The following is a 110,748-nucleotide window of genomic DNA, read 5'->3' on the forward strand; positions in this document are numbered from 1 at the left end:
CAGGCGGGGAGCGCGGCGCGGGCGGCCCGTACCGCGGCGTCGACGTCCTCGGCGGTGCCGGCCGGGACGTGGGCGATGATCCGCTCGTCCGCCGGGTTCACGACCGGGATCGTGTCCGGGCCCGCGGCGGTGCGCCACTCGCCGTCGATGTACATACCGTCGTGGGCCTTCATCGCGTTCCTCCCGGGGCCGTGGTCACGGCGTAGTCGTCCGCGCCCCAAACTAGCGCTGTTAGTTTTTGGGCGCCAGGGGCCATTTCACCAGGGCCGCTCGCCATGGCTCCCGTCACGGTGCCACGCCGTGCGCCGGATGTCCGTCCGGCCGGGCCAGTGACCGGGCCGGTAATACGCCCGTCACGCCCTCCTCCTGGCGTCCGGGACCAGCCCGCCCCGCGCCGTGACTTCCCCCGCAGTTCCGGGACCGCCGGGACGGGATCCCCCGTACCCCTCCAGGAGGAGCATCCCCATGCACCTGCCCCGATCCCCACGGCGCAGATCCTTCCCCAAGTTCTCGACTTCGCTCGAACACTTGCCACTACGAACTCGACGCCACCGAGAGCGCGGCCTCGGACGCCGCGGCCGACGCCGATCCGGGTACCCCGGAATGGGGCGTCGAGGACATCGGGGCGGACCGGGTCCGGGACCCCCGTTCCCCCGCCCCCGTCCCCCGTCCCCCGCCGACCGCCGGCCGCCGACCGTCGGCTCCCGGGCGGCCGTCGTCAGCCGAGCTCCGCGGGCTCCGCGCCGGGGTTCTCGAACTGGGTGCGGTACAGCTCCTCGTACCGGCCGCCCGCCGCGAGGAGTGCGTCGTGCGTGCCCCGCTCCACGATCCGCCCGTTCTCCACGACCAGGATCAGGTCGGCCGCCCGTACGGTGGAGAGCCGGTGGGCGATCACGACCGCGGTGCGCCCGGCGAGCGCCTCGGTGAGTGCTTCCTGGACGGCCGCCTCGGAGGTGTTGTCGAGGTGGGCGGTGGCCTCGTCGAGGATGACGACGCGCTGGCGGGCCAGCAGCAGCCGGGCGATGGTGAGGCGCTGGCGCTCGCCGCCGGAGAGCCGGTAGCCGCGTTCGCCGACGACGGTGTCCAGCCCGTCGGGCAGTGAGGCGACGAGTCCGTCCAGGCGGGAGCGGCGCAGCGCGTCCCAGAGGTCCTCCTCGGTGGCTCCGGGGCGGGCCAGCAGCAGGTTGGCCCGGACCGACTCGTGGAAGAGATGGCCGTCCTGGGTGACCATGCCGAGGGTGTCGCGCAGGGTGTCGGAGGTCAGGTCGCGTACGTCGACGCCGCCGATGCGTACCGAACCCTCGTCGGTGTCGTACAGGCGGGGCAGCAGTTGGGCGATGGTCGACTTGCCCGCGCCGGAGGAGCCGACGAGTGCGACGGTCTGGCCGGGTTCGGCGCGGAAGGAGATGCCGCGCAGCACTTCGTCGCCGCCGCGGGTGTCGAGGCTCGCGACGTCCTCCAGCGAGGCGAGCGAGACCTTGTCGGCGGAGGGGTAGCCGAACCGCACCTGGTCGAACTCGACGGACACCGGGCCGTCCGGGACCGCGCGGGCGTCGGGCTTCTGGTCGATGAGCGGCTTGAGGTCCAGGACCTCGAAGACCCGCTCGAAGCTGACGAGCGCGCTCATCACCTCGACGCGTGCCCCGGCGAGCGCGGTGAGCGGTGCGTACAGCCGGGTCAGCAGGAGGGCCAGCGCCACGACCGCGCCCGCGTCCAGCTGCCCGCGCAGCGCGTAGAACCCGCCGAGCCCGTAGACCAGGGCGAGGGCGAGGGCGGACACCAGGGTGAGGGCGGTGATGAACGCGGACTGGGCCATGGCTGTGCGTACGCCGATGTCGCGCACCCGGCCCGCCCTGACGGCGAATTCGGCGGACTCGTCGGCGGGGCGGCCGAAGAGCTTGATCAGGGTGGCGCCGGGGGCGGAGAAACGCTCGGTCATCCGGGTGCCCATCGCGGCGTTGTGGGCCGCGGCCTCCCGCTGGAGTCTCGCCATCCGGGAGCCCATCCGGCGGGCCGGCAGGACGAACACCGGCAGCAGCACCAGTGCGAGCACGGTGATCTGCCAGGAGATGGAGAGCATCACGCCGAGCGTGAGCAGCAGCGTCACGACATTGCTGACGACGCCGGACAGGGTGTTGCTGAAGGCCCGCTGGGCGCCGATGACGTCGTTGTTGAGGCGGCTGACGAGCGCACCGGTGCGGGTCCGGGTGAAGAACGCGACCGGCATGCGCTGCACATGGTCGAAGACGGCGGTGCGCAGATCGAGGATCAGGCCCTCGCCGAGATTGGCCGAGAGCCAGCGGCTGACCAGGCCGAGCGCGGCCTCCGCGACGGCGATCACGGCGATGAGGAGGGACAGCCGGGTGACGGTGCCCGACTCCTTGCCGGTCACGATGGCGTTGACGACGCGGCCGGCGAGGACGGGGGTGGCGACCGCGAGCAGCGCCGTCGCCACGCTCAGGATCAGGAAGAGGGCGACCCGGCGCCGGTGCGGGCGGGCGAACGCGGCGATGCGCCGCAGGGTGTGCCGGTCGAAGGGGCGTCGGTCCGCTTGCGCGTTCATGACGTTGTGGAGCTGTGTCCACGCCGTGGTTTCCATGCTCATGGGAGGAACGTACGACCTCCAGTGGACTTGAGGTCAACGGAAGGGTTTTTGCGCAGCGGGACGTCCGGAGTGGCACCGGCCTTCCGGTCCGGCCGACCGCCCCGCAGACCCAGTCCCGCCGCCGCGACCAGGAGGGCGCCGAGCATGACGAACGGCGCCGCGGTGCCCGCCACCCCGGCGATCAGACCGGCGGACGCGGGGGCCGCGACCTGCCCCAGGCGGTTCCCGGTATCGCGGTCAGCGAGCCCGCCCGGCCGCTCAGGGCGCAGCCGCCCGCGATCAGTACGACGCCGAAGGGCAGCAGGGGCGCGCACCGGCCGTGGTCGGTGCGGCGCCCGAGCGGGACGGCGGCGAAGAGCGGGAGGAGCGCGTACACCCCGGTGATCACACCGATGGCGCGCTCTTCCCCAAGCTCTCAACTGCGTTCGAGCAGGGGAGACCCCATTCGCCGAGCGAAAGAGCCCGGTAGGAGACGGCGGGCCGCGCCATCGACACCGCCCCCTGCGCGAAGGCGAAGGCGATGACGAGGCGCAGCAGCCGGCTCCTGCCGGGTTCCTGGGTGGTGCGCACGGTCAGATGATGCCGAACAGGAGGCCGGCGCAGAGGATCACCAGCGAGGTGAGCGCCGCCCACTTGACGGTGAACCTGGTGTGGTCGCCGAACTCGACCTTCGCCATGCCGACGAGCACGTAGACGGCCGGGACGAGCGGGGACGACATGTGCAGGGGCTGACCGACCAGGGAGGCGCGGGCGATCTCCAGCGGGGAGACACCGTGGGCGGCCCCCGCCTCGGCGAGCACCGGGACGACACCGAAGTAGAAGCCGTCGTTGGACATGAAGTACGTCAGCGGGATGCTGAGGATGCCGGTGACTATCGCCATGTGCGGGCCCATGCCGGCGGGGATGGCGCCGACCAGCCAGTCGGCCATGTGCTCGACCATGCCCGTGCCGGAGAGGACGCCGGTGAAGACGGCGGCGGCGAAGACCATGCCGGAGACGTTGAGGACGTTGTCGGCGTGGGCGGCGATCCGGGCCCGCTGGTCGGGCATGTGGGGGAAGTTGACGGTGAGGGCGAGGGCCGCGCCGAGCAGGAAGAGCACCGGGATCGGCATCAGTTCCATGATCATCGCAGCGAGCAGGGCAATGGTGAGGCCCGCGTTGAACCAGTAGAGCTTCGGGCGCAGCGTGGCCCGGTTCGGGTCCAGCCCCTTGAAGCCCTCGTCCCCGTCAGCGTCCCCGTCGGCGTCGGCGACGATGTCCCCGTCCGCGTCCGGTCCCGCGTTCCGCGCCGCGTCGCCGCCCGTACCCGTGCCCGTGCCGGCTCCGCCGGAGTTCTTGCGGGTGCGGTCGCCGGCGCCGCCCGCCCCGACCAGCACGGTCTCCGGTTCCAGGGCCGTCCCGGTGGCCAGCGCCTCGTCCAGGGTGAGCATGCCGAGCCGCTTGCGCTCGCGCCGGCCGAGCACGACGGCGAGCAGCAGGACGGCGGCCAGGCCGACGCCGAGCGCCGGGATCATGGGGACGAAGATGTCCCCCGCGTCGAGCTTGAGCGCGGTGGCGGCACGGGCGGTGGGGCCGCCCCAGGGCAGGGTGTTCATGACGCCGTTCGCCGTGGCGGCGACACCGGTCATCACGACCAGGCTCATCTTGAGGCGCTTGTAGAGCGGATACATCGCCGAGACGGTGATCATGAAGGTGGTGGAGCCGTCGCCGTCGAGGGAGACGATGGCGGCGAGCACCGCCGTACCCACGACGATCCGCATCGGGTCGGCCTTGCAGAAGCGCAGGATGCCCCGCACGATCGGGTCGAAGAGGCCGACGTCGATCATCACGCCGAAGTAGACGATGGCGAACATCAGCATCGCGGCGGTCGGGGCCAGATTGCCGACGCCTTCGATGACGTAGTCACCGAGCTTCGCGCCCTGCCCGACCGCGACGCAGAACAGCGCGGGGATCAGGACCAGCGCCGCGATCGGCGACATCTTCTTCAGCATGATCAGGACCAGGAAGGTCGCAATCATGGCGAAGCCGAGGATTGTCAGCATGTGGATACCTATCGCTCACCCTTGAACTCCCGCCGGACTCGGCGGTGCGGATGACGTTAGGGCGCGACTCGAAGCGTTAACAAGACGTTGACATGCGAGCAATACGAGCAAAACCCCAGGTCAACGCGGGCGTCATGGTGTGGGCACAACCGGTGCCCCCCGCCGGCGCTCCGGTCGCGTCGTCACTCCAGTACGCGCGCCAGGTAGGCCCGCAGCATGGTGCGGGTCTCGGCGACGATGGCCGGGTCGCCCGCCGGGTCGGTGCGGAAGGCGAGCTGGAGGAGGGCGTCGGCGGCCTCGACGCAGACCAGGACGGTGCGCGACAGGTCCTTGTCGGAGGTGCCGACCAGGTACCCGGAGAGGAGCTCGCCGAGCCGGCTCGCGACCCGCTGGTTGGCGTCGCTGGCGGGGTCCTCCTCGGGGGCCGCCGCACCGAAGTCGACGAGGGCGAATCCGGCCACGGAGCGCTTCATCGCCAGATACTCGTCCAGCACGGCGTCGATGGCGCTGCGCCAGTCCGCGGCCGGGATGACGGACAGCCGGGCGGTGACGCGTTCGGCGTAGCTGTCCAGATTGCGCCGGGCCAGCGCATCGGTCAGTGCGCGCTTGTTGGAGAAGAACCGGTACACGGAGCCGATGGGAACCCCGGCACGGATGGCCACGGCCCTGGTGGACAACTGCTCGTAGCCGGTCTCGTCGAGGAGTTCGGCACAGGCGTCGAGTATCCGGGCGAGGCGCTCGGCGCTGCGCTGCTGCACGGGGGCGCGGCGGAGGTTCGTGTTCGTATCGGGCACGGGCTCCATGATGCCGTGGGTCTCCTCTGCGGTGGTGGCCGCCTGCTCGCGGCGTGGCTCTCACGCGATGAGCAGTGACAGCCCGCCGATGGTGTACGTGATCATCAGGACCAGCAGCGGGAGTTGTCCCGCGACGGCGCGGCCGGACGGGAAGAGGCGTACGGAGCGGTCGTGGGCGGCGATGACGCCGAGTACGTGGCCGAGGACGATCGCGGCGACCTGGAGCGTGGCGACACCACCGGGGCCCAGGGGCGACTCGGGCGGGGACGGGTTGTCGGTGCCGAATGCCACCATGACCGTACGTGGGCCTTCGGTGACGAAGAGTGTGAAGTAGTGGGCGATCAGATAGCCGAGGGCGATCGGGACGAGCGAGTGGGCGAAGGCCGTGAGGGGGTGGCGCAGTTGGCCGGAGATCAGCCGGACGGCACCGGCGCAGAGGGCATAGAGGGCGGCGACGAGGGCGACGGCGCCGAGGAGCCCCAGGGTGGCGACGGTGGTGCGGCCCAGGGGTGAGGTCTGGACGGTGGTGATCCAGGACGGGGCGTCGGAGAAGCCGTCGTAGGCGGTGGAGCCGAGCATGACGCAGACGGTGGCGACGAGCCCGGGGGTCTGCGGGGTGGCGTCGAGCCCGTTGAAAGGGGAGCGGAGCACGAGGCGGCGGTCGGCGGGGCGGCGGCCGAGCGGGGAGAGCCGGGCGAGCAGCCCCGAGTAGACCTCGAAGGCGTCCGCCCGGTCGAACCATCCGGCGCCGTGGCGGGCGGCGCCCGCGAGATGGACGGCCGTGCAGAGGGCGAGGAAGAGCAGGAGGGCGGTGGCCGACGCGGGATCGGGGGCGACGAGTTCGAGCCAGGTGAAGGCGAGGAGCCCGGCGGCCGCGGGCCACAGACCGAGCCGTACGGGAAGGGGGCGGCCCGCGGCGGGGTCGCGGCCCAGGGCACGGCAGACGAGGAGGTGGACGGTGCGCAGCGGGTTGAGCAGCCGCCAGACGGGACCGAGCAGGAGCGAGGCCGGGACCAGCCCGACCCAGAGGAGTACGTACACGGCGCCGGGCCCCGGGTTGCGGTCCGGGTCGTCCGGGCCGAGGAGGAGTTGGAGCGTGACGTACAGGGCGGCGGCGAGGCCGAGCGCCCGCAGGGCGATACGGGTGGGGCGGGCGTCGGCGAGGCGCTGGACGGCGGACGGGAGCGGCCGGCCCGCCCGGTCGCCCCGGAACCGGGAGGCGGACCAGAGCAGGCCGAGCGCGAGGAAGGAGACGAAGAGCGCGGCGAAGGCACCCGCGAACGCGTAGAAGGGGGACAGCGGAAGGTCGTGCTGGGCGCCGATGCCGTGGGCGAGGACGCTCACCGTACGACGAGTTGGGTCAGGAGCAGCTCGGACTCATGGGTCTCGACCTCGAAGAGCCCGCTGCGGTCGGCGGTGAAGGTCAGGGTGACGGTCCTGCCCGCGGGCAGGGCGGCCTCCTTGTCGTAGCCGTGGACGTGGAGGTGGTCGGCGCGGTCGCTGCGCACCCGGAGTTCGACGGTCCGGCCCTTCTTGATCTCGGTGCGGCCGGGGGCGGGGCTGACCTTTCCGTGGGAGACGGCGATCTCGACAAGTGTCGTGTCGGGCCGGGGTGTTGCGGAGCCGCTTGCTCCGGGGGCGGTGGCCGCTTTGGAGGGGGTGACCGGGGAGAGGGGGGTGTCGGCCTGGACGGGGGCGGAGTTCACGGCCCAGGCGGTGTGGTCGTCGGCGTAGAGCCGTGCGGTGAGTTCGGTGCCGCCCTTTCCTGCGCCGCGGACCAGGGAGGCGGGGAGGTGGAACCAGGGGCCGTACAGGCGGGCGAGGGGGTGGCCGTCGAGGAACAGCCGGGCGTGGCCGCGCCCGGGGAGCGCGGCGCCGCCCACGCTGTCCGGGGTGAACTTGAAGTTCCGTACGGAGAGGTGGACGTTCCACCCGTCCTCGGAGTCCGGCCGTACGGCGACCGCCACCGAGGGGGCGCCCTCGGCGTCGACCTGGCGCAGCCGGCTGCCGGAGCCGTCGTCGGCGGCGAGCAGCTTGCCGACGCTGCCGTCGGCCTGCTCATGGCTGGTGCCCGGTTTGTGGTGGGTGGTGGCCCGCCCGCCGCAGGCGCTCACCCCGAGGACGAGGGCGCCCGCGGTGAGCAGGGTGACGGCGGCCGCGACCGGCCGGGCGGCTCGGCGCGGCCGAGCGGTCGGGGTCGGGGTCGGGGTCGGCCGAGCGGCCGGGTTCGCCGGGGTGGCTCGCAGGGGCCTGGGGGAACGCTTCACGACGCGTCTCCTTCCGGGGCGGGCGCGGGAGCAGGGGCAGAGGCAGAAGCAGAGGCCTGCGCGGAACGGGGGGCCGCGCCTTCGCCCGACGCGTCGGGCGCGTCCGGGGAGCCCGGGGCGTCGATGGTGTCCGGTTCGCCGTGGCGGGCGGCGGCGACCACGGCCCACACCACCCAGACCACGCCGAGCAGTCCACGCACCCAGGCCGGACTGAGCGGAATCCACGGGATCATGAACACGGCCTTGTCCACGGCGTCCAGCAGCGTGAGCGCACCCAGCACCACCGTGGTCCAGCCCAGCCAGGGCCGCTCCCTGCGGAGCACGAGACCGGTCCCGGTCCACCACACCCCGGTCAGCAGCAGCGCCAGCGCGGGCACGTAGGAGGCCGACAGCCCCATCGTCGCCCCGGCCACATCGAGCCCGAGGCCGATCACACCGAGCCCCGTGACCACCGTGGCGAGCCGGCTGCCGCGCAGCCTGCGCCACCACAGCACCCCGCCGACCAGCGCGAGCACCACCGCGACCGTCAGCGCGATCTGCACCTCGATGCGCTCGATGCCCCGCGCCCCGTACCAGTCGCAGCCGGCCGGCAGCCGGCGCGCCTGCACGTTGTAGTCGGCGCAGACCAGCAGCTGGGCGAGCTTGACCGGTTCACCGAAGAGCCGGTCGGCGTGCCCTGACACATCGCCGCGTTCGGAGCCGCAGGCGGGCAGGGCGCGCGGCGATGACGGTCCGGCGTCCGACTGCCAGCAGTTGCCCTCGCCCTGGCCGTCCCACCACACATCGGTGCGGTTGGGCCGGGAGTTGCCCGCCTTGTCCACGCCGAGGTGGTTGCCGGCGTACCGGTTGTGGTGCGAGGTGTCGGCCTGCTTGGACATCGCCTCCTCGCCCCGGATGAAGGCGGGGACGGCGGTCAGGACGAAGGCGGCGCGGTTCTGCCCGTAGATCCAGTTGTTCTCGTACCGGTTCCAGTTGCCGCCCGCGGTGATGATGCCGGAGCCGGGCGGCATGGAGATCTGCGGGCAGACGACGCCCTCCTCGTACCCGCGGTCCACGGGTGCTTTGGCGCAGGTGCCGTCGGCGACGTAGCGGTAGTAGTCGGCGTTGTTGTCGTGGATCAGGTTGCGTTCGAAGCGGGCGTGGTTCTGCGGCAGTCCGGGGTGGCCGGGGAAGGCGCTGTCCATCGAGGCGCCGCCCATGTTGTGGTCGAACTCGTTGTCGTGGACGTAGACGGAGTCGCCCGCGGTGCCGGAGTAGCCGACCATGTTGTGGTGGCTGCGGCAGCCGGTGATCTCGATGGAGTAGCGCGGCACGTCGTAGCCGTAGCCGTCGTTGATGTTCGACGCGCTGCCCGGGTAGATGCCGGAGTCGCCGTTCCCGTACGACTCGCAGTTCTTGTACAGCCCGTGGTCGCTGGCGAAGGTCAGGAAGCCGTACTCGTCGTTCCAGCGGGTGAGGACGGAGTCGATGACGAAGCCGTCCTGGGCCAGCACGTACAGGGAGTTGAAGGTGGTGCGCTGGGCGGTGAAGTTGCGGAAGTAGACGCCGTCGGAGCCGTCCGCGCGGATCGCGTTGAGCTTCTGGTACTTGGCGTCGATGATCACGTCCGTGCGCTCGGCGCCGGTGCCCTCGATCTGGAGGTTCTTCTTGCCGAGGACGGCCACCAGGTTCTGGTTGTGCGGGCACCGCGCCTGCTGGGCGTACGACAGGATCTGGTAGCCGAGCTGGGACTTGCGCGCCTTCAGCCGGGCGCACTCCCCGGTCGGCCTGGGCAGCGAGGGCTCCTCCTCGTACAGGCCGGGCAGGACGGCGATGTTCATGCCGGACCGGTCCACCGCGTCGACGGCCTGCTGCAGATGGCGGTAGCCGGACTTCCGGCACCGTTCGAAGAGCTTCAGGTTCCGCTCCCGCAGCGCGTCCGGGAAGCCGGACACCCGGCGCTCGAAGTCCGCCCGGTCGGTCTTGCAGACCAGCAGGTCGGGCTCGCCGGTCCGGTACACGGGAACGCTGCCGGTGCCGTCGGGCAGGGTGACCGGACGTTCCTCGTGCGCCTGGGCGGCCGGGGCCGCGAGGAGGGCGGTGGCGAGTGCCGCCAGGATCACCAGAAGTCTTCGTGTCCACGACATGTGCGCGAGAGTAGAGCATTGTTCAACTTTTGGAACCCCCCTGCGCACCACGCATTTGAGCCCCCGGGCACCCGGGTGCCTCACGAATGCCGTTGACTCACCCCGGTTCGATTCCTACGGTTACCCATAGGATTCCTTCGGCACCGGGAGCGCACATGAGCGGCATCGAGCAGGCGAGGAAGACGGCGGAAGCGCTGGAGCATTCCGCCGGTTTCGGCAATGAGCACAGCTCGGAGGCGGTGGCGGGGGCGCTGCCGCACGGCCGCAACTCCCCCCAGCGGGCGCCCCTCGGGCTCTACGCGGAGCAGCTGAGCGGCTCGGCCTTCACCGAACCCCGAGCGCACAACCGCCGTTCCTGGCTCTACCGGATCCGCCCGTCGGCCGCGCATCCTCCGTTCGTCCGCGTCGGCAACGGGGCGATCCGGACCGCCCCGTTCACCGAATCCGTGCCCGACCCCAACCGGCTGCGCTGGGACCCGCTCCCCGAGCCCGCGGCCGGGACGGACTTCCTGGCGGGCCTGTGGACCCTCGGCGGCAACGGCGACGCGGCGCAGCGCACCGGCATGGCCGTGCACCTGTACCACGCCGATGTGTCCATGACGGACCGGGTGTTCAGCGACTCGGACGGCGAGCTGCTGATCGTCCCCGAGCGCGGTGGCCTGCTGCTCCGTACCGAACTGGGCCTGCTGCGCGCCGAACCGGGACACGTCGCGCTGATCCCGCGCGGCGTCCGGTTCCGCGTGGAGCTGCTCGACGCCACCGCCCGCGGCTATGTCTGCGAGAACTACGGCCAGCCGTTCACCCTCCCCGACCTCGGCCCGATCGGCGCCAACGGCCTGGCGAACGCCCGGGACTTCCTCGCCCCGGTCGCCGCGTACGAGGACGACGACCGCCCGGTGGAAGTGATCAACAAGTTCTGCGGGAACCTCTGGTCGGCGACCTACGACCACTCGCCCCTCGATGTGGTCGCCTGGCACGGCAACCACACCCCGTACGTCTACGACCTGCACCGGTTCAATGTGATCGGCTCGATCAGCTACGACCACCCCGACCCGTCGATCTTCACGGTGCTGACGTCGCCGTCCGACACCCCCGGCCTGGCCGGGGTCGACTTCGTCGTCTTCGCGCCGCGCTGGCTGGTCGGCGAGGACACCTTCCGGCCGCCGTACTTCCACCGCAATGTGATGAGCGAGTACATGGGCCTGATCGAGGGCGCGTACGACGCGAAGACGGCCGGCAAGGGCGGCTTCGTCCCGGGCGGCGGCTCGCTCCACAACATGATGTCGGCGCACGGCCCGGACCGGGAGACCTTCGACCGGGCCAGCGGGGCGGAGCTGAAGCCGCAGAAGATCGACGACGGCCTCGCCTTCATGTTCGAGACCCGCTGGCCGGTGACGGCGACGGAGCAGGCGGCGACCGCCGGACACCTTCAGCACGGCTACGACGACGTGTGGCAGGGTCTGAGCCGCAACTTCAGGCCGTAGGCGACACCACCCCCGCTCCCGGCCCGGTCCGAACGAAAGGCCCCAGGTGCCTCAGACGCCCAAGATCTCCCCGGGGCCGGCCTTCGCCCCCGACTCGCTGGTGCTCAACCGCAAGCTGCCGCTGTGGTACCAGGTCTCGCAATCCCTGCGCGCCTCGATACTGGGCCGCGCCAAGGACGCCTCGGCGCGGCTGCCGACCGAGGAGCAGCTCGCCGCGCACTACGGCGTCAGCGTCCTGACGATGCGCCAGGCGCTCAAGGAGCTGGAGACGGAAGGGCTGATCAGCAGGCACCGGCGGCGCGGCACCTTCATCGAGCCGCGCGCCCGCCGGGTGTCGCCGGTCCGGCTGCTGGGTTCGATCGACGCGATCGTGGCCCAGCAGTCGGGCGAGCGGACCTCGGTGCTCGGCCACGGTCCGGTCCCCGTGCCGGGGGAGCTCACCGAGTACTTCCCCGACTGCGCCGAGCTGGTCAGCTACCGCCGGCTGCGCCGCGACGGGGACAGCGACGAACCCACCAACTGGGCGGAGAACGTGGTGCGTCCGCAGGTGGCGGCCCGTCTGGACGTCGCCGATCTCGAACGCTGGCCGATGACCAAGGTGCTGCGCGACCGGGTGGGCGTCCGCATCGCGCGCATCACCGACACCGTCGAGGCACGCCTGGCCGACCCGGCCACCGCCGAACTCCTGCAGGTCCCGCTGCTGAGCCCGATCCTGTTCTACACGGGCGTGACGTACGACGAGAGCGGCCAGGTGGTCGACGTGGCGCAGATCCGCTACCGGGGCGACCGGTTCTCCTTCTCGGTCACCGTGGAGGCGCGCTGAAGCCCTGCCTCGCGCCGCGCGGGCGCGGCTACGATGCCCGGGAAGGCGGGCGGACGTGGCGACGGGGAGGACGACACGGTGGCGGCACGGGCGGCGGGCGGCTCCGGTGAGGCCCGGGACATGGACGCCCCGCTCCTCGACGACCTGATGCCCTGGTCCGTGCGGCCGCTGCGCACCGGCCGCCCCTGGGTGATCGCCCCCGACGCCGCCTCGCTCAGGGCTCGCTGGGAGCGCCTGGTGCGGGCCCCGGCCGGCGAACGCGAGCGGCTGTTCCGGGCGACCCCTACCCGCACCCCGCTAACCCCGGTGGCGGCGCTGCCCGGACAGGCCACCGCAACCGGCCGGTTCGCCCGCGAGGCGGGGCCGTGCCCGGAGCCGGTACGGATCGCGCACGGCCCGTTCGACGAGCAGTGGCTGCTCCCCGACCACCGGCTGATCGACGCCGCCCGCCCCGAGTTGTGGCGGGTCGCCGACGGGCACCAGCTCTTCGCCGTGGAGCACGGATACGTGCCCCAGGACACCGGCCCCGCCCTGTCGGTGACGGCGCTGCTGCCGGACGGCCACTCCCCCGCGGGCCGGCCCGGCCGGATCCGGCCTCTGTACCGGCGCCCCGAGGGCCACGAGCCCAATCTGGCCCCGGGGCTGCTGAACCTGCTGCGCGCCCGCCACGGCGACTCGGTGACCGCCCGTTCGGTGCTGGCCTGGGTGCTCGCGGCGGCCCGCCGCTCCCCCGCCGGGTGCGTGGTGCCGCTGCCCGCCGGCACCGCGCGCTGGTCCGCCGGGGTGGAGCTGGGCGAGGAGCTGCTGCGGCTGCATCTGCGCGGGGCCCGCGGCACGGAGCGGCCACGGCTGCCGGGCGGGCGGCGGCCCTATGTGCGGGCCGCGGTTCCGCCCGTACCGGACGGGCTGGCGTACGAGGCCGGCAGCGAGACGCTCACGGTGGGAACGGGCCGCATCTCGCCCGTGCCGCCCGGGGCCTGGGAGTTCCGGGTGGGCGGGGTCCGGATGCTGGAGCTCTGGTTCGAGCGGCGGTCGGTAGCCGGTGCGCGGGACATGGACGGTCTGGAGGCGATCCGGCCGCACGCCTGGCCCCAGGAGTGGACCTCCCAGCTGCTGGAGCTGATCACCCTGCTCGCCCTGCTCGACGGGCTCCGCCCCCGGCAGGAGGCCCTCGCAGACGGCCCGTCGATCACGGCCGCCGAGCTCCGGGCGGCGGGCGTCCTGCCCGTCGCGGCCACGGCCCGGCGGCCCGCCTCGGTGCTCGGCCATCAGGAGGAGGGCCCGGACGGGCAGTTCGCACTGCTCTGACGGGGCGCCCGGCCCGGCCGCTACCGGTCGAAGGAGTCCAGCACCCGGCCGAGCGCCCGGTCGAAGACCCCCTCCATGTCGATCGGCCCGGGGTCCTCGGCGAATCCGGCCGCCATCCGGGGATACTTCCCGGTCGCGATCTGGCTGATCAGATAGCCGGTGCGCACGGCGTTCTCCTGCTCCTCGGACCAGGGCAGCGACCGGCTGCGCTCCGCCATCGCGATCTCGCTGGACGCGTAGGTGGTGACCACGCCGTTGACCATCGCGATCAGTTCCATCTTCTCGCCGAACCTCGCGTCCACCCCGTCCAGGCAGCTGAGCGCGTACTCCATGTACCGCAGGGCGTTCGGGCTGAAGCCGTACACGGGTGACATCAGCCGGGGCAGCCAGGTGTGGCGGTGCATCATCGCGCGGGCCTGGCGGGCGAGCGCGACGAGGTCGGCGCGCCAGTCGCCGGACGGCTCGGGATATTCGTACCCGCCGCTGACCGCGTCGAGCATCAGCTCGTGCAGGTCCTCCTTGCGCGGCACGTAGTTGTAGAGCGACATCGTGCCGCAGCCGAGCTCCGCCGCGACCTTGCGCATCGACACCGCGTCCAAGCCCTCCGCATCGGCGATGCGGATGGCGGCCGCCGCGATGTCCGCACGGCTGAACGCGGGCTTGGGGCCCCGGCCCGCACGCTCGGGGCGCGCCCAGATCACTTCGGGTACAGCGGGTCGCCCCACCATCGATCATCACCTCGCCCACCATCGTAGTTACGTACACCGTACGTAGTGCGGTACGGTGGGCACATGATGACTACGTACGCTGTACTTAGTGAAGGTCTGGAGAAGCGATACGGCGATGTCCACGCGCTGCGCGGGCTCGATCTCGCGGTCACCGAGGGCACCGTCTGCGGAGTGCTGGGGCCGAACGGGGCGGGCAAGACCACCGCCGTCCGGGTGCTCACCACGTTGACGGCACCCGACGGCGGGAGCGCCCTGGTCGCGGGCCACGACGTGGTGCGCGAGGCGGGCGCGGTGCGCGCGGCCATCGGGGTCACCGGGCAGGACGCCTCGGTCGACGGCGAGCTGTCCGGCCGGCAGAACCTGCGGCTCTTCGCCAAGCTGCAACGGTTCCGCGGCGAGGCGGCACGCACCCGCGCCGACGAACTCCTGGAACGCTTCGAGCTGACCGAGGCGGCCGACCGCCCGGCCCGCACCTACTCGGGCGGCATGCGCCGCCGCCTCGACCTCGCCGCCAGCCTGCTGACCCGCCCGCGGGTGCTCTTCCTGGACGAGCCGACCACCGGCCTCGACCCGCACAGCCGCAACCAGATCTGGGCGGCGGTACGGGAGCTGGCCGACCGGGGCACCACCGTGCTGCTCACCACGCAGTACCTGGAGGAGGCCGACCAGCTGGCCGACGACATCGTGCTGATCGACCGGGGCCGGGCCGCCCACCGCGGCACCCCCGCCGAGCTGAAGTCCCGCATCGGCAGCTACGCCGAGGTGATCGTCGCCCATGAGTCGGCGCTGGTCCCGGCGGCCGGTGTGCTCGACCAGCTCACCGGAGCCGAACCGGTGCTCGACCACGAGCGCCGCACCGTGGGCGCCGTCGCGACCGACGCCACGCTCACCCTCCCCCGTATCGTCCGCGAACTCGACGCCGCGGGCGTGGCACTGGTGGACGCGAGCCTGCGCCCGCCCACGCTCGACGAGGTCTTCCTCCGCCTGACCGACCGCGGCGACGGCCGCACCTCCCCGCCCCTGAAGGAGACGGCAGCATGAGCAGCACGACACTGGTCCACGAGCGGCCCGCCGCGCCCGCCACGAGCAGCCCCGTCGCCGACGGCCTGGCCATGCTGGGCCGCCATCTGCAGCGGATCAAGGCCGCCCCGGGCGTGGTGATCCTGACCCAGACCATGCCGATCACCATGCTGCTGTTCTTCGGGTACGTCTTCGGCAGCGCGCTGGCCATGCCCGGCCAGGAGTACCGGGCGTTCCTGGTGCCGGGGCTGCTGGCCGCGACGGCGGCGGGCGGCATCATGACCGGGATGTTCCAGTCCGCGCAGGACTGCCATCGCGGGGTGATGGACCGCTTCCGCACGCTGCCGATGAGCCGGCCCGCCGTGCCGTTCGGCCAGACCGCCGCCGACCTGCTGACCACCGCCGTCGGCATCGTCCCGCTGATCCTGGTCGGGCTCGCGGTCGGCTGGCGGATCGAGGGCGGCCCGCTCGCCGCCCTGGGCGCCTTCGGGCTGCTGCTGCTGTTCCGCTTCGCCACGTCCTGGGTGGGCTGCTGGCTCGGCCTGCTGATCCGCAACGAGGAGGCGGCCGGGCAGCTGGGCAGTGCCACCTTCGTCCTGCCGCTGCTGTCGAGCGCGTACATCCCGACCGACAATCTGCCGCACTGGCTGCGGACGGTCGCGGAGTGGAACCCGATCAGCGCCGTGGCCTCGGCCGTCCGCGACCTGTTCGGCAACGCGTCCCCGGCCGCCGACGCCGCCTGGCCGGTCGCCCACCCGGTGGCCGGAACGCTCGTCTGGTCGGTGGTGCTCCTGGTGGTGTTCGTCCCGCTGTCCGTACGGCGTTACGCGCGCGGCGGCGAGTGACCCTGACGTTCACCGGGGCAGCGCGCAGGGCCGGTCCAGGGCGCCGAGCAGGCTGATGAAGCTCGACTCCAGGAAGGCCCCGAGCTCCGCCGGCGCGTCCGGCCCGCCCCGCGGCCAGCTGGTCACGGCCTCCTCCGCGAACGCCGTCCAGGCGCGGGCGGCGACGGCCAGTCTCGGCGAGTCCGGCATCCCGAGCCGCCGCTGCCCCTCCGCCACCCGCCGGGCGAGGGTGGCCCTGGTCGCGTCGACGATGTCCTCCACCGCGGGGTGACTGCCCGCGGCACCGCGGACCAGGGCGAGATAGACCCTGCGGTGCTCCAGCACGTACCGCACGAAACCGGCGATGAACGATCGCAGCCAGGGAACGGGCCCCAGCGAGGGGTCCGGTTCCGTGGCTGCGACGAAGTCGTCGCACTCCTGCTGCACCACGGCGCGGTAGAAGTCGCGCTTGGAGTCGAAATAGTGGAAGAGCAGCCCCCGCGAGATGCCCGCCCGCCGCGCCACGTCGTCCGTGGAGAGTTCGTCCAGTGACCGGTCGGTGAGCATGTCCAGGCCGATGGCGACCAGCTGGGCCCGTCGTTCGTCGGGGCTCAGGCGCGCGGCTCGCTTTCCGGACATACATACAGTCTAGAAGTGCTTCGACGTCGAAGTATTTTCGGAACTCCCGGCCGTCACCCTCCGATGCCCCGCGAACACACCGAAGCGCTGCTGTGGGCCCTGGGGATGACAGGAGGGCGGACAGCAGCGCAGCGCCGGGACGGTGTGGCCACCACGGCCCCGAGCGGGGGGCCGGGCGACGGACCCTGGCCGGGGAGCCCGGGCGGTGGACCGGTCGAGCGGTCGTGACGGGCCGTCGGGTCAGCGGCGGCTGCCGAAGAGCGAACGCCTCAGCCGTCGCAGCGGCGCGAAGAGCGAGACCCGCGCACTCTTGCTCCGACGGTGATGGGCGGCATCGCGCGAGGTCAGCTCGCGCATCAGCAAGGTCGCCTCCGCAGCCTCGCGCTGTGGCACGGCAGGGCCGCCGAGCACCGCGAGATGGCGGTCGAGGCGCGAACTCGTCGCACCGCTCCCGCATGTGATGGCAGGCACACGCGGCCTGCTCCGCATCGCTATCTGTTCCATGTCACTCCCCACCCGTACGAGGGCACCCGGCCCGGGCAGGTTAACCCTATCGCCCCGCGGCGACACCCGTGTATCCCGGTCACAGGATTGCGCACACATATACGGAGGTTGACACCCCGCTCATGAATCCGCCCGATTTCAGGGCGAGTTGGACAGAACGGAAACGGACGGAGATGCTCCGGCCGCGACCCCGCCAGGGACCGCGGACCGTCCCCGGGCCACGCCGGACGGAGACCCCCGCGAACAGGGGGCCTCCTGCCCGTCGGACGGCCGAACGGGCCCGGCACGCGCACGGGTGGTATCAGGCCGCCGAGTTGAAGGCGGGCAGGTAGCCGCCCGACTGTCCGGCCGCGGTCGGGTGGTAGGACTCACCGATGTTGAGCCAGTTGACACTGTGCAGCCAGGCGCTGCCGGAGCAGATCTCGTGGCCGGTGAACTTCCCCGCGACATCGGCGAAGGCGAATCCGTGGTCGGCCGCGCGCTTGGCGGTCGTCGAGTTGAGGAGGTCGGCCGCGCTGTTGATCGCGGTGCGCACCTTGTCGCTCAGGCCGACGGCGCAGCTGCCGCCGATCTTGTAGAAGCGCGGGTAGCCGAGAACGACGACACGGGCGGACGGCGCCTTGGCGTGGACCGCCGTGTACACCGAGTCGAGGTTGCCGGGCAGGGTGGACTCGACATAGCTGCGGGCCGTGGCGATCCGGTTGAGGCAGGTGGTCTCCGAATTGAGGACACAGGTCGTCATGACGTCGGCGAAGCCCGCGTCGTTGCCGCCTATGGAGATCGAGACCAGGTCGGTCGAGGAGTTCAGCGGGCCGAGCTGATTGGCCTTCACATCACCCGTACGAGCGCCCGAGCAGGCGGCGAAGGAGAACGAGGCGGGCGAGTTGGCGGCGGCCCAGAGCGCGGGGTACGCCTTGGTGCTGCGCTTGCAGTCGCCACTGGCGCTGTCGTAACTGCCGGATCCGACACCCGAGGAGTACGAGTCGCCGAGGGCGACGTAGTCGACGGCCGTGGCCGCGTTGGCGGTGGCCGCCCCGGTCAGGGCGAGTACGGCACCGAGCAGGAGCGAGGACGAGAGTGCCGCGAGTCTGGACAGTTTCATGGAACCTCCCTAGGACCGACCGGTGGGATCTCCGCGCGGTCTGCCGAGACCGTGGTAGCAGCACCGGCACCCCCACCGGAAGTGTGCATGCCAACTTTCCCCGCGGACCTTGAGCTTCTCTATGCGCCCCCTTGAGCCCCCGTCATGTCCGGTGCCACGGCCAGGAATCAGGAAGGGGGAGGAAGACGGTGAAACCCGGGTGCGCCGGGTACCCCCTTGCCGGATCATGGGCGCCATGTCCGCCAACCCTGAGTCCGCTCTGCCGATCCGGCTCACCGTCGACGACAGCGATTCCCCGTCCGACGTGGTCGACGCGTTGTTCCTCGGCCGTTTCGCGACGGGCGAGCAGCCGTACTCGCACAGCTCCTCACTGGAACGCGTCAAGACCGGGGCGACGTTGCTGCCCCCGGCCGCCAAGGTGCTGCGCGCCGCCCGCGACGACGACCGCAGCGCCACGCTCGCCGAGGGCGACGGCTGGACCCTGCTCGTCTCGCGGTGGAGCCGCGGCGCCGACGTCACGGTCACCGCGACCAGCCCGGAGCTGGCGCGGCAGATCCTCGAACGGGCGACGGAGGGCGCCCTGGACGAACCGGAACCCCAGCCGGAGAACGTGACGATGGGCTTCTGGTACGTCTCCCCGCGCCGCGGCCCGTACCGCACCACCCGGCAGATCGCGGCCGGCACCTGGGACGAGGTCCGCGGCAACTACACGGCACCGGTGGCCGATGCCATGGACCGGCTGATGAAGGTCACGCCCGACGACATCGCGGGCCGGCTGCTCCTGCTGCACGGCCCGCCCGGCACCGGCAAGACGTCCGCGCTGCGCACGCTCGCACGCTCGTGGCGGGACTGGTGCCAGGTCGACTGCGTGCTCGACCCGGAGCGGCTCTTCAACGACGTCGGCTATCTGATGGACATCGCGATCGGCGAGGACGAGGGCACGGCCAAGGGCCGGTGGCGGCTCCTGCTGCTGGAGGACTGCGACGAGCTGATCCGGGGCGAGGCCAAGCACACCGCGGGCCAGGCGCTGTCCCGGCTGCTGAACCTGACCGACGGGCTGCTCGGGCAGGGCCGCAACGTGCTGGTGGGCGTCACCACCAACGAGGACCTGGAGCGGCTCCATCCGGCCGTGGTCAGGCCCGGCCGGTGCCTCGCCAGGATCGAGGTGGGGTCACTGACCCGCAAGGAGGCGGTGTCCTGGCTGGGCACGGAGGAAGGGGTCGGCCGCGAGGGCGCAACCCTCGCCGAGCTGTACGCGCTGCGGCGCGGCAGCACTCCCGCGTCGGTGCCGAAGCAGGACTCCGGGGCGGACGCGGGCCTGTACCTCTGAGCCCGCCGGCTCACTGTGTCCCGTACGCCGCCCGTACCGCGTCCCGCGCCAGGGACAGCGCCTCCTCCCGGGACAGGCCGAGCCGCCGCGCCTGCTCCGCGTACTCCTGTGCCGCGGCGGCCGCATGACGGTCCGCCGCGTCACCGGCGGCGGCGATGAACGTGCCGTTGCGGCCACGGGTCTCGATCACCCCGTCCGCCTCCAGCGCCCGGTACGCCTTCGCGACGGTGTTGGCGGCGAGGCCGAGTTCCTCGGCGAAGCCGCGTACGGTCGGCAGTCTGAAACCGACGGGCAGCGCGCCGGAGCGGGCCAGTTCGGAGATCTGCGTGCGCAGTTGCTCGTACGGGGCGGTACCGGCGTCCGGATCAAGAGCGATCTTCAGGGTCACGCCCCGATTCTCCCCCACGTCCGCCGCGCCGCCGGAAATTCACGGGCGGCCGGTGACGGCCCACGCGTAACGTCCGGCCCATGACTGTCATCGTTCGCGACTTCCTCCCGGCCGACGCCGAAGGCTGGGTACGGGTCCGGCGCGCCGCTCTGCCCTACATGGTGACGACACCCGAGTCCGTCGTCTTCGAGCTGGCCAACGCCCACCCCGACAAGCGCTCCCGGCTGCTGGTCGCCGAGGCGGACGGGGAGCTCATCGGCACCGCGCAGGTCGGCATCGTCCACGACAGCCCCGAACCCGGCCAGGGGTTCTGCAACACGTACACGCGTCCGGACCGCACCGGGCGCGGGGCCGGTGCGCTGCTGGTGCGCACGGCCGAGGAGTACCTGGCCCGGGAGGGCGCGAAGGCCGTCTACACCTGGGTGCTCGACACCCCGTCGAACCGGGCCTTCGCCGAGAAGCGCGGCTACGCGCCGAGCCGTCCGGCGCACTTCCTCCATCTCGATCTGGCGGGCGGACCGCTGCCGCCCCGCCAGGAGCTCCCGCCGGGCGTCGAGCTGCGTACCGCCGCGGACTTCACGGACGACCCGCGCCCGCTCTTCGAGCTGGACGCCGAGACCACCGCCGACGAGCCGAGCGACACCCCCGCCCGGCTGTCCGACTACGAGGACTGGCTGAACAACACCTGGCGCGCCCCCGGGCTCGACCGCGAGCTCACCTCGGTCGCGGTGGTGGACGGGGAACCGGCGGCGTTCAGCGCCGCGCAGACCGACGGCCTGACCCGGTACATGTCCGGGATGACCGGCACCCGCCGGGCGTACCGCGGCCGGGGCCTGGCCAAGCTCGCCAAGAACGACTCGCTGCACCGGGCGCGCGCGGCCGGTTACACGGACGCGTACACCGGCAACGACGCGGACAACGGCCCGATGCTGGCGGTCAATCGATGGTTCGGCTACGAGATCTGCGCCACGGAGGTGCGCCATGTCCGCAGGCTCGGCTGAGTCCGCCCTGGTGGTCGTCCTGGTGAAGGCCGGGCGGACCAAGATCCGCTACCCGGCGGACGTGGTCCGCGACGACGGGGTACGGGTCACGGTGCGTGCGCCGTGGGCGGCGCCGGGGGTCCGCGACTTCGGCTTCGTACGGTTCGAGCCCGGCGACGTGTTCACCGAGCACTACTGGCGTGACCGCTGGTTCGCCGTGAAGGAGGTCCGCAGCGGCACGGGCGGGCTCAAGGGCTGGTACTGCGACATCACCCGCCCCGCGGTGCTGCGGGACGGGGAGTTGCTGGTCGAGGACCTGGACCTGGACCTGTGGGTGTCGGCGGACGGCTCGTCCGTACTGCGGCTGGACGAGGACGAGTTCGAGGAGAGCGGTCTCGCCGGACGCGATCCCGCGGCGGCCGACGCGGCGCTGCGGGCGCTGGACGAGCTGGAGCACCTGGCCCGCACGGAGGGTCTCGCGCCGTTGCTCCGCCATCGGACCCCGGCCCCGAACTGATGTCAATGGCGTTGGCATAAGAGCGGGGCGGAGCGGACTGCCCCGGTCCGCTCCGCCCCTGCCCGGTCCGGGCTCAGTCGCCCGCCGCCGCCCCGGGCAGCCTGGCCGCGGCGGCGTCGAGGAGCAGCTCCAGCGCGAACGGATAGCCGCTGAGCATCATGTCGTCGGCCAGCAGCCCCACGGTGGCGCCGATATGGGGGTGGGTGTCCGCGTCCAGGCGGCCGTAGCGGTGCTGCCACACCTGGAGATCGGCCGCCTGCGCGGAGGCCGGCAGGGCGAGCGCGGCCGCGTCCAGGGCCGCGAAGGCGAGCGCCTGGTCCACGAAGGCGTGGTAGATCCGTACCGCTTCCCGGTCGGGGAAGCCCGCCGACCGGAGTATGCCGAGGACCGCCTCCACGGCCCGCGTCTCGTTGTTCCGCCCCGTCGTCCGGTGCGCCGCCAGCAGGGCGGCCTGTGGGTGTGCCTGGTACGAGGCGTGGACGCGCAGGCCCAGTTCCCACAGGTCGCTGCGCCATTCGCCGGTGGGCCGCCACCCCTGCTGGGCACGGCCGATGAGCTCGTCGGCGACCGCCAGCAGCAGATCGTCGGTGCTGTGGAAGTACCGGTAGAGCGCGCTGGGGTCGGCGCCCAGCGCGGCGCCCAGCCGCCGGACCGTCAGAGCGTCCGCACCGTGCTGGCCCACCAGCCTCAGAGCCGTCTCCACGATGACCTGTTCGGACAGCACCGTGCCCTGCTTCGTCGGCCTTCTGCGCCGCCGCTGCGACTCCGGAACCACACGCTCATTCATGGCGCGGAGCTTACGACAACAGCATTGACGTGTGAAGAGGGCAACGGTTTCATGGCGTGCCATCCGGGTCATCCGGCCACCTCCCCTGAACAAGGCGACGACTGTTGGTGGTACCAGTGAAGAACGCAAGCACCACACCGGCCGGCGGCGACCAGGCCCCACAGGCCGCGATGCGCAAGTCCATAGGCATCGTCGACGGCATCGTCCTCGCCGCGTCGAGCACCGCGGCCACCAGCAGTATCGGTATCGGGCTCGGCCTGATGGCGACCATCGTCGGCCTGCACCTGCCGGCGATCATGCTGCTGGCCTTCCTGCCCGTGCTCGGCATCGCCGGCGGATACGGCCGGCTCAACCGCGTCGAACCGAACGCGGGCAGCAGCTACAAGTGGGTCGGCCGCATCTTCAGCCCCTGGCTGGGCTTCCTGACCGGCTGGGTCAACGTCGTCGGCACCATCGTGTTCATGGCCTACACCACCACGATCACCGGCTCGGCGATCATCCAGCTGCTGGGCCAGGCCACCGTCCACAGCATCGGGGGCCTGACCCTCGATCCGGACTCCACCTTCCAGTCCACCCTGCTCGGCATGGCCGTCCTGGTCGCCGCCGCGCTGGTCGCGGTGCGCGGACTCGACCTCGCGGCGCGTCTCCAGAAGTACCTGCTGATCTTCGAGTACGGCGTGCTGCTCGCGTTCTGCGGCTACGGCCTGTTCGCCGGCGACCAGCCCTTCTCGCTCCAGTGGTTCAACCCCTTCGACATCCCCTCGGCCGCCGCCCTCGCCCAGGGCATGGTGCTCGCGGTCTTCTGCTACTGGGGCTTCGAGTCGGTCTTCAGCGTCGGCGAGGAGGTCGGCGACCCGAAGGACGCCTCCCGCGGCGGGATCATCGCGCTGACCGTCATGCTGCTCCTCTTCCTGCTCGCCGGTACGGCCTTCCAGCGGGTCCTGCCGCTGGACGAACTGGCCGACAACGGCGCGCAGGGACTCGCCTACTTCGGCACCAAGCTCGCCGATCAGCCGCTGGCCGCCCTGCCGCTCATCGCCCTCATGTTCTCCGCGGTGGCGTCGCTCCAGGCCTCCGTCATCCCCACCGCCCGCGGGATGTACGCGATGGGCCGCGACGGCGTTCTCGGCCCCGTCTGGACGCGACTGCACCCCAAACACAAGACCCCCGCCGCCGGCACCCTGCTAATCACCGCGATCGCCCTGATCCTCGCCATGCTGGCGCTGGTCATCCCCACCGTCAACGATCTGATCTTCGCCTCCGTCAACGCGATCGGCATCGTCGTCGCCCTCTACTACGCCCTCACCGCGGCGGCCGCCGCGGTGAGCTTCCGCCACCTGCTGCGCACCTCACCCCTGGAGGCCCTGCGCGCCGTCGTCGCACCGGTGCTGGGCGCGCTCGCGCTGCTCGCCACCGGCGGCTACCTCGCCTGGACCTTCTACCGCTCCACCGACCACTTCGAGGTCTCCGCCGACAACGGATGGTTCGCGCTGCTCGTCCCGGTCCTGATGATCGGCTCCGGACTGCTGGCCGCCGCATGGGCCCGCTGGCACCGCCGGTCGCCCTACTTCGTCCCCGCCCGCGTCCCCTCGGTCCCCGACCACGTCCCCTCCGTCACCGACGAGGCCGGTGCCGCCGTGTGACGTCCGCACCGCTCCCCGCTGGGGGCCGGTGCCACGCTCGCGGCAGGCAGCGACCGGTCCGTGAGCAGCCCCCGACCCGCCCCGTGGGCGGCTCCCACACCTCTCCGCCTCATCGCAAAGGACCCTCGTATGACCGACCTCACCGACCTCGCCCATCTGTCCGCCACCGAGGCCCTGCGCCGCTTCCGCGACCGCTCTCTCTCACCGGTCGAGCTGATGTCCGCGGTCATCGCGCGCGCGGAAGCCGTCGAGCCGAAGATCAACGCCCTGGCCGAGCAGACCTTCGAGGAGGCGCTCGCCGCCGCCCGTGAGGCCGAGGCCCGCTACGGGGGCAAGGGCGAGGCACCCCGCGCGCTGGAGGGCCTGGCCGTCGCGACGAAGGAGGAGCAGCCGATCGCGGGACGCCGCAGCACGGACGGCTCGCTGGCGTTCCGGGACGAGATCGCCGAGCAGACGCACCCCGTGATCGAGCGGGTCCAGGCCGCCGGCGGCATCGTGCACGCCCGGACCACGACCCCGGAGTTCAGCTGCGCGGGTTACACCCAGTCACGGCTGTGGGGCGTCACCCGGAACCCGTGGAACACGGAGTTCACCCCGGGCGGCTCCTCGGGCGGTGCGGGCGCCGCACTCGCGGCGGGCGAGACGACGCTCGCGACCGGCTCCGACATCGGCGGCTCGATCCGCATCCCCGCTTCGAACACGGGCACGGTCGGCTTCAAGCCGCCGTACGGGCGCGTGCCGTCGATGCCGCCCTTCAACCTGGACACGTACTGCCACGACGGCCCGATGGCGCGTACCGTCGCCGACTGCGCCCTGCTGGAGAACGTCATCGCGGGACCCCATCCGCTGGACGCCGTCTCGCTGCGGCCGAAATTCGTCCTGCCCGAGCGGTTCGAGAGCGTCGAGGGCCTGCGCGTGGCGCTCTCGGTCACCCTCGGGGACTGGCCGGTCGATCCCGAGATCGAGGCCAACACCCGTGCGGTCGCCGAGGCGTTGCGCGCGGCCGGTGCCGTCGTCGAGGAGGTGGAGGTCCCCATCATGCGGGCGGACGTGATGCGGGCCGCGATGATCCACTTCGGCTCGATCTTCGGCCCGTACATCGCTTCGGTCGCCGCCGACCACTGTGACCTGCTCACCACGTACGCGCTCGACTTCGCCCGGCGGGCCAACGAGGCCGTCCGCGAGCCCGGCAGTTTCCTCCGGGGCCTTGAGCTCGAAGCCGGGGTGCAGACGACGCTCGGTGTGCTGCTGGACCGCTACGACGTCCTGTTGTGCCCGACGACCGCCGTCCCGGCGCTCGCGGCGGACGACGACCACCTCTCGACCAAGGTCGTGATCAACGGCGTCGAACTGGACTTCTATCTGGAATCCGCGATGACCACACCGTTCAACATAGCCAGCCGCTGCCCGGTGCTGAGCGTGCCGTCCGGCTTCGCCTCGACCGGCGTTCCGACGGGGGTGCAGGTCGTCGGGCGCACCTATGACGACAGCACGGTGTTCCGCGTCGCGCAGGCCATCGAGTCCGCCCGGCCCTGGAGCGGCATCCCGGTGCTCTGACGGGGCGTCGGCCGACCGGCATCCGAACGCGCCGCTCAGTCCCGGCGCCGTGCCCACACATCGGTGTACGGCGCCGGTTCCTCCGGTGCGGGGCGGGGCCGGTGGACTCCGGATACGAGTTCCACCTCGTATCCGGCGGCGTCCTCCAGGTAGGCGGCGGTGTGCTCCTCGCCGCCCGCGTGCGGGTAGCGGTCCGGGAAGAGCGGCCGCCAGCCGTGCTCCGGGGCCCTCTCCACCAGTGCGTCGAGGGTGGCCCGGTCGCGGACGTGGAACGCGAGGTGGTTGAGTCCGGGGCGGTGCCGGTCGTGCGGGCCCGGGGTCAGATCGGGTGACTGCTCGACCACGACATAGCTGTCGCCGCGCCGCCAGCTGCGGCCGTGTTCCCAGCGCTGGTACGGGACATGGCCCAGCTCGCCCAGGAGCCAGCCCCACCCCTGTTCGGCCACCGCCAGATCGGGCACCCACAGCTCGATGTGGTGCACCCCGCCGGTGCCGGACCGGGCGGCGGGCAGCGGAACGGCGCGGCGGACGCCGTCCGGCTCGTACGCCACGGTGTCGCCGTCCTCGTGCCAGTGGATCAGGAAGCGCTCCCCCGCCCGGTAGCCCTCGATCCCGGCCCGGCAGTAGGCGACGGTGTCGTCCGGGAGGGCGTCCAACGGGAACCAGGCCAGCTCGGAGCACTTGTCCGGTTCGCGGTTGTACGGCGGGCGGTCGGGGTCGTACTCCGCCTCGAAGAACCACCCCGTCCTGCAACCGCCGCCGGGATTCCGGTGCTGCATGACCAGGGCGACCCGCAGCTCGTCCGGGTCCAGTTCGACACCGATCTCCTCGGCCGCCTCGCGGATCATCGCCTCGCGGACGTCCTCGCCGTCCTCGACGTGTCCGGACGGGGCGTTGAACAGCCCGTCCGCGTATCCCGTGCCGGCCCGGCGGGCGAGCAGGATCTCGGGGCCGCGGCGGAGGATCAGGTGGACGCCGACGACCTCGGTGTGCCGGTGCGGCGGTTCGGCGCGGGCCACCAGGGCGTAGCGCTCGTCGTCGACCCGCCTGCCCCACAGATCGGGGTCGTCGGAGAGCGGCTCGTGGTGGACATGCTCGGTGAACTCCGAGAGCAGGCCCGTCAGTTGCCCGGCGGAGAGGCCGACACCACCCCAGACGCCCTCGACCAGGACCAGCCGGCCACCGGGCCGCAGCAGGGTGAACCAGTGGCGCAGGGCCGCCGCCGGGTCGGGCAGCAGCCACACCACGTGCCTGACCATGATCACGTCGAACCGCTGGTTGCCCACCGGGGGCCGTGCCGCGTCCCCGATCAGGACCTCGGTGCCCGTCCCGGCGAGCTTGGTCCGGGCCTGCTCCACCATGCGCGGGGAACGGTCGACGGCGGTGACCCGGTGGCCCTGCCCGGCGACGAGCAGGGCCAGGCTTCCGGTGCCGCACCCCAGGTCGAGCACCTCGGAGCGCCCGCCGGGCAGCCAGCTCTCCAGCCGCTGCGCCCAGGCGTGCCGGACCACCGGGTCGAGCAGCCCGTGGTCGGGTTCCTCGTCGAAGGAGTCGGCTGCGGAGTCCCAGTCGATCGTCGTCATGAGTAGATCGTGCCAGTCGCCGCCGACAGCGGTCATGAGGATGCGCCGACCGGGACCGCCCGGACTCCGCGGTCCGGGCGGTCCGGGGCCCTGCTACCCGACGGCCGAGGCGCAGGTGGTGCGGGTGGCGTGCGCCGGGTCCAGGGCGTTCGCCACCTCGTGGTAGGCGACCCGGTCGACGGTGCCGATCGCCACGTGCTCGGAGAGGTCGACCGGGCACAGGTCCTGGAGCAGGACGTTGCGCACGTTTGGCCCGTCCAGGAACTGCGTGCGGTACGGGGTCACGACCTCGTCGTACCTGGTCGCGATGACGGTGTAGTGCACTCCGGGCACGGTGTCGGGGAGCGAGTTGAGCTTGGTGACGAACGGGGAGCCCGCCACCTGGTCGGCGAGGCCGGGGGTGTTGGCGTTCAGCAGGTCCTCGGCTCCCGGGAAGTACGGCAGCAGCTTCGTCAGGCCGAGCAGGGTGGTGCCGTGGTTGTCGGGCGCGATCCCGATCAGGGCGTTCACCTTGGCGGCCCCGCCGAGGAACTTCAGGTAGTAGTTCGGCATCATGCCGCCCTGCGAGTGGCCCACCAGGTCGGCCTTGTCCGCGCCGGTGGCGGCGAGCACCTTGTCGACGAACGAGGAGAGCTGGCCGGCCGACTCGTCGACCGGGCCGAGTCCGTTGAAGAGCGGTACGCCGGGCAACTGCCCGTAGTCGAGCGAGTAGACGCAGTAGCCCCGGTTGACCAGGTAGGGGGCGAGGACCAGCCAGTTGTCGATCGAGTTCCCGAAGGTTCCGTGGACCAGGACGACGGGGCGGGGGTGGGCCGCGGACGGCTTGCAGGAATAGTCGTTCCAGCCGCGGGAGGTGGCCGCGGCGGCGGTGGGGGTGGCCGCGGCGGCAGCGGCGGTGGGGGTGGCGGCTGCGGCGACGGCGAGGAGCAGCGCGGCAAGAGCTCTTCGCGCGCGTGGGGTGCGCGACGCACGTGTCCAGGGCAGCATCGTGTGGTCTCCTTGCGGATCAAGGGAGTTGCGATGTCTGTACACCCTGCGGCCCGGACCACGGGTATGACTGCTGATTCATCCGTGTTCCCGGGTCAAATTACGCGTGAGTAGGGTGGCCTGGGAAGTTACGCGTCGGTAAAAAGTGATGATCCATCAGTCGGGCGGGCCCGAAGGAGTGATCAGGCCGCTACGGGACAGAGCTCAGCCTCCCCGGCAGCACGGCCCGTGGGCCGAACCTGGCCCGCAGCTTGTCCGCCACCGCCTCGATCCGGCGGGCCCGCTCGTCCGCCGGGTCGAACGACAGCTGGTGCGCGGCCCGCTCGCTCTCCATCAGCCCCTCCGCGCGCAGCGCGATCCCCCGCACCCGGGCCCGTTGCAGGGCGAACGAGTCATGGATCCGGTACGCGAGTGCGGTGAGCGCCGCGGAGTGGGCGGTGGGTTCCCGGAGCGTACGGCTGCGGGTCAGCGTCGAGTACCCGGTCCGGTCGGCGTAGCGCACGGAGACCGCGAGGCCGCGGCAGACCTGCCCGTCCCCGCGCATCCTGGCCCCCAGCTCCTCGGTCAGCGACATGAGCGCGCGGCGCTGCCGTTCCCGGTCCAGCTCGTCGCGCGGGAAGGACCGTTCGGCGGCGATCGACCGGGCCGCGGCGCCCGGCACGACCGCCGTGCGGTCGATGCCGCGTGCCCGCTCCCACAGTTCGCGTCCGGTCCGTACGCCGGTGATCCGCTGGAGGGTGCCGAGCGGGGCCGCCGCGATCCGTCCGACGGAGTCGAGCCCGTACGCGCACAGGGTGCGGGCCGTCGCCGCGCCGACGCCGTCCAGTGCCGCGGCCGGCCGGTCCGCGAGGAACTCCGCTCCCCCGCCCCCGGGCACCACGAAGGTCGTCCCGGGCGCGGCCCGCCGGGCCGCCGCCCTGGCCAGCATCGGGTTCTCCGCCGCCCCGATGGCGCAGTCCACGCCGTGCAGGGCGAGCGCGCGGATCCGGATCACCGAGGCCAGCCCCCGCACGTCCAGCCCGAAGTAGCGCAGCGCGCCGCGCACATCGGCGAGCGCACCGTCGGGCGGGGCCGCCTCGACCACCGGGGTGAGCGCGCCGAGCAGGGCGAGCAGCCCCTCGTAACCGGCGCTGTCCGGGAGGCCGCCGCCGACCTTGCGGAACCGCAGGTACAGGATGCCCGGGACCTCGGGTGCGGTGCTCATCCCGCGCTCCCCGGGCTCTGGTGCCACAGCTTCCTGCCGGTGGCGACGCCTTCGCCGGGCGGCTGGAGGTCGGACCAGGGGTTCATCTCGTATCCGGTGGGCAGCTGGATGCGGCGGCCGTTGCCGGCGGGGCCGGCCTCCTCGGCCTCCTCGGCCCGGGGTTCCTCCGCCAGCCGGTCCGCGACCGCGTCGAGTCCGCCGGTACGCCGCAGCTCGGCCAGTTCCGCCAGGTTCCAGGCGGCCGAGCCGACCACGCTCAGGCTCCGCGGTCCGCGCCGCTGCACCACTCCGCGTACCAGCAGCAGCCAGGAGTGGAAGACGGTGTGCGCGCAGGCGGCGTGGCTGTCGTCGAAGAAGGCCAGGTCGACCAGGCCGGTGCCGTCGTCCAGGGTGGTGAAGACGACCCGGCGGCCGGAGCGGACCGGTGGGGTCTGGGTGGCCGCCTTGGCGCCCGCGACCAGCACGGTGTCCCCGTGCCGTGCCTCGCGCAGCCGATTGGCGAGGACCACGCCGAGCTCCTTCAGGAAGACGTGGTGATCGTCCATCAGGTGGCGGGAGACATCCATGCTCAGGACGCCCAGCTCGGCGCTGAGCCGTTCCGTTTCGTCGAGGTCGGGCAGGCCGATGGAGCCGGTCCGGTGTCCGCCGTCGAGCGGCAGCTGCCCGCCCGGTCCGCCGCCGGAACCCGTGCCCCGCTGGGCGCGGTGCAGTTCGGACAGGTGCAGCAGCAGATCGCGCCGGTTGGCGCCGAACGCGTCCAACGCGCCCACCCGGGCCAGCCGTTCGGCGGCCGGTCTGCCCGGCCTGGCGCGCTGCCAGAAGTCGAGCAGCGAGGTGTAGGGCTGTCCGGCCTCGATCCGGGCGACCTCGGCCGCGCCGATGCCATGGACGTCCGAGAGTGCGAGCCGCACCCCCCAGACGCCCTTCCCACCCTCACCATCGGACACCAGTTCGATTCGATGGGTGGCCGCCGACCGGTTCACGTCCAGACCCAGCACCGGCACCCCGCGCCGCCGCGCGTCCGCGAGCAGCAGCCGCTTCGGGTACATCCCGGGGTCATGGGTGAGCAGCCCGGCGTAGAAGGCCGCCGGGTGGTGCGCCTTGAGCCAGGCCGACTGGTACGTCGGCACGGCGAAGGCGACCGCGTGCGCCTTGCAGAAGCCGTAGCTGCCGAACGCCTCGATGATCTCCCAGGTCCGGGCGATCACTTCGGCGCCGTATCCCTTCTCCGCCGCCCGCTGCGCGAACCACACCGCGATCCGGTCCTGCGATCCGGGGTCGGAGAGCGCGCGCCGCACCCGGTCGGCCTCGTCCCGGCCGCAGCCGGTCATGATGTCGACCATCTCGATGATCTGTTCGTGGAAGACGACCACTCCGTACGTCTCGCGCAGCGGTTCTTCCAGATCGGGGTGCGGGTAGCGCACGGGGGCCCGGCCGTGCCGGGCCTCGATGAACGGCCGCACCATGTCGGCGGCGACCGGCCCGGGGCGGAACAGCGAGATGTCGACCACCAGGTCGTGGAAGCCGGCCGGCTGGAGCCTGCCGACCAGGTCGCGCTGGCCCGGCGACTCGATCTGGAAGCAGCCCAGCGTCTCGGCGCTCCTGATCAGCCGGTACGTCTCCGGGTCGTCCGGCTCCACCGCGTCCAGGTCCACGGCCTGCCCCGAGGCCCGCCCGATCTCCGCGACCGCGTGCGCCATCGCCGACTGCATCCGCACACCCAGCACATCGAGCTTGAGCAGTCCCAGCTCCTCCACGTCCTCCTTGTCGAACTGCACCATCGGGAAGCCGTCGCCGCTGGTGGGCACGGTGGGCACCCGGCGCAGCAGCGTGGCGTCCGACAGGAGCACCCCGCACGGGTGCATGGCGATGCCGCGCGGCAGTGCGTCCAGCGCCTCCACCAGTTCCCAGAGCCGCCCGTACCGGTCCTTCTCCCGTGCCACTTCGCGCAGTTCGGGCAGCTCCTCCATGGCCGCGCGGGCGTCGCGGGCCCGGATGTGCGGGAAGGCCTTGGCGAGCCGGTCGGTCTCGGCCGGGTCCATGGAGAGCGCGGCACCCACGTCCCGGATGGCGTGGCGCACCCGGTAGGTCTCGGGCATGGCGACGGTCGCGACCCGCTCGGTGCCGAAGCGTCCGATGATCGCGCGGTAGACGTCGAGCCTGCGGGCGGACTCCACGTCGATGTCGATGTCGGGCAGCACGAAGCGGCGCCTGGACAGGAAGCGCTCCATCAGCAGCCCGTGCTCGACCGGGTCGGCGTGCGCGATCCCGAGGAGATGACTGACCAGGGATCCCGCCCCGGAGCCCCGGGCGGCGACCCGTACCTTCATCTCCCTCACGTCGTCCACGACCTGGGCGACCGTCAGGAAGTAGGAGGCGAAGCCGTGGTGGGCGATGATGTCCAGCTCCTGGTGCATCCGCTCCCAGTAGTCGCGCCTGCGGTCGTAGCCGCGCAGCACCATGCCGGCGGCGGCGCGGGAGGCCAGTACCCGCTGGGCGGTGCGCCGCCCGGCGCCGACGAGTTCCGGTTCGGGGAAGTGGACGGCGCCGAGACCGAGGTCGCCCTCGGGGTCGACGACGCAGGCGTCGGCGGTGCGCCGGGTCTCCGCGAGCAGCCGCGCCCCGGCGCCCTTGCCGAGACCGGCGGCCGCGGTGATCCGCTCCGCGGCCTCCGCCATCGCGCGGGCGTCCTTCAGCCAGCGCTCCCCGCTGTCGAGCGGGGCCCGGCGGGGGTCGACGGGGACCAGCCGGCGGGCCGCGTCGAGCACATCGGCGACCGGGCCCTGCCCGGCGTCGGCGTACCGGACGGCGTTGGTCAGCACGGCCCGCACCCCCTGCTCGGCGGCGAGGCCGACGGTACGGGCGGCGAGCCGCAGCGAACCGGGGCCGGTGCCTTCACGCCCGTGGTGGACGGCTTCGAGGCGCAGGTCGTCGCCGTAGATCTCGCGCCAGCCGGCGAGCAGCTCGGCGGCCCGGTCCGGACGGCCGGCGGCCAGCGCCCTGCCGACGTCGGAGGCGGGGCCGAGCAGCACGGTGAGCCCTTCGGCGGGCAGCTCGGCCCGGCCGACCACGGGCTGGCCGGCCCGGCCGGCCAGGGGCTGTCCGGCGCCGTCGGGCGCGGGGGCGTGGGCGGCGGTGACGAGGCGGCACAGCTCCGCCCAGCCCCGGGCGCCATCCCGGGCGAGGAAGGTGGCCCGGGGTGCGGATTCGTCGATGAAGGCGCCGCCCCGGACCGGGGTCCGCAGCCGCTGCGCGGGCCCGCCCGTTCTCGTATGCTCCGCCGTCGCGAGCTCCACCCCGAAGAGCGGCCGTATCCCGGCCTTCTCGCAGGCACGGGCGAAACGGACCGTGCCCGCGAGGGTGTCGCGGTCGGTCAGCGCCAGCGCGTCCATCCCCCGCTGGACTGCGCGCTCCACCAGCCGCTCCGGGTGCGATGCCCCGTACCGCAGGGAGAACCCGGAAACGGTATGCAGATGCGTGAACCCGGGCATCTGCACCTCCTGGACCGATCCGTACTCACCACCCCCTGCCTCCACCATAGACCAAGTTTCGAACATTCGTGCGATAGCGAGATACGGCACCTCCCCCGCCCCCGGCAGGACACCCCTCGGGGGCCCGCTCAGCCATTCGGCCCTGCCCCGCCTGCACGAACAACCGGCGCCCCGGAGCGTGGGGGCATGACTTTCGTCGACGAGGTGAAGAACGCCGTCACTCCACGGGCCGCACTGCTCGTCATCGGTGTGCTCGGACTGCAGTTGCTGTTCATCGCGTCCTACGTCGGGGCGCTGCACAAGCCGAAACCGACGGACGTACCCTTCGGCCTCGTCGCACCCCAACAGATCTCCGCACAGCTCCTCACCGAGCTGAAGGATCTCCCCGGCGGCCCGCTGGACCCCCGCACGCTCGCCGACGCGGCCACCGCCCGCGAGCAGATCCTCGACCGCAGGATCGACGGTGCCCTGATCGTCGCCCCCGAGGGCACGACCGACACCGTGCTGGTCGCCTCCGGCGGCGGCACCTCGCTGGCCACCACCCTGACGAAGATCATCACGGAGGTCGAACGTACCCAGCAGCGCACGGTGCGGACCGTGGACCTGGCCCCCGCCTCCGACCAGGACTTCAACGGGATCTCGTCGTTCTACCTGGTCGTCGGCTGGTGCGTCGGCGGCTACCTCTGCGCCTCGATCCTGGCGATCAGCGCGGGCGCCAAACCCGCCAACCGACAGCGCGCGGTGATCCGGACCGGTGTCATGGCGCTGTACTCGATCGTGGGCGGGATCGGCGGCGCGATCATCATCGGCCCGATCCTCGGCGCCCTGCCCGGAAGCTTCTGGGGCCTGTCGGGCCTGGGTGCGCTGACCGTCTTCGCGGTCGGCATGATCACCCTCGCCCTCCAGGCCCTCACCGGCATCGTCGGCATCGGTCTGGCCGTCCTGATCGTGGTGATCGCGGGCAACCCGAGCGCCGGCGGCGCCTACCCGCTGCCGATGCTCCCGGACTTCTGGCGGGCGATCGGCCCCGCACTGCCGCCCGGGGCAGGAACCTGGGTGGCCCGCTCGATCGCCTACTTCAGGGGCAACGCGATCACCGGCCCGCTGCTGGTGCTGTCCGCGTGGGCGCTGGTGGGCACGGCCGTCACACTCCTGGTCGCCGCGAGCCGCAGCCCGGAGGAACTCAGCGGCGAACGGCCGCCGTTCGGTTCGAACCCCGGCGCCTGACCTTCCTGCGCCGCCCCGCACCCGCCGCACAGCCGCACAGGGGGAGGGCTCCCCGAATACACCTGGCATCCGGGGAGCCGGGGAGCTACGCTGCCCCGCGATGACAACTCACTTCGATATCAGATCGGGGGCCCCGTCCGCGCAAGGTGAGTGCTGATGCTCACTCAGGACGCGAACAGGGATTCCCGCCTGTCCTTCTGGCTGCGCGTGCGAGAGTTCGCCGTGCCGCCCTCCATGATCGAGACCGCGACCGCCCGCCGTCACGTCGGCGACTGGGCGGGGGCATGCGCCGCCGCAGGTGTCGATGCCGACCTCGCCCCACGGTCCGTGGCACGCACCCACGGGCGAGAACTCGCGTCCCGGATCCGGGACGATCTGCGCCATCTGGCTCCTGACCTGCTGCGCTGGCACCTGCCGAGGATCGCTCCGCGCGGGCTGCTCCGTCCGGGTCTGACAGTCTCTCTGGCCCGGTACGACACCGAGGGGCCCGGCGGCGTGCGCCCGGTTCACCTGGTGGTCCGGACCCCGCCCGCCTGGGCGGACGCCGGCCAGCGGATCAGCCTCGCGCTGTGGGACGGGGCTGACCCCGGGGCCGAGGCCCGCCGCCATCCGCACCACCACCCGAATCCCCGGTTCCGCCTCGACCTGCACCGCCATCTGTGGGACGCGCGGCGGGCCGGTGAGCTGCGGATCCGGTCCGGGGTCGACGGGCCGCCCGCCGGCCGCCGGGTCGTGGTGCCTCCCGAAGTGCTGGAACTGGTACCGCCCGCGCGCCGCTGCGCCGTCGACCGATGGGCGGACGAGGCGGGGATCCTGCTCCGGGCCGAGGGGCGGTCCGCCGGGACCGTCGCCGTGCGGTTCGGGGCCCGGCACCGGCTGCTGCTGGACCTGGTGCCGGAGGGGGACGGCCCCGGGCCGCCCGCGTCGCGGATCGCGGCCGCCACCACGGCCACGGGCGGTGGCGCCTCCGTGCTGCCGGTGCTCCCCGACGCGGCGACCTGGGTGCTGCCCGACCTCGATCTGATCCGTGCCGGTGCGATCGGGGCCGACCGGCTGCATCCACTGGTCGGCGCGGCCCTGGCACCGGATCGTCCGCCGGGCGTTCCGGCCCCGTCCCCGGCCCCGGCCGGACAACCACGCCTCGTGGAATGCCGGGGAGCCCGGCACCGGATCGGCCTGGTCGACGGGGTACTGGCCCCGCTGGACCACGACCCGGCCGAGATCCGCCGGGAGGAGCTGCTGGTCGCCCTGACCGGCACTCCACTGCCCTGCCTCCAGGCCATCGACGAGGCACACCGCCGTCCGGACTGCCTCACCGGTGTGCGCGAACGCCTGGACCACGGCGACATCGCCGGTGCGCTGGCCGTCGTCGAGGGTCTGCTCGGCCCCGGCGCACTGCTGCGCAGCGGCGAACTGCGGGACGAACTGGAGGCGGCCGCGCGGCGGCGGATCACCTACGGGCTGTTCCGGGCGGGCCTGGCCGAAGGGCCCGGCCGTCTCCACCCGTACCGCCGCCGGCCCCGTGACCGCCGCTCGCACCCGCGTCACGCGGTCCGTCGCTGACCCACGGCCCGTCACCGGCCCGCAGCCCGCGTGCCGTCCGCAGCCGGCACCCCGTCCGTCGCCGGCCGGAATTCCTCTCACTTCCTCCGTACGCCCCACCACGAACCCACAGGTGATTCAGACATGCTCACACGCACCCCTTCCGTCACGTCCGTCCCTCCCTCCGGCCAGGACCACGCCTCCCAGCTCGACATCGCCGGCGAGCTGACGGCCCTGCTGCGCGACACCACCACCGAACCCCGTCCCGACATCCAGCTGGAGGCCCTGGCCCTGGCCGTGGCCGCCGATCTGCCCGTACTCCTGTGGGGCGAGCCCGGCATCGGCAAGACCGCCGCGCTCACCCAGCTCGCCGTGTCCCTGGATCTTCCGCTGACCACGGTCATCGCCAGCGTCCACGAGCCGTCCGACTTCTCGGGGCTGCCCGTCGTGGGGGACGATCCCGCCGAACAGGGCGTGCCGATGGCGCCGCCGGACTGGGCGGTACGGCTGGTCCGGGCCGGCCGGGGGCTGCTGTTCCTGGACGAGCTGTCCACCGCACCGCCGGCCGTGCAGGCCGCCCTGCTCCGTCTCGTGCTGGAGCGGCGGATCGGTGCCCTGCAACTGCCGCCCGGGGTACGGATCGTGGCCGCGGCCAATCCGCGTTCCTCGGCGGCCGACGGCTGGGAGCTGAGCCCGCCGCTGGCCAACCGGTTCGTGCACCTCCAGTGGACCCACGACCACGAGGTGGTGGTGCGCGGCCTCGGCGGGACCTGGCCCCGGGCGACGCTGCCCCGGCTCGACCCCGAACGGCTGCCGGAGGCCGTGGACTTCGCCCGCCGCGCGGTGTGCGGGCTGCTCACCGCCCGCCCGGCGCTCGTGCACCGGCTGCCCAGCGGCGAGACGCGCCGGGGCGGTCCCTGGCCGTCGCCCCGCAGCTGGGACATGACGTTGAGCCTGATCGCGTTCGCGACCGCGGCCGGCTCCTCCAGGGACGTGCTCTCGCTGCTGGTCCGGGGGACCGTGGGAGACGGTCCGGGGCTGGAGCTGCTGGCGAGCCTGGACCGGATGGACCTGCCCGATCCCGAGACGCTGCTCGCCGACCCGGCGGGTGCCGTCCTGCCCGAGCGGGGGGATCTGCGTCAGGCGGTGCTGGACGGTGTGGTGGCGGCGGTCCGCAATCGTCCGGAGAAGTCCCGCTGGGACGCGGCATGGACACTCCTGGTCCGGGCGCTGGAGACCGGTGCCCCGGACGTGGTGGTCGTCCCGGCGACCACGCTGGCCTCGCTGCGCCGGGTGGACTGGGACGTCCCGGCATCGATCGAGCGGCTCGCCGGAGCGGTGTCCCTGTCCCGACGGGCGGACCGGGCGGCGACCCGGACCGCGGACCGGGCAGCCGCGGCGGCGAAGGCCGGCCGATGACACCCGACGCGCCGGGGGCGCTGGACCTCGACAAGCTCTTCGCCGCCCGGCTGCAGGCCGTCCGGGCCCGCCCCTACCTGGCGACGGCGCTGTTCGCCCTGCGCGTCGTGGAGTCGCGGCGGGTACCGACGATGGCCGTCGACCGGCACTGGCGGTGCTACGTCTCGCCCGGCTTCGTGGACCGGACCCCGGAGGAGGAACTGGCCGGGGTGTGGGTGCACGAGGTGTCGCACCTGCTGCGCGACCACCACGGGCGCAGCGACCGGGTCGCACGGCAGCAGGGGCTGACCGGTCCCGCCGAACGGCTGCGGATGAACATCGCCGCCGACTGCGAGATCAACGACGACGTGTTCGGCGAGGGGCTGGTCCGGCCGGAGGGCGCCGTCTCCCCGGAATCCCTGGGGCTCCCCGAGGGGCAGCTCATGGAGGAATACCTGACCCGGTTCCGGCTCGGGCCGTACACGGAGCACCTGGCCTGGCTGGACTGCGGCAGTGGCGCCGATGGGCTGGAACGGGAGTGGGACCTGGGGCCGGACGGCGCGCACGGCCTGAGCGAGCAGGAGCGGGACGCGGTCCGGTTCCGGGTGGCGCAGGGCATCACCGGCCGTCCGGGGAACGCCTCGAAGGGGTGGCGGCGGTGGGCCGAGGAGGCGTTCCACCCGCCGCAGCCGTGGCGGGAGCTGCTGGGTGCGGCGGTCCGTTCGGCCGTCTCCGGGTCCGGCGCGGGCGAGGACTACACGTACGGCCGCCCCTCGCGACGCTCGGCCGGTGTGCCCGGTGCGGTGCTGCCGAGCCTGCGGCGCAGGCCGCCCCGGGTCTGCGTGGTCATCGACACGTCCGGGTCGGTCAGCGACACCGAACTGGGCAGCGCGCTGCTGGAGGTTGCCGCGATCTCCCGCGCGGTCGGCGGCCGTCGCGACCTGATCACCGTCCTGCCGTGCGACGCGGCGGCCAGGATCGCGCACCCGTTGTGCCGTGCCGAGGGAATCCCGCTGGTGGGCGGCGGCGGTACGGATCTGCGCACAGGCTTCGCCAGGGCCCTGCGGACGCAGCCGAGGCCCGATGTCGTCGTGGTCCTGACGGACGGCCAGACCCCCTGGCCGAGTACGCGGCCGGCGTGCCGGACGGTGGTGGGTCTGTTCCCCCGGCTGCGGGACGAGGACGATCCGTACTACGTCCCGAGTTCCCCGCCCGAGTGGGCACGCACGGTGGTCATCGGGGCGGCGCCCGCGGCCCGGTAGGGCTCCGGGCGTTCGCCGTCACCCCTTCGTCCGGCCCGGTGCACCACCCCGGGTACTGTCCGCTTGTTCGAATCAGGCCCCGTAGCCCGGGGCTGCACGTGGGAGAGTCGCCATGAGCGGAGCAGGACCGGCGGAGCGTATGTGGAAGCCGAGCAACGAAGAGGGCGGGGCGCTCGCGGGCCGGTGGTGGCAGTGGGCCCTGTCCGCGCCCGACGACCGGAGCCCGGTCAGGGACACGACGGGTGAGCACGCCGCCTGGAACCAGCCGGACGACCTCTGGTTCCTGGCCGGCACCTACGGCGGGCGGGTGGTGCGGCGCTGCGCGCTCCCCTCGGACCGGCCGGTCTTCTTCCCCGTCCTCAACATGCAGCACCCCCGTTCGTACTCGAGGATTCCCCAGCGCATGACCGCCACGGAGGCCACGGCCTCGCTCAACAGCGTCCCGCTGCCCTTGCAGGAGTTCACCGCACCGTTCCGGACCGGGCTGACCCAGCGTTACGCCTGGGGCATCTGGGGCGGCTTCGAACCACTGACCCCCGGTCAGTACGTGCTGGAGATCAAGGCGGCCGCCACGAACGGCTTCTGGGTCGACACGACCTACCACCTGGAGTCGAAGGCCCCCTGATCCACCGGACATCCCCCTACGCGTCGGGGACGCATGGCATCATGCTGAGCGATCTCGTGAGACCACGAGGAGCACGTTCAGCACAACTCCCTTTTATTCTGCGGAGGTTGCTCATGCGTCGCCGATTCACCGTCCCGCTCGCCACGGCCGCTCTGTCGCTCCCCCTCGTCCTGCTCCCCGCCGCGTCCGCCTCGGCCGCCCCTGCCGACAAACCCCAGGTCCTCAGCTCCTGGACCCAGACGAGCCTCTCCAGCTACAACGCCTGGAACTCGGCCCGCAACAACCAGGGCGCCTGGTCCGCGTACGGCTTCGACTGGTCGACGGACTACTGCAGCAGCTCGCCCGACAACCCGTTCGGCTTCCCCTTCCAGACCGCCTGCGCCCGCCACGACTTCGGCTACCGCAACTACAAGGCGGCCGGCACCTTCGACGCCAACAAGTCACGCATCGACTCCGCGTTCTACTCGGACCTCAAGCGCGTATGCGCCGCCTACTCCGGAGCGAAGCTCACCGCGTGCAACAGCACGGCATGGACGTACTACCACGCCGTGGACATCTTCGGCGTGGCACCGGCGAAGACGGGCACCGAGGGACTGACCCGGGCCGCCTGACATCGCCCCGGCCCCACGAACGGCGGGCTCGTCCGCATCGCCTCGATCGATGCGGACCGGCCCGTTGCCGTACGGCAGGCTCAGCACCGGGCCCACCGGCACACTCACCGGAATCCGGACCGCGTCCGCCGCCGGCGGACTCGACTCCGCCCACAACAGCTGGTTCCCACCCCTCACGCACCATCCACCACCCTTCCGTGGGTTTCCAACTCCCGGACCCGGTAAGAGCTCTGATGAGCCATCATCGAATTCGGGCGGGAAAAAGACGGGCACGCGGTGCCCGCACCATTCCAAGGAGGCGCCAAGTGCGTAATCGGGTGCGCGCGGTCGACGGGCGGCATCTGGTGGTGGAGCGACTCGGGGATCCTCGCGGCAGACCGGTCTTCCTGCTGCACGGGATGCCCGGCAGCAGGCTCGGTCCGGCTCCGCGCGGCATGGTCCTGTACCAGCGCAAGACCCAGCTGATCACCTACGACCGGCCGGGCTACGGCGAGTCCGACCGGCTGCCGGGCCGCAGTGTCGCCGATGCCGTTCAGGACGTACGGGCCATCGCCGACCATCTCGGGCTCGAACGGTTCGCCGTGGTGGGCCGCTCCGGTGGTGCCCCGCACGCCCTGGCCTGCGCGGCGCTGATGCCCGAGCGGGTGACCCGTACCGCCGCACTGGTCACGCTGGCCCCCCGGGAGGCCGACGGTCTCGACTGGTTCGACGGGATGGCCGCCTCCAACGTGCTGGCGTACTCCACGGCGACGGCCGATCCGGACGGGCTCGCGGAGTCGTTCATCTCCCGGTCCGCGGTGATCAGGAAGAACCCGGTCCAGCTCATCGACGAACTGCGCCAGGAGCTGACCGACTCCGACCGGATGGTGGTCAACGACGCCGGGGTCCGCACCATGCTGCTGCGCAACTACCGTGAGGGGCTGCGCACTTCGGCCTGGGGCTGGATCGACGACGCGCTCGCGTTCAGCAATCCGTGGGGGTTCGACCCGGCGGACATCCCCGGTCCGGTGCTGCTCTGGCACGGCGAGAAGGATGTGTTCTCCCCGGTGGGCCACTCGCGCTGGCTGGCCGAACGCATCCCGAACTCCACCGTCGTGGTGGAACCGGCGGCAGCGCACTTCGACGCGCTGCACGCACTGCCCAGGATCCTCAACTGGCTGCTGGAGCCGCCCACCGGATGACGGACGGGGCCGGCGGTCCAGGAGCGTCCGGCGACGGCCGGACGCTCCCGGGGCTCAAACCGCCGTCGGTTCCAGTTCGCGCTCGAACCGGTCGTCCTCGTCCCGGGCGATCCGGGTCATCGGATGGTCGTCACCGAGTTGGCGGGCCAGCTCCTCGACCGTCTCGGTCCGCAGCCGCAGCGCCTCGTCCTTGCGCCCCATCGCGTCGAGCGTGACCGCCATGTTCGACGTCATGGCCAGGGTCTCCGGGTGATGTGCCCCCAGTACCCTCCTGAGCTGCCCGGACACCTTCTCCTCGGTCTCCAGCACCAGGTCGAGGTCGCCCCGCTCCGCCGTCGCGTTCGCCAGGTTCATCACGCAGAACAGGGTGTTGGGGTGCTCCGGCCCGTACACCTCCCGCATCGTGGCGAGCACCCGGGTCAGCACCCGCACCGACTCCTCGGACGCGCCGGTCCCCGACTGGTAGACGCCGAGGTTGTTCAGCGCGGCCAGGGTGTACGGGTGTTTCTCCCCCGGCACCTTCATGTACTGGTCGACGACCTCCTGCGCGGTGTCCCTGGCCTCGGTCGGCTCGCCGGCCGCGAACAGGTCGGCCGCCATGTTGAGGTCGCAGGCCAGCGACTCCGGGTTGGCGGAGGTGTACTTGGCCCGGTACCTGGACCGGGTGGCCACCGTGAGTCTGCGGGCGTCCTCCAGTCTGCCCGCGCGGCGCAACGACACCGCGAGGCTCTTCGCCGCGCTCAGCGTGCCCGGGAAGGCCCGGCCGAGCGTGGCCTTGTAGCTGTCGTACGTACGGCTGAGGATGCCGACCGAGTCCTCGTACCGTCCGACGTCCCGCAGGTCACGGGCCAGGTTCATGGCCGAGGAGAGGCTGTAGGGATGCTCCGCGCCGAGCACCTCGACGCGCCGGTCGAAGACGTCCTGGTCGATCTCGCGGGCCTTGGCGTACTGGCCGATGGACCGCAGGGTGAACGCCAGGTTGTTGGCCGCGGCCAGCGTCCGCGGGTGCGACTCGTGGAAGATCTGGTTGAACCCGTCGGTGGCCTCGGTCGCCAGCTCGATCGCCCTGGTGTACTCCCCGAGCGTGCCGAGGTCGGTCGCCAGGCTGCTGGTGCTCATGTACGTGTGCGGGTGCTCCGGGCCCAGGACCTCGCGCTGTGTCGCCAGGGTGATCTCGTCGAGTTCCCTGGCCTCCACGTAACGGCCGCGCGAGCGGTAGATGTTGGAGAGGTGGAAGCAGAGGTAGAGGTACTGGATGTCCCGCTCCCCCAGCGTCTGGCGCCAGATCTCGCGCAGCTCCTCGCAGACCGTCGTCGCGGTCCGGAAGTCACCGCGCTTCCAGAGGTAGCGGACCCGGTCGATCAGGAGCCTGCGGGCCTCGGGCTCCTTGCAGTTGCGCGCGTCGGACGGGCCGAGGTGCGGCCAGATGGTGGCGAACTGCGGCCAGGTCGAGGGGTTGTCGATCGGCTCGTCGTCATCGGGCCGGGCGCCCGCCAGGATGCGGTGGACGGCGTGCCGGGCGTCCTGCTGCTCCTCCTCGGTGAGCTGCGCCCGGATGACGGCCTGGACGAGCCGGTGCACCTGGATGGAGTTGGAGACCTGGTCGACCTTGGCGAGGGCGAACCGGCCGATCTCCCGGATGACCCGGCCCAGCACCAGCTTCTCCTGGAGCGAGGCGTCGTACGGCTTCAGCGCCTCGATCATCTCCTTGCTGTAGAGGAGGTTCCCCGAGATGGGCTCGGGTGCGAAGAAGGCGCAGAGCTGGAGCAGCCGGACCGCGGCGGGCGAGCGCTCCTTGAGCCGCTGGATGGAGATGTTCCAGGTCGCGGCGACCGGCTCCGGGTAACCGGCCGGCTGATTGAGCGCCAGGACCTCGGGCGCCTGCTGGGCCAGCTGTTCGAGATAGGTGTCGATCGGGGTGGCGGTCTCCGCGATCCAGGCCGCCGCCTGCTCCACGGCCAGCGGCAGGTCGCCGACGGCGGTGGCCACCTGGGCGGCGTCCTCGTCGGTCAGCCCCGGGGCCCGGCGCTGGAGGTGCTCGATGGACTCCTCGCGCAGGAAGACGTCGACCGGCAGCGCGTCGCCGTGCTGGGACCATGCCTGGTTGCGCGAGGTGACCAGGATGTGGCCCGAGCCGCCCTGCGGGAAGTAGCGGCGGAGCCGTTCGGGGTCGTCGGCGTTGTCGAAGACCAGCAGCCAGCGGTCCGAGGGCACACCCCGGCGCAGCAGGTCCACGGCCTCCTGGGAGGCGGCCGCCATGTCGTCGCCGCCCTGGGCGCCGAGCCGGACCGCGAGCTCGGCGAGCGCGGCCACCACGTCGTCGGTCTGCTCGGAAGATATCCACCAGACCAGGTCGTAGTCGGCCATGAAGCGGTGCACGTACTCCAGGGCGACCTGGGTCTTGCCGACGCCGCCGAGCCCGTACAGGGTCTGCGGCTGCGGCAGCACCACGGCCATGCCGCCGCCGAGCTGGTCGCGCATCCGTTCCAGGACCAGCGAGCGGCCGGTGAAGCCGGGGTTGCGCGGCGGGGCGTTCCAGATCCTGGGGACGGTGCCCGGGAAGCGCGGTCCGGGCGACACCGCGTCGGTGAGCTGTACGGGCCGGTCCAGGGCGCGCAGCAGTGCGGCGGTGGCGTGCACCTCGTCGAGCCGGAAGAGGTCGACGGGGTTGCGGTCGATGTAGGGCGCGGAGAGCCGTACGTCACCGACCCTGAGCGGCAGCAGATGGCGCCGGCCGCCGCCGGGGTCCTCCGCGACGGCCCGGTCCCAGAGGTCCACCGCGCGCTGGGACTTGAGGTAGGCGCTGGAGAGGAGCACCACGGTGCGGGCGGCGCTCTCGGCGGGTGCCTGTTCCATGTTCTCCCGCTGGGCGGACACGTCGCGCGGCACGACGCGGAACCCGGCCCGGGTGAGCACGGACTCGATCCAGTCGGCCCACATCCGGTTCTCCGCCACGTAGCTGAGGAAGAGATCGGCCGGCAGCGCGGGCCGGCGCCGGGTGAACGCGTCCCGGATGCGCAGCCGCACCTCTTCGCCGACCGGTGGCATCGAGGTGATCTGCTGGTCGGTGATGACGGAGGTGAGCCGCTCGAAGGCGGAGAGCAGGGAGTTGGTGAGACCGGCCTCGTCGCCGAAGGTGGCGAGGGTCTCCTCGTAGGCGTAGTAGGGGCGGTACGGAATCTCCACCGCGCCCCAGTAGGCGGTGAGTTCGTCCCCGGACAGGTCGCGCGGCAGCCGGTCGAACTTCAGCCGGGCCAGCGCCCGTCCGGCATCCGCCTTCTCCTTCTCGCCCTCGTCGATGCGCATCGGGACGGGGAAGATGGAGATGGGGCGGCCGGTGTAGCGCTCGGAGATCTGCCGGGCGACGGAGGCGGCGCCGTCGATGGACTGGTCGCTGAGCGTGAAGCAGTCGACGAGGACGTCGGGGAGGTGGACGGTGCAGATGTCGGCGATGTCGCTGAGGCCGGTCCGGCTGTCGATGAGGACGTAGTCGTAGTTGGCCTTCATGTCGTCGCGCAGGGCGTCGAAGAAGTGGCCGCCGCCGAGCCGGTCGTAGAAGTTGTCCCAGTCGAAGGTGGAGACGGTCGCGGAGTACTCGCGGTTCTGCCGTCCCGCGGAGACGAAGTCGAGCGTGCCGCCCTGCGGGAACTCCCAGCCGAGCGCCTCGGGGGTCAGGGAGACGGCGTGCGGCTGGATCCGGGCGTAGTCGCGGTGCCAGTCGTCGGCGCGCTGGACGGGGCTGGTCGCGGCCCACGCGTACTCGGTGATCAGGTCGATGACGCCGGTGGTGGCACCGAGTGTGGACGGGTCGAGGAACGGGTGGAAGAACCGGTGGAGCCCGGGTGCCTCCAGGTCCCAGTCGACGGCCAGTACCCGCTTCCCGTTGGCGGCGAGTATCCATGCGGTGTTGGCCAGGGCCATGGTGCGGCCGGTGCCGCCCTTGTACGAGTAGAAGGTGACGATGCGCCCGTCACGACTGGCCGTCATCCGTGTCCTCCGCATCCGTCGCAGGGTCGTGTGTCTCGGGGATGTAGTTCGTCTGCGCCATCGGCCCCATCAACCGTGTCCGTTCGGTGTGTCCGCCTCCGGTGGCGGGTGGGTACACCGCCGCGTGTCTCAGGTACTGCTGGGCCGCCACCTCGACGACCTGCGGCAGGATCTGCCCGAAGGCCTCCATGCTGGGGACGCCCTTGGCGGCGGCCCGGCAGTAGGCCCGCCCCTGGCGCATCTTGGTCGGCATGGTCTGTTCGAGCTTCTCGGTCAGTTCGGCCTCGGCCGCCATGCTCTCGTGGTCCTCCCGGTTCCACGGCACGATCATCGTCACCCAGGGGCGGTTCTCGGCGTCGAAGGCGGCGAGCCGCCGGCACCGGTCCTCGTCCTGCAGGGCCCAGCGGTCGACGAGCAGGATCTCCGGCCTGCTGGGCGGCTGCTTGCCCTCGCCGTGCCCGGTCTCCTCGTCGAAGGAGGAGATGATCGCCTGGTAGTTGAGGGACCGGACCAGGTCCTCGGCGACGTAGGCCAGTGGCCGGGCGGCGGCCGGGTGGTAGGGGTTCCAGTCCTGCGGACTGTCTCCGTAGTAGTCGGCACTGCGTCCGGCGGGCAGGTCGTGCCGGGTGGCCGCGGCTATGGTGACCTGCATCGGACGGGGGCCGCCCACCGAGCTGTTGGGCGGGCCGAAGGCGCTGGGCGCCAGGCGGTAGTCGACGGGACGGCCGGTGCCGATCCTTATGGTGTCGGCGACGTTGACGATGCGCTTGGCGAGCTCGTACACCGCGCGCTCGTACTCCTCGGCGAAGAGCCGGAGTTTGATCAGTCCGTAGAGTCCGTCACTGACGTAACGGTCTCCGAAATCGCGGTGGTTGAACTGTAATCTCTCGGCGGGGCCGGGGAGTTGGCTCGGGGGGACCGGTACCCAGAGGGCCGGGACGATCGCCTCGGCCCGCTGGTTGGAGCGGGCCCGATGATGGATGGCTCGCTGAGCGAAGGCGTACCACTCCTTGCCGCACATCTCGCTCGCGAAGTAGCGCGGCGAGAACAGCGGAACGAACACCCGGCAGGTGGCGAGCACCTCACCGAGCCGTTCCGACCAGCCCTCGCCGGAGCGTATCTCGCGGTCGATGAATCCCGCGGGCGCGCCCGCGGGAAGATCCGTCATGGCCAGTACATGGTCACAGAGATCCTTGAAGAGGCGTTCGACCCACATATCCGGGTCGGTTCCACGGCCGTAGCCCGGTGTATGGGCATAACTCAAGAAGAAGTACGGCCGATGGTCCGCCGCTCGCTGCTGCGTTGTTGCGTGCACACGACCCCCGTCCTGTGTGAGCACCCGCATCCGGGGACTGAAGTGAATGCGAGCGAATTCATCATTCCGGAGCGGACGTTGCTCCACCCCCATGGCGTTCGGTCATTCAACGCCGGTTTTCAGTCATACGTTCCCGGGTTTCACCGAACATTTCCTTGATCGAATTCGGTCTGCGGCTGTTCCTCCCAGTTGTCCCGTGTGCACCGGCTCTCCGACCGAACCGGAATTCGACCCTCAGATCTCTTTTCGCATCAGATCCAGCAGCCGCTTTCCGCTGACGGTGAGCTCGGCGGCACCTTCCAGCGTGTCGAGGGCCTGTGGTACGCCCTCCAGACAGCGTGGCTCGAATGCGCCCAACGCCATCCGTTCATAGGTCTCGGCCAGCAACCGGGAAAACGGAACTGGTTCTTCCTGCCAGGGAATCCGATGTTCCCAGGCGCCGTCCGCCGCGTAAAGATCCGTGACATCGGCCAGCGCCTGCAATTCGGCTCGCCGCGATCCGCGCAGCAGCGCGAGCGCCAACTCCTCGGCGCTGCCGTCCACGGCGATGCCCAGCGCCCCGTAGCCGTGCCGCCCCACGGCGGGTTCGGCCGCGGCGAGACCGGTGAGCGGTGTGAGGGTGGTGAGGCGCCCCGCCATCTCCGCGGCCCGCAGCGGCGCCTTCGCCCCGATCAGCGCCCAGGCCTCGCCGATCCTGGCCACCAGCTCCGCGGCGGCCCGGTCGTCGAGCGCGGCCGAAGCCGGCGCGGCGAAGCAGTCGCGGTACGGGTCGAGGTCGTCGATCACCAGATCGAGCACCGGGCCGGAGGAGGCGCCCGGCACCGAGAGCCGGCGCACCGGCCGCCAGCCGGGACCGGCCGCCGACAGCACCACCCGCCGCTCGGCCGGGTCGCCCTCGTCCCGCCGGACCAGGAAGCCGTCCTCGACGGCGCGCACCAGCGCCGTACCGCGCTCCCCCGCTCCCCCGATCCGCAACTCGCCGAGCCCCGGCAGGACCAGCCTGCCGTCCTCGTAGCCCACGTCCACGGGGATGTCGAGGCCGGCCCGTACGGCGGCGGCCGCGAGACGGGAGGACAGCCGCAGCGCGTGCTCCATCGCGCCCGGCCGTTCGTGGAGCGCCTCCAGGGCACGGAGCAGCCAGGTGCGGGTGTACGGGTGGGCCAGCACCTCGTCCAGGCCGCGGGCCCCCTCCTCACCGGCCTCGACGGCGGCGGCCAGCTCCCAGGCCCGGCCCCATCGCTCGTCGCCGTGCTCCTCGACGTCGGCGTTCAGCCGGGCCAGCAGCATCCGGGTGAGCTCCCGCTGGGAGGCGGCCAGCTCGACCGGGTCGCTCACCTCGGGCGCGACGAGGGACGCCGCCGTGCGCGCCTCGATGCCGCGCACCAGGGCGGCCAGGTCCTCGCAGTACACGGACGGGTTGTCGAACTCGCCGGACGGCCCGGTGGAGCGGTACCGGTGGGTGTAGAGACCGCCGCCGCACGAGCGCACGACGGGACAGCGGCGGCAGGTCTCGCTGACCCCGGCCAGCCCGAGCTGACGGGCCCGCACCCCGGGGTGGGCCGCCACCTCGTCCAAGGTGTGGGTGAAGACGTCGAAACCGGTGGCCGCGGCGCCCTCGTAGGCGCTCTTGAGCGAGTCGACCTGCTCCAGCTGGCCGTCGGTCTCGACGACGACCAGGTCGGTCGGGGCGAGCCCCAGGGACTCGGTGAGGCTGGGGCCACCGCTGAGCGTGGACAGCACCGAGGAGAAGAGCCGCACCGGCACCGGCCGCCCCTGCTCCTGCCAGCGGTCGAAGACCGCGAGGAGCCATTCGGCGTAGGCGGTGGGCGAGCCGTCCGGACGGGGCGGCGGATCGTCCCAGGTGGCGTGTGGGAGCAGGAAGTCGATGAGCGGCGGATCGAGCTCGGTGAGCGCGTCGAGGACCGCGATCGGGTCGTTCTCGATGTCCACGGTGCACAGGAGCCCGAGATCGAGGTGGCGGTAGCGCTCCTGCCGGAGCAGTTCCACGGCCTTGAGGACCAGGGGGTGGCTGCTGCGCCCGTCCGCGTAGCGACGGTGCCGGTCGTTGGCGGCCCGGTCGCCGTCGAGGGAGATGCCGACCCTGACATCGAACTCGTCGAAGAGGTCGAGATACCGCGGACTGAGCTGGAGTCCGTTGGTGTGGATGCGCAGGTCGAGTTCCGCGACGCCGTCGAAGGCGGAGGTGAGCACTTCGCAGACTCGCCGCAGTCGGGCGGGCCCCGCCAGTAGAGGCTCCCCTCCGTGCAGGATCACTGACACGGAGGGCAGTGCATGTGCCTTGGCATGCTCGGCCAAGCGTTGAGCAGTCCGGAAAATGACATCATCAGAGATTGTCCTGGGCCGGGTTCGCCAGCTCTGATCTGCATGTTCATAGACATAGCAATGGTCACAAGCAAGATCGCACCTGCTGTGAACCTTGAGAACGACTTCGCGGAAAGGGACCAGGGGTCCTGTCATTCCACCAGTCTAGCCAGCCCGAAGGGGTGGTCGGAGCTTCGGTTCACGAGGTGTTGGGCGGGTTGTTTCAGAGCGCCGAGTTGAAGGTCGACGCCTGGGTGGGGCGACCGGCCGACACGGCGTGCACGCGGCCGAGCTTCCGGGCAGCGGCAGTGCCGCGGACATCGATCTGGGCGAGCGGCACACGGTTCTTCTTCGCAACGGCGAAGGAGAGGGAGGATTCTGAGGTGTTCACGGCTGTCCTTGAGGGGATTTGTTCCGATGGAATGGTTCCGGACAGGAATGCAGCAACAGTATCTGCACCATTGCAGTGTCCGGCGGCACGACTTTACTCTCATGGCCTCGGTTGGCAACTGAGGACGGCCACTTGGAACCAGAGCGTCACACAGGGCCGTCCCGAATCGAACGGAACCACTGATTCCGCCATTCGGGCGACTACATAACCGCAGACGGGAGTGAACATGACGGCGCTTCCCGGGCCGCTCCAGAGCATGGTCTTCAGGAACGCCGATCTGCCGGCGCTCTTCCACCACACCGACCAGATAGCCATCGCGAGGCAGCGGGAGGCGGTGAACACCACCCGCATTCAACTGATACTCCTGGTCACAGGGGCGCTGCCGGCCGCCGTCCCCTGGCACGCCGAGCTGGGTGACACGTTTCAACTCGTCGATGCCGCAGGCGTGTTGGCCTACCTGGGTGTCCTGATCACGACGTACCTCTCCGCCCGGCGCAAAGCAAAGTCGCATTGGCAACTAAACCGCTCGGCGGCAGAGTTCATCAAGTCGATGTGCTGGCGTTACTCGGTGCATGGATCACCTTTCGACACCGGCACCCAGCACCCGGAGGCGGTGTTCGCGAACCGCCTCGAAGAGGGCCTTCAGGAGCTGCGCAAAGTGGGGTGGGCCGATCCGCGCGACCTGACGGCCGATTCGGGCGGGCTGATCACCGAATCGATGCGCGAGTTACGGGACAAAGCGTTCACCGTACGCAAGGAGACGTACGTGCGTGACCGCCTCATCGAGCAGAGAAGTTGGTACCGCAGGCGCCAGGAGGTGTCCCGGCGGGCCACCCTGGTCTGGTCGACCACCATCGCCGCGCTGACCGCGCTCGCCCTGGTGTTCGCCCTGCTGCGGACGTTCTCCGTCACCCAGTCCTTCGCCCTGACGGGGGCGCTGTCGGCGGCGGCGGCCGCCTGTCTGGCCTGGAGCGAGATGCGCCGCCACCACCCGCTGATCTCGGCCCACTCCCTGGTGGAGCAGGACCTTGAGGCGATGCAGGTGGCGATGGAGACCACACTGACCGAGCGCCAGTGGCCGGGCGCCGTCTTCGAGACCGAGCGCATCGTCTCCCCGCAGCACACCGACTGGCTTGCCCGGCACCAGATGTGACGTGGAGTCAGTGATGCCGGGCGGCCGCGTCCGCCGTCAGCCGCGCTCCACGCCCTCGCGCCAGATCACCGTGACCGGGCGGCCCAGGCTGCGGGCGTACGTCACGATGTCGCCGGTGCCGCCGAGGCCGCGGGCCGGCCTGCCGTCCCAGACCGCGAGCAGCCGGTCGCAGTGGTCGGCGATGTACGCGCCCGCCGCGTAGTACGCCTCGTCGGTGGAGTGCGGGTAGTCGAGCCGGACCTCCCGCACCGCGCGGTCCTTGAGGGCCCGGTAGCGGGCGAGTTCGGCCGCGTCCTCGAAGCAGGACTCGTAGTCGCCGCTCGGGATCACCACCGTCAGGTCGGCGCCGCGGGCCAGGGCGAGGTCGGCGAAGAGCTGGTCCGCCCCCACCGCCAGGCTGGAGAGGGCCTCCAGGGCGCCCTCGTGGCCGCGGAGCGCCGCCCGTAACCCCGCGAGCACATGGGCATGGGCCTCCTGCGGAATGGTGCGATGACCGGTCACTCCGATGCGTTTCACGGACCTGGAACCCCCTGAGGTGTCTGCCGGGGGCCCGGAGGTCGTCCCCTCCGGTCGACACAGCTCCGCCCCCGTTGCTCCTGCGTGACCGGCCTGCCCCACATCCTCTCAAAAGCCGCGGGGTGCGCGGGAGCCCCCGCCCGGGATTCGGGCAGGGGCTCCTTCGCGGTCGGCCGCTTGTTCGAGGGCCGGTCGGGGGGTGTGCCGGGGTGTCAGTAGACGCTGACCCCGTACGCGCTGAGCGCCTCGGTGACCGGCTGGAAGTACGTGGTGCCGCCGGAGGAGCAGTTGCCGCTGCCGCCGGAGGTGAGACCGATCGCCTTGGAACCGGAGTAGAGCGGGCCGCCGGAGTCGCCGGGCTCCGCACAGACGTTGGTCTTGATCATGCCGTAGACGATGTCGCCGCCGCCGTAGTTGACGGTGGCGTTGAGGCCCGTGACGGAACCGCTGTGGATGCCGGTGGTGGAGCCGCGGCGGGTGACGGACATACCGACCGTGGCGTTGGCCGCACTGGTGATGTCGACGCTGCCGACGGTGCCCGCGTGGGCGACCGCGGTGTTGTCGTACCGGACCAGGCCGTAGTCGTTGGTCGGGAAGCTGGAGCCGACCGTCGGGCCGATGCTGGTCGAGTTCGACGAGTTGGTGTACCAGGGCGGGTTGCCGTCGGTGCAGTGACCGGCGGTCAGGAAGTAGTAGGTGCTGCCGCTGCGGACGTTGAAGCCGAGGGAGCAGCGCCAGCCGGGGGCGTAGATCGCGTCGCCGCCGGAGAGCAGCTTGCTGAACTTCCCGGTGGTGCGCTCGATCTTCAGGGCGCCGGCGTTGACCCCGGCGGACTGCTTGATCTGTTCGATTTCGGCCTTCGAGACCGTGCGGTCGACGGTGACCACGAGCTTCTTGCTCACCGGGTCGACGTTCCACGCCGTGCCCGCCACGTCGGCGCCGAGCACGGCGTCGCTCGCGGCGGAGAGCTGCGCGGCGCTGAAGGTGGTGTTGGTGTCGGCCTGGGCGCTGGGAACGGCGAGGGCGGCGACGGCGACGAGGCCCGCGGCGATGGCGACGGCCCTGGTCCGTCTGACGGTGCCGCTGAGGGGGGTGGTGCGCTTGATCCTCACTTTTCATTCCTCCCGAGGGGAAGTCGGGGGTCCGCCTGTGGGGTGGTCGGACCCGTGAGGCGCAGTCGGGTGCACGGCCGTGCACCGCGATGCGGGCATGCCGTGTTCCTGACAAGCGCTGCTCGGGAGTATTCAAGGCGTCAACTTGTGGCGCAAGAGGGCCCTCTGGCCTGAACTTGTCGCACCGCACGGGAGCGGCCCCGGCAGCACACGGGCTGCCGGGGCCGCCGTCCCGAAAAGATGTGACTGGACGTCAGTTGTCGACGCGGTTGCGCTCCCCCGCCTCGACGGCGACGGACAGGGTGTTGCCCGGGGGCGGGAAGGGGCAGATGAAGTGGTCCGCGAAGGCGCACGGCGGCAGCAGCGCGCGGTTGAGGTCGACCGTCACGCTGCCGTCCCCGGCCGGTGCCGCGGGCCGCAGGAACCGGAAGCGGTAGCTGCTGTTCCCGCTGGTGGCATCGGCGAACACCGCCCAGAGCGAGCCGTCCGGCTCGACCGCGACGTGCAGCGTGTGCTCCGTACCGTCGAGCTCGAAGGCGATCTCGCCGGCGAGCCCGAGACCGCGCTCGACCCCGTCGGCGTTCTCGACCCGGACGGTGCGGGTGCTGTCGTACGGGCGGAAGGTGCCCGGGAGCACCCAGCGGGGGTCGTACGGGGTGGCCTCGATGGCCCGGAAGGCGCGCCGCGCCGGGGAGTCCGGGTCGAAGTCCCGTACCGCCCAGAGCCCTTCGCGGCTCAGCACGACCAGGCGCCGCCCGCCGTGCGCGACGCGGGACCCGTCGATCGGTCCGCGGTCGGCGGTGAGACGGACCTGGCCGGTGAAGGGCTCGCCGTCCACGGTCAGCCCGTCCGGGCCGGAGGCGCTGAGCACCAGCTCGTCGCCGTCCTCCCGCCACTGCCCGGGTACCTCGGGGATGCGGCCCTCCGGGTGGTCGGCGAGCCAGTGGGTGCCGGTGAGGGAGAGCGGTCCGTAGGGGCCGGCGACCATGGCGGTGCGCTCCTCGTGCCAGCGCTTCCAGTCCTGTGCCGCCTGCTCGGATCCGTGCGGCTGTTGTGCGTCCGTGCTCATGCGGTCAACCCTTCCACACCGGCTCGGCGAGCCCGAGGTGTGACCGCAGCGTGGGACCGGTGTATTCGGAGCGGAACACTCCGCGCTCCTGGAGGAGCGGGACCACCCGGTCGACGAAGTCGTCCAGGCCGCCGGGGGTGAGGTGCGGTACGAGGATGAACCCGTCGGCGGCGTCGGCGGCGACGAACGCGGTGAGCTGCTCCGCGACCGTCCGCGGGCTGCCGATGAAGGACTGCCGGCCGGTCGTCTCGATGACGGTCTGCCGGATGGACAGCCCCTTCTCCTTCGACAGCGCCCGCCAGCGCGCCGCGACGGCGAGGGGGTCGCTCTGCCTGACCCGGCCCTGGACCAGCGAGGATCCGGGGTCCGGATCGATGTCGGGCAGCGGCCCGTCGGGGTCGTAGGAGGACAGGTCGCGGCCCCAGATCTGTTCCAGGGCCAGCAGCGCGTTCTGCGGGGAGATCTGCTGGAGACGGATCTCGGCCGCCCGCTCCTGGGCCTCGGCGTCGCTGTCGCCGAGTACGAAGGTGACCCCGGGCATGATCTTCAGCTCGTCGGGTTCCCGGCCGTACTTCGCCAGCCGCGCCTTGACGTCGGCGTAGAACGCGCGCCCGGACTCCAGGGTGCCGTGCCGGGTGAAGACGATGTCGGCGGTGGACGCGGCGAACTCGCGGCCGTCCGGGGAGTCACCGGCCTGGATGACGACCGGATGGCCCTGCGGGGAGCGCGGGACGGTGAACTCGCCCTCGATGGCGAAGTGCTGCCCCTGGTGCGTGAAGGGGCGCGGGGTGCCGTCGGGGGTCCAGCTGTCCCACAGTTCGCGGGCGGTGACGACGAACTCGGCGGCCCTGGTGTACCGGTCGGCCCGGTCCAGGTAGCCGCCGCGCCGGAAGTTCTCCCCGGTGAAGGCGTCGAAGGAGGTGACGACGTTCCAGGCGGCCCGGCCCTCGCTGAGGTGGTCGAGGGTGGCCAGGCGGCGGGCCAGTTCGTACGGCTCGTTGAAGGTGGCGTTGACGGTGGCGGCGAGACCGAGCCGGTCGGTGACGGCGGCCAGCGCGGCCAGCACGGCGAGGGACTCGGGGCGGCCGACCACGTCCAGGTCGTGGATGCGGCCGTTGTGCTCGCGCAGCCGCAGCCCCTCGGCGAGGAAGAAGAAGTCGAACCTGCCGCGCTCCGCGGTGCGGGCGAGGTGCTCGAAGGAGGAGAAGTCGATCTGGCTCTTCGAGCGGGGGTCCGCCCAGACGGTGGTGTTGTTGACGCCCGGGAAGTGGGCGGCGAGATGCATCTGCCTCGTCGTGGTGCTCATGCCCGTCCTCCTTCGAGGGCGTACCGGTTGGCGGGGCGGGCCAGCCCCAGGTGCTCGCGCAGGGTGCCGCCGGGGTAGAAGGTGCGGAACAGGCTGCGGTGCTGGAGCAGCGCCACGGTGCCGTTGACGATCCGTTCGAGGTCGCGCCCGGGGGTGATGGGGGTGAGGTGGAAACCGTCCGCCGCGCCGCCGCGGTGCCATCGGGTGATCAGTTCGGCGAGGTCGACCGGGCCGCCCCGGTAGTACGAGCCGCCCGCGGCGAGCGGTGGTCCGCTCGCCAGTCCCGGTTCCGGGGCGGTCTCGGCGTCGCCGAGGTCGACCGTGAGCGCGACCAGGACCCGGAGCGTGCCGGGGTCGCGTCCGTACGCCGCCGCGCGCCGGCGCAGATCGGTGCGGGCTCCGGCGGCCTGCTCGGGGGTGGTGGCCCGGACCAGGACGACGTCCGCGTGGCGGGCGGCGGTCTCCCGGGCCGGGCCGCTCGTCCCGTCGATGACGACGACCGGGCGGCCCTGCGGGGGCCGGGGCACGATCGCCGGCCCCCGGACGGAGAACGAGGCGCCCTCGAAGTCGATGTAGTGCAGCTTGTCCCGGTCGATGAAGCGGCCGGTGGCGACGTCCCTGATCTCGGCGTCGTCCTCCCAGCTGTCCCACAGCCGGGCGCCCACCTCGGCGCTGTCACCGGCCTCGCGCCACAACTCGTCGGCGGGCGCCGCCGGACGCCTTCCGAACAACCGGGCCTCGGCCCCGGTCGTCGACACATCGGCCTGCCAGCCCGCCCGGCCGCGGCTCACCCAGTCCAGGGTGGCCACGGCGGACGACACGTGGAACGGCTCGGTGTGGGTGGTGGTGACGGTGGGCACCAGGCCGATCCGGCCGGTGGCGGGCGCGACCCGGGAGAGCACGGCGAGCGCGTCGGGGCCGGGCCGGGCGAAGGAGTCGCCGAGCGTGACGAAGTCCAGGGCGCCGTGCTCGGCGAGCCGGGCGAGGCCGGTGTAGTGCCCGGGGTCGTAGCGTGGCGGGCCGCCGATCTCGGCGGCCAGGTGAAGGGGGGTGGTCGAAGACATGGGTGGTACCTCTCCAGAGCTCTCTCGGGTGTTCTGCCGGGGCCGCGAGGGGCTCGGCCCCGGGCTCGGCTCCAGGGCTCGGGCGGGCCGGGCTCGGGGGCGCTCCTCGGTACGGACATGGGTGGGATCACAGGACCTTGGACAAGAAGGCGCGGGTGCGGCCGTGCTTCGGACGGTCGAGTACGTCGCCGGGGGCGCCCTGCTCGACGATCCGGCCCTCGTCCATGAAGACGACGGTGTCGGCGACCTCGCGGGCGAAGCCGATCTCGTGCGTGACGACGATCATGGTGGTGCCCTGGAGCGCCAGGTCCTTGATGACGTCGAGGACTTCGCCGACCAGCTCGGGGTCGAGCGCCGAGGTCGGCTCGTCGAAGAGCAGCAGTTTCGGTTCGAGCGCCAGCGCTCGGGCGATGGCGACCCGCTGCTGCTGTCCCCCGGAGAGCTGCTCGGGGTAGGCGTCCGCCTTCTCGGCGAGCCCGACCCGGTCGAGCAGCTTCTCCGCGGCGGCCACGGCCTCCTTCTTCGGGCGGCCGAGGGCGGCGACCGGGGCCTCGGTGATGTTCTCCAGCACGGTCAGGTGCGGGAAGAGATGGAAGTTCTGGAAGACGAAGCCGATCCGGGTGCGCCGGCGCAGCACCTCGCGCTCGCGCAGCTCGTACAGCTTGTCGCCGGCCCTTCGGTAGCCGACCGGGGTGCCGTCGACGCTGATCCAGCCGTGGTCGACCTTCTCCAGGTGGTTGATGGTGCGCAGCAGTGTGGACTTGCCGGAGCCGGACGGGCCGAGGACGACGGTGACCTCTCCCGCGCGTACGGACAGGTCGATGCCGCGCAGCACTTCGAGGCTGCCGAAGCTCTTGTGGACGGAGCGGATCTCGACCATGGCGTCGGTGGATCCGGTGGTGGTGCTCATCGCGTGGCCCCTTGGCGTAGTGACGTTCGACGTGGTGCTGGAGGACGGAGAGCACGGTGGTCAGGAGGACGTACCGGACCGTCGCGACCATCAGCAGGGGCACGGCCCCGCCGTTGCGGCCGCCTCCGGCCGGCCGGCGTCCACGGCCGGGGGTGGCGCAGGGGTACGACGGTGAGCGCGTCGTGGCCGTCGTCGGCGGGCGGGGCGACCTGTGGTCCTGTCGCCTTGTCGATGCGTGGATCGCTGATGAGGGCCATGAGGGTCCTTGGGCTGCGGTGTACGAGGGCGGGGTGGCGGGCCGTGCGCCCTCCCGGGAGCGGGCCGTGCCGTTCTGGGGGAGCGGCGGTCAGCCGTCGCCGCGGGCGAGGTCCCTCAGGAGGGCGAGCGCCGTGCGGGCGGTGGCGTCGTTCTGTCGGAAGGCCGGACCGCCGGTGCGCGGCCGGGTGAACGCCCCGCCCGCGCGGGCGGTGGTGAACGGGCCGAGCGCGAAGCGGCGCGGGTGCGGCCGGCCGTCGCGGCCCAGGATCCGGCCGTCGTCGGGGGCCACCGGGAGCAGCCCGGTGGCGGTGGCGGCGGCCCCGTCCTCGTGCAGGTCCTGGAGCAGCGGGCTGCGGGTGCGTTCCAGGGTGGGGGCGGGCAGCCTGGCCTCGACCAGGGTGCGGGCGGCTATCCGCTGTCCCGGCACGGTGGCGCTGCCCGCCAGGAACAGGCCCCGTCGCTCGTCGGCCTCGACGGTCATCCGGGCGCCGAGGAAGCGGACGACACCGGCCCGGGAGAGCGCGAGGAGCTGGTGCAGCCGGGGTCCGGGCGGCCCGGAGGCGAGATGGCTGAAGAAGCCGTGCCACCAGCCGCCGATGTCGCCGAGCCGGATCAACTGCCCGTAGACGGACAGCAGTCCGAGGAAGACCGCGAGGTCCGGGCTGCGGCCGGGGTCGTGGCGACGTTCCAGGTCGGCGGTGATGTAGTCGCGCAGCTCCTCCTGGAGCGCGTCGAACGAGGGGTGGCGCACCCCTTCCAGGGGGTGGTCGAGCGCTTCGAGGTCGAGCCGGTCGTCCGGGTCGGGGACGGCGGCGGCGACGAGGGCGGCCAGTTCGGGTCCTGCCGGGTCGGCGGCGGCGTACCGCGCCTCGAAGCCGGCCCAGTCGCCGGTGGTGCGCTCGGGGTGGGCGTGGAAGAGCCGGTGGTAGTGGGCGTAGCCGAGCTCTTTGTCGACATGTGGCCACACGTCGCGCCGGAAGTCGACCGGCCGGTCCGCCTTCAGCAGCGCCTCGGTCAGCTCCGGGCCGAGGAAGCGCGGCAGCGGCGGCCGTTCGCCCTCCCAGGCGTAGCCGATCTTGGAGTGGTACGGGACGCCCCGGCGCGATCCGATGTGGAGCAGGGGCTCTTGGCCGGAAGGCACGTACTCGCCGTCCTCGTACCGTCCGCCGCGGCCCTCGGTGAGCAGCACCATCAGGTCGACGAAGGCGAGCCCGAAGCCCCGTACGATGACCGGCTCGCCGGCAAGCACCTGGCTCAGGTCGGTGTCGGCGGTGAAGTCCGGCGGCAGGTGGACGAGCCCGTGCCGGTCCGCGAAGTCGGCCAACTCGGCCTGCTCCGGCTCCGGTTCGGCGTCCAGGTGGCCGATGGTGACGACGACGGCGTCGGCGAGCAGCGGTGCGCCGCGCCCCTCCAGCCAGACCCGCTGGCGGCCTTCGCGCGGCCCGGTGACCCGCAGGGCGGCGCCCCGGTGCCAGTGGACGGTGACACCTTCCGGGAGGGCGGCCACGGCCTGTTCGTACACCCAGCGCAGATAGACGCTCTGCAGCCGTCTGCTCGGGAAGTCGGGGCCCTCCAACGCCTTGATCTCGTCGAGGAGTCCGGGCTCGATGTCCGCCCCCTCCGGAAGTGCCGCGCGCCCGTCCCTGACGTCCGCCGCCCAGGTGTGCAGCGCGGGGCCGGGACGGACCGGCCCCTCCTGCTGGACGGTGTCGTCGGTGAACATCGTGACGTCCTCGGCCATGGAGTTCATCCAGAGCAGCGGCGACTGGTCGTGCCGCCAGATCCGTCCGCCGCCGGGCGGGTACGGGTCGACGAGGTGAAGGGTCAGCGGGCGGTCCCCGTACAGGGCGGGGACGTTGGCGGCGATGCGCTCGATCAGGCCGGTGCCGCGCGGTCCGGCGCCTATGACGACGAGCGTCGGTGTCCCGCTCACCGGGCACCCGCCGTGCCGCGCGCGTAGTGCCGCTCGACGTGGTGCTGGCCGATGCCGAGCAGCGAGGTGACCACGGCGTACCAGATGGTGGCGACCAGCAGCAGCGGGATGACCTGGTAGGTGCGGTGGTACACGAGCTGCACGGAGTACAGCAGGTCCTGTACGGCGATGATGCTGACGATCGAGGTGCCCTTGAGGGTGCCGATCAGCATGTTCCCGGCGGGCGGGACGATGGAGCGCATCGCCTGCGGGAGGACGATGCGGTGGAACCGGCGCCAGGGTCCGAGGCCGAGCGACTGGGCGGCCTCGATCTGTCCGCGTTCGACGGAGAGGATGCCGCCGCGGACGACTTCGGCGGCGTACGCGGCCTCGTGCAGGGTGAGCCCGATGACGGCGACCGCGACCGGGCCGAGAAGGTTCACGGTGCGGATGCCGAGGATCTCCGGGTACAGCGCGCCGATGTTGAACCAGAACAGCAGCTGGACCAGGATCGGGGTGGACCTGAACAGCCAGACGTACCCCCAACCGACCGCCTGGAGAACTCGGTTGGCGGAGAGCCGGAGGACGGCCAGCAGGGTGCCGAGGGCGAAGCCGAGCACCATGACCAGTGCCGTGAGCCAGAGGGTGAGGCCGAGGCCGCGCAGCACCGCGGTGGTGGTGAAGTAGTCGGCGACGACATCCCACTGGAAGGCGTCGTTGCGGGCGACGGAGTACAGCACCGGGGCGAGCAGAGCCAGGACGGCAACGGTCGCCGCCCACTGGCCGGTTCGGCGTACCGGGACGATCCGCAGCCGGTCGGGTGCGTCGCTCTTCGTGAGCGGTGCGGCGGGAGAGGGAGGGACGGTGTCTGTCTGCGCGGGCATGCGAAGGCTCCGTGGATGCAGAGATCGAACACGGGGCGTGCCTTGAGCGCGAACACAACGCGGACCGGGCCCCTCAGCGCCGGTCCGCCTCCGAGATAAGCGCTGCCCGCCGCGCGTTGTCAAGCTCGTCCACACTGTGAGCCGTGCGCCGGGGCTCGGTTGACGGACCACCGGATGCCTGTTCCACTGGGGCCATGCATTCGCAGCAGTGGCTGGTCAAGCGCTCCCACATCGACTTCGGTCGCGTGTGGTCCTCCTCCTGTTGAGCCGACCCCCTGCGTTCCCGCGTGTCCTGCCCGGCGCCGTGTGCGGCGCCTGAGCTCATTTCCCCGCGTGTCCTGCCGTACACAACACCGTTCTTCCCTCCCCTCGCTCCGCCGTCCTTCCCCGGGCCCGTCCGGCCCCGATCCGCCGGACGGGCCCCCGCCCCGACCGTGGGGCCGCCGCGTGCTGTCCGCCGTCGGCGTGCCTGCCCACGGCCGACGAATCCGGAGAACCACACCTCATGCCCCGGACCCGGCACACCGCCGCCTTCGCACTGATCACCGTCGCCACTCTCGCCCTCACCGCGTGCGGGTCCGGTGATCCGGCGGCCGCACCGGCCGGCGCCACCGCCGGCAAGGGCAGGGGCGAGGTGCCGACGGCCGATGTGGTCTCCTCGGTACGCGAGGACGAGGCGGCGGCGAAGCTGCTGCCCGCCGACGTCCGCGCCGCCGGAACCCTGACCATCGCCGCGAGCGTCGGCAACCCGCCGGGGGCCACCTACCTCGCGGACGGCAGGACGGTGGCCGGTACGGACATCGACTTCGCGGACGCGGTCGCCAGGAAACTCGGGCTGCGCCTCACCCGCGAGGTGGCCTCCTTCGAGGCGATCCTCCCGGCGCTGGGCAGCGGGAAGTACGACGTGGGCACCGGGAATTTCGGGGTGACCGAGGAGCGCCGCAGGACGATCGACTTCGTCACGTACATCAATGACGGTCAGGGCTTCGCGGTCCGTGACGACAGCGAGCTGAGGAAGGTCACCGATCTCACCCAGCTCTGCGGCCTGACCGTGGGCACCGGCGCGGGCACCACCTTCGAGGTGACCCTGGAGGAGAACCGGCATCGGTGCGCCGACGCGGGCAGGAAGCCGTACGAAGTGAAGACGTACAACGACCAGGGCGCCACCTGGGCCTCGCTCCAGCAGGGCCGCAGCGATGTGGTGATGTCCACCATCAACGGACTGCGGTACGCGGTGCGACAGCAGGAGGGCGTGCGCTTCCTCAACGAGTTCAAGCGTCTCGACGTCGGCTTCGCCTTCAAGAAGGGCACCGCGCTGGCGCCCGCCTTCCAGGCCGCGGTGAACGGCCTGAAGGCGGACGGCACCTATGACCGGATCCTGAGGAAGTGGGGCATCAGCGCTTCGGCGATCAGGACCTCGCAGATCTCGCCGCCCGAGATCGAGTGAGCCGGGCGGGGGGCGGCCGCCCGGCCGGCCCCCGCCCTCAGCAGCTGCAGTCGCAGTCGCAGCAGTCGCACCCGTCGCAGCAGCCCCCGCAGTTGCTGCAGCAGTCACAGGCATCGCAGACGTTGCCGCAGTCGCACTGGCTGCACAGTCCTTCGCGGCGCTGATGGCTCCACGGGTCCTCGAAGGTGCCGCAGCACATCTGGCAGGTGCAGGCCAGCCCCGCCCACACCAGGCAGCCCATGATCAGACCACGCCGGTCACGCGGGGGTTCGGGCGGCGGCTGCGGCGGACCGGCGGGACCGCCCGGACTCGGCGCGTACGGATTGCCCGGCACCGGCCCGAAGGACCCGGCCGGCCGCGCGGCTGACGGGCCGCCGGTTCCGTCCAGGAGCGCGGCGCCCGGCTGGTGCGAGCACGCCGTGGTGCCGAAGGCCCGGTCCACCGACTGCCGCAGTTCGTGCGCCAGCAGCACATGGGCCAGCTTGCCGTCGGTGAATTCCGCGTCGCGCAGGGCCAGCCGTACGCCGTGCAGCGCGTCGTCGCACAGCCGCCGGGCCTCCGCCCGCGAGGTGCCGGTGGCGGTGAGCGGGTTCCAGGCACCCGACGCCGCGTCGGCCTCCTGGTCCTCCACTGCGTCCAGCAGATGTGCCAGCCGCCCGAAGAGGCGGCCGGCCTCGGCGAGCGGCTCCGCGTTCTGCGGCTTGCCCGCGAGCACCGCGGTGTGGGCGAAGGCGGCCGCGGTGGCGGTCTCCGTGGGTTCGGTGACCGTGAGCAGCGGGGTGCCGGGCCCGGCGACCAGCTCGATGCCGGTCTGCCGGTCGACGGCGTCCACGAGCAGCGCGGTGTCGAAACCGAGCTGGGCGCCGGTGCGCGCGCCGGCCCGGTCCCAGCCCGCGGCGACCCGGCGCGCGGCGGCGGCGACCGGACGGCGCCTCAACAGGCCGTCCCCGTCCGCGACGTGGTCCCGGACCTTCGCCGAGGCCAGCACCAGGGAGACGGCGGCGGCCAGCCTGGCGCCCTCGCCGCGGGCGACCGGGGCGGTCCGCATGGCGCGCAGCGGGCAGGGACCCGCCGTGCGGCGCCATCCGGTGGTGCGCTCGGACTGAGCCTCCGTCAGAACAGAAACAATCAGACCGTCATAGTTCGTAACGATTCTGGCGAATTGCCCGTGATCGGAGCGAAGTGCGAGGCAGAGCCCGCAGAGATGGGCCATCCACTCGGTCCTGAGCCCCTCGGACAACCGATGGGCGCAGGGCCTGACTATTCCGAACACGACGATCCCCCGAGAGTCGTTCACCTTCGCGCCGAGCTCGTGCGGCGTGCGCGAGGGGCATCGTATCGAGCGGTCCGTTCACCCGTACGCCCCCCATGTCACCCGTACGGCCCGGGGCATCATATTTTCTTTCTTTCTGACCTCTTATGTGGGAGGAACCCTGACGAATCGCCACATCTTCTGTGCCAGTACCGTCACGAATCCCCTGCGCGCCGACTATCCACTTGGCGCACGATCCGCATCATGGACGACCATAGGGATACGAAAGAGATGCGGAACGCCACGGAACCGCGGTGAGAGGAGGCGTCCATGGGATCGGTGCGCAAGGCGAGTGCCTGGCTGGGCCTCGTGGAGGACAACGACGAGCGGTACTACGACGACGAGTACGCCGAGGGCGCGCAGACCGGGACCGGTGGCCATGCCTGGGTGACCGACCCCCGGGTGCAGGTCGCGTCCGAGACGGCCGAGGAAACGGGGCGCCGGATCGCCACCGTCACCCCGGACAGCTTCCGTGACGCACGGGCCATCGGAGAGCTCTTCCGGGACGGCGTCCCGGTCATCGTCAACCTCACGACCATGGACCCCACCGACGCGAAGCGCGTCGTGGACTTCGCCGCCGGGCTGATCTTCGGACTGCGCGGCTCGATCGAGCGCGTGGCCACCCGGGTCTTCCTACTGACCCCGGCCGACACCCAGGTGGTCAGCGAAACCGCCGGCCGGTCGGCCGACGGTTTCTTCAACCAGAGCTGAGCAGGGCGCTCGCCGGACGGTTCGGGGCCGGTACGGCCTAGCGGAACGCGTCGAGACCGGTGAGCGCCTTGCCCAGCACCAGCTGGTGCATCTCCACGGTTCCCTCGTAGGTGAGCACCGACTCCAGATTCGTCGCATGGCGCATCACCGGGTACTCCAGCGAGATCCCGTTGGCGCCGAGGATCGTGCGCGAGGTACGGCAGATGTCGATCGCCTCCCGCACGTTGTTGAGCTTTCCGAAACTGACCTGCTCCGGGCGGAGCCTGCCTGCGTCCATCCGCCGGCCCAGATGGTGGGCGAGCAGGATGCCCTTGTGCAGCTCCACGGCCATGTCCGCGAGCTTGGCCTGGGTGAGCTGGAAGCCGCCGATCGGCCGGTCGAACTGCTCCCTGGTCCTCGCGTAGTCCACGGCCGCCTCGAAGCTGGCGCGGGCCGCACCCATCGCACCCCAGACGATGCCGTAGCGGGCATGGCTGAGACAGCTGAGCGGTCCGCGCAGACCGGTGACACCCGGGAGCACGGCGTCGGCGGGCAGCCGCACCTCGTCCAGGACCAGCTCGCTGGTGACCGAGGCGCGCAGCGACCACTTGTGCTTGATCTCGGGCGCCGAGAAGCCCGGGGTGTCGGTCGGCACGGCGAATCCGCGGATTCCGTCGTCGGTCTGCGCCCAGACGACGGCGACCCCGGCGACCGAGCCGTTGGTGATCCACATCTTGCGCCCGGTGAGCACCCAGTCCCCGCCGTCGCGCTTGGCGTACGTACGCATCCCGGCCGGGTCGGAGCCGTGGTCCGGCTCGGTGAGGCCGAAGCAGCCGATGATCTCGCCGGCCGCCATGCCCGGCAGCCAGCGCTGCCGCTGTTCCTCGGAACCGAAGCGGTGGATGGCGTACATGGCGAGCGAGCCCTGCACGGAGACCAGGGAGCGGATCCCGGAGTCGGCCGCCTCCAGCTCCAGACAGGCCAGTCCGTACTGGACGGCGGTGGCGCCCGCGCAGCCGTACCCCTGGAGGGACATGCCGAGCGCGCCGAGCGAACCGAGCTCACGGGCCAGTTCGCGGATGCCGGGCAGCTCGCCGCTCTCGTACCACTGGGCGATGTGCGGCAGGACGCGGTCGGCGGCCCAGTCCCGGACGGTCTGGCGGATCGCGAGGTCCTCGGTGCTGAGCAGATCGTCGATGCCGATCGGGTCGGCGGGGTCGAAGGGCGGGAGCTTCGACGACTCGGTGGTGGACATGAGGGCGCCTCCGGCGGCTCGCACGATGCCAAAACTAGCAGTGTTAGTTATGCTCTCGCGCCGACGTTACGGGTCAGCGCGCTGCTCGTCCAGAGCCGGTCGCCTCGGCGGGTCGGCGCCGGGCCGGTCGGGTCGGGGGCCGCTGCGCACGGCCCTGGGCGGGCACCTCGTGCCCCGCGCGGTGCTGTTCCCGCACCTCGTTCGCGTCGGCCCGCTCCGGCTCGTCGAGCACCGGCGCCGGGCAGTCCATCGCCCTCGGCAGCCGCAGCGCGGCCAGCGCCCCGGCCAGCAGCAGCGCGGCGCTGACCAGCAGCGTGACATGCAGCCCGGTGATGAAGGAGTGGCGCGCCGTGGAACGCAGCACCGCGCCCAGCGGTCCGCCCAACTGGTCCGCCACCTGGTACGCCTCGCCCAGCGAGTGGGCGGCGGCCGCGCGGGCCCCGGCCGGGACACCCGCTTCGGGAAGCTTCGAGAGCCCGGGGGCGTAGGCGGCGTTCATGACACTGCCGAGCAGGGCGATCCCCATGCCCGCGCCCAGCTGGTACGAGGTCTCGCCGATGGCCGCCGCCCCGCCCGCGCGGTCGGCGGGGGCCTCGCTGAGCATGGATTCGTACGCCCCGAAGAGCGTGGTCTGGAGCCCGAAGCCGAGGGCGACGAAGGCCACCGTCAGCAGCGCCGGCCGGTCGTGCTGCCCCATCGAGGTCAGGATCAGCACCGAGACGGCCGTGAGCACGAAGCCCCAGCCGACCATCCGGCGCGGACCGATACGGCGCAGGGTGTACGAGCCGGTGGCGCCCGCGGCCATGGCCGCGAAGGTGAGCGGAAGCAGCCGCAACCCGGTCTGCAGCGGGCTCAGTCCGAGGACGAGCTGGAGGTACTGCACGGCTATGAGCTCAAGACCGACCAGGGCCAGCATCGCGATGACGATGCAGCCCACGGCGGTGGAGAACGCGGGCCTGGTGAACAGCCCCATGTCGATCAGCGGATGCGTACGCCGCTTCTGACGGCGCACGAACACGACGAGCAGTGCCGCCCCGGTCAACAGCGGGGCGAGCGTGGCCGGGCTCAATATCTCACCGGCGCCCGCCCGCTTCACCCCGAGGACCACGCCGAGCACTCCGGCGGCGGCCATCAGCGCGCCCAGCACGTCCCACGGGCCGTCGTGGCTGCCGCGCGACTCGGGCAGCAGCAGCCGGCCGACCGGCAGGATCAGCGCCATCAGCGGAACGTTGATCAGAAAGACCGAGCCCCACCAGAAGTGCTCGACGAGGAAGCCGCCGATGACCGGCCCGGTGGCGGCGCCCACGGCGGCGACGGCGGTCCAGATGCCGATCGCCACGGCGCGTTCGCGCCGGTCGGGGAAGACCTGCCGGAGGATCGAGAGCGTCGCCGGCATGATCATCGCGCCGCCGACCCCGAGCAGCGCACGCGCCACGATGAGCACCGCGGGGCTGTCGGCCATCGCGGCGATCGCCGACGCGACGCCGAAGAGACCGTAGCCGAGCAGCAGGACGCGACGGCGGCCGACCCGGTCCCCGAGGGTGCCGAAGAGGATCAGCAGCGAGGCGCAGACCAAGGGATAGGCGTCGACGATCCAGAGCAGACCGACCGCGCTGGGGTTCAGGTCCTCGGTGACGGCGGGCACGGCGACGTGGAGCACGGTCGAGTCGAGCGCCACGAGCAGGAGACTGAGGCAGAGGACGACGAGGACGACCCATCGATTGGCACCGTCGGCCGCCGGGCGCAGCCGGATCCGGGCTGTGGTCGTCCCTGACATGCATGTACCTCCCAAAGGTCCCTCGCGCTCGGCGGGCCAACCGGGGATGCGGCGGTTCGCCGCTCCTCATGGCCCGGCATCGACGGGCGAGTGGGCGTCAGCGTACGCGAGTTCGGAGCCCTCCCACGTGGCCGACCTCATACCCGGTCGAACCGCGGGGTGTGGCGTACGCCACCCCGGCCCGCCGCCCGGACCTGCGAGGACACCCGGCGCACCCGGAACGGGACGGTACCCGGTGGTCCCTTCGGAGCGCCCGCCGGGCCCGGGCCGCGGGCGGCCGGTGACCGGACCGGCACGGTCCGTTCCGCCCCCTTCCGGGCGCGGATAAATTCATACCGGCACCTCCTGCGCTTTTCTGCACACGCCCAAACACCCTTCCGAAATGCGTGCGAAATCAATAGCGCGAAGGCCCGTCGGGACGCTTACCCGGATCAGGAATTAAGAGCGCACTGAGACATAGTCCACATCACATCGTCATCACAAAGAGACCGGAACGACCTGGTCGCTCACTAACTCGCTGTAACGTCGATTGGGTGCGTACCGACATCTTTGCCCGGCTGGACCGGGAGCCGGAGCCGCCGAAGATAGAGCCACCGCGGATGAGCCGTCACCGCATCGCGCTCTTCGGCGGGACGTTGGCGTTCTATCTCGCCATCGTCATTGCCGTGCTGGTCTCGTCCTGGCTGGTGACCCTGGACTGGAAGGTCATGCTCTTCCGGCCGTATCAGCAGTGGCCGGAAATCCATGCCTTCCTCGACTACTACATCGTGCTCGGCCAGCGTGGCCCCACCGCCACCATGGTCGCCTGCTGGCTCGGCTGGCGGTCCTGGCGGCAGCACACGCTGCGGCCCCTGATCACGCTGGGCGTGGCGCTGCTGCTGCTCAATGTGACGGTCGGCGCGGTCAAGATCGGCCTGGGCCGTCTCGGCCCGCACTACGCGACCCAGATCGGCTCCGCCGAGCTCTTCGCGGGCGGCGATATATTCCCCTCCGGCCACACCGCCAACGCGGTGGTGACCTGGGGAATCCTCGCCTATCTGGCCACCACCCCCCGAGCCCGGCGCTATCTGTCGGCCGTGTCGGCGATCGTCTCGCTGGGCGTCGGCCTCACCACCGTCTATCTCGGTACGCACTGGCTCAGCGATGTCCTGCTGGGCTGGGCCGCGGGGCTGCTGATCATGCTGGGCCTGCCCTGGGCCGAGCCGCTGATCACCCGGATCGAGGCCTGGATCTTCGCCCAGCGCGAGAACCTGCGGGGCTTCGGCCGCCCCGTGCCCTCCGTGCCCGTCGCGGCCGGCGGCCCCCGGCCCGCCCTGCTGCCGCGGCCGGACGGCGGCGACGCGCCGGCCCCGAGCCCGGCGCTGGAACCGGTCGCCGCGGCGGCCACGGGCGGCACGGGCACCCGCCCACGCACGCACGCCTCGCACCCGGCGCACGTGGTGCGCTCGGAGCGGATCCCGGTCACCCCGGCCGGCAGCCGACGCCCGCCGCACGCCGACCGCACACCGCGCGGCGGCACGAGCCCGGCCCGCCCGGTGGCCGGCGGCTGAGACCCGGCGAGGGAGCCGGTACGCACAAACCGCTCCCCGGACATGCCGAAGGCCCCGACCGACCGTCGGGGCCTTCTCCCGTTTCCGGGCCCGGAGCCCTGGGACCGAGGGGCCTCAGCCCACCCAGCAGCGGGTGACGCGGGCCCCGTCGACCTCGAAGTTGATCCGTCCGCTCAGGAACTCCATGGTGATGATCGCGCCCGGCGGCAGGGATCTGACGGTGCTCCAGCCGCGGCTGCGGGCCCGCCGTTCGGCGGTGTCGGCAGCGAGGCCGACGTACTCACCGGGCGTGTCGTCGGGCTGGGCGGAAGGGGTCGGTATGGGTGCCATGCCCCTCACCGTAGGCGGCCGCGGGCGGCGGCGGAAGCCGGGGCGCCCGCCGTCGCGGGGCATCCTCACGTTCCCCGCCGGTCACACTTGTGTCACAGGATCACGACACGCACGCGGTATGGATCACGCCACCCCGACAGACGACCCGGGACCGGACACACAGTAATCACACAACTCGGAGAACGATCATTCGGAAGGCCCGGAATCGGAGCGGAATATCCCGTATCGAAAGGGTTTAATTTCCGTCCCGAATAACGCGCGTAAATGAGCATGTCGCCAGGAATTCACGCTTCCTTATGGCAGCCTTATCCTTTGGTCACAATATTCACGCCGCGGTACGGGGCGGCCCCCCCGACTGCCACTGGTATAGCGGGCGGACCCGGTCGTCCGTATGGCGTCGCCGCAGCCGACGCTCAGTCCAATGCCCTGGTCAGCCGGTCCCTGGCCACTCTGATCGCATCCTTCAGCTCCGGTGGTTCGACGACCTCGAAGTCGAAGCCCGTCATCATCACGTGGATGACCATCACGTCCGTCGTGGCCGCCCCGGCGCGCAGCAGACAGGTGTCCGCGTCGACCGCCTCCAGCACCCCGGCCGAGGGCGAGATCCGCTCGGCCGCCCGCTCGATCCCCACCTTCAGCCGGATCACCGCCCGCGTCGGGTACACGGCCGTGGAGATCCCGGTCGAGACATAGGCGGCCAGGTCATCGGCGGGTGCCTCGCGCGGGACGAACCTCGGGCCGTGCGGCGGCGTGGGGGTGATCCGGTCCGCCCGGAACGTACGCCAGTCCGCACGGTCCAGGTCCCAGGCGACGAGGTACCAGCGGCGCTCGGTGCACACCAGCCGGTGCGGTTCGACGGTCCGCCGCGAGACGGATCCGGAGTGGTCCCGGTACTCGAAGCGCAGCCGCTCGGCGTCCCGGCAGGCCCCGGCGAGCTCGGTCAGGACGCCCGCGTCGGCGACTGAGGCGCCGGGCCCGCGGAGCAGCGGCACGGTGAAGGTGTTCAGCGCGTTCACCCGGCGCCTGAGCCGGTCCGGCAGCACCTGTTCGAGCTTGGTCAGGGCGCGAACGGAGGTCTCGCCGATGCCGTCGACGCCGTTGCCCGCCGCGGTGCGCAGGCCCACCGCGACGGCGACGGCCTCCTCGTCGTCCAGCAGCAGCGGCGGCAGCTGGGCACCGGCGCCGAGCTGGTACCCGCCGCCGGTGCCGGGGCTGGCGTTGACCGGGTAGCCCAGTTCGCGCAGCTTGTCGACGTCACGCCGTACGGTGCGCGGGGTGACCCCGAGCCGGTCGGCGAGATCGGCGCCGGACCAGTCGCGGTGTGCCTGGAGCAGTGAGAGCAGTCGCAGCAGTCGTGCCGAGGTCTCCAACATGGCGGCGAGTCTGCCAGGGGTTGCGGACAGCCCCGGTCCGCAACCCCTGGCTGGGTCTCAGGGCGCCGGTTCCGGTTCGAGCCGTACGCAGAGGTCGTTGTCGGTGGAGTAGCAGGGCGTGGCCCGGCCGCCCGCTCCGGTGTCGCGGCCCGGGTAGACGAAGATCTTCTTGCGGTCCCAGACGTCGTCGAGGATGCGGGAGATCCGTACGCCGCCGGCCGGTCCGTCCTCCGCCGTCCCGGGGACCAGCCAGAGCGTCCACAGCTGCGGTGCGGTGACGGGCCCTTCGGCCAGCCGGTCCAGGGGGAGCGTGAAGGCGAAGGTGCCCTCCTGACCGGTGACCGGCACCCGCAGGACCCGGCCGTCGGCGCCGGGCTGTCGCGCCTCGACGCGGGCACCGGCGCCGAGGCCGGTCCCGTACAGCGTGCCCTCGACCGTCATCCCGGGCCCGTCGAACGTCACCGGTCCGGCCTCGGCGTGCGGTGCGCGCAGCCAGCAGCGCACGGCGAGCCGCCCGTCCAGGGTCGGGTACGGGATCCGGACCGCGATCCGCCCGCCGTCCGGCGCCTGGTCGACGAGCAGCCGCAGGTCCCGGATGCCGGGCTCGACGGCCACCGCCCCGTCGTCGTCCGCGCCGGGCTCCCGCAGATAGACGTCCCAGCGTCCCTCGGCGGGTTCCACGGCCGCCGGCAGCACCGCGCGCTGCCGTCCGTCGCGCAGCGGACTCAGCGGCAGCCGTACGGTGTCGGCTTCGCCGCCCGCACCCTTGGTGCCGCGCAGCCGGAGCAGCAGTTCGGGGGCCTGGCCGTCCTCGCGGCGGCCGAGGTCGAGATCGAAGGTGATCCCGCCGCCGGGTCCCGCGGTGCAGTCGGCCCGGGGTGTCCTTCGCCCTGCGGAGTCGGTCATGCGGTCTTCCCCTTGCGGATCACGGCGGCCGCCTTGTAGCGCAGGGCGTACGCCCCGTCCAGCGCGGTGCCCCGGGCGCGGTGCAGTGCGGTGCTCAGCGCGCCGTGCGCGCGGTCGCGCGGGCCCCGCGCGGCGAGTTCGGTGAAGAGCCGTTCATGGCGTTCGGCGATCCGTGACGGGTCGAACCGCTGCGACGCGGTCAGCGCGGCGCGCCCCGCGCGGTGCCGTGCCTCGTCGTCGCCGATCAGTCCGAGCAGCGCGTCGGCCACGGCCGCCGTGTCGCCGACGGGCACCAGCCGTCCGTCGGTGCCGTCGTCGATGATCTCGCGGGGGCCGTGCGGGCAGTCGGTGGCGACGACCGGCAGGCCGCAGCGCATCGCCTCGACGATCGTCATGCCGAAGGACTCGCGGTCCGAAGTGACCGCGGCGATCGACCCCTTGGGCCACTCGGCCTCCAGCGGGTTGACCGGTCCCATCAGTAACACGTGGTTGTGCAGCCCGAGTTCCGCGACGAGCGCGAGCAGCGCCGCTCGCTCGTTCCCCGTCGCGTCGCCGCCGCCGTAGATGCGCAGCCGCCAGTCCGGACGGACCGCGACCACGTCGGCGAACGCCCGGACGAGCAGGTCGTACCGCTTGACCTTGTGCAGCCGGCCCGCGGCGATCACCCACTTGCGGTCGCCGTCGGCGGGCGGGAGCGTCGGTCCGGGCACGCTGTTGGCGATGGCCTCGATCCGTACGCCGGGCAGTTTGAACCCGGTCCGGTAGGCGCGGGCGTCGGCCTCGGTGACGGTGGTGATCGCGTCGAGCAGCGGGTAGCGGTGGGCGATCTCGCGGCGGAGCCGGTAGCCGTGGCTGTCGAGGGTGAGGTGCTCCTGCCCGATCCGTACCGGTCCCCGGCGGGCCTGTCGGCTGATGTGCACGTTGAGCCCCGGCCGGGTGCCGACCACCACGTCCGCCTCCAGGGAGCGCAGATGGTCCGCCACCCGTGCGTCGGACAGCCTGCTGTACTGCCGGTACCTGCTGTCACCGCGCGGGAACACGGTCGCGGGACGGGCGTATTCGGCGGCGTCGCCGTCGTACGTCGGGCTCTTCTTCCGCAGATCGACGAGATGGCTCATGCGCACCCCTCCGGGGGCGCCCAGCGCGGGAACGTCACGGTGCCGGAAGACCGACACGATCTCCACGTCATGGTGCCCGGCCAGCTCCCCGGCGAGATTGAACGTCGTGCGGATCGTGCCCCCGACTCCGTAGGCATTGTGGAGCAGGAAAGAAATGTGCATGAAACGCCATGTCTCCCGGTTCGGCTGATCAGCGGCAGGCTGCACTTGCCAGGACGGCACAGGCCCGTCGGCGGTTCACTCCGGGTGGGGGCGAATTCCGGTCAGTTGTGAACGCGTCCACTCTCCCGCTTTGTCGCCTTGTTGCCGTATTCGGCGCACCGCTGTACCGCCGAGTCGACCACACCCCGACACGCCGGACCGGCGCGAACGGCCCCAAGTGCGCTCCCGGGCCCGGAGATTCACTCTCCGGGCCGGTCGGTTCGATTACGTTCCCTTTCTCGCGTGACCCCGGCCGCGGCTCGCCCGTTGTCATTTCCATGAGCCGGGAACCGCCCGGCGCACGTACCGAGTTCGAGGAGCCACCCGTGCCGCGCATGCTCGACGTCAGCGAGGACGTACGCGCCGAGATCGGCGACGCCGAAGCCGACCGGCTGCTCGTCGGCGACAACGCCCCGGGCAGTTACGACTGCACTTCCTGCCGCACCCCCGGAGACTCCGAGCAGGAGCGCACCAGCACGGTGCTCTTCGTCGGCGACGAGACCGCCGTCCTCGCCTTCGCCCACGCGACGTGCATCCCCTCCCAGGTCGTCCAGGTCGCCGAGGAGCAGCTCCAGGGCGCCGTACGCAGCATCACCGGCGGCGAGGGCCCGGAGAGCAGCGGCGCGGGCCGGCCGCAGGGCGCCCCCGCCGAGCAGGCCGTCCTCGGCATCACCAGCGGCCTCGTCCTGATCGACGACGAGCTCCACCCGGCCCTCGTCGTCGAGCCGGCCGGCGCGATCGTCCGGCCGGGCACGGACGGCAGCGGGGGCGACGCATTCCTGCAGCTGCTGCTGGAGCAGGGCTTCCAGCCGGCCCACCGGATGGACCAGGTGCCCGCCGTGCTGCACGGCTGGTCGGTCCTGCTCGCCATGGGCCAGCTGCACGCCGTGCTCCAGCCGGGCACCGGCGGCGGCGCGCCGGTCGCCTGGTGGCAGGCGCACGCGCCGCTCCAGGTCACCGAGGGCTGGCGGACCGCGGCCAACAAGTCGCAGACCGTCCTCGTCTTCGCCGCCCCGGCCGGGTCGATCGGTCAGCAGCCCCGCGAGGATCTGCTGCGCGACGCCCTGGACAAGGCCGCGGCCAACGGCCTCCTGGTCGCCGCCGCGATGCCGCTGGCCGGTACCTGATCGTGGCCGACGGCTCCTCCCGGCAGCGGCGAACAGCTATTTCTCCGCCGCGCCCGCATCCGACCGACACCGGTGTCGTTGGCACCTACGTGCACTCATACGACTCCTCCCACCAGCGCCCGAGCCCGATCCCTGCCATGCGGCCCTCTCAGGAGCCATCGGGCGGTGAGTCCCACACCCCGATCTACGACGCGCTGTACTCCGAGTACCGCCGTTCGTTCCGGGCGCTGCCGGGTGACCGGAGCGGCGAGGAGAATCTCGGCTTCACGGCCTTCGGCAGCAGTCTCTTCGGCAGCCGCCTCCCGCTGAGCGGCCACTCCGGCCACTCCGCCGGTTTCTCCACCGGTCTCGCCGTGGCGGGCGGTGCCACGGGACACGGCACCGGTGCCGGCTCCGGCGGCCTCGGTTCCTGGCACCGGGTGGGCCGGCACTCCGGGCGCACCCAGCCGGCGGCCCTGCCCCCGGGTTCACGGGGCGCCTGACGTCACGTTCGCGGGCGCCCGACCGCATGACGGAGCCCCGGGTCGTCTCTTGTCCGAGACGGCCCGGGGCTCTTTCGCGCGTCCGTGCGTGCTACTTGTTGCGGCCGCGCTTCTCGCGGACCCGCACCGAGATGTGGATCGGGGTGCCCTCGAAGCCGAACTCCTCGCGCAACCGACGCTCGACGAACCTCCGGTAGCCGTGCTCCAGGAAGCCCGAGGCGAACAGCACGAAGCGCGGCGGCTTGGTGCCGGCCTGGGTGCCGAAGAGGATCCGGGGCTGCTTGCCGCCGCGGACCGGGTGCGGGTGGGAGGCGACGATCTCACCGAGGAAGGCGTTCAGCCGGCCGGTGGGAACGCGGGTCTCCCAGCTGGCGAGGGCGGTCTCGATGGCCGGGACGAGCTTCTCCATGTGCCGGCCGGTGACGGCCGAGACGTTGACCCGCGGCGCCCACGCGATCTGCGCGAGCTCCGTCTCGATCTCCCGCTCCAGGTAGTAGCGGCGCTCCTCGTCGAGCTTGTCCCACTTGTTGTACGCGATGACCAGGGCGCGCCCGGCCTCCACGGCCATGGTGATGATGCGCTGGTCCTGGACGCTGATGGACTCGCCCGCGTCGATCAGGACGACGGCGACCTCGGCCTTCTCCACGGCGGCGGCGGTACGCAGCGAGGCGTAGTAGTCCGCGCCCTCCTGGAGGTGGACGCGGCGGCGGATACCGGCCGTGTCGATGAACTTCCAGGTGATGCCGCCGAGCTCGATCAGCTCGTCGACCGGGTCACGGGTGGTGCCGGCCAGCTCGTTGACGACGACGCGGTCCTCGTTGGCGACCTTGTTCAGCAGCGAGGACTTGCCGACGTTCGGACGGCCGATGAGCGCGATCCGGCGCGGGCCGCCGATCGCGGTGCCGAAGCGCTGCGCCGGTGCCTCGGGAAGCGCTTCGAGCACGGCGTCGAGGAGGTCGCCGGTGCCGCGGCCGTGCAGCGAGGAGACCGGGTGCGGCTCGCCGAGACCCAGCGACCACAGGGCGGTGGCGTCCGCCTCGCCACTCTGTCCGTCGACCTTGTTGGCGCAGAGCACGACGGGCTTGCCGGCCCGGCGCAGCAGCTTGACGACGGCCTCGTCGGTGTCGGTCGCGCCGACCGTCGAGTCGACCACGAAGACGACCGCGTCGGACGCCTCGATGGCGTACTCGGCCTGGGCGGCGACGGAGGCGTCGATGCCCAGCACGTCCTGCTCCCAGCCGCCGGTGTCGACGACCTTGAAGCGGCGGCCCGCCCACTCGGCCTCGTAGGTGACACGGTCACGGGTGACGCCGGGCTTGTCCTCCACGACGGCCTCGCGGCGGCCGATGATCCGGTTCACCAGCGTCGACTTGCCGACGTTGGGGCGGCCGACGACGGCGAGCACGGGCAGCGGTCCGTGACCGGCCTCGTCGATGGCGCCCTCGACCTCTTCGAGGTCGAAGCCCTCCTCCGCGGCGAGCTCCATGAACTCCGCGTACTCGGCGTCGCCAAGCGCTCCGTGCTCGTGGTCCGAGCCGTCGGAGTGAATCTGGTCGTTCATGAAGTCCGTTCCTCTTTGCATCATCATCGATGGGCCACGACTGCGCGGCCCACTACTCAAGTCTTACCTAGCGCCCGGTGAAACGCCTGGCCTCGTCCAGGTGGGCGGTCAGCCGCGCCTGGATCCGCACCGTCGCCTCGTCCAGCGCCTTGCGTGTACGCCGACCGGTTCCGTCGCCCGCCTCGAAGGCGTCGCCGAAGACGACGTCGACCCGGCTGCGCAACGGCGGCAGTGCCGATATCAACCGTCCGCGGCGCTCGGTGCTTCCCAGGACGGCCACGGGCACGACCGGCGCCCCGCTGCGTACCGCGAAGTACGCGAGTCCGGCGCGCAGGGAGGCGAAGTCGCCCTCGCCCCTGGTGCCCTCGGGGAAGATCCCGAGCGCCCCGCCCTCCTCCAGCACGCCGAGGGCGTGGGTGATGGCGGTGCGGTCGGCGGTCGTACGGTCCACCTTCAGCTGACCGATTCCGCGCAGGAACGGGTCGAGCGGGCCGACGAACGCCTCCTTCTTGATCAGGAAGTGGACGGGCCGGGGCGCGGTGCCCATCAGCATCGGACCGTCGATGTTGTGCGAGTGGTTCACCGCGAGTATGACGGGTCCGGAGGCGGGGACCCGCCACGCACCGAGAACACGGGGCTTCCACAGCCCGTACATCAGCCCGATGCCGATCCCGCGCCCGACCGCCGCTCCGCGCGGCGAGGGGCGGCCCGTGGCCTGGGTCACTTCGTGGCCCGCTTCTCCTCGACGAGGGTGACGACACACTCGATGACCTGCTGAAGGGTCAGCTCGGTGGTGTCCACCTCGACGGCGTCGTCCGCCTTGGCGAGCGGGGAGGTCCTGCGGCCGGAGTCGGCCGCGTCCCGCTTGATCAGTGCTTCCTTGGTGGCGGCGAGGTCGGAGCCCTTGACCTCTCCGCTGCGCCGGGCGGCGCGGGCCTCCGGGGAGGCGGTGAGGAAGATCTTCAGATCGGCGTCGGGCAGCACCGTGGTGCCGATGTCACGGCCCTCGACCACTATGCCCCGCTCGGCCGCGGCGGCGATGGTGCGCTGCAGCTCGGTGATCCGGGTGCGCACCTCGGGGACCGCGCTGACGGCGCTGACCCTGGAGGTGACCTCCTGGGTACGGATCGGGCCCGAGGCGTCCTCGCCGTCGACGGTGATCGTCGGGGCGGCCGGGTCCGTGCCGGAGACGATGACCGGCTTGGCGGCCGCGGTCGCCACCTCCACCGCGTCCTGGACGTCGATGCCGTTGTTCAGCATCCACCAGGTGATCGCCCGGTACTGGGCGCCGGTGTCCAGGTAGCTCAGGCCGAGCTGCGCGGCGACGGCCTTGGACGTGCTCGACTTGCCGGTGCCGGAGGGCCCGTCGATGGCGACGATCACTGCGGCCGGGGCCGTACGGGTTTCCACGGTGGTGGACACCTTCCTGGTACACGGGGTGGGCGGGACGGGGGCGTGTGCGAATCCGCCCCGCACAAGGTTACCGAGTGTCGGGGCCGGCCTCCGCACCCCTGTGGACAACTGCCTCCCGGTCCCGCCGCGCCCCTGCCCTACTGCCGTATCGACCAGCCGCGCTCGCGCAGTGCAGCGCTCAGTGCGGGGACCGCGCTCGGCTCGACCATCAGCTGGACCAGACCGGCCTGCTGCCCGGTGGCGTGCTCGATGCGCACGTCCTCGACGTTGACCCCGGCCTGTCCGGCGTCGGCGAAGATCCTGGCCAGTTCGCCCGGCCGGTCGCTGATCAGCACGGACACCATCTCGTACGCGGTGGGGGCGGTCCCGTGCTTGCCGGGCACCCTGACCCGGCCGGCGTTGCCGCGGCGCAGGACGTCCTCGATGCCCTCGGTGCCCTCGCGGCGCTTGTCGTCGTCACCGGACTCCAGGCCGCGCAGCGCCCGTACCGTCTCGTCCAGGTCGGCGGCCACCCCGGACAGCACGTCGGCGACCGGGCCGGGGTTGGCGGAGAGGATCTCCACCCACATCCGGGGATCGGAGGCGGCGATCCGGGTGACGTCCCTGATGCCCTGGCCGCACAGGCGTACGGCGGTCTCGTCGGCCTCCTCCAGGCGGGCGGCGACCATCGACGAGATCAGCTGCGGGGTGTGGGAGACCAGGGCGACGGCCCGGTCGTGCGCGTCGGCGTCCATGACGACCGGGACGGCCCGGCAGAGCGCGACCAGCTCCAGGGCGAGGTTGAGGACCTCGGTGTCGGTGTCGCGGGTCGGGGTGAGGACCCAGGGCCGGCCCTCGAACAGGTCCGCGGTGGCGGCGAGGGGGCCCGACCGCTCCTTGCCGGCCATGGGGTGCGTACCGATGTACGGGGTGAGGTCGAGGCCGAGCGCCTCCAGCTCGCGGCGCGGGCCGCCCTTCACGCTGGCGACGTCCAGGTAGCCGCGGGCGATGCCGTCCCGCAGGGCGGTGGCCAGGACCGTGGCCACGTGGGCGGGCGGCACGGCGACGATCGCCAGGTCCACCCGGTCCTCGGGCGCCTCGTCCGTACCGGCGCCCAGCGCGGCGGCGGTGCGCGCCGACTGGGGGTCGTGGTCGACGAGGTGGACCCGGATGCCGCGCCCGGCGAGGGCGAGGGCTGCGGACGTGCCGACGAGGCCCGTTCCGATGACGACGGCGGTTCTCACTGGGCGATGTCCTTGCGGAGTGCGGCGGTGGCACCGAGGTACACGTGGGCGATCTCGGACTTGGGAAGGTAGGTCTCGACATGCGCGAGGACACGCACCACGCGGGGCATGGCACCCACGATGTCCAGCTCCTGGGCGCAGATCAGCGGTACGTCGACGATACCGAGCCCCCGCGCGGCGGCGGCCGGGAAGTCGCTGTGCAGGTCCGGGGTGGCCGTGAACCAGATGCTGATCAGGTCGTCCGCGACGAGGCTGTTGCGTTCGAGAACGGCGGTCAGCAGGGCTCCGACCTGCTCGTCCATGTGTCCGGCCTCGTCCCGCTCCAGCTGGACGGCTCCGCGGACCGCTCGTACCGCCACGTCGTGCTCCTCGGTTCTTCGTACTCGATCTCTGCGTGATCAGCCTAGAGGGGTGACGGGGCGGACGGTCCGGGGTGCTCTGTCCGTGAGACGGGGCGGGCGCACGACCGCGGCCCGGTTCCCGCCGGCCGTGATCCGCCGGGCAGGCCCCCGGGCCGCTTCCACCTCAGAGCTGCTGCTCGCGGACCAGGTCCTCGATCGAGCGGCCCTCCGGCACCTCCCCCGACGGGGTCAGTCTGTCGACCGCGGTCGGCAGCGACCGGGCGATCTGGTCGGCCGCCTGTTCCGGGCTGACCCCTGCCTCCTGGGCGACCTTGCGCAGGGTCTCGTCCGGCAGCGCCTCGGCGATCTGGGCGCCACTGACCGGCTGGTTCGCCCCGGTGCCGACCCAGGAGTGGGCCTGGTCGACGAGGCCGGACCTGGTGAGCATCCCGATCAGCCCTTCGAGGGCGTTCCCGCCGCCCGTACCACCCTGGCCGCCCTGGCCGCCGCCTAGTGCGCCCAGCAGCGCGCCGAGGATGTTCCCCGCGCCGCCCTGACCGCCGCTCTGGCCGCTGCCGCCCAGCAAGCCGCCGAGCAGGCTGCCGAGATCGTTTCCTGCCATGGTTCTGCCTCTCCAGAGGGGATGATTTATCGACAATGTCGATCAGAACCCGGGCTTGTGCCACTTGAGCGCGGCACTCCGTGCCAGGGCGGCGACGTCGAAATCCCCGGTGCGCCCCGGCCCCGCTCACGTACCCTCGCCCGCATGATCACCCCCGGCCCCGAGGCTCTCGTCCGCGACCACACGGTCTACTCCTGTGTGATGGGCTCGCGCGCCTTCGGGCTTGCCACGGAGGACAGCGACACCGACCGGCGCGGTGTGTTCCTCGCACCGACCCCGCTGTTCTGGCGGTTCGAGAAGCCGCCGACGCATGTCGACGGCCCGGCACCGGAGCAGTTCTCCTGGGAGCTGGAGCGCTTCTGCGAGCTGGCGCTGCGCGCCAACCCCAATGTGCTGGAGTGCCTGCACTCGCCGCTGGTGGAGCACATCGACGACGTGGGCCGTGAACTCCTCTCCCTGCGCGGCGCGTTCCTGTCCCGGCAGGCCCACCGGACGTTCGTCCGCTACGCGTCGGGCCAGCGCAGGAAGCTGGAGGCGGACGTACGGCAGTACGGGGTGCCGCGCTGGAAGCACGCCATGCATCTGCTGCGGCTGCTGAGCTCCGGCCGGGACCTGCTGCGCACCGGCGAGCTCACGATCGAGGTGGGCGCGGCCCGCGACGAACTGCTGGCGGTGAAGCGGGGCGAGGTGCCGTGGGAGGAGGTCGAACGCCGCATGAACCGCCTGACCGATGAGTGCGAGGAGACCGCGCGGAACTCCCCGCTCCCTCCGGAGCCGGACCGGGCCCGGGTGGAGGACTTCCTGATCCGTACGCGCCGGGCGTCCGTGGACCGGGCCTGAGGGCTGTCCCGCCAGGGATTACGGGACAGTCCTCAGGAGACCCCCGCCAACCGCGCCCGCACCACGAGGTCGTGCAGCGCGTCGAACCCGCCGGCCGCCGCGGGAAGCGCCGATTCCGCCTGGGCCCCGTCCAGCACCCCGTGCAGCGCCTCGATGTCCCGCGACACCATCGCACCGTCCACCTCCCCCGCTCCCCCGTGCTCCGCCTCGGCCTTCGCCTCGATCAGCTCGGGCAGGTACGCGGGCGCCGTCACCTCCCCGAGGAGGGTCGGCAGATGGGCCCGCACCTCACCGCTGCGCATCAGGTGGATCCCGGTGAGCAGCGCCCGGAACGTGTACAGCAGCGGCTTCAGTTCACCGGTCTTCCCGAAGAGCCGCCACTGGGTGCCCGCGAACCCCCGGTAGTGGTGGGCGTGGTTGCGGGTGACCACGCCCGGCGCCAGCTCCACCAGTTCGGCGTGCGGCTCGCTGGTGTGCACGACCAGCGGCGAGAGCAGCTGTTCCAGCACATAGCCGTTGGGCTTCAGCATCAGCCGGACGAACTTCCGCAGGTCGTGCGTGACGAGATCCATCTCGACCCCGTCCCGGTCCCACATCCGCGAGCGCGTCTCCTCGGCCTCGCGCAGTCCCACGAGGTCCTCCGCCGGCAGGAGATGGACCCCCCGAAGGTCCACATCCGAGTCCTTGGAGGGGAACCCGTACAGATGCGCCCCGGAGACCGTGGCGAAGAGCAACGGGTGGCGCTCCCCGGCGAGGACCGGGCCGAGGTCGGTGACCGGCAGCCCGGCTTCCTTCAGGTGCTTGGTGTCCATGCGCATGGATCAAGAATCCCAGAGCGCCCCCAGCGACAGCAGATCGCTCCGGTACTCGATCCGCTCCGCCCACTCCTTGGGCCAGGCCGCCGCCCCCAGGTGCGCCCCGGCGAACGCGCCGGTCAGACAGCCGAGGGAGTCCGAGTCGCCCCGGGTGCAGGCGGCTCGGCGGAGCGCGGTGACGGGGTCCTCGGGGAAGAGGAGGAAGCAGTGCAGCGCCGTGGCCAGGGCGTCCTCGGCGATCCAGCCGTCGCCGGTCAGCTCGCAGGGGTCGGTCTCCGGGGACGGGTGGCGCAGCGCGTCCTGGACGCGGGCCAGGGCGCCCAGGCATTCGTCCCAGCCGCGCTGGATGTACAGCTCGGGCGAGGAGTCGCCCGCGTACCGCCAGAGGTCGCCGAGCCAGCGCGTGAGGTACCGGCCGCTGTTCTCGTATGCGTAACTGCGCAACTGGCCGACCAGGCCCATGGGTTCCGCCCCCTGCGCCAGCAGGTGCACGGCGCGGGCCGTCAGGTCGGACGCGGCGAGCGCGGTCGGGTGCCCGTGGGTGAGGGCCGCCTGCAACTGGGCGGCACCGGAGCGCTGTTCGTCGCTGAGTCCGGGGACGAGTCCGATCGGCGCGACCCGCATGTTGGCGCCGCAGCCCTTGGAGCCGGTCTGGCTGGCCTCCTGCCAGAGCCGGTCGCTGTCGAGCAGCCGGCAGGCGGTCATGCAGGTGCGGCCGGGGGCGCGGTTGTTGTCGGGCGAGTGGTACCAGTCGACGAACTCCTCGCGCACCGGGCGGGTCAGCCGCAGCGGGGTGAGCAGCCCGCGGTCCATGGCGGTGCGGATGCCCCGCCCCAGGGCCAGCGTCATCTGGGTGTCGTCGGTGACGTGCGCCGGCTTCGGCAGCCGCATCGTGCGCCACGGTCCGCACTTGGCGAGGATCGACGGGACGTTGTTGAACTCGGTCGGGAAGCCCAGTGCGTCGCCGAGCGCGAGCCCGGTCAGCGCGCCGGTGGCGGCCTGCTTGGTGATGGTCCTGGTCACGATCACGTGCTTCTTCCTTCCGGTCTCAGCAGTGGTGGGTGCAGGGCGGTAGCGGCACCCGCCCGGTAGAGCGCGGCCGGTTTCCCCCGTCCGCCGGTGCGGCGCGGCGATCCCTCCACGGCCTGGACGAAGCCGGGCGTGGTGAGGACCTTGCGCCGGAAGTTGGGCCGGTCCAGCTCGACGCCCCAGACCGTCTCGTACACCTGCTGGAGTTCCCCCAGGGTGAATTCGGGCGGGCAGAAGGCGGTGGCCAGACAGCTGTATTCGAGCTTGGCGCCGATCCGGTCGTGCGCGTCGGCGAGGATCCGGTCGTGGTCGAAGGCGAGCGGACCGAGTGCCCCGGCGTCCCACCACTGGGCGCTGGCCGCGTCGCCGCCGCCGCGCGGTTCGGGCAGGTCGGGTACGAGTGCGGCGTAGGCGACCGAGACGACCCGCATCCTGGGGTCGCGGTCCGGATCGCTGTAGGTGCGCAGCTGTTCCAGGTGGAGGGCGCTGACGGTGCCCTCGGTCAATCCGGTCTCCTCGGCGAGTTCCCGGCGGGCGGCGGTCTCGGCGGACTCCCGCGGCAGCACGAAGCCGCCGGGCAGTGCCCAGTGCCCCTTGTACGGGTCCTCGCCCCGTTCGACGAGCAGGACGTGCAGCCGGCCGTCGCGGACCGTGAAGACGGCGAGATCGACGGTGACGGCGAAGGGTTCGAAGGCGTGCGGGTCGTAGCCTTCGGGGACTTCGGGGCTCATCGGCGCTCCGGCAGGGGCGCGGCGAAGTTCCAGCTGTCGGCGAGCAGCGCGTCCACGGCGGCGACCGCGGTGGCCAGGCGTTCCTGGCGGGTCCCGGTGAGCTCGACGAACTCTCTTCCGGTGCGGGTGAGTTCGGCCCGGAAGCGGTCGGTCATCCAGGGCCGCAGCTCCTCGCCGTCGCGCAGTCCGTCGTCCTCGAAGGCGACGCCCTCGTGGTCGGTGAGCAGCCACAGATGGTGGGCGACCCGGTCCGCGGTCTCCTCGACGAGCGGGTTGCGTCCGCCGATGTACCGCTCGTGCCAGACGGTGGTGGCGAAGGAGTCGGTGTCGCAGAAGAGGACCGGCGACCCGGTGCGCGCGGCGGCCTCCTCCCTGGCGTTCTGGGTCCGGGCGATCCGCGGGAAGTCGTCGGTGGTGAAGCTGACGTCCTCCCACTGGGCCCCGGGCCACCGCTCGCGCAGGGCGGCCAGCTTCTGCTCGCTGAACTCCCGCCCGTACTCGGCGACGTATCCCGTCCGCGCCCAGACTCCGCCGCGCGCGCGGTAGTGGTCGGTGAGGGCACGGGCCAGGGTCGTGGTGCCGGTGGATTCCGCGCCGAGGACGACGATCCGGCGGGCGAGGGCGGCCCGTACGGGCGGTTCCAGGAAGTCCCAGCAGCCGACCGGGTCCTTGCGTACGGCGGTGCCGGAGACCGGGAAGACCGTGCGGTCGGGGTCGACGCAGACGGATTCGGCGCCGAACCGGCGGGCGAGTTCGTCCCCGTACGACTCCGAGGTGAAGACGGCGTCCACCGGCTCGGGCACGGCCCCGGTGAAGACGGCCATGTGCGCGTCCCAGATCACCGGGTCGTGGAGGTCCATGCGGATGTCGTCGACGGCGCCGACGACCCGTACGTCCGGGTGCACCTCCCGCATCCAGGCCACCCGGTCGGCGAGCGGCACGGACTCGACGGAGGCGGCGCAGACCAGGACGGTCAGCCGCTCGCAGCGGTCCTGCGCGGTGCGGACGAGGTGGTGGTGGCCGGCGTGCGGCGGGTAGAACTTGCCGAGGACCAGCCCGTGCCCGAAGCGCTTCATGCCGTCGCCTCCGCCAACTGCCGCCGCTGCCCGGCGAGATCACGCCGCCAGTTGCGCAGGCCGAGCAGGCAGAGCGTCAGGAAGCCGATGTACAGCAGCGAGGTCAGATAGAGCTCCTTGTACGCGTACAGCGGGATGTACACCACATCGGCGGCGATCCAGAGCCACCAGGACTCGACGAGCTTGCGGCACTGCCCGTACGTCGCCGTCAGGGACAGCGCGGTCGTCAGGGCGTCCCAGAAGGGCACGGTCGAGTCGGTGGCGTGGTCGAGCAGGACGGTGAGGGCGACGGCCCCCACCGCCCCCGCCGCGAGCAGCCAGGTCCATTCGGTGCGCGTGGTGCGTCGCACCGGCAGGTCCGGTGAGCCCGGTCCACCCCCGTGGGTCCAGGTCCACCAGCCGTACGCGGCAAGGGCGATGAAGACGATCTGGAGTCCGGCGTCGGCGTACAGACCGGACTGCGTGAACAGCAGGATGAAGAAGAGGTTGTTGGCGATGCCGATCGGCCAGTTGGCGAGGTGCTGGCGGGCCACGAGCCATACGCACAGCGCCCCGCTGCCGAAGCCGAGCACCTCGGTCCAGCTGACCGGGGTGTCGAGCACCGTCACCAGGGGTTGCTGCAGGGGATCGAGGAAATCCGCGAGACTCACGCCCGCCTCCTTAATAGTCACTCTGACTATAAAGGGGGAGGGAGCGCAGGAAAAGGCCCGCGGCCGGTTCCTGTTCGAAAATCGAAGTCCGAAAATCGAAGACAGGAACCGGCCGCGGGCCGTGGAGCGGACGGAGGAGGGCCGCAGGCAGGGCTACAGGCCGACCTCGCGCATCAGCATGCCCACCTCGGTGTTGGTGAGGCGGCGCAGCCAGCCGGACTTCTGGTCGCCCAGCGGGATCGGTCCGAAGGACGTCCGTACGAGCCGCTCGACCGGGAAGCCGGCCTCGGCCAGCATCCGGCGGACGATGTGCTTGCGGCCCTCGTGGAGGGTCACCTCGACCAGGTAGTTCTTGCCGGTGTTCTCGACGACCCGGAAGTGGTCGGCGCGGGCGTACCCGTCCTCCAGCTGGATGCCGTCCTTGAGCCGCTTGCCCAGGTCGCGCGGGAGCGGTCCCTGGATGGCGGCCAGATAGGTCTTCTTCACCCCGTACTTGGGGTGGGTCAGGCGGTGGGCCAGCTCACCGTGGTTGGTGAGCATGATGATGCCCTCGGTCTCGGTGTCCAGCCGGCCGACGTGGAAGAGCCGCGTCTCACGGTTGGTGACGTAGTCACCGAGGCACTGGCGGCCCTCCGGGTCCTCCATCGAGGAGACGACGCCGGCGGGCTTGTTCAGCGCGAAGAAGAGGTAGGACTGGGCGGCGACGGTCAGACCGTCGACCTTGATCTCGTCCCGGTTCACATCGACACGCATGCCCTGTTCGAGGACGATCTCGCCGTTGACCTCGACACGGGCCTGCTCGATCAGCTCCTCGCACGCCCGGCGCGAGCCCATGCCGGCCCTGGCGAGGACCTTCTGCAGCCGCTCGCCCTCCTGCTCGGCGCCCGGGTGGGTCTTGGGCGTCCTGATGTCGGCCTTGCCCGCGTACCGGTCCCGGTTGCGCTGCTCGATCTTGGCGTCGAGCTCACGCGGACGGGACGGGGCGCCCTGGCGACGGGGACCGCCGCTGCGCCCGCTCCCCGCCTGCGCGGGCTTCGGGCCGCCCTTGGCGCCGCCGCGGGCTGCCGCGCCGCGCCCCTTGCGGGGGCCGTCGCCGCTCTTCTCCCCGGCGGAGCCCACGTCGTAGCGGCGCTCCTCGGGGCGGGGCCGGCGGGGACGCTGCTCCTGCTTGCCGTCGCGCCCGGCGCCGGCGCCGCGGGGATTCCGGCTGCCGCCGCTCTTGCCGCCGCTGCCGCTTCCGCTGTTCCTGCCACTGCTTCGCATCAAAATTCCGTCTTGTCGTCTGCGTGAGTATCCGGGGTGTCCGGTGCGTCCGGATCGAACGACGGCACACCCTCTAGCGTCTCAGCCTCGATCGCGTCCGCCTCGGGGAGGAAGGGCGCGAGCTCCGGGAGCTCATCCAGGCCGCGCAGGCCCATCCGCTCCAGAAAGTAGTTCGTCGTCCTGTACAGGATCGCACCTGTTTCGGGTTCCGCGCCCGCTTCCCCCACCAGCCCCCGCTGCAACAAGGTCCGCATGACCCCGTCACAGTTCACACCGCGGACCGCGGAGACCCTGGAACGGCTGACCGGCTGGCGGTACGCGACCACCGCGAGGGTCTCCAGCGCCGCCTGGGTCAGCCGGGCCTGCTGGCCGTCCAGGACGAAGCCCTCCACGGCCTCGGCGTACTCGGGGCGGGTGTAGAAGCGCCAGCCGCCCGCCACCAGCCGCAGCTCGAAACCGCGCCGTTGCAGGGTGTACTCGTCGGCCAGCTCGCGCAGCGCGTCGGCGACGGCCCGGCGCGGCCGCTCCAGCACCTTTGCGAGGTGCTCCTCGGTGGCGGGCTCGTCGACGACCATGAGGACGGCCTCCAGCGCGGGCCTGAGATCGAGATCCGCGACGCCGGAGCCGGTCTTCTCCTGCTGACTCATGCCTTCCCATCCTCCTGGACGTCCCTTGTCTCGGGGTCGAACTCGTCCGTGACGACGGGCCCGGCCCCCGCTCCCCCGGCCCAGCGCACCATCAGCTCCCCGAGCGCCTCGTCCTGGTCGAGCGCGACGGCCTTCTCCCGGTACAGCTCCAGCAGCGCGAGGAACCGGGCGACGACGGTAAGGGTGTCCGGGGCGTCCTCGGTGAGCGTACGGAAGCTGATCTCGCCCGCCTCCCGCAGCCGCGCCACCACGATCCCGGCCTGTTCCCGCACGCTGACCAGCGGCGCGTGGATGTGGTCGACGTACACCTGCGGCTCGGGCCTGGGCTGCATCGCCTTCACGGCCAGCGCGGCGAACCCCTGCGCCCCGATGCTGATCACGACCTCGGGCAGCAGCTCGGCGTGGTGCGGCTCCAGCCCCACGGTCCGCGGGAAGCGCCGGCCCTCCGAGGCCAGCCGCTCGCTGAGGATGTCCGCGACGCGCTTGTACGCGCGGTACTGGAGCAGCCGGGCGAAGAGCAGGTCCCGCGCTTCGAGCAGCGCCAGATCCGCCTCGTCCTCCACCTCGGCGGCGGGCAGCAGCCGGGCCGCCTTCAGATCGAGCAGGGTCGCGGCGACGACGAGGAACTCGGTGGTCTGGTCCAGGTCCCAGTCCGGCCCCATGGCTCGGATGTGCGCCATGAACTCGTCGGTGACCTTCGACAGCGCGACTTCGGTCACATCGAGCTTGTGCTTGGCGATGAGCTGGAGAAGCAGGTCGAACGGCCCCTCGAAGTTCGCCAGCCGGACGGTGAACCGCCCGTCGTCGGCGGGCCCGGGAGACTCGGCGGGACCGGGAGACTCGGCGGGCCCGGGACTCCCGGCAGGCCCGGGGGCCGCAACAGGCGCCTCGGGAGCCTTTGGCACCTCCGGCGCCTCGGGAACCTCAGGCGCCTCGGACGCCTCGGACGCCTCCGGCACGGCCGCGCCGCCCGGGCCGCGCCCCAGGGGGCGGCGTGGGGTGCGGGCGGGCTCGTCGGTCGTCGGCATGAGGGTCCAGGGGCAGCGGGATACGGGCGGCGGGCCGGGGCCCGTACGGAAGGGGCCTGACCGCTCGTCCGGCGGCCGCCCACCGGGCAGGCTACCGGCGCCGCACCGGTCAGCGGCCGCGCAGCCGCCGTACGAGGATGCTCGCGTCGCCCCGCGACTCCAGATCCGCGAGCACCACCGCGACCGCCTCCCGGACGATCCGCCCGCGGTCGACGGCGAGCCCGTGCTCCCCGCGCAGCACGAGGCGGGCGTGTTCCAGGTCCATCAGTTCCTCGGCCGAGACGTAGACGGTGATCTTCTCGTCGTGGCGCTCGCGGCCGCTGGGCCTGCGGTTCGCCCCGCGCCCGCCTCCGCGCCTGCGCTGCTGCTGGACGGCGGGGGCGGGAACCGCCTCCTGCGCGGACGAGGACGCGGCGGGCGTCACGGACGGGGGTGCGGCCGCCGGTACGGACTGCTGGGGCCTGCGGCCCGCCTGTGCGGCCACCGCGACCCGGTCGGCGTCGCGGCTGCGCGACTCCCCCGCGTCGGCGTCCGCCGCGGAGTGCTCCTCGCGCGAGGAGCCGTCGGCGTCCCGCGCCGCTTCCGCGCCGGATCCGTCCGCCCCGGAATCGTTCTCCCCGGCCGGACCGGGCACCCGGGCCTCACCGTTCGCCTTGCGTCGCCGGTCCGCCGGGGACGAGGCCTGGAGCCCCATTCCTCCGGTGGTACGGAACAGTTCGTCGGCCCCGGGCAGACTCACTCGGCGTGACACCGGGCGAGCACCTCCCTGGCGAGCTGGCGATAGGCGGCGGCACCGACCGAGTTGGAGGCGTACGTGGTGATGGGCTCACCGGCGACAGTGGTCTCCGGGAAGCGCACGGTGCGCCCGATGACCGTGTGGTAGACGTGGTCGTCGAATGCCTCGACGACGCGCGCGAGGACCTCACGGCTGTGCACCGTACGGGAGTCGTACATGGTGGCGAGGATGCCGTCGAGCTCCAGATCGGGGTTGAGGCGCTCCTGGACCTTCTCGATGGTCTCGGTGAGCAACGCCACACCACGCAGCGCGAAGAATTCGCATTCGAGCGGCACTATGACCTTGTGGGCGGCCGTGAGGGCGTTCACGGTGAGCAGGCCGAGCGACGGCTGGCAGTCGATCACGATGTAGTCGTAATCGGCCATCAGCGGCTTCAGGGCGCGCTGCAGCGTGGACTCCCGGGCGACCTCGCTCACCAGCTGCACCTCGGCGGCCGACAGGTCGATGTTGCTGGGCAGCAGGTCCATGTTCGGGACCGCGGTCTTCAGCAGGACCTCGTCGGCCGACATGCCCCGCTCCATGAGCAGGTTGTAGACCGTGAGGTCGAGCTCCATCGGGTTGACGCCGAGCCCGACCGACAGGGCACCCTGCGGGTCGAAGTCGACGAGCAGGACGCGTCGTCCGTACTCCGCGAGTGCGGCGCCCAGGTTGATGGTCGACGTGGTCTTGCCGACGCCGCCCTTCTGGTTGCACATCGCGATGATCTTCGCGGGGCCGTGATCGGTCAGCGGTCCCGGGATCGGGAAGTAGGGCAGGGGCCGGCCGGTGGGGCCGATCCGCTCGCGGCGCTGGCGGGCAGCGTCGGGCGCGAGGGTGGCCGCGTACTCCGGATCGGGTTCGTACTCGGCGTCGGGGTCGTAGAAGTGCCCCTGGGGCACCTCGTCGAAGTCGGCGAAGTGGGCGGTTTCCCGGCCACTCTCGTTGCCGGCCATGGCGTTCACGTGTAGGCCGTCCATCATCTGGGGGGCTGTCGTCATGTGCTGTTGGGTGGCGAAGGTGCGGACAGCGACGGAGCCGACAGCCTCCAGCCCGTTCGGGCTCTGGCCCCGTGCAGGCATCCCTGGATGAACACCCCCGGGAGTAAATGTCGACTCATTCACAAGTCGTCTTACCTCCTTGGACGTGACCAGGAAACTTATCGATAGGTCAGCGTGGCACCATGCCGACGATTGGCGACTCTATGGCGTGTCACCGCTTCGCAGCAACACAATCCGCCGGACCCGGCCCGATGTGTCGGCAATCGAACACGCCCCTGTCAAGGGCGTGCGGCCACCGGGGCACAGATTTAACGGGTGTACGAATCGGTTAAAGGGTTACGTTCGAGACGAGTTGAACGGGGTCGCCGAAGGGGCCCGGCATGCGTACGGCCGGACCTTGCTCGGCAAGGTCCGGCCGTACGCGTGAGGTTGACGGAAGGTGTTGACCCGTCAGCCGAGGAGCGAGCTCAGCTCGACGTGCTCCAGGCCGTGCGCCTCGGCCACCTCGCGGTAAACAACCTGCCCGTCATGGGTGTTGAGGCCCTTGGCGAGCGCGGCGTCGCGGCGCAGCGCCTCGACCCAGCCGCGGTTGGCGAGCTCCACGATGTACGGCAGCGTGGCGTTGGTGAGGGCGTACGTCGAGGTGTTCGGCACCGCGCCCGGCATGTTCGCGACGCAGTAGAACACCGAGTTGTGGACCTTGAAGGTCGGCTCGGCGTGCGTCGTCGGGTGCGAGTCCTCGAAGCAGCCACCCTGGTCGATCGCAATGTCGACAAGTACACTTCCGGGCTTCATCTTGGCGACGAGCTCGTTGGTGACCAGCTTCGGCGCCTTCGCGCCGGGGATCAGCACGGCGCCCACGACGAGGTCGGCCTCGATGACGGCCTTCTCCAGCTCGAAGGCGTTGGAGACGACGGTCTTCACCTTGGTGCCGAAGACCTTGTCGGCCTCACGGAGCTTGTTGATGTCCTTGTCGAGCAGCGTGACGTGGAAGCCCAGGCCGACGGCGATCTGCGTGGCGTTCCAGCCGGAGACACCGCCACCGATGACGACGGCCTCGGCGGGCGCCGTGCCCGGGACGCCGCCCGGCAGCACGCCGCGGCCGCCGACCGAGCGCATCAGGTGGTAGGCGCCGACCTGCGGGGCCAGCCGGCCCGCGACCTCGGACATCGGGGCGAGCAGCGGGAGCGCGCGGCTCGCGGTCTCGACCGTCTCGTAGGCGATGGCCGTGGTGCCCGACTCGATCAGCGCGTCGGTGCACTCGCGGGAGGCCGCGAGGTGCAGGTAGGTGAAGAGCGTCTGGTCCTTGCGGAGGCGGTGGTACTCCTCGGCGACCGGCTCCTTGACCTTCAGCAGCAGGTCGGCGGTGGCCCAGACCTCGTCGGCGGTGGGGAGGATCTGCGCCCCGGCGGCGATGTACTCCTCGTCCGTGATGGAGGAGCCGGCCCCGGCGTTCTCCTCGACGACGACCTGGTGGCCGTGGCGGACGAGCTCGTGCACACCGGCAGGCGTGATCGCCACGCGGAACTCGTTGTTCTTGACTTCGCGGGGGATGCCGACCTTCACGTCGATCACGGTCCTTGGCTCAGAGGGTTACCCGGGCATATCTATACATACCCGGATAGACACTACGTAAATGGAGACACCGCGAACACACGCGGCAGAGCCAGTCTAATGAAGGGTTTCGTGCTGTCTAGCCTTACAAAGCATTATTTTTCTGTCGCCGCACTACGGATTTCGCAGGTCACGCTCTCCTGGCCCAGCAATCTGTCGGCCAGACCCCGGTGCAGCTTGGCCGCGGCCGGGTCGCCGAGCCGGTCGAGCGTGTCGGCCAGCCGGAGCTCCAGCGCCGCCTGGAGTCGTACGTCACCCGCCCGCCTGGCCCACTCGACGGCCTCCTGGCAGGTGTGCAGGGACTCGTGCGGCCGGCCCGCGTACTCCTGGACCCGCGCCGCCTCGCTGAGCGCCCGCGCCTGGGCCGGCACGTCGCCGAGCCTGCGGTACCCGGCCGCCGCGGCGCGCCAGTTCCGCAGCGCCTCGCCGTACCGCCCGGCGTAGGTGTGCACCGCGCCGAGCCGCCCGTACAGCCGCGCCTCGTCGGCCCGCTCCCCCTGGGTGAGCCGCTGAGCCAGCGCGCGGCCGTACCAGTCGGAGGCCCGCTGGAAGTCCCCCAGCTCGGCATAGGCGCCGCCTACGGATTCCATCGCGCGGCCGGTGGCGTACGGGTCCTTCGCGGCCCGTCCGGCGTCCAGCGCGGCCCGGTAGCGGGCCAGTGCCTCCCGGGTGCGGCCGGTCCTGGCGTCGAGGTCGGCGAGGTTGAGCAGCGCCGCGGCCCGCTCGCGCGGCAGCTCGCGCCGCTCGGCCACGGCCAGCACCAGACCGTGCAGCCCGTACAGCTCGGGTGCGGCGGCCTCGGTGCCCTGGTGCACGGCCAGTGCCCGCACCAGGGCGGCCACCAACCGCCTCGCCAGGGTGTCGAGTTCACCGTCCTCGACGGCGATCCGGGCCGAGGCCAGCAGGGCGGGCCGGCGGATCCGCAGCCATTCGGCGGCCGCCTCGGGGCCCGGGAAGCGCAGCGAGCGCGGGAGCCCGGCGAGCTTGCGGCGGGCCGGGGAACCCTCGGGTTCGGTGACCGCCCGGCAGGACTGGAGCAGCCGTACGGTCCGCTCCAGCATCCGGGCCCTGGCCAGCTGGAGCTCCGCCGGCCGGTCCCTGGCCTCCAGCAGCGCCCGCAGCAGCGGCGCGAGGCAGCCGGGCACCTCGTACTGCGGCTGGTCCGCCCCGTTGGTGTGCAGCAGGCCCAGGGCCACGAAGTCGTCGAGGGTCGTCTGGGCGGCCGAGACGGAGCAGCCGGCCAGCGCGGAGGCGGTGTGCGCGTCGGCGAGTCCGGCGGGGGCGAGGGCGAGCAGTCGCAGTATCCGGGCCGCGGTCGGCGGCAGCGAGTCATGGGCCAGCCGGAAGGCGCGGGCCAGCGGGCGGGAGCCGGTGGACTGCTCCGTGTCGTCCGGCAGTTCGCGCAGCTGCTTGGTGACATCGGCGACCGATGCCATGGGGCGGGCGGCGAGCCAGCCGGCGACCATGACCAGGGCGGCCGGCAGCCCGCCGCACTCCTCGGTGAGGGTCTCGGCGGTCCGCGGGTCGACGGTGATCCTGACCTCTCCGATGGTGCGGGCGAGCAGCCGCACGGCGGAGCCCGCGTCCAGGCCGCCGATGGTGCAGGGGCGGACGCCGGGGATGCCGGTGAGCGGGCCCTCGGACGTGGCGACGACCAGGCAGTCCGGGTTGTCCGGCAGCAGCGGGTCGACCTGTTCCGCGTCCGCCGCGTCGTCCAGGAGCAGCAGGGCGCGGCGTCCGGCGAGCTCCTCGCGGACCATCCCGGAGAGTTCGTCCCCGTCCGCGCCGGGCGGCCCGGTCACCCCCATCCGGTCGAGCAGCTCGCGCGCGGTGCGCTCGGTGGGCACCGGTGCGCCGCCGGGGTCGGTGAGCCGGACGCGGAGCAGTCCGTCGGGGTGGTCGCCCTCGGCGAGCAGCCCGCGGGTGAGTTCCTCGGCGAGCGCGGTGCGTCCGGATCCGGGGCGTCCGGCGATCAGCAGGACCCGGGCGCGGGCGGCCTTGCGACCGGCCAGGGTGTCCAGGCCGGCCCGTTCGATGTCGGCCCGCAGCGCCTTCAACTCACGGGCGCGGCCGAAGAATTGGGGTGGGGCGGTGCCGGACGGCTCCTCGGTTCCCGCTGCCTCGGCCGGGCCGCTGGTGTCCACCGCCTGATCCGTCACGGGCCACGCTCCACTTCGCTGCACGCGTCGCCCGCCGGGACTCCGGTCCGGGCATGGTGAGCGTAGTTCAGGCGTGTGGACGTTCCGTCCGGAGCAGGACCGGGCACGACACCGAGGTCCCCCGATCGGATCAGCATCTTGTCCGATCGAAGGGCCCCGGGTGTGCGCCACCAGGCGGCACCGCGGCTCGTCGGGCCCCGGTGCGCCGTCCGGCGGTCCTGCCGCCCGTCAGGCCTCGAAGGGGCGGGCCGGCCACGGCGCGTCGGCCGGGCGCAGCGAATCGATCCCGTCACCGGCGAGCACCGCGGCGAGCGAGAGGACGCCCACCACGAGGCAGTTGTTGTGCAGCTCGCCCGCGAGCACGCCCCGTACCAGCTCCTGGAGCGGCACCCGGGCCAGCTCCATGTCGGCCTCCTCCTCGGAGACCTCGAAGCGCTCCCCGTCGGCCTCGGAGAGATTCCGGGCCAGGAAGATCCGTACGGCTTCGTCGCAGCCGCCCGGTGTGGTGTAGACGTCGGTCAGCACCCGCCAGTCCTCGGCCTTGACGTACGCCTCCTCGTAGAGCTCGCGCTGCGCCGCGTGCAGCGGGTTCTCGCCGGGGACGTCGAGCAGTCCGGCCGGGATCTCCCAGAGCTTGTGGCGCACCGGGTGGCGGTACTGCCGCAGCACCACGACCCGGTTGTCGTCGTCGAGCGCGAGCACGGCGACCGAGCCCGGGTGGACCTGGTAGTCGCGGCGCACCACCGTGCCGTCCGGCATCACCACTTCGTCGGTGCGGACGCTGGTCTTGTTGCCGGTGAAGGGCGTCTCGGTCGCGGTGACCTGCCACTCCTCGGGCGTGTCCTGGAAACCCATCTACGTCCTCCCACGAAAAACAGAAACCGGGGTACGCGTCCTCGAAGGACACGTACCCCGGTCAACGTTAACGCCTGTGCGGCGGCGGACTACTTGCCCGACGGCTTGCCCTTGCCGTCACCGGCCGCGGCACCCGTCTTGCGCGCGACGGCCGCCTTCACCAGGCCCGCGAAGAGCGGGTGCGGGCGGGTCGGGCGGGAGCGGAGCTCCGGGTGGGCCTGGGTGGCGACCAGGTAGGGGTGGATCTCGCGCGGGTACTCGACGTACTCGACGAGCTTGTTGTCCGGGGAGGTGCCGGAGAAGACCAGGCCGGCCTTCTTCTCCAGCTCGGCCCGGTAGGCGTTGTTGACCTCGTAGCGGTGGCGGTGGCGCTCCTCCACGTACGGCTCGCCGTCGTACGCCTCGCGGACCAGCGAGCCCTCGGCGAGCTTCGCCGGGTACAGGCCGAGCCGCATGGTGCCGCCCAGGTCGCCCGCGCCCTCGACGTACGCCAGCTGCTCCTCCATCGTCGAGATGACGGGGTGCGAGGTGGCGGCGTCGAACTCGGTGGAGTTGGCGTCGGGGATCTCGGCGAGGTTGCGCGCGGCCTCGATCACGATGCACTGGAGGCCGAGGCAGAGGCCGAGCAGCGGCACCTTGTTCTCACGGGCGTACTGGATGGCGCCGATCTTGCCGTTGACACCGCGGTCACCGAAGCCGCCGGGGACGCAGATCGCGTCGACGTCGCCGAGCTGCTTGGCGGCACCGGCCGGGGTCTTGCAGTCGTCCGAGGCGACCCACTTGACCTTGACCCGCGCCTTGTTGGCGAAGCCGCCGGCCCGGATGGCCTCGGTGACCGAGAGGTAGGCGTCGGGCAGGTCGATGTACTTGCCGACGAGCGCCACGGTGATCTCGTGGTCGGGGTTGTGGACGCGGTCCAGCAGGTCGTCCCACGTCGTCCAGTCGACATCGCGGAAGGGCAGGTCGAGCTTGCGCACCACGTAGGCGTCCAGGCCCTCGGTGTGCAGCACCTTCGGGATGTCGTAGATCGACTTGGCGTCCACGCAGGCCACCACGGCGGCCTCGTCGACGTCGCACATCAGCGAGATCTTGCGCTTGATGGCGGTCGGTACGTCGCGGTCGGCGCGCAGCACGATGGCATCCGGCTGGATACCGATGTTGCGCAGCGCGGCGACGGAGTGCTGGGTGGGCTTGGTCTTGAGCTCGCCGGACGGGCCGATGTAGGGCAGCAGCGAGATGTGCACGACGAAGACGTTGTCCCGGCCGACCTCGTGGCGGACCTGGCGGACGGTCTCCAGGAACGGCAGCGACTCGATGTCGCCGACCGTGCCGCCGACCTCGGTGATGACGACGTCGACGTCGTCGGTGGCCATGCGGCGGATGCGGTGCTTGATCTCGTTGGTGATGTGCGGGATGACCTGCACGGTGTCACCGAGGTACTCGCCGCGCCGCTCCTTGGCGATCACCTGCGAGTAGACCTGGCCGGTGGTGACGTTGGCGGAGCCGTCGAGGTCGACGTCGAGGAAGCGCTCGTAGTGGCCGATGTCCAGGTCGGTCTCGGCGCCGTCGTTGGTGACGAACACCTCACCGTGCTGGAACGGGTTCATCGTGCCGGGGTCGACGTTGAGGTAGGGGTCGAGCTTCTGCATGGTGACCCGAAGGCCGCGCGCCTTGAGCAGGGCACCGAGGCTGGAGGCAGTCAGACCCTTGCCGAGGGAAGAGGCGACACCCCCGGTGACGAAGATGTGCTTGGTCGTCGTGGATGTGGGCTGCATAGCCAAAGGGGGCTCCCGTGGTCGCGATCGTGAGGTGCGTACCGGCGTTTTCGTCCGGAGACTCCGGAGGCGCCGTCGCTGCGGTTCGGGGGCCTCGTCTGCGGTTGCGGACGACCACCGGTCCACGGGCTACCAGGGTATCAGCGCCGAGGGGAGCCCGCTTCCGGCCGCATCCCGACGCCCACCTCGCATGATCACCACGAGTGTCCGCGCACACACCCGTTCGGGCGAGACCGGTTGTCAAGACCGTCGCGCGGATCACCTGGGTGCGTCGTATCCTGCTCGGACTCGCCCCGGCACTCGCCCCGGGCGAGGTGACGCGTTCGCAGGTTCCCCCACAACACCCCCTTGCGACGACCTCTTCACCCGCAGTAATGCCCTACGGGGCGACATGGCCGTTCGACTGGAGACGCACGTGGCCGGGCGCATCGAGGATTACGCACTCATCGGAGACATGCAGACCGCCGCCCTGGTCTGCCGGGACGGCACAGTGGACTGGCTGTGCCTTCCCCGCTTCGATTCGCACGCCGTCTTCGCGGGACTGCTGGGCACCGAGGAGCACGGCTTCTGGCGCCTGGGCCCGGCGCGGGCGGACGGGACGCAGCCGCCGGCCGCGGACCGCCGCCGCTACCGCGGGGACTCCCTCATCCTGGAATCGGAGTGGGACACCCCGCGCGGAACGGTCAGAGTGACCGATTTCATGCCCCCGCGTGACGGTGCGCCGCAGGTGATCCGGATCGTGGAGGGCATCAGCGGCCGGGTGCCGATGCGCTCCGAGCTGCGCATGCGGTTCAGCTACGGCCGGGTCACCCCCTGGGTGCACAAGGTCGACGGCCGCACGGTCGCCGTCGCGGGCCCGGACTCCGTCTGGCTGGACACCCCCGCCGACACGTACGGCGAGAACCTCACGACGTACTCCGACTTCACGGTCGCGCCGGGTGACCGGATCGCGTTCACCATCAGCTGGCAGCCCTCGCACCACGAGCCGCCCGGCCTGCCGGACCCGGAGGGTTCGCTGGACGCGACCGCGGACTTCTGGCGCGAATGGGTCGAGCAGTGCACGTACCACGGGCCCTACCGCGAGGCCGTGGTCCGCTCCCTGATCACCCTCAAGGCCCTGACGTACGCGCCGACCGGCGGCATCGTCGCCGCGCCCACCACCTCCCTGCCGGAGGACATCGGCGGCTCCCGGAACTGGGACTACCGCTACACCTGGCTGCGCGACGCCGCGATCACCCTCTCCTCGCTGCTGCGCACCGGCTACCGCGAGGAGGCCCGCGCCTGGCGCGAGTGGCTGCTGCGGGCGGTCGCCGGCGACCCGGAGAACCTCCAGATCATGTACGGCATCGCGGGCGAGCGCGAGCTGGGCGAGGCCGAGCTGGACTGGCTGCCCGGTTACGAGAACTCGGCCCCGGTCCGGGTCGGCAACGGCGCGGCGGGCCAGCTCCAGCTGGACGTGTACGGCGAGGTCACCGAGGCGCTCCACCTCGCCCACATGACGGGCCTGACCCGCAACGACTACGCGACCGGTCTCCAGCTCAAGCTGATCGAGTACCTGGAGAAGCACTGGGACGAGCCGGACGAGGGCATCTGGGAGGTGCGCGGGCCCCGGCGCCACTTCGTCCACTCGAAGGTGATGGCCTGGGTCGCCGTCGACCGCACCATCAAGCTCATCGAGTCCGGGGACGCGGAAGGGCCGCTGGAGCGCCTGCACGAGCTGCGCGACGACATCCACCGCGATGTCTGCGAGCGGGGCTACGACCCGGAGCGCAACACCTTCACCCAGTCCTACGGCTCGAAGGAACTGGACGCCTCGCTCCTGCTCATCCCCCAGATGGGCTTCCTGCCGCCGGACGACAAACGCGTGATCGGCACGATCGAGGCGATCCAGCGCGAGCTGTCCACCGAGGACGGCTTCGTGCTGCGCTACCCCACCTCGGGCGAGGACGCGGGCGTGGACGGTCTGGAGGGCGACGAGGGCGCGTTCCTGGCCTGCTCGTTCTGGCTGGCGGACGACCTGGCGATGATCGGCCGGGTCGACGAGGCCCGCCAGCTCTTCGAGCGGCTGCTGTCGCTGCGCAACGATCTGGGTCTGCTCGCGGAGGAGTGGGACTCCCGGCTCCAGCGCCAGGTGGGCAACTTCCCGCAGGCCTTCAGCCACGTTCCGCTGATCGACACGGCGCTGCGCCTGACGGCGAGCGGGGCGTACGTCGGCTGAGGCCGCATCACGGGGCGGGCGGGGATCCGTCCGCCCCGGTCACCACGGGCCGCCGCGACGGCAGCCCCCATTCGCTCCAGGACCCGTCGTACACGGCCTGTCCCCGGTACCCCGCCAGTTCGGCCCCCAGGGCCAGCACGCACGCGGTGACGCCCGATCCGCAGCTGAGGACCAGCCGCTCGCGCTCCCCGGCGAGGGCCGCGAACACGGCGCGCAGCTCGTCCGCCGGACGCATCCGCCCGTCGCGCCGGAGCTCCCCGAAGGGCAGGTTGACCGCCCCCGGCATGTGTCCGGCACGCAGTCCGGGCCTGGGTTCGGCGACGCTGCCGGTGAACCGTTCCCGGGTACGGGCGTCGAGGACCACCACCGCGGGGTCGGCCAGGGCGGCCGCCACTTCTTCGGCGCCGACGAACATTCCCGGGCGCGGCCGTGCGGTGAAGTCGCCGGGCACGGGGGCGGGCTCGGGCCGGGCGCTCTCCAGCGGCAGTCCGGCCCCGGCCCAGGCGGGCAGGCCGCCGTCGAGCACCGCGACCCGGTCGAATCCCATCGCCCGGAGCATCCACCAGGCCCGCGCGCTGGAGTAGACGCCCGCGCCGTCGAGGACGACGACGGTGTCGGAGCCGTTCACACCGAGCGCGCGCAGCTCCTCGGTGAACCGGGCGGCGCCGGGCATCGTGTGGGGCAGCGGGCCGGAGTGGTCGGACAGCGCCCCGTCGATGTCGAAGGCCCGCGCTCCCGGGATGCGGCGTTCGCCGCCCCGGTGCGCGCCGACCGAGGCGTCGAGGACCACCAGTCCCGGCCGGCCGAGCCGGTGCGCCAGCCAGTCGACCCCGACCAGCGGGCCGGGAAGCTGTGGACCGCTCGGGTGCTCCGTCGCTTCGTCGCCCACGTCTGCTCCAAGGCCGGTCCGGATGTCGGGGCCGCCCGGTACGCCGGACCGATCGGCCCCGGCTGCGCGGCGTCCACAAGATCGCAGCGGCGCTCGTCCCGTGTCAACAGCTCTCCCGCGGCTCCCCCGACGACGCCTCGGGCGCCCCGGGCCGGTACCTTCCTGATCAGGGCGACCGCCGTCCGACCCGAGGGGAAACGCGAGGCCAGAGCCAGTGGAGACGCAAGGCGGAATCACCGTGCAGCGAGCACTCGAACTGCCGGGGCTGCGCGGCGGGCTCCCGGAGGTGGTGGCCGGCGCGGACCGGCTGAACCGCACGGTGCGCTGGGTGCACGCGGGCGAGGTCCCCAACATCGCTTCGCTGCTCAAGGGCGGTGAGCTGCTGCTCACCACCGGTCTCGGACTCGGCACCCGCCCGGCCGAGCAGCGCGCCTTCGTCCGCAGGCTCGCCGACCGGGGCATCGCCGCCCTGGTGGTGGAGCTCGGGCCGCGCTTCAGCAGACTGCCCGCGTCGATAGTGGACGCCGCCCGCGCCGCCGGACTGCCGCTGGTGCAGCTGCACCGCGAGGTGCCCTTCGTGACGGTGACCGAGGAGATCCACACCGAGATCGTCAACGGTCACTACGCACTGCTGCGGCAGGCCGAGGACGTGCACCGCCGGTGCACGAAGGCGCTCCTGGGCGGCGGCGGGGTGCCCCAGGTGCTCGGCATCCTGGCGGACTTCGCGGCCAATCCGGTCTTCCTGGAGACGGCGGACGGCCAGCTGCTGTACGCGGCGGGCCCCGGGTCCGGCCCGGTCGGCGCCGATCCGCTCCAGGTGTGGGACGGGATGCGCGGCGGCCGGGCGGCGCGCGAGACGCCGCCCACCGGTTCGGTGCTGGTGGACGTGCCGGGCGGCGGCCCGGGCACCGGTTCGGTACGGGCCAGGCTGGTGCTGCTCGCCGTGTCCGGGCCGCTGGTGACCGTGCACCGGATGGCGGCGGAGCGGGCGGCGGGCATCCTCGCCGTGGTGCTGATGCAGGCCCGCCAGGAGGAGGAGCTCGCGGCCCGCGGTCGGGGCGACTTCCTGACCGATCTCGCCGAGGGCCGGATCACGCCGGAGGACGCGCCCGCGCAGGCCCGCGTGCTGGGCTTCAAACCGGCCGAGATGCCGCTGCTGCCGGTGGTGATGCGGCTGGCCCCCGAGCTGTCGGTGTCCGGGAACTGGGCGTTGCTGGCGCGGGCGGTGCTGGAGGAGCTCTCGTCGGTGGGGGTGCCGGTGCTGCTGGGCGTACGGCCCGTGGAGGGCCGGGTTCCGGTGCTGCTGGGGCTGCGGTCCGAGACGGAGCGCACGGCGGTCGCGGACCGGGTCGCGGCGGCGCTGCGGGCCGGTGTGGAGCGGGCCGGGCTGGAGCGGGCCGGTTCGCATCCGCCGGTCGTGGTGGTCGGTGTGGCGGGCGGCTGGGCGACGGCCGGCGCGGGGCTGCGGCACGCCGCCGAGACGGCGACGGCCGCGCACGGCCTCAGCGACCGGCCCTGGTACGACGCCCGGCGCCTCGACATCGACCTGCTGCTGTGGCGGCTGCGGGACCACCCGGATCTGGCGGCCTTCGTGGACCGGGCGATCGGCCCGCTGCGCGATCACGACCGCACCTCGCGCCCGGCGCTGCTGCCGACGCTGGAGACGTATCTGGCCCACGCCGGCCGCAAGGCGGAGACCGCACGCGAGCTCCATCTGAACCGTCAGACGCTGTACAACCGGCTGGCCCGCATCGGCGAGCTGCTCGGCACCGACCTGGACGACCCGCAGGCGGTACTGGCGCTGAGCCTGGCTCTCCGGGCCCGCCGCCACATCGCGTAGCCGGGCCGGGCGGCCGGCTCACCGCGCCCGCGCCGCCAGTGGCTGGGTCAACTCGTCGTACACGCTGAGAACCTGGGCGATCGTGTCGTCCTCGGTCGGCCAACTCGCCGCCTGTGCAAGCCCGTCGGCCACCATCTCGGCGCGCCGCCGGGGATCCCCGAGCAGCCTGGCCACCACCCGCGCGAGCGCCTCCGTGTTCCCGTACGGCACGAGCTCCGCCGCGTCCCCCACGAGTTCGGGCACGCCGCCGACCGCGGTGGCGACCAGCGGGACGCCGAGCCGCAGCGCCTCCTGCGCCGACACCGAACGTGCCTCCCAACTGCTGCACAGCACCGCCAGATCCGCCGCGGCGAGCAGTTCGATCCGGTCGTCCCGGCCGCCGACGAGCCGGACGGGCAGCTCCTCGTTCCTGATCCGGCGCTGCAGGGCGGACCGTTCGCGCCCCTCGCCCACGATGACCAGGAGCGGTGCGGGGTCGAGCTCGCGCCACAGGCGTGCGACGTCGAGCAGTGCGCCGTACCCGTGATGCGGTACGAGACTTCCGCAGGTGATGATCAACGGCCGTTCCACCGCCCCGAGTTCGGCCCGCGCCTTGCCCGCGTGGGCGGTGGCGGGCAGCCGGGGGACGGGGGCGGAGACGGGTGCGAGCCGGGCGTCGCGCGCGCCCCGGTGGCGGGCTCGGTCGACCAGGTCGGACGTCGTGCCGAGCACAACTGCCGCCGCTCGGGCGGCCCTTCGCTCCATCAGCCGGATCAGCCGGCCGCGGGCCCCTTCGGCATGGGCGCGGGCGTGCCAGGTGACGACCAGCGGGACGCGCCGGCCACCGAGCGCGAGAGCGGCGCGCACGGCGGCGTGCGGCCCGTGCGCGTGGACGACGTCCGCCGTCAGGCAGGCGGCACGCAGTGCGGCGACGGAGGCGGGGTCACTGCGCCGGGGCACGGGGGCGAACTCGGCGCCCGTGCCGGAGTAGTCGTAGGCGTGGTCCAGTTCGGCCGGGGCGCAGACGGTGACGTGCACGCCCCTCGCCACGAGTCCCGCGGCCAGCGAGCTGACGTGGGCACTGCTGCCCGCGCTGCCGCCGCCCAGGACTTGGACCGTACGCAGCTGTGACACGTTGAATTGGCTCCCGGGACTCCCGAAGGGCTGTGATGGCACCGCCAAGGATGCCAGTCCGTACGCGCGTTCCTGCACGGTCGGGCCGCCGTTGCGGCCCGCACCGCAACAACCGGACCCGACCTATCACTCGCACGGGCGAGAAACCGGCACACGATTGACTCACGCGTTTCCGCGGCTTCCTCCGTCAGCGACCCGCCACCACCTGGACGAGTCGGCCGATCCGGTCCCCGTACGCCGCTGCCGCGACCAGCCCCGCGGCATGCGCGGCAAGTCCGGCCCGGCCCCGGCCCGCGACGATCGCGACCCCGAGGGCGGCCCCCAGGGCATGGGCCCCGGTGTCCCCCAGCATGGTCCGCTCCCCCAGGTCGTCGGCGACGAGCGCGGCCACGGCGCCCATCGGCGCGGCAGCGAGCCCGCCCCGCGGCAGGCCGGGGGCCCCGAGGGCGAGCACGGTGACGGCGGCCGCCGCGGGCCGTACGTCGACCAGGTTGACGAGATGGGCGGTTCCGGCGATCACGACCCCGGCGAGCACCCGGTCGACGGGCCGCTCCTCGATCAGCGCACCGGCCGCGAGCCCGGCGGCCCCGATCCCGAGGAGCTTCACCGCGCCGGAGGTCACCTCGCCCTCCCGCAGCGCACCCAGGTGGGCGCGGAACCCGCGGCGCGGATCGTCCGCCCCGACGAGGTCGTCGTACGCACCGCAGCCACCGGCCGCCAGCACGGCGAGCACGGCGGCGCACCGGGTACGGACCGGCAGCGGGAGGACGGCCGCTCCGGCCGCGGTGCCGAGGACGGCGGCCGGACCCGCGTACAGATCCACGGTGCGGCCCGCGTAGTTGGTGCGCTGCCGGAGCGGGCGCGACCGGGCCCGCAGCGCCCGGTACACACCCCCCGCGACGACGACGGCGACCGCACCGGACTTCGCGGCCCTGCTGAACGCTGCTCCCATGCGCGCCACCCTAAGGGCGGCCCCGGGCCCGCCCCTACCCGTCGGCCCGCGCCGCGGCCAGCAGCTCCTCCGCGTGGGCCCGCGCCGTCTGGGAGTCCTCCTGGCCCGCGAGCATCCGGGACAGCTCCCGTACCCGGTCCTCGCCCTCCAGGACCGTGACCCCACTGCTGGTCACCGACCCGTCGACGGTCTTCTCGACCAGCAGCTGCCGGTCCGCGAAGGCCGCCACCTGCGGCAGGTGCGTGACGACGACGACCTGGGCGGACCTGGCGAGCTTGGCGAGCCGCCGCCCCACCTCGACCGCGGCCTTGCCGCCGACGCCCGCGTCGACCTCGTCGAAGAGGTACGTGGGTACGGGGTCGGCGCCCGCGAAGACCACCTCGACGGCGAGCATCACCCGGGACAGCTCACCGCCCGAGGCCCCCTTGGCGATCGGCCGGGGCTGGGCGCCGGGGTGCGGGGCCAGCAGCAGCTCGACCTCGTCGGCGCCGGACGGCCCGTAGACCACGCTCCGCCCGTCGATCTCGATGCCGGACGCCTCGTCGGCCGCCTCGGCCTGCCGGATGTCGAAGGAGACCCGGGCGTGCGGCATGGCCAGCGAGGCCAGCTCCGCGGTCACCGCCTCGGCGAAGAGCGCGGCCGCCCGGTTGCGCGCGTCGGTCAACGCCTGGCCGAGGCCAGAGAGTTCGTCCCGCAGCGCGTCGCGTTCGGCGGTCAGCTCGCCGATCCGGTCGTCGTCGCCCTCCAGCTCGGTGAGCCGGGCGGCGCCCTCCTGGGCCCAGGCGAGCACGGCGCCGATGTCCTCGCCGTACTTCCGGGTGAGCGCGGTGAGCTCGGCGCGGCGCTCCTCCACGGCGGCGAGCCGCAGCGGATCGGCGTCCAACTGGTCGGCGTACCCGGCCAGTTCGCCCGCCACGTCGGAGAGCAGGATCGAGATCTCGCCGATCCGGTCGGCGAGCGCCGCCAGCGCCGGATCATGGGTGCGCACGGCGTCCAGGGACCGTCCGGCGGCGGCGACCACGGTCGTGGCGTCGACGCCCTCCGGGTCCTCCGGATTGCCCGCGAGCGCGGTGTGCGCGAGAGCCGCAGCGGAGGAGAGCGCCTCGGCGTGGCCGAGCCGTTCGGCCTCGGCGGCGAGGTCCACGTCCTCGCCGGCCAGTGGATCGACCGCGGCGATCTCGCCCAGCCCGAAGCGCAGCAGATCGGCTTCCTGGGCGCGTTCCCGGGCCCGCGTGGTCAGCTCGTCGAGCTCCGTGACGACGGCCCGCAGCCGCCGGTACGCCGCCGCGTACTTCGCGTGCGGCCCGGCGACCCCGTCGCCCGCGTACCGGTCGAGCGCCTGCCGCTGCCGGGCCGGCTTCAGCAGCCCCTGCTGGTCGGTCTGGCCGTGCACGGCGACGAGTTCGTCGGCGAGTTCGGCGAGCACCCCGACCGGCACCGACCGGCCGCCCAGATGCGCCCGGGAGCGCCCCTCGGCGGAGACGGTACGGCTGATCAGCAGCGCACCTTCCTCGATCTCGGCCCCGGCCTCCTCGGCCCGCAGGGCGACGGTGTCGCCGTCGGACACCGTGATCCGCCCCTCGACGACGGCGGCCTTGGCCCCGATCCGTACCAGGGCGGGGTCGGCGCGCCCGCCGAGCAGCAGCCCGAGGCTGGTGACGACCATGGTCTTGCCCGCGCCGGTCTCACCCGTCACCGCGGTGAAACCGGGTGACAGCTCCACCACCGCGTCGTCGATGACCCCGAGCGACCGTATCCGCATCTCCTCCAACACGGACACGACCTTACGAGGTCCGGGCGCCGCTGTGCGACGGACCCCGCCTCCCGGGGCTCACTCTCCCTTGTGTTCACGCATCATTCGCCACACCTCCGGGGGAATGTCCGACGGTCAGTGCGGTGCGCCCCGCCACCCCGAGACCGGCAGGGCGAACTTCGCGACCAGCCGGTCGGTGAACGAGGCGTGGTGCAGCCGCGCCAGCCGTACGGGCACCGCGCCGCGCCGCACCTCGACCCGTGCGCCCGCGGGCAGTTCGACGGTCCTGCGGCCGTCGCACCAGAGCACTCCGTGCGGGGTGTGCTGCTGGACCTCGACGGCGAGCACGGAGGTCGGGGAGGTCACCAGCGGCTTGGCGAACAGCGCGTGGGCGCTGATCGGCACCATCAGCAGCGCCTCGACCTCGGGCCAGACGACGGGACCGCCCGCCGAGAAGGCGTAGGCGGTCGATCCGGTCGGGGTGGCGCAGACGATCCCGTCGCAGCCGAACCCGGTCACGGGGCGGCCGTCGATCTCCAGAACGACCTCCAGCATCCGCTCGGGCGACACCTTCTGCACGGCCGCTTCGTTCAGCGCCCAGTCGGTGTGGACGATGTCGCCGTTGCTGTGCACCAGGACGTCGAGGGTCATGCGCTCCTCGACCTGGTAGGCACGGGTGACGACCCGGTCGACGACCTTGTCCAGGTCGTCCCGCTCGGCCTCGGCGAGGAAGCCGACCCGGCCGAGGTTGACGCCGAGCATCGGCACCCCGGACGCACGGGAGAACTCCGCGCCGCGCAGCAGCGTCCCGTCCCCGCCCAGCACGATCAGCAGTTCACAGCCGTCCACGGCCTTGGGCGTGGTGTCCGTGACCGTCTCCACGGACGACGGCAGCGGCAGATCGGCCGCCTCCATCGCCAGTACCCGTACGCCCAGGCCGCTGCGCAGCAGCCCCTGTACGACCAGTTCGGCACTGCGGATCGCGGCCGGGCGGCCGGTGTGTGCCAGAAGAAAGACAGTTCGTGCCGCATTCGTCGTCAACGAGGCCCCTCCGCCACTGCACGGTCGACATCTGCGGGATCCAGTTCAGGTGCTCCTGCCCGCAGCCAGAGAAAGTACTCGACATTTCCCGAGGGCCCCGGCAGCGGGCTCGCCGTCACCCCCCGCACCCCGAGCCCCAGCGCCCAGGCCCGGCGTGCCACCTCCCGTACCGCTTCGGCCCGCAGTTCGGGGCTGCGCACCACGCCGCCGCTGCCCAGCCGTTCCTTGCCGACCTCGAACTGCGGCTTGACCATGAGGACCAGGTCGGCGTCGGGGGCGGCGCAGCGCGCCAGGGCGGGCAGCACGAGACCCAGCGGGATGAACGACAGATCGCCGACCACCAGGTCCACCGGCCGGCCGTCGATCGCCTCCAGCGTCAGTTCCCGTACGTTGGTGCGGTCCTTGACGGTGACGCGTTCGTCGGACTGGAGCGACCAGGCGAGCTGCCCGTAGCCGACGTCGACGGCGACGACATGGCCGGCGCCGGCCCTCAGCAGCACGTCGGTGAAGCCACCGGTCGACGCCCCGGCGTCCAGCGCCCGGCGCCCCTCGACCTTCAGCCCGAGGGGGACGAAGGCGGCGAGGGCGCCCGCGAGCTTGTGCCCGCCGCGCGAGACGTACTCGGGGTCGCTGTCGTCCTTGATCACGACGACGGCGGCGCTGGTCTCGACCTGGGTGGCGGGTTTGGTCGCGGTGTTCCCGCCGACGGTCACCCGCCCTGCGGCGATCAGCTGGCTCGCATGCTCGCGCGAGCGGGCGAGCTTACGGCGTACCAGCTCGGCGTCGAGGCGGCGACGTGCCACTCCTGCCACGTTCGGTTCAGCTCCTGTTGTCGTACGAGGGCATCGGTGCGGGTACCGGTGCGGGTGCGGGCCCTGCGTCCAGCGCGGTCAGCGTTTCGCGCAGCCCACGGTGTACATCCTCGTACACCTCGATGTGTCCGTCCGCCGGGAGGTGGTCCGCATCGGCGAGACGCGCCAGCTCCGCGTCGACCGCGGCGTCGCCCGTGGGGGTGCGCACGACGCCGAGGGGCGCGGGCGCGGCGGGGTCGAGCGGGGCCCCGGCGGCCGGGTCCTCCGCCTCGCTCCCGGGCGGTGTTCCGGCTGCCGTCCCCGGTTGCGGCGTCGAGTCGCTCATGCGGGAAACGCTACCGCGCGGGGCTGCGGTACCGTCGGTCGCAATGGCGACCATGGCGGAGTGCCGCAGCGCACTCGACAGACTTTCCGACAACCTCGCGGGGGCCGACGGCGACGTGCGCGGCGCGGCCGCCCTCGACCGCTCGCTGAGCTGCCACATCAAGGACCTCGACATCACCTTCACCGGCCGGCTGGCCGATGGCCGGATCCAGGTCCTGGACACGGTCGACGGCGGGCCCCGCGAGAAGGCCGAGATCCGGCTCGCGATGACCGGCGACGACCTGGTGGCCATGGTGGACGGCGAGCTGAACTTCGCCAAGGCGTGGGGGTCGGGCCGGGTCCGCCTGGAGGCGGGCTTCCGCGACCTGCTGAGACTGAGATCGCTCCTGTAGCCGGGCGGGGCTTTCGGGCCGGACGGGCTGTTCCGGCCCTGCCCGACTCGTCAGCCCGCGGCCGTCGCCCCGGCGGCCGGTTCGGCCGTCGCCTCGCGCCACGCACCCGCCCCGTCACCGCGCGGTTTGCGCGCGGCCGGCACCACCAGCGGGGTGCCGGTCTCCGGGTCGTCGATGACCTGGCAGCGCAGCCCGAAGACCCGCTCCACCAGTTCCGCGGTGACGACCTCGCCCGGTGCCCCCTCCGCGATCACCTCGCCGTCCCGCATCGCGATGAGGTGGGTGGCGTACCGCGCGGCGTGATTCAGATCGTGCAGGACGGCCACCAGGGTACGCCCCTGCGCCTCGTGCAGCTCCGCACAGAGGTCGAGGACATCGATCTGGTGCTGGATGTCGAGGTACGTCGTCGGCTCGTCGAGCAGCAGCAGCGGCGTCTGCTGCGCGAGCGCCATGGCGATCCAGACACGCTGCCGCTGCCCGCCGGACAATTCGTCGACATAGCGATCGGCGAGCGCAGCGACGCCGGTCGCCGCCATCGATTCCTCGACAATGCGTTCGTCGTCCGGGGACCACTGGCGCAGCAGCCCCTGGTGCGGATACCGGCCACGCCCGACGAGGTCGGCGACGGTGATGCCGTCCGGCGCGATGGAGGACTGCGGCAGCAGCCCCAGCGTCCTGGCCACCTTCTTCGCCGGCATCCCGTGGATCGCCTGTCCGTCCAGGAGCACCCGACCGCTGTCCGGCTTCAGCATCCGCGAGAGCGCGCGCAACAGGGTCGACTTGCCACAGGCGTTGGGGCCGACGATCACCGTGAACGAGTTGTCGGGAATCTCGACCGAGAGATTCTCCGCGATGACCCGCCGGTCGTAGCCGAGGGTCACCGAGTCCGCGGTGAGGCGCTGCATGGTCGTACTCCCGGAGTCGCAGGTGATCGGGTGCGGGCGACGACACACCGAGCAAAACAAAGTTAGGTTAGCCTACCCTGTTTACGCTGCTGTCCTGGGGCCCTCCGCTACAGCTACAGCCCCAGCCTGGCGATCGCCTTGCCCGCGTCCAGTCCGCACGAACCGTCCCCGGCGTACGCCCAGGCCGCCCCGCAGAGCGCCCGCAGCCCGTCGAGCACGTCCCCGTCCCCCGCCAGCACCAGTTCGTCCCCGCGCACCGACGCCGTCCACTGCCCGCACACGAAGCCCTCGTCGCTCTCCGCCACCTCGGGCTGCCCGGTCAGCAGCCCCCGCAGATCCGCGTCCACGTATGTCGGCCGGTGCTCCGGCGGGGCGGCGACCAGCTGCGCCGCGTCCGTCACCCCGGTGAGCACCAGCAGGGAGTCCACCCCACCGTTGAACGCGCCCTCGATGTCCGTGTCCAGCCGGTCGCCGACCACCAGCGGGCGCTCGGCCCCGGTCCGCAGCACCGTCTCCCGGTGCATCGGCGGCAGCGGCTTCCCGGCGACCTGCGGCTCGGCCCCGGTGGCGATCCGTACGACCTCCACCGCCGCGCCGTTGCCCGGTGCGATCCCCCGGGCACTCGGGATCGTCAGATCCGTGTTGGACGCGAACCACGGCACCCCGCGCGCGATCGCGTACGCGGCCTCGGCGAACCGCCCCCAGGCCATGTCGGGGCCGCCGTACCCCTGCGCCACCGCGACCGGCTCGTCGTCCGCCGACTCCACCGGCACCAGACCGCGCTCCCGCAGCGCGACCCGCAGCCCCTCACCGCCCACCACGAGCACCCGCGCCCCGGCAGGCAGCTGATCGGCCATCAGCCGGGCCACCGCCTGCGCCGAGGTGATCACATCGGCGGGCTCCGCGGGTACGCCGAGCTCGGTCAGGTGGGCGGCCACCGCGGCCGGCGTCCGCAGGGCGTTGTTGGTCACGTACGCCAGGTGCATCCCGCCGTCCCGCGCCGCCCCCAGCGAGTCGACGGCGTGGACGATCGCGTGACCGCCCGCGTACACCACCCCGTCGAGATCCAGCAGCGCCGTGTCGTACGCCTCGTTCAACGCGGTACCGCTGCCGCTGGGCCTGCTCCTGCTCGCCTGACTCATTCTTTGCGCTCCTCGTCCCATGCTTTCTGTTCAGATCATCGCGCATACCGTCCGCCCACATACGATGCAGAAATGAACACATCAGGTCCGGCCGTCCAGGGACTGCGTCTGATTCCGTTCCGTGGACTGCGGTACGTTCCCGAGCGGGTCGGCAGTCTCGCCGCGGTGACCTCACCGCCGTACGACGTCGTCGTGCGCCCCGACGGTCTGCACCACCTGGAGTCGGCTGATCCGTACAACATCGTCCGGCTGATACTGCCGCAGGCGGACACGGCCGCGGCCCGTCACCAGCAGGCGGCGCAGACCCTGAAGCGCTGGCTGGCCGAGGGCGTCCTCGCGCCGGACAGCGAGCCCGCGCTGTACGTCTACGAGCAGCGCAACGCCGAGATCCTGCAACGCGGCGTCGTCGGAGCGCTGGCGCTGTCCGCCCCCGCCGACGGCATCGTCCTGCCGCACGAGGACGTGATGGCCCATGTCGTCGAGGACCGGGCCGACCTGATGCGCACCACCGCCGCCCACCTCGAACCGCTGCTGCTCACCTACCGCAGCGACGACGACGGCCCCGGCGCGACCTCCGTCATCGAGCGGACCACGGACCGCCCGCCGCTGCTCGCCACCACCACCGAGGACGGCTACCGCCATCGGCTCTGGGCGGTCACCGACCCGGCCGACCGCGCCGAGATCGAGACCGACCTGGCCCGCCACCAGGCCCTGATCGCCGACGGCCACCATCGCTGGGCCACCTATCTCCGCCTCCAGCAGGAGCACAGCGCACCGGGCCCCTGGGACTTCGGCCTGGTCCTCCTCGTCGACACGGCCCGCTACCCGCTCCGGGTCCGCGCCATACACCGGCTGCTGCACCGCCTCCCGGTCGCCGACGCACTTGCCGCGCTGGACGGCCTCTTCCGCATCCGCGACCTGGACGGGCCGCTTCCCCGGGCCCTGGACGCACTCGCCGAGGCGGCCGCCGAAGGCAACGCGTTCCTGCTCGCCGGCGACGGCGGCTTCCACCTCATCGACCGCCCCGACCCCGGCCTGCTGTCCCGGACGATTCCCACCGGCCGCCCGGTCGCCTGGCAGACCCTCGACGCGACAGTCCTGCACTCGGCCCTGCTCGACCACATCTGGCGGATCCCCGACGCGCCGGAACACATCGCGTACATCCACGACACCGCGGCCGCCGTCGAACAGGCCGAGCGTCACGGCGCGACGGCGGTCCTGATGCATCCGGTACGCGAGGAAGTAGTCCGGGACCTGGCCCGTCAGGGCGTCACCATGCCCCGCAAGTCGACCTCCTTCGGCCCCAAGCCGGCCACGGGCCTGGTCCTGCGCAGCCTCGACCTGGGCTGACCCGGCGGCAACGCTGGGACGACAGCAACAAAAAAAGGGCGGCCCCCCTCCCGGGGAGCCGCCCTCTCTCATGCCCTACGCCTCGGGCGTACGGTCCTCGTCCTCGCTGCTCTTCGCAGCGGCAGCCGACCCGGAAGCCGCGTCGGTCCCGCCCTCGCCCTCGTCCTCGTCCTCGTCGAGCGCGTCGACGAACTCGACGCCGTCCATCTCGGCGAGCCGGTCGGACGCATCGGTGGAGCCGTCCTTGTCGGCCTCCAGCGCCTTTCCGAACCACTCGCGCGCCTCGTCCTCACGCCCGGCCGCCAGCAGCGCGTCGGCGTACGCGTAGCGCAGCCGCGCCGTCCACGGGTGCACGGCGTTCGACGCGAGCTCGGAGCTCTGCAGCGTGACGATGGCCGCGTCGAGCTGCCCCATGTCCCGGCGCGCCCCGGCGGCGACCAGCCGCATCTCGACCTGTCCGGCCTTGTCGAGCTTCTGCACCTCGGGCTCGCCGGCCATGGCCATCGCCCGCTCGGGCCGCCCGAGTCCACGCTCGCAGTCGGCCATGACGGGCCACAGCTCCACGGACCCGGTCATCCGCTTGGCAGCCCGGAACTCCGCCAGCGCCTCCGAGTACTTCTGCGTGGCGTACGCGGCGAACCCGGCCGCCTCACGCACCGCGGCCACCCGCGAGGCCAGCCGAAGCGCGATCCGCGAATACGCGTACGCCTGCTCCGGGTCCTCGTCGATCAGCCGGGCCACCATGACCAGGTTGCGCGAGACATCCTCGGCCAGGGTCTTCGGCAGGCTCATCAGCTCCTGCCGCACGTCCTTGTCGATCTCGTCACCGGTGACGTCCTCGGGAATCGGCAGCCGCTTGATCGGCTCACGGTCCCGGTCGTCCCGCCGCTCGTACCCACCACGGTCGTCGCGCCCGCGGTAGCCACCCCGGCCCCCACGGTCGTCCCGCTGCCCGCGATATCCACCGCCACGGCTGTCGTCCCGCCGGAAGCCGCCGCCGCGGTTGTCGTCGCGCCGGTAACCGCCGCCACGGCTGTCGTCGTCGCGACGCGGCCCACGCGGCCGATCGTCACGCCGCTCGAAACCACCCGACGGACGCCCACCACGCTCATCATCCCGACGCGGCCCACGGAACCCACCACGCTCATCGTCACGACGCGGCCCACGGTCCCGATCACGGTCACGATCGTCCCGCCGGAACCCACCACCGGACCCACCGCCACGGCTGTCGTCCCGCCGGAACCCACCACCACGGCTGTCATCACGACGGTAACCGCCGCCACGGCTGTCGTCGTCGCGACGCGGCCCACGCGGCCGATCGTCACGCCGCTCGAAACCACCCGACGGACGCCCACCACGCTCATCATCCCGACGCGGCCCACGGAACCCACCACGCTCATCGTCACGACGCGGCCCACGGTCCCGATCACGGTCACGATCGTCCCGACGGAACCCACCACCGGACCCACCGCCACGGCTGTCGTCCCGCCGGAACCCACCACCACGGCTGTCATCACGACGGTAACCGCCGCCACGGCTGTCGTCGTCGCGACGCGGCCCACGCGGCCGATCGTCACGCCGCTCGAAACCACCCGACGGACGCCCACCACGCTCATCATCCCGACGCGGCCCACGGAACCCACCACGCTCATCGTCACGACGCGGCCCACGGTCCCGATCACGGTCACGATCGTCCCGACGGAACCCACCACCGGACCCACCGCCACGGCTGTCGTCCCGCCGGAACCCACCACCACGGCTGTCATCACGACGGAACCCACCACCGGAGCCGCCACCACGGCTGTCGTCGCGGCGAGGTCCACGGTCGCGGTCGTCGCGGCGGAAGCCACCGCCTCCGCTTCCGCCGGCGGGCCGGCTGTCGTCACGCCGGTAGCCACCACGGTCGTTGTCACGACGCGGCCCACGGTCCCGGTCACGGTCGTCCCGACGGCCGCTGAAGCCGCCTCGGTCACCACCGTCCCGGCGACGCGGCTCGCGCTCCGAACGATCGTCGGGAGAGTTGGTGGACATCTGCGTGACTCCTGTCATTGGGTACTACAAGACATTCTGGCGCAGCCGGACATCCGACGCGCTTCGACAAAAACAAAAGGACCCTTGGTCCCAGCGTGAACGCTGGGACCAAGGGTCCTTGAAAGATTGCTCGGCGGCGTCCTACTCTCCCACAGGGTCCCCCCTGCAGTACCATCGGCGCTGAAAGGCTTAGCTTCCGGGTTCGGAATGTAACCGGGCGTTTCC

The 110,748-nt window shown here is 72.1% G+C and carries 95 protein-coding genes, 1 rRNA gene and 1 pseudogene; 28 read left to right on the forward strand and 69 right to left on the reverse strand.

All coding sequences use genetic code 11. The features are described from left to right. The 8 genes and pseudogenes from ACFYY1_RS33635 to ACFYY1_RS33670 form a co-directional block, all read right to left on the reverse strand. On the reverse strand, positions 1 to 173 hold a 173-nt coding region (locus tag ACFYY1_RS33635; protein ID WP_388592422.1), incomplete at its 3' end, for an aldehyde dehydrogenase family protein. A gap of 545 nt (positions 174 to 718) precedes the next feature. Then, positions 719 to 2,605: an ABC transporter ATP-binding protein gene (locus ACFYY1_RS33640; RefSeq protein ID WP_388592277.1), complete on the reverse strand. Its 1,887-nt coding sequence runs from the start codon at positions 2,603 to 2,605 to the stop codon at positions 719 to 721. 229 nt (positions 2,606 to 2,834) lie between these two features. Next, positions 2,835 to 3,181, reverse strand: a pseudogene (locus ACFYY1_RS33645) (hypothetical protein); the annotation flags it as partial. Continuing rightward, on the reverse strand, positions 3,178 to 4,647 hold the full coding sequence (locus ACFYY1_RS33650) for a CitMHS family transporter (RefSeq protein WP_388592279.1): 1,470 nt from the start codon (positions 4,645 to 4,647) through the stop codon (positions 3,178 to 3,180). The gene ACFYY1_RS33650 and the pseudogene ACFYY1_RS33645, both read right to left, overlap by 4 nt. A gap of 182 nt (positions 4,648 to 4,829) precedes the next feature. Then, positions 4,830 to 5,450: a TetR family transcriptional regulator gene (locus tag ACFYY1_RS33655; protein WP_388592280.1), complete on the reverse strand. Its 621-nt coding sequence runs from the start codon at positions 5,448 to 5,450 to the stop codon at positions 4,830 to 4,832. Positions 5,451 to 5,501: 51 nt separating this feature from the next. After that, the gene (locus ACFYY1_RS33660) at positions 5,502 to 6,785 is read right to left on the reverse strand and encodes a hypothetical protein (RefSeq protein ID WP_388592281.1); all 1,284 of its coding nucleotides are present in this window, start codon (positions 6,783 to 6,785) and stop codon (positions 5,502 to 5,504) included. After that, positions 6,782 to 7,585 carry a hypothetical protein gene (locus ACFYY1_RS33665; protein WP_388592424.1) on the reverse strand — a complete coding sequence of 268 codons (804 nt, stop codon included), beginning with the start codon at positions 7,583 to 7,585 and terminating at the stop codon, positions 6,782 to 6,784. Before ACFYY1_RS33665 ends, ACFYY1_RS33660 begins: the two co-directional genes overlap by 4 nt. Before the next feature lie 119 nt (positions 7,586 to 7,704). Continuing rightward, entirely contained in the window at positions 7,705 to 9,834 is a 2,130-nt protein-coding gene (locus tag ACFYY1_RS33670) for a right-handed parallel beta-helix repeat-containing protein (protein ID WP_388592282.1), read from the reverse strand. A gap of 155 nt (positions 9,835 to 9,989) precedes the next feature. Between ACFYY1_RS33670 and hmgA the strand changes: the two genes are divergently transcribed. From hmgA to ACFYY1_RS33685, 3 genes are read left to right on the forward strand one after another with little or no spacing between them, the layout of a single operon-like run. After that, complete coding sequence (gene hmgA, locus ACFYY1_RS33675; RefSeq protein WP_388592283.1) at positions 9,990 to 11,318, forward strand: homogentisate 1,2-dioxygenase; 1,329 nt, start codon at positions 9,990 to 9,992, stop codon at positions 11,316 to 11,318. Positions 11,319 to 11,364: 46 nt separating this feature from the next. Further along, positions 11,365 to 12,141 carry a GntR family transcriptional regulator gene (locus ACFYY1_RS33680; RefSeq protein ID WP_388592284.1) on the forward strand — a complete coding sequence of 259 codons (777 nt, stop codon included), beginning with the start codon at positions 11,365 to 11,367 and terminating at the stop codon, positions 12,139 to 12,141. Between the two features lie 33 nt (positions 12,142 to 12,174). Continuing rightward, positions 12,175 to 13,449: a type ISP restriction/modification enzyme gene (locus ACFYY1_RS33685; protein ID WP_388592286.1), complete on the forward strand. Its 1,275-nt coding sequence runs from the start codon at positions 12,175 to 12,177 to the stop codon at positions 13,447 to 13,449. A gap of 20 nt (positions 13,450 to 13,469) precedes the next feature. On the opposite strand, the gene ACFYY1_RS33690 is transcribed toward ACFYY1_RS33685, so the two are convergent. After that, positions 13,470 to 14,177: a TetR/AcrR family transcriptional regulator gene (locus ACFYY1_RS33690; RefSeq protein ID WP_385825050.1), complete on the reverse strand. Its 708-nt coding sequence runs from the start codon at positions 14,175 to 14,177 to the stop codon at positions 13,470 to 13,472. Between the two features lie 63 nt (positions 14,178 to 14,240). Here ACFYY1_RS33690 and ACFYY1_RS33695 point away from each other — a divergent pair, with 63 nt between their 5' ends. Together ACFYY1_RS33695 and ACFYY1_RS33700 are read left to right on the forward strand one after the other, a co-directional pair. After that, entirely contained in the window at positions 14,241 to 15,218 is a 978-nt protein-coding gene (locus ACFYY1_RS33695) for an ATP-binding cassette domain-containing protein (protein WP_388592289.1), read from the forward strand. 71 nt (positions 15,219 to 15,289) lie between these two features. Next, positions 15,290 to 16,042, forward strand: coding sequence for an ABC transporter permease (locus ACFYY1_RS33700; protein WP_388592425.1), 753 nt, complete (start codon positions 15,290 to 15,292; stop codon positions 16,040 to 16,042). A gap of 9 nt (positions 16,043 to 16,051) precedes the next feature. Here the strand turns inward: ACFYY1_RS33700 and ACFYY1_RS33705 are convergent, their stop codons facing one another. The 3 genes from ACFYY1_RS33705 to ACFYY1_RS33715 form a co-directional block, all read right to left on the reverse strand. Then, the gene (locus ACFYY1_RS33705) at positions 16,052 to 16,660 is read right to left on the reverse strand and encodes a TetR/AcrR family transcriptional regulator (RefSeq protein ID WP_388592291.1); all 609 of its coding nucleotides are present in this window, start codon (positions 16,658 to 16,660) and stop codon (positions 16,052 to 16,054) included. Positions 16,661 to 16,900: 240 nt separating this feature from the next. Beyond that, positions 16,901 to 17,164 carry a hypothetical protein gene (locus ACFYY1_RS33710; protein ID WP_177328053.1) on the reverse strand — a complete coding sequence of 88 codons (264 nt, stop codon included), beginning with the start codon at positions 17,162 to 17,164 and terminating at the stop codon, positions 16,901 to 16,903. Between the two features lie 301 nt (positions 17,165 to 17,465). Continuing rightward, complete coding sequence (locus ACFYY1_RS33715; protein WP_388592292.1) at positions 17,466 to 18,266, reverse strand: SGNH/GDSL hydrolase family protein; 801 nt, start codon at positions 18,264 to 18,266, stop codon at positions 17,466 to 17,468. 235 nt (positions 18,267 to 18,501) lie between these two features. On the opposite strand from ACFYY1_RS33715, the gene ACFYY1_RS33720 reads away from it, so the two are divergent. Beyond that, the gene (locus tag ACFYY1_RS33720; RefSeq protein WP_388592294.1) at positions 18,502 to 19,596 is read left to right on the forward strand and encodes a DUF5925 domain-containing protein; all 1,095 of its coding nucleotides are present in this window, start codon (positions 18,502 to 18,504) and stop codon (positions 19,594 to 19,596) included. 10 nt (positions 19,597 to 19,606) lie between these two features. Here the strand turns inward: ACFYY1_RS33720 and ACFYY1_RS33725 are convergent, their stop codons facing one another. Next, positions 19,607 to 19,984, reverse strand: a complete 378-nt coding sequence (locus ACFYY1_RS33725; RefSeq protein ID WP_388592296.1) for a GntR family transcriptional regulator — start codon at positions 19,982 to 19,984, stop codon at positions 19,607 to 19,609. A gap of 80 nt (positions 19,985 to 20,064) precedes the next feature. Here ACFYY1_RS33725 and ACFYY1_RS33730 point away from each other — a divergent pair, with 80 nt between their 5' ends. Together ACFYY1_RS33730 and ACFYY1_RS33735 are read left to right on the forward strand one after the other, a co-directional pair. Next, positions 20,065 to 20,985 carry a GNAT family N-acetyltransferase gene (locus ACFYY1_RS33730; protein WP_388592298.1) on the forward strand — a complete coding sequence of 307 codons (921 nt, stop codon included), beginning with the start codon at positions 20,065 to 20,067 and terminating at the stop codon, positions 20,983 to 20,985. Further along, positions 20,966 to 21,481 (forward strand): DUF402 domain-containing protein, encoded by a 516-nt coding sequence (locus ACFYY1_RS33735; protein ID WP_388592299.1) that lies wholly within the window; start codon positions 20,966 to 20,968, stop codon positions 21,479 to 21,481. The genes ACFYY1_RS33730 and ACFYY1_RS33735 overlap by 20 nt, the downstream gene beginning before the upstream one ends. A 73-nt stretch (positions 21,482 to 21,554) precedes the next feature. Here the strand turns inward: ACFYY1_RS33735 and ACFYY1_RS33740 are convergent, their stop codons facing one another. Next, positions 21,555 to 22,268, reverse strand: a complete 714-nt coding sequence (locus tag ACFYY1_RS33740) for a TetR/AcrR family transcriptional regulator (protein WP_388592301.1) — start codon at positions 22,266 to 22,268, stop codon at positions 21,555 to 21,557. 170 nt (positions 22,269 to 22,438) lie between these two features. Here ACFYY1_RS33740 and ACFYY1_RS33745 point away from each other — a divergent pair, with 170 nt between their 5' ends. Together ACFYY1_RS33745 and ACFYY1_RS33750 are read left to right on the forward strand one after the other, a co-directional pair. Next, on the forward strand, positions 22,439 to 23,911 hold the full coding sequence (locus ACFYY1_RS33745) for an APC family permease (RefSeq protein WP_388592428.1): 1,473 nt from the start codon (positions 22,439 to 22,441) through the stop codon (positions 23,909 to 23,911). A gap of 129 nt (positions 23,912 to 24,040) precedes the next feature. After that, positions 24,041 to 25,468: an amidase gene (locus tag ACFYY1_RS33750; RefSeq protein WP_388592302.1), complete on the forward strand. Its 1,428-nt coding sequence runs from the start codon at positions 24,041 to 24,043 to the stop codon at positions 25,466 to 25,468. Positions 25,469 to 25,503: 35 nt separating this feature from the next. On the opposite strand, the gene ACFYY1_RS33755 is transcribed toward ACFYY1_RS33750, so the two are convergent. The 4 genes from ACFYY1_RS33755 to ACFYY1_RS33770 form a co-directional block, all read right to left on the reverse strand. After that, the gene (locus ACFYY1_RS33755; protein ID WP_388592304.1) at positions 25,504 to 27,051 is read right to left on the reverse strand and encodes a methyltransferase domain-containing protein; all 1,548 of its coding nucleotides are present in this window, start codon (positions 27,049 to 27,051) and stop codon (positions 25,504 to 25,506) included. A 93-nt stretch (positions 27,052 to 27,144) separates the two neighbouring features. Continuing rightward, positions 27,145 to 28,038, reverse strand: coding sequence for an esterase/lipase family protein (locus ACFYY1_RS33760; protein WP_388592305.1), 894 nt, complete (start codon positions 28,036 to 28,038; stop codon positions 27,145 to 27,147). Between the two features lie 190 nt (positions 28,039 to 28,228). After that, positions 28,229 to 29,242 (reverse strand): hypothetical protein, encoded by a 1,014-nt coding sequence (locus tag ACFYY1_RS33765; RefSeq protein WP_388592307.1) that lies wholly within the window; start codon positions 29,240 to 29,242, stop codon positions 28,229 to 28,231. Further along, the gene (locus ACFYY1_RS33770) at positions 29,239 to 32,733 is read right to left on the reverse strand and encodes a DNA polymerase III subunit alpha (protein WP_388592429.1); all 3,495 of its coding nucleotides are present in this window, start codon (positions 32,731 to 32,733) and stop codon (positions 29,239 to 29,241) included. Before ACFYY1_RS33770 ends, ACFYY1_RS33765 begins: the two co-directional genes overlap by 4 nt. Before the next feature lie 186 nt (positions 32,734 to 32,919). Between ACFYY1_RS33770 and ACFYY1_RS33775 the strand changes: the two genes are divergently transcribed. The 7 genes from ACFYY1_RS33775 (at position 32,920) to ACFYY1_RS33805 (ending at position 40,579) form a co-directional block, all read left to right on the forward strand. Further along, on the forward strand, positions 32,920 to 33,960 hold the full coding sequence (locus ACFYY1_RS33775) for a DUF3533 domain-containing protein (RefSeq protein ID WP_388592309.1): 1,041 nt from the start codon (positions 32,920 to 32,922) through the stop codon (positions 33,958 to 33,960). A 156-nt stretch (positions 33,961 to 34,116) separates the two neighbouring features. Then, the gene (locus ACFYY1_RS33780; RefSeq protein WP_388592311.1) at positions 34,117 to 35,523 is read left to right on the forward strand and encodes a hypothetical protein; all 1,407 of its coding nucleotides are present in this window, start codon (positions 34,117 to 34,119) and stop codon (positions 35,521 to 35,523) included. 123 nt (positions 35,524 to 35,646) lie between these two features. Then, the gene (locus tag ACFYY1_RS33785) at positions 35,647 to 36,921 is read left to right on the forward strand and encodes an AAA family ATPase (protein WP_388592312.1); all 1,275 of its coding nucleotides are present in this window, start codon (positions 35,647 to 35,649) and stop codon (positions 36,919 to 36,921) included. After that, the gene (locus ACFYY1_RS33790; RefSeq protein WP_388592314.1) at positions 36,918 to 38,162 is read left to right on the forward strand and encodes a VWA-like domain-containing protein; all 1,245 of its coding nucleotides are present in this window, start codon (positions 36,918 to 36,920) and stop codon (positions 38,160 to 38,162) included. The genes ACFYY1_RS33785 and ACFYY1_RS33790 overlap by 4 nt, the downstream gene beginning before the upstream one ends. 112 nt (positions 38,163 to 38,274) lie before the next feature. Then, positions 38,275 to 38,787, forward strand: a complete 513-nt coding sequence (locus ACFYY1_RS33795) for a hypothetical protein (RefSeq protein WP_388592315.1) — start codon at positions 38,275 to 38,277, stop codon at positions 38,785 to 38,787. 113 nt (positions 38,788 to 38,900) lie between these two features. Then, positions 38,901 to 39,398 (forward strand): phospholipase, encoded by a 498-nt coding sequence (locus ACFYY1_RS33800; RefSeq protein WP_388592317.1) that lies wholly within the window; start codon positions 38,901 to 38,903, stop codon positions 39,396 to 39,398. A 305-nt stretch (positions 39,399 to 39,703) separates the two neighbouring features. Beyond that, positions 39,704 to 40,579, forward strand: a complete 876-nt coding sequence (locus tag ACFYY1_RS33805; protein ID WP_388592318.1) for an alpha/beta fold hydrolase — start codon at positions 39,704 to 39,706, stop codon at positions 40,577 to 40,579. Positions 40,580 to 40,633: 54 nt separating this feature from the next. Here ACFYY1_RS33805 and fxsT read toward each other — a convergent pair whose 3' ends face one another. The 4 genes from fxsT to fxsA all read right to left on the reverse strand — a co-directional run bounded on the left by fxsT (position 40,634) and on the right by fxsA (position 48,594). Next, positions 40,634 to 44,566: an FxSxx-COOH system tetratricopeptide repeat protein gene (gene fxsT / locus ACFYY1_RS33810; protein ID WP_388592320.1), complete on the reverse strand. Its 3,933-nt coding sequence runs from the start codon at positions 44,564 to 44,566 to the stop codon at positions 40,634 to 40,636. After that, positions 44,550 to 45,911 carry an FxsC protein gene (gene fsxC / locus ACFYY1_RS33815; protein WP_388592321.1) on the reverse strand — a complete coding sequence of 454 codons (1,362 nt, stop codon included), beginning with the start codon at positions 45,909 to 45,911 and terminating at the stop codon, positions 44,550 to 44,552. Before fsxC ends, fxsT begins: the two co-directional genes overlap by 17 nt. Positions 45,912 to 46,115: 204 nt before the next feature. Further along, positions 46,116 to 48,359, reverse strand: a complete 2,244-nt coding sequence (gene fxsBH, locus ACFYY1_RS33820) for a radical SAM/SPASM protein FxsBH, inactivated beta-hydroxylase extension form (protein ID WP_388592323.1) — start codon at positions 48,357 to 48,359, stop codon at positions 46,116 to 46,118. 67 nt (positions 48,360 to 48,426) lie between these two features. Then, positions 48,427 to 48,594, reverse strand: a complete 168-nt coding sequence (gene fxsA / locus ACFYY1_RS33825) for an FxSxx-COOH cyclophane-containing RiPP peptide (RefSeq protein WP_356080839.1) — start codon at positions 48,592 to 48,594, stop codon at positions 48,427 to 48,429. Between the two features lie 226 nt (positions 48,595 to 48,820). Here fxsA and ACFYY1_RS33830 point away from each other — a divergent pair, with 226 nt between their 5' ends. Next, complete coding sequence (locus ACFYY1_RS33830; protein WP_388592326.1) at positions 48,821 to 49,747, forward strand: DUF4231 domain-containing protein; 927 nt, start codon at positions 48,821 to 48,823, stop codon at positions 49,745 to 49,747. Positions 49,748 to 49,783: 36 nt separating this feature from the next. Here the strand turns inward: ACFYY1_RS33830 and ACFYY1_RS33835 are convergent, their stop codons facing one another. From ACFYY1_RS33835 to ACFYY1_RS33870, 8 genes are all read right to left on the reverse strand, one after another. Further along, complete coding sequence (locus ACFYY1_RS33835) at positions 49,784 to 50,263, reverse strand: hypothetical protein (RefSeq protein WP_382926021.1); 480 nt, start codon at positions 50,261 to 50,263, stop codon at positions 49,784 to 49,786. A 212-nt stretch (positions 50,264 to 50,475) separates the two neighbouring features. Next, positions 50,476 to 51,375, reverse strand: a complete 900-nt coding sequence (locus ACFYY1_RS33840) for a S1 family peptidase (RefSeq protein WP_388592328.1) — start codon at positions 51,373 to 51,375, stop codon at positions 50,476 to 50,478. A gap of 253 nt (positions 51,376 to 51,628) precedes the next feature. After that, positions 51,629 to 52,444, reverse strand: coding sequence for a DUF1684 domain-containing protein (locus ACFYY1_RS33845; protein ID WP_388592330.1), 816 nt, complete (start codon positions 52,442 to 52,444; stop codon positions 51,629 to 51,631). A gap of 4 nt (positions 52,445 to 52,448) precedes the next feature. Further along, positions 52,449 to 53,729, reverse strand: coding sequence for an NtaA/DmoA family FMN-dependent monooxygenase (locus tag ACFYY1_RS33850; protein ID WP_388592430.1), 1,281 nt, complete (start codon positions 53,727 to 53,729; stop codon positions 52,449 to 52,451). Between the two features lie 17 nt (positions 53,730 to 53,746). Continuing rightward, positions 53,747 to 54,814, reverse strand: a complete 1,068-nt coding sequence (locus ACFYY1_RS33855) for an LLM class flavin-dependent oxidoreductase (protein WP_388592332.1) — start codon at positions 54,812 to 54,814, stop codon at positions 53,747 to 53,749. A gap of 127 nt (positions 54,815 to 54,941) precedes the next feature. Continuing rightward, a complete protein-coding gene (locus ACFYY1_RS33860; protein ID WP_388592433.1) occupies positions 54,942 to 55,694 on the reverse strand; it encodes an amino acid ABC transporter ATP-binding protein in 753 nt (250 codons plus the stop codon). A gap of 376 nt (positions 55,695 to 56,070) precedes the next feature. After that, positions 56,071 to 57,915, reverse strand: coding sequence for an FAD/NAD(P)-binding protein (locus ACFYY1_RS33865; protein WP_388592334.1), 1,845 nt, complete (start codon positions 57,913 to 57,915; stop codon positions 56,071 to 56,073). Next, the gene (locus ACFYY1_RS33870) at positions 57,912 to 58,778 is read right to left on the reverse strand and encodes an amino acid ABC transporter permease (RefSeq protein ID WP_388592335.1); all 867 of its coding nucleotides are present in this window, start codon (positions 58,776 to 58,778) and stop codon (positions 57,912 to 57,914) included. The genes ACFYY1_RS33865 and ACFYY1_RS33870 overlap by 4 nt, the downstream gene beginning before the upstream one ends. 505 nt (positions 58,779 to 59,283) lie before the next feature. Between ACFYY1_RS33870 and ACFYY1_RS33875 the strand changes: the two genes are divergently transcribed. Further along, positions 59,284 to 60,225, forward strand: a complete 942-nt coding sequence (locus ACFYY1_RS33875) for an ABC transporter substrate-binding protein (RefSeq protein ID WP_388592336.1) — start codon at positions 59,284 to 59,286, stop codon at positions 60,223 to 60,225. 37 nt (positions 60,226 to 60,262) lie between these two features. On the opposite strand, the gene ACFYY1_RS33880 is transcribed toward ACFYY1_RS33875, so the two are convergent. Beyond that, positions 60,263 to 61,498 (reverse strand): DUF5685 family protein, encoded by a 1,236-nt coding sequence (locus ACFYY1_RS33880; RefSeq protein WP_388592337.1) that lies wholly within the window; start codon positions 61,496 to 61,498, stop codon positions 60,263 to 60,265. A gap of 309 nt (positions 61,499 to 61,807) precedes the next feature. Here ACFYY1_RS33880 and ACFYY1_RS33885 point away from each other — a divergent pair, with 309 nt between their 5' ends. After that, on the forward strand, positions 61,808 to 62,248 hold the full coding sequence (locus ACFYY1_RS33885; protein ID WP_342280417.1) for a cell division protein SepF: 441 nt from the start codon (positions 61,808 to 61,810) through the stop codon (positions 62,246 to 62,248). Positions 62,249 to 62,285: 37 nt separating this feature from the next. On the opposite strand, the gene ACFYY1_RS33890 is transcribed toward ACFYY1_RS33885, so the two are convergent. Further along, entirely contained in the window at positions 62,286 to 63,482 is a 1,197-nt protein-coding gene (locus tag ACFYY1_RS33890; RefSeq protein ID WP_388592339.1) for an acyl-CoA dehydrogenase family protein, read from the reverse strand. 73 nt (positions 63,483 to 63,555) lie between these two features. After that, positions 63,556 to 65,259 carry an MFS transporter gene (locus ACFYY1_RS33895; RefSeq protein WP_388592341.1) on the reverse strand — a complete coding sequence of 568 codons (1,704 nt, stop codon included), beginning with the start codon at positions 65,257 to 65,259 and terminating at the stop codon, positions 63,556 to 63,558. Positions 65,260 to 65,792: 533 nt separating this feature from the next. Here ACFYY1_RS33895 and ACFYY1_RS33900 point away from each other — a divergent pair. Then, a complete protein-coding gene (locus ACFYY1_RS33900; RefSeq protein WP_388592344.1) occupies positions 65,793 to 66,809 on the forward strand; it encodes a phosphatase PAP2 family protein in 1,017 nt (338 codons plus the stop codon). 114 nt (positions 66,810 to 66,923) lie between these two features. On the opposite strand, the gene ACFYY1_RS33905 is transcribed toward ACFYY1_RS33900, so the two are convergent. The 4 genes from ACFYY1_RS33905 to ACFYY1_RS33920 form a co-directional block, all read right to left on the reverse strand. Then, positions 66,924 to 67,139, reverse strand: coding sequence for an I78 family peptidase inhibitor (locus tag ACFYY1_RS33905; protein WP_388592346.1), 216 nt, complete (start codon positions 67,137 to 67,139; stop codon positions 66,924 to 66,926). A 413-nt stretch (positions 67,140 to 67,552) separates the two neighbouring features. Beyond that, a complete protein-coding gene (locus ACFYY1_RS33910) occupies positions 67,553 to 68,512 on the reverse strand; it encodes a helix-turn-helix transcriptional regulator (RefSeq protein WP_388592349.1) in 960 nt (319 codons plus the stop codon). A gap of 57 nt (positions 68,513 to 68,569) precedes the next feature. Beyond that, positions 68,570 to 69,418: a transferase gene (locus ACFYY1_RS33915; protein WP_388592351.1), complete on the reverse strand. Its 849-nt coding sequence runs from the start codon at positions 69,416 to 69,418 to the stop codon at positions 68,570 to 68,572. Further along, positions 69,415 to 70,698, reverse strand: coding sequence for a glycosyltransferase (locus ACFYY1_RS33920; protein ID WP_388592354.1), 1,284 nt, complete (start codon positions 70,696 to 70,698; stop codon positions 69,415 to 69,417). The genes ACFYY1_RS33915 and ACFYY1_RS33920 overlap by 4 nt, the downstream gene beginning before the upstream one ends. Before the next feature lie 365 nt (positions 70,699 to 71,063). On the opposite strand from ACFYY1_RS33920, the gene ACFYY1_RS33925 reads away from it, so the two are divergent. Beyond that, complete coding sequence (locus tag ACFYY1_RS33925; protein WP_388592356.1) at positions 71,064 to 71,864, forward strand: hypothetical protein; 801 nt, start codon at positions 71,064 to 71,066, stop codon at positions 71,862 to 71,864. A 137-nt stretch (positions 71,865 to 72,001) separates the two neighbouring features. Next, positions 72,002 to 72,346 carry a hypothetical protein gene (locus ACFYY1_RS33930; RefSeq protein WP_388592359.1) on the forward strand — a complete coding sequence of 115 codons (345 nt, stop codon included), beginning with the start codon at positions 72,002 to 72,004 and terminating at the stop codon, positions 72,344 to 72,346. Positions 72,347 to 72,437: 91 nt separating this feature from the next. On the opposite strand, the gene der is transcribed toward ACFYY1_RS33930, so the two are convergent. From der to ACFYY1_RS33960, 6 genes are all read right to left on the reverse strand, one after another. Continuing rightward, the gene (der, locus tag ACFYY1_RS33935) at positions 72,438 to 73,907 is read right to left on the reverse strand and encodes a ribosome biogenesis GTPase Der (protein WP_072484253.1); all 1,470 of its coding nucleotides are present in this window, start codon (positions 73,905 to 73,907) and stop codon (positions 72,438 to 72,440) included. Positions 73,908 to 73,974: 67 nt separating this feature from the next. Then, positions 73,975 to 74,631: a lysophospholipid acyltransferase family protein gene (locus ACFYY1_RS33940; RefSeq protein ID WP_388592362.1), complete on the reverse strand. Its 657-nt coding sequence runs from the start codon at positions 74,629 to 74,631 to the stop codon at positions 73,975 to 73,977. After that, positions 74,628 to 75,329 (reverse strand): (d)CMP kinase, encoded by a 702-nt coding sequence (cmk, locus tag ACFYY1_RS33945; protein ID WP_388592365.1) that lies wholly within the window; start codon positions 75,327 to 75,329, stop codon positions 74,628 to 74,630. Before cmk ends, ACFYY1_RS33940 begins: the two co-directional genes overlap by 4 nt. Before the next feature lie 128 nt (positions 75,330 to 75,457). Then, on the reverse strand, positions 75,458 to 76,543 hold the full coding sequence (locus tag ACFYY1_RS33950) for a prephenate dehydrogenase (RefSeq protein ID WP_388592367.1): 1,086 nt from the start codon (positions 76,541 to 76,543) through the stop codon (positions 75,458 to 75,460). Continuing rightward, positions 76,540 to 76,902 carry a chorismate mutase gene (aroH, locus tag ACFYY1_RS33955; RefSeq protein WP_266736258.1) on the reverse strand — a complete coding sequence of 121 codons (363 nt, stop codon included), beginning with the start codon at positions 76,900 to 76,902 and terminating at the stop codon, positions 76,540 to 76,542. Before aroH ends, ACFYY1_RS33950 begins: the two co-directional genes overlap by 4 nt. 166 nt (positions 76,903 to 77,068) lie before the next feature. Then, positions 77,069 to 77,506 carry a YidB family protein gene (locus ACFYY1_RS33960; RefSeq protein WP_388592370.1) on the reverse strand — a complete coding sequence of 146 codons (438 nt, stop codon included), beginning with the start codon at positions 77,504 to 77,506 and terminating at the stop codon, positions 77,069 to 77,071. Positions 77,507 to 77,650: 144 nt separating this feature from the next. On the opposite strand from ACFYY1_RS33960, the gene ACFYY1_RS33965 reads away from it, so the two are divergent. Further along, positions 77,651 to 78,346: a DNA polymerase beta superfamily protein gene (locus tag ACFYY1_RS33965; protein ID WP_388592372.1), complete on the forward strand. Its 696-nt coding sequence runs from the start codon at positions 77,651 to 77,653 to the stop codon at positions 78,344 to 78,346. Between the two features lie 32 nt (positions 78,347 to 78,378). Here the strand turns inward: ACFYY1_RS33965 and ACFYY1_RS33970 are convergent, their stop codons facing one another. From ACFYY1_RS33970 to ACFYY1_RS34035, 14 genes are all read right to left on the reverse strand, one after another. Continuing rightward, entirely contained in the window at positions 78,379 to 79,164 is a 786-nt protein-coding gene (locus tag ACFYY1_RS33970) for a DNA polymerase beta superfamily protein (protein WP_388592374.1), read from the reverse strand. A 3-nt stretch (positions 79,165 to 79,167) separates the two neighbouring features. Further along, positions 79,168 to 80,190 (reverse strand): ADP-ribosylglycohydrolase family protein, encoded by a 1,023-nt coding sequence (locus tag ACFYY1_RS33975; RefSeq protein WP_388592376.1) that lies wholly within the window; start codon positions 80,188 to 80,190, stop codon positions 79,168 to 79,170. Continuing rightward, positions 80,187 to 80,921: an NUDIX domain-containing protein gene (locus ACFYY1_RS33980; RefSeq protein WP_388592378.1), complete on the reverse strand. Its 735-nt coding sequence runs from the start codon at positions 80,919 to 80,921 to the stop codon at positions 80,187 to 80,189. The genes ACFYY1_RS33975 and ACFYY1_RS33980 overlap by 4 nt, the downstream gene beginning before the upstream one ends. Beyond that, positions 80,918 to 81,997: an AAA family ATPase gene (locus ACFYY1_RS33985; protein WP_388592381.1), complete on the reverse strand. Its 1,080-nt coding sequence runs from the start codon at positions 81,995 to 81,997 to the stop codon at positions 80,918 to 80,920. The genes ACFYY1_RS33980 and ACFYY1_RS33985 overlap by 4 nt, the downstream gene beginning before the upstream one ends. Beyond that, on the reverse strand, positions 81,994 to 82,647 hold the full coding sequence (gene pnuC, locus ACFYY1_RS33990; RefSeq protein WP_388592383.1) for a nicotinamide riboside transporter PnuC: 654 nt from the start codon (positions 82,645 to 82,647) through the stop codon (positions 81,994 to 81,996). The genes ACFYY1_RS33985 and pnuC overlap by 4 nt, the downstream gene beginning before the upstream one ends. Before the next feature lie 153 nt (positions 82,648 to 82,800). Further along, positions 82,801 to 83,910, reverse strand: a complete 1,110-nt coding sequence (locus tag ACFYY1_RS33995; RefSeq protein ID WP_388592385.1) for a pseudouridine synthase — start codon at positions 83,908 to 83,910, stop codon at positions 82,801 to 82,803. Further along, positions 83,910 to 84,557 (reverse strand): SMC-Scp complex subunit ScpB, encoded by a 648-nt coding sequence (gene scpB / locus ACFYY1_RS34000; RefSeq protein WP_388592388.1) that lies wholly within the window; start codon positions 84,555 to 84,557, stop codon positions 83,910 to 83,912. Before scpB ends, ACFYY1_RS33995 begins: the two co-directional genes overlap by 1 nt. Continuing rightward, positions 84,554 to 85,585, reverse strand: a complete 1,032-nt coding sequence (locus ACFYY1_RS34005; protein ID WP_388592389.1) for a segregation/condensation protein A — start codon at positions 85,583 to 85,585, stop codon at positions 84,554 to 84,556. The genes scpB and ACFYY1_RS34005 overlap by 4 nt, the downstream gene beginning before the upstream one ends. Positions 85,586 to 85,694: 109 nt before the next feature. Further along, a complete protein-coding gene (locus ACFYY1_RS34010) occupies positions 85,695 to 86,324 on the reverse strand; it encodes a hypothetical protein (RefSeq protein WP_388592435.1) in 630 nt (209 codons plus the stop codon). After that, positions 86,321 to 87,439, reverse strand: coding sequence for a ParA family protein (locus ACFYY1_RS34015; protein ID WP_266736277.1), 1,119 nt, complete (start codon positions 87,437 to 87,439; stop codon positions 86,321 to 86,323). Before ACFYY1_RS34015 ends, ACFYY1_RS34010 begins: the two co-directional genes overlap by 4 nt. A 369-nt stretch (positions 87,440 to 87,808) precedes the next feature. Then, a complete protein-coding gene (gene ald, locus ACFYY1_RS34020) occupies positions 87,809 to 88,924 on the reverse strand; it encodes an alanine dehydrogenase (RefSeq protein WP_351252637.1) in 1,116 nt (371 codons plus the stop codon). A 143-nt stretch (positions 88,925 to 89,067) separates the two neighbouring features. Then, positions 89,068 to 91,131 (reverse strand): tetratricopeptide repeat protein, encoded by a 2,064-nt coding sequence (locus ACFYY1_RS34025; protein ID WP_388592392.1) that lies wholly within the window; start codon positions 91,129 to 91,131, stop codon positions 89,068 to 89,070. A 228-nt stretch (positions 91,132 to 91,359) separates the two neighbouring features. After that, on the reverse strand, positions 91,360 to 91,986 hold the full coding sequence (locus ACFYY1_RS34030; protein WP_388592394.1) for an NUDIX domain-containing protein: 627 nt from the start codon (positions 91,984 to 91,986) through the stop codon (positions 91,360 to 91,362). A gap of 89 nt (positions 91,987 to 92,075) precedes the next feature. Further along, positions 92,076 to 93,761, reverse strand: a complete 1,686-nt coding sequence (locus ACFYY1_RS34035) for a CTP synthase (RefSeq protein WP_388592396.1) — start codon at positions 93,759 to 93,761, stop codon at positions 92,076 to 92,078. A gap of 391 nt (positions 93,762 to 94,152) precedes the next feature. Here ACFYY1_RS34035 and ACFYY1_RS34040 point away from each other — a divergent pair, with 391 nt between their 5' ends. Then, positions 94,153 to 95,979, forward strand: coding sequence for a glycoside hydrolase family 15 protein (locus ACFYY1_RS34040; protein WP_358946613.1), 1,827 nt, complete (start codon positions 94,153 to 94,155; stop codon positions 95,977 to 95,979). A 7-nt stretch (positions 95,980 to 95,986) separates the two neighbouring features. On the opposite strand, the gene ACFYY1_RS34045 is transcribed toward ACFYY1_RS34040, so the two are convergent. Next, positions 95,987 to 96,868: a sulfurtransferase gene (locus ACFYY1_RS34045; protein ID WP_388592398.1), complete on the reverse strand. Its 882-nt coding sequence runs from the start codon at positions 96,866 to 96,868 to the stop codon at positions 95,987 to 95,989. 214 nt (positions 96,869 to 97,082) lie between these two features. Between ACFYY1_RS34045 and ACFYY1_RS34050 the strand changes: the two genes are divergently transcribed. Further along, positions 97,083 to 98,708 (forward strand): PucR family transcriptional regulator, encoded by a 1,626-nt coding sequence (locus tag ACFYY1_RS34050; protein ID WP_388592400.1) that lies wholly within the window; start codon positions 97,083 to 97,085, stop codon positions 98,706 to 98,708. A gap of 18 nt (positions 98,709 to 98,726) precedes the next feature. Here ACFYY1_RS34050 and ACFYY1_RS34055 read toward each other — a convergent pair whose 3' ends face one another. The 6 genes from ACFYY1_RS34055 to ACFYY1_RS34080 all read right to left on the reverse strand — a co-directional run bounded on the left by ACFYY1_RS34055 (position 98,727) and on the right by ACFYY1_RS34080 (position 104,704). Beyond that, complete coding sequence (locus tag ACFYY1_RS34055) at positions 98,727 to 99,821, reverse strand: glycosyltransferase family 4 protein (protein ID WP_388592402.1); 1,095 nt, start codon at positions 99,819 to 99,821, stop codon at positions 98,727 to 98,729. 187 nt (positions 99,822 to 100,008) lie between these two features. Next, on the reverse strand, positions 100,009 to 100,773 hold the full coding sequence (locus ACFYY1_RS34060; protein WP_388592403.1) for a hypothetical protein: 765 nt from the start codon (positions 100,771 to 100,773) through the stop codon (positions 100,009 to 100,011). Positions 100,774 to 100,807: 34 nt separating this feature from the next. Beyond that, entirely contained in the window at positions 100,808 to 102,553 is a 1,746-nt protein-coding gene (gene recN / locus ACFYY1_RS34065) for a DNA repair protein RecN (protein ID WP_388592405.1), read from the reverse strand. A 108-nt stretch (positions 102,554 to 102,661) separates the two neighbouring features. After that, on the reverse strand, positions 102,662 to 103,567 hold the full coding sequence (locus tag ACFYY1_RS34070) for an NAD kinase (protein WP_388592407.1): 906 nt from the start codon (positions 103,565 to 103,567) through the stop codon (positions 102,662 to 102,664). Further along, a complete protein-coding gene (locus ACFYY1_RS34075; protein ID WP_388592408.1) occupies positions 103,564 to 104,379 on the reverse strand; it encodes a TlyA family RNA methyltransferase in 816 nt (271 codons plus the stop codon). Before ACFYY1_RS34075 ends, ACFYY1_RS34070 begins: the two co-directional genes overlap by 4 nt. A gap of 7 nt (positions 104,380 to 104,386) precedes the next feature. Next, positions 104,387 to 104,704, reverse strand: coding sequence for a hypothetical protein (locus tag ACFYY1_RS34080; RefSeq protein ID WP_388592411.1), 318 nt, complete (start codon positions 104,702 to 104,704; stop codon positions 104,387 to 104,389). A 43-nt stretch (positions 104,705 to 104,747) separates the two neighbouring features. Between ACFYY1_RS34080 and ACFYY1_RS34085 the strand changes: the two genes are divergently transcribed. Then, positions 104,748 to 105,095: an SCP2 sterol-binding domain-containing protein gene (locus ACFYY1_RS34085; protein WP_388592412.1), complete on the forward strand. Its 348-nt coding sequence runs from the start codon at positions 104,748 to 104,750 to the stop codon at positions 105,093 to 105,095. Positions 105,096 to 105,145: 50 nt separating this feature from the next. Here ACFYY1_RS34085 and ACFYY1_RS34090 read toward each other — a convergent pair whose 3' ends face one another. Further along, the gene (locus ACFYY1_RS34090; RefSeq protein ID WP_388592415.1) at positions 105,146 to 106,000 is read right to left on the reverse strand and encodes an ABC transporter ATP-binding protein; all 855 of its coding nucleotides are present in this window, start codon (positions 105,998 to 106,000) and stop codon (positions 105,146 to 105,148) included. A gap of 113 nt (positions 106,001 to 106,113) precedes the next feature. Further along, positions 106,114 to 107,142 (reverse strand): HAD hydrolase-like protein, encoded by a 1,029-nt coding sequence (locus tag ACFYY1_RS34095; RefSeq protein WP_388592417.1) that lies wholly within the window; start codon positions 107,140 to 107,142, stop codon positions 106,114 to 106,116. 72 nt (positions 107,143 to 107,214) lie between these two features. On the opposite strand from ACFYY1_RS34095, the gene ACFYY1_RS34100 reads away from it, so the two are divergent. After that, entirely contained in the window at positions 107,215 to 108,492 is a 1,278-nt protein-coding gene (locus ACFYY1_RS34100) for a DUF1015 family protein (protein ID WP_388592418.1), read from the forward strand. A gap of 75 nt (positions 108,493 to 108,567) precedes the next feature. Here ACFYY1_RS34100 and ACFYY1_RS34105 read toward each other — a convergent pair whose 3' ends face one another. From ACFYY1_RS34105 to rrf, 3 genes are all read right to left on the reverse strand, one after another. Continuing rightward, entirely contained in the window at positions 108,568 to 109,344 is a 777-nt protein-coding gene (locus ACFYY1_RS34105) for a tetratricopeptide repeat protein (RefSeq protein ID WP_388592438.1), read from the reverse strand. After that, positions 109,284 to 110,465 (reverse strand): hypothetical protein, encoded by a 1,182-nt coding sequence (locus ACFYY1_RS34110; protein WP_388592420.1) that lies wholly within the window; start codon positions 110,463 to 110,465, stop codon positions 109,284 to 109,286. The genes ACFYY1_RS34105 and ACFYY1_RS34110 overlap by 61 nt, the downstream gene beginning before the upstream one ends. A gap of 186 nt (positions 110,466 to 110,651) precedes the next feature. Continuing rightward, positions 110,652 to 110,748, reverse strand: a 5S ribosomal RNA gene (gene rrf, locus ACFYY1_RS34115); the annotation flags it as partial.

This window comes from Streptomyces sp. NPDC001890 (genome assembly GCF_042891445.1).
Taxonomy (GTDB): domain Bacteria; phylum Actinomycetota; class Actinomycetes; order Streptomycetales; family Streptomycetaceae; genus Streptomyces.

Bases quoted from the DNA above. Each gene is read 5' to 3' on its own strand.
- ACFYY1_RS33640 (WP_388592277.1), bottom strand. From the start codon at position 2,605: ATGAGCATGGAAACCACGGCGTGGACACAGCTCCACAACGTCATGAAC.
- ACFYY1_RS33650 (WP_388592279.1), bottom strand. From the start codon at position 4,647: ATGCTGACAATCCTCGGCTTCGCCATGATTGCGACCTTCCTGGTCCTG.
- ACFYY1_RS33655 (WP_388592280.1), bottom strand. From the start codon at position 5,450: ATGGAGCCCGTGCCCGATACGAACACGAACCTCCGCCGCGCCCCCGTG.
- ACFYY1_RS33670 (WP_388592282.1), bottom strand. From the start codon at position 9,834: ATGTCGTGGACACGAAGACTTCTGGTGATCCTGGCGGCACTCGCCACC.
- hmgA (WP_388592283.1), top strand. From the start codon at position 9,990: ATGAGCGGCATCGAGCAGGCGAGGAAGACGGCGGAAGCGCTGGAGCAT.
- ACFYY1_RS33685 (WP_388592286.1), top strand. From the start codon at position 12,175: ATGCCCGGGAAGGCGGGCGGACGTGGCGACGGGGAGGACGACACGGTG.
- ACFYY1_RS33690 (WP_385825050.1), bottom strand. From the start codon at position 14,177: ATGGTGGGGCGACCCGCTGTACCCGAAGTGATCTGGGCGCGCCCCGAG.
- ACFYY1_RS33695 (WP_388592289.1), top strand. From the start codon at position 14,241: ATGATGACTACGTACGCTGTACTTAGTGAAGGTCTGGAGAAGCGATAC.
- ACFYY1_RS33700 (WP_388592425.1), top strand. From the start codon at position 15,290: ATGCTGGGCCGCCATCTGCAGCGGATCAAGGCCGCCCCGGGCGTGGTG.
- ACFYY1_RS33705 (WP_388592291.1), bottom strand. From the start codon at position 16,660: ATGTCCGGAAAGCGAGCCGCGCGCCTGAGCCCCGACGAACGACGGGCC.
- ACFYY1_RS33710 (WP_177328053.1), bottom strand. From the start codon at position 17,164: ATGGAACAGATAGCGATGCGGAGCAGGCCGCGTGTGCCTGCCATCACA.
- ACFYY1_RS33715 (WP_388592292.1), bottom strand. From the start codon at position 18,266: ATGAAACTGTCCAGACTCGCGGCACTCTCGTCCTCGCTCCTGCTCGGT.
- ACFYY1_RS33720 (WP_388592294.1), top strand. From the start codon at position 18,502: ATGTCCGCCAACCCTGAGTCCGCTCTGCCGATCCGGCTCACCGTCGAC.
- ACFYY1_RS33730 (WP_388592298.1), top strand. From the start codon at position 20,065: ATGACTGTCATCGTTCGCGACTTCCTCCCGGCCGACGCCGAAGGCTGG.
- ACFYY1_RS33735 (WP_388592299.1), top strand. From the start codon at position 20,966: ATGTCCGCAGGCTCGGCTGAGTCCGCCCTGGTGGTCGTCCTGGTGAAG.
- ACFYY1_RS33740 (WP_388592301.1), bottom strand. From the start codon at position 22,268: ATGAATGAGCGTGTGGTTCCGGAGTCGCAGCGGCGGCGCAGAAGGCCG.
- ACFYY1_RS33745 (WP_388592428.1), top strand. From the start codon at position 22,439: ATGCGCAAGTCCATAGGCATCGTCGACGGCATCGTCCTCGCCGCGTCG.
- ACFYY1_RS33750 (WP_388592302.1), top strand. From the start codon at position 24,041: ATGACCGACCTCACCGACCTCGCCCATCTGTCCGCCACCGAGGCCCTG.
- ACFYY1_RS33755 (WP_388592304.1), bottom strand. From the start codon at position 27,051: ATGACGACGATCGACTGGGACTCCGCAGCCGACTCCTTCGACGAGGAA.
- ACFYY1_RS33760 (WP_388592305.1), bottom strand. From the start codon at position 28,038: ATGCTGCCCTGGACACGTGCGTCGCGCACCCCACGCGCGCGAAGAGCT.
- ACFYY1_RS33765 (WP_388592307.1), bottom strand. From the start codon at position 29,242: ATGAGCACCGCACCCGAGGTCCCGGGCATCCTGTACCTGCGGTTCCGC.
- ACFYY1_RS33770 (WP_388592429.1), bottom strand. From the start codon at position 32,733: ATGCCCGGGTTCACGCATCTGCATACCGTTTCCGGGTTCTCCCTGCGG.
- ACFYY1_RS33775 (WP_388592309.1), top strand. From the start codon at position 32,920: ATGACTTTCGTCGACGAGGTGAAGAACGCCGTCACTCCACGGGCCGCA.
- ACFYY1_RS33780 (WP_388592311.1), top strand. From the start codon at position 34,117: ATGCTCACTCAGGACGCGAACAGGGATTCCCGCCTGTCCTTCTGGCTG.
- ACFYY1_RS33785 (WP_388592312.1), top strand. From the start codon at position 35,647: ATGCTCACACGCACCCCTTCCGTCACGTCCGTCCCTCCCTCCGGCCAG.
- ACFYY1_RS33790 (WP_388592314.1), top strand. From the start codon at position 36,918: ATGACACCCGACGCGCCGGGGGCGCTGGACCTCGACAAGCTCTTCGCC.
- ACFYY1_RS33795 (WP_388592315.1), top strand. From the start codon at position 38,275: ATGAGCGGAGCAGGACCGGCGGAGCGTATGTGGAAGCCGAGCAACGAA.
- ACFYY1_RS33800 (WP_388592317.1), top strand. From the start codon at position 38,901: ATGCGTCGCCGATTCACCGTCCCGCTCGCCACGGCCGCTCTGTCGCTC.
- fxsT (WP_388592320.1), bottom strand. From the start codon at position 44,566: ATGACGGCCAGTCGTGACGGGCGCATCGTCACCTTCTACTCGTACAAG.
- fsxC (WP_388592321.1), bottom strand. From the start codon at position 45,911: ATGCGGGTGCTCACACAGGACGGGGGTCGTGTGCACGCAACAACGCAG.
- fxsBH (WP_388592323.1), bottom strand. From the start codon at position 48,359: ATGACAGGACCCCTGGTCCCTTTCCGCGAAGTCGTTCTCAAGGTTCAC.
- ACFYY1_RS33830 (WP_388592326.1), top strand. From the start codon at position 48,821: ATGACGGCGCTTCCCGGGCCGCTCCAGAGCATGGTCTTCAGGAACGCC.
- ACFYY1_RS33845 (WP_388592330.1), bottom strand. From the start codon at position 52,444: ATGAGCACGGACGCACAACAGCCGCACGGATCCGAGCAGGCGGCACAG.
- ACFYY1_RS33850 (WP_388592430.1), bottom strand. From the start codon at position 53,729: ATGCATCTCGCCGCCCACTTCCCGGGCGTCAACAACACCACCGTCTGG.
- ACFYY1_RS33855 (WP_388592332.1), bottom strand. From the start codon at position 54,814: ATGTCTTCGACCACCCCCCTTCACCTGGCCGCCGAGATCGGCGGCCCG.
- ACFYY1_RS33860 (WP_388592433.1), bottom strand. From the start codon at position 55,694: ATGGTCGAGATCCGCTCCGTCCACAAGAGCTTCGGCAGCCTCGAAGTG.
- ACFYY1_RS33870 (WP_388592335.1), bottom strand. From the start codon at position 58,778: ATGCCCGCGCAGACAGACACCGTCCCTCCCTCTCCCGCCGCACCGCTC.
- ACFYY1_RS33875 (WP_388592336.1), top strand. From the start codon at position 59,284: ATGCCCCGGACCCGGCACACCGCCGCCTTCGCACTGATCACCGTCGCC.
- ACFYY1_RS33885 (WP_342280417.1), top strand. From the start codon at position 61,808: ATGGGATCGGTGCGCAAGGCGAGTGCCTGGCTGGGCCTCGTGGAGGAC.
- ACFYY1_RS33890 (WP_388592339.1), bottom strand. From the start codon at position 63,482: ATGTCCACCACCGAGTCGTCGAAGCTCCCGCCCTTCGACCCCGCCGAC.
- ACFYY1_RS33895 (WP_388592341.1), bottom strand. From the start codon at position 65,259: ATGTCAGGGACGACCACAGCCCGGATCCGGCTGCGCCCGGCGGCCGAC.
- ACFYY1_RS33905 (WP_388592346.1), bottom strand. From the start codon at position 67,139: ATGGCACCCATACCGACCCCTTCCGCCCAGCCCGACGACACGCCCGGT.
- ACFYY1_RS33910 (WP_388592349.1), bottom strand. From the start codon at position 68,512: ATGTTGGAGACCTCGGCACGACTGCTGCGACTGCTCTCACTGCTCCAG.
- ACFYY1_RS33915 (WP_388592351.1), bottom strand. From the start codon at position 69,418: ATGACCGACTCCGCAGGGCGAAGGACACCCCGGGCCGACTGCACCGCG.
- ACFYY1_RS33920 (WP_388592354.1), bottom strand. From the start codon at position 70,698: ATGCACATTTCTTTCCTGCTCCACAATGCCTACGGAGTCGGGGGCACG.
- ACFYY1_RS33930 (WP_388592359.1), top strand. From the start codon at position 72,002: ATGCGGCCCTCTCAGGAGCCATCGGGCGGTGAGTCCCACACCCCGATC.
- der (WP_072484253.1), bottom strand. From the start codon at position 73,907: ATGAACGACCAGATTCACTCCGACGGCTCGGACCACGAGCACGGAGCG.
- ACFYY1_RS33960 (WP_388592370.1), bottom strand. From the start codon at position 77,506: ATGGCAGGAAACGATCTCGGCAGCCTGCTCGGCGGCTTGCTGGGCGGC.
- ACFYY1_RS33965 (WP_388592372.1), top strand. From the start codon at position 77,651: ATGATCACCCCCGGCCCCGAGGCTCTCGTCCGCGACCACACGGTCTAC.
- ACFYY1_RS33970 (WP_388592374.1), bottom strand. From the start codon at position 79,164: ATGCGCATGGACACCAAGCACCTGAAGGAAGCCGGGCTGCCGGTCACC.
- ACFYY1_RS33980 (WP_388592378.1), bottom strand. From the start codon at position 80,921: ATGAGCCCCGAAGTCCCCGAAGGCTACGACCCGCACGCCTTCGAACCC.
- ACFYY1_RS33985 (WP_388592381.1), bottom strand. From the start codon at position 81,997: ATGAAGCGCTTCGGGCACGGGCTGGTCCTCGGCAAGTTCTACCCGCCG.
- ACFYY1_RS33995 (WP_388592385.1), bottom strand. From the start codon at position 83,910: ATGCGAAGCAGTGGCAGGAACAGCGGAAGCGGCAGCGGCGGCAAGAGC.
- scpB (WP_388592388.1), bottom strand. From the start codon at position 84,557: ATGAGTCAGCAGGAGAAGACCGGCTCCGGCGTCGCGGATCTCGATCTC.
- ACFYY1_RS34005 (WP_388592389.1), bottom strand. From the start codon at position 85,585: ATGCCGACGACCGACGAGCCCGCCCGCACCCCACGCCGCCCCCTGGGG.
- ACFYY1_RS34015 (WP_266736277.1), bottom strand. From the start codon at position 87,439: ATGCCTGCACGGGGCCAGAGCCCGAACGGGCTGGAGGCTGTCGGCTCC.
- ACFYY1_RS34030 (WP_388592394.1), bottom strand. From the start codon at position 91,986: ATGGGTTTCCAGGACACGCCCGAGGAGTGGCAGGTCACCGCGACCGAG.
- ACFYY1_RS34035 (WP_388592396.1), bottom strand. From the start codon at position 93,761: ATGCAGCCCACATCCACGACGACCAAGCACATCTTCGTCACCGGGGGT.
- ACFYY1_RS34040 (WP_358946613.1), top strand. From the start codon at position 94,153: ATGGCCGTTCGACTGGAGACGCACGTGGCCGGGCGCATCGAGGATTAC.
- ACFYY1_RS34060 (WP_388592403.1), bottom strand. From the start codon at position 100,773: ATGGGAGCAGCGTTCAGCAGGGCCGCGAAGTCCGGTGCGGTCGCCGTC.
- ACFYY1_RS34080 (WP_388592411.1), bottom strand. From the start codon at position 104,704: ATGAGCGACTCGACGCCGCAACCGGGGACGGCAGCCGGAACACCGCCC.
- ACFYY1_RS34085 (WP_388592412.1), top strand. From the start codon at position 104,748: ATGGCGACCATGGCGGAGTGCCGCAGCGCACTCGACAGACTTTCCGAC.
- ACFYY1_RS34090 (WP_388592415.1), bottom strand. From the start codon at position 106,000: ATGCAGCGCCTCACCGCGGACTCGGTGACCCTCGGCTACGACCGGCGG.
- ACFYY1_RS34095 (WP_388592417.1), bottom strand. From the start codon at position 107,142: ATGAGTCAGGCGAGCAGGAGCAGGCCCAGCGGCAGCGGTACCGCGTTG.
- ACFYY1_RS34100 (WP_388592418.1), top strand. From the start codon at position 107,215: ATGAACACATCAGGTCCGGCCGTCCAGGGACTGCGTCTGATTCCGTTC.